The sequence below is a fragment of the Galbibacter kalidii genome (assembly GCF_026241135.1).
Classification (GTDB): Bacteria; Bacteroidota; Bacteroidia; order Flavobacteriales; family Flavobacteriaceae; genus Galbibacter.
Window position 1 is genome coordinate 1 of the sequence record NZ_JAPFGA010000001.1, and the last position, 115,343, is coordinate 115,343.

Annotated in this window: 100 protein-coding genes, 1 tRNA gene, 2 rRNA genes and 1 pseudogene (1 of these 104 running past the window's edge); 84 read left to right on the top strand and 20 right to left on the bottom strand. The window is 38.6% G+C overall.

Translation table 11 applies throughout. The features are described from left to right. Together OOZ15_RS00005 and rrf are read left to right on the top strand one after the other, a co-directional pair. A 23S ribosomal RNA gene (locus tag OOZ15_RS00005) occupies window positions 1-81 on the top strand; the annotation flags it as partial. Between the two features lie 146 nt (window positions 82-227). Then, window positions 228-337, top strand: a 5S ribosomal RNA gene (gene rrf / locus OOZ15_RS00010). A 382-nt stretch (window positions 338-719) separates the two neighbouring features. Here the strand turns inward: rrf and OOZ15_RS00015 are convergent. Both OOZ15_RS00015 and OOZ15_RS00020 read right to left on the bottom strand, forming a co-directional pair. Next, the gene (locus OOZ15_RS00015) at window positions 720-1,529 is read right to left on the bottom strand and encodes a mechanosensitive ion channel family protein (RefSeq protein WP_265953536.1); all 810 of its coding nucleotides are present in this window, start codon (window positions 1,527-1,529) and stop codon (window positions 720-722) included. A 242-nt stretch (window positions 1,530-1,771) separates the two neighbouring features. Next, window positions 1,772-2,302, bottom strand: coding sequence for a hypothetical protein (locus tag OOZ15_RS00020; protein WP_265953538.1), 531 nt, complete (start codon window positions 2,300-2,302; stop codon window positions 1,772-1,774). Window positions 2,303-2,799: 497 nt separating this feature from the next. On the opposite strand from OOZ15_RS00020, the gene OOZ15_RS00025 reads away from it, so the two are divergent. Genes OOZ15_RS00025 through OOZ15_RS00045 form a run of 5 tightly spaced genes read left to right on the top strand, consistent with a single transcriptional unit; the run spans window position 2,800 to window position 8,861 of the window. Beyond that, window positions 2,800-3,030, top strand: coding sequence for a hypothetical protein (locus tag OOZ15_RS00025; protein ID WP_265953540.1), 231 nt, complete (start codon window positions 2,800-2,802; stop codon window positions 3,028-3,030). 1 nt (window position 3,031) lies between these two features. Further along, the gene (locus OOZ15_RS00030) at window positions 3,032-5,287 is read left to right on the top strand and encodes a hypothetical protein (RefSeq protein WP_265953541.1); all 2,256 of its coding nucleotides are present in this window, start codon (window positions 3,032-3,034) and stop codon (window positions 5,285-5,287) included. Continuing rightward, complete coding sequence (locus OOZ15_RS00035) at window positions 5,284-6,531, top strand: DNA methyltransferase (protein ID WP_265953543.1); 1,248 nt, start codon at window positions 5,284-5,286, stop codon at window positions 6,529-6,531. The genes OOZ15_RS00030 and OOZ15_RS00035 overlap by 4 nt, the downstream gene beginning before the upstream one ends. Window positions 6,532-6,536: 5 nt before the next feature. Next, a complete protein-coding gene (locus OOZ15_RS00040; protein WP_265953545.1) occupies window positions 6,537-7,334 on the top strand; it encodes a hypothetical protein in 798 nt (265 codons plus the stop codon). Continuing rightward, window positions 7,335-8,861 (top strand): ATP-binding protein, encoded by a 1,527-nt coding sequence (locus OOZ15_RS00045; protein ID WP_265953546.1) that lies wholly within the window; start codon window positions 7,335-7,337, stop codon window positions 8,859-8,861. Between the two features lie 241 nt (window positions 8,862-9,102). Here the strand turns inward: OOZ15_RS00045 and OOZ15_RS00050 are convergent, their stop codons facing one another. Then, complete coding sequence (locus tag OOZ15_RS00050; protein ID WP_265953547.1) at window positions 9,103-9,366, bottom strand: hypothetical protein; 264 nt, start codon at window positions 9,364-9,366, stop codon at window positions 9,103-9,105. A 271-nt stretch (window positions 9,367-9,637) separates the two neighbouring features. On the opposite strand from OOZ15_RS00050, the gene OOZ15_RS00055 reads away from it, so the two are divergent. Next, a complete protein-coding gene (locus OOZ15_RS00055; protein ID WP_265953549.1) occupies window positions 9,638-11,047 on the top strand; it encodes a UDP-glucose 6-dehydrogenase in 1,410 nt (469 codons plus the stop codon). Window positions 11,048-11,499: 452 nt separating this feature from the next. Here the strand turns inward: OOZ15_RS00055 and OOZ15_RS00060 are convergent, their stop codons facing one another. After that, window positions 11,500-12,747, bottom strand: a complete 1,248-nt coding sequence (locus OOZ15_RS00060) for an NAD(P)/FAD-dependent oxidoreductase (RefSeq protein ID WP_265953551.1) — start codon at window positions 12,745-12,747, stop codon at window positions 11,500-11,502. Window positions 12,748-12,848: 101 nt separating this feature from the next. Between OOZ15_RS00060 and flxA the strand changes: the two genes are divergently transcribed. The 47 genes from flxA to OOZ15_RS00300 all read left to right on the top strand — a co-directional run bounded on the left by flxA (window position 12,849) and on the right by OOZ15_RS00300 (window position 63,701). Further along, window positions 12,849-14,375: a flexirubin biosynthesis tyrosine ammonia-lyase FlxA gene (gene flxA / locus OOZ15_RS00065; RefSeq protein ID WP_265953553.1), complete on the top strand. Its 1,527-nt coding sequence runs from the start codon at window positions 12,849-12,851 to the stop codon at window positions 14,373-14,375. Window positions 14,376-14,517: 142 nt separating this feature from the next. After that, window positions 14,518-15,651 (top strand): WG repeat-containing protein, encoded by a 1,134-nt coding sequence (locus OOZ15_RS00070; protein WP_265953555.1) that lies wholly within the window; start codon window positions 14,518-14,520, stop codon window positions 15,649-15,651. A 25-nt stretch (window positions 15,652-15,676) separates the two neighbouring features. Continuing rightward, complete coding sequence (gene flxB / locus OOZ15_RS00075; protein WP_265953557.1) at window positions 15,677-16,432, top strand: flexirubin biosynthesis SDR family reductase FlxB; 756 nt, start codon at window positions 15,677-15,679, stop codon at window positions 16,430-16,432. Between the two features lie 39 nt (window positions 16,433-16,471). Continuing rightward, entirely contained in the window at window positions 16,472-17,701 is a 1,230-nt protein-coding gene (locus OOZ15_RS00080) for a beta-ketoacyl-[acyl-carrier-protein] synthase family protein (RefSeq protein WP_265953559.1), read from the top strand. Between the two features lies 1 nt (window position 17,702). After that, window positions 17,703-17,948 carry a phosphopantetheine-binding protein gene (locus OOZ15_RS00085; protein WP_265953561.1) on the top strand — a complete coding sequence of 82 codons (246 nt, stop codon included), beginning with the start codon at window positions 17,703-17,705 and terminating at the stop codon, window positions 17,946-17,948. Continuing rightward, window positions 17,941-18,816: a lysophospholipid acyltransferase family protein gene (locus OOZ15_RS00090; protein ID WP_265953563.1), complete on the top strand. Its 876-nt coding sequence runs from the start codon at window positions 17,941-17,943 to the stop codon at window positions 18,814-18,816. Before OOZ15_RS00085 ends, OOZ15_RS00090 begins: the two co-directional genes overlap by 8 nt. Window positions 18,817-18,920: 104 nt before the next feature. Beyond that, window positions 18,921-19,838: a dialkylrecorsinol condensing enzyme DarA gene (locus OOZ15_RS00095; protein WP_265953565.1), complete on the top strand. Its 918-nt coding sequence runs from the start codon at window positions 18,921-18,923 to the stop codon at window positions 19,836-19,838. Between the two features lie 2 nt (window positions 19,839-19,840). Then, the gene (gene darB, locus OOZ15_RS00100) at window positions 19,841-20,989 is read left to right on the top strand and encodes a dialkylresorcinol biosynthesis protein DarB (RefSeq protein WP_265953566.1); all 1,149 of its coding nucleotides are present in this window, start codon (window positions 19,841-19,843) and stop codon (window positions 20,987-20,989) included. Beyond that, window positions 20,989-21,438, top strand: a complete 450-nt coding sequence (locus OOZ15_RS00105) for a hotdog family protein (protein ID WP_265953568.1) — start codon at window positions 20,989-20,991, stop codon at window positions 21,436-21,438. Before darB ends, OOZ15_RS00105 begins: the two co-directional genes overlap by 1 nt. 139 nt (window positions 21,439-21,577) lie before the next feature. Then, window positions 21,578-22,027 (top strand): hotdog family protein, encoded by a 450-nt coding sequence (locus tag OOZ15_RS00110; RefSeq protein WP_265953569.1) that lies wholly within the window; start codon window positions 21,578-21,580, stop codon window positions 22,025-22,027. Window positions 22,028-22,032: 5 nt separating this feature from the next. Then, entirely contained in the window at window positions 22,033-22,440 is a 408-nt protein-coding gene (DarG, locus tag OOZ15_RS00115) for a flexirubin biosynthesis protein DarG (RefSeq protein ID WP_265953570.1), read from the top strand. After that, window positions 22,430-23,425 carry a BtrH-related acyltransferase DarH gene (darH, locus tag OOZ15_RS00120; RefSeq protein ID WP_265953571.1) on the top strand — a complete coding sequence of 332 codons (996 nt, stop codon included), beginning with the start codon at window positions 22,430-22,432 and terminating at the stop codon, window positions 23,423-23,425. The genes DarG and darH overlap by 11 nt, the downstream gene beginning before the upstream one ends. A 9-nt stretch (window positions 23,426-23,434) precedes the next feature. Continuing rightward, on the top strand, window positions 23,435-24,178 hold the full coding sequence (locus tag OOZ15_RS00125) for an ABC transporter ATP-binding protein (RefSeq protein ID WP_416337301.1): 744 nt from the start codon (window positions 23,435-23,437) through the stop codon (window positions 24,176-24,178). Then, the gene (locus tag OOZ15_RS00130; RefSeq protein ID WP_265953573.1) at window positions 24,171-25,436 is read left to right on the top strand and encodes an ABC transporter permease; all 1,266 of its coding nucleotides are present in this window, start codon (window positions 24,171-24,173) and stop codon (window positions 25,434-25,436) included. Before OOZ15_RS00125 ends, OOZ15_RS00130 begins: the two co-directional genes overlap by 8 nt. Then, on the top strand, window positions 25,414-25,857 hold the full coding sequence (locus OOZ15_RS00135) for an acyl-CoA thioesterase (RefSeq protein WP_265953574.1): 444 nt from the start codon (window positions 25,414-25,416) through the stop codon (window positions 25,855-25,857). The genes OOZ15_RS00130 and OOZ15_RS00135 overlap by 23 nt, the downstream gene beginning before the upstream one ends. Beyond that, window positions 25,850-27,004 carry a beta-ketoacyl-[acyl-carrier-protein] synthase family protein gene (locus OOZ15_RS00140; protein ID WP_265953575.1) on the top strand — a complete coding sequence of 385 codons (1,155 nt, stop codon included), beginning with the start codon at window positions 25,850-25,852 and terminating at the stop codon, window positions 27,002-27,004. The genes OOZ15_RS00135 and OOZ15_RS00140 overlap by 8 nt, the downstream gene beginning before the upstream one ends. Beyond that, entirely contained in the window at window positions 26,997-27,617 is a 621-nt protein-coding gene (locus OOZ15_RS00145; RefSeq protein WP_265953577.1) for a 3-oxoacyl-ACP synthase, read from the top strand. The genes OOZ15_RS00140 and OOZ15_RS00145 overlap by 8 nt, the downstream gene beginning before the upstream one ends. Window positions 27,618-27,621: 4 nt before the next feature. After that, window positions 27,622-27,879: a phosphopantetheine-binding protein gene (locus tag OOZ15_RS00150; protein WP_265953579.1), complete on the top strand. Its 258-nt coding sequence runs from the start codon at window positions 27,622-27,624 to the stop codon at window positions 27,877-27,879. A gap of 16 nt (window positions 27,880-27,895) precedes the next feature. After that, complete coding sequence (locus OOZ15_RS00155) at window positions 27,896-29,095, top strand: beta-ketoacyl-[acyl-carrier-protein] synthase family protein (RefSeq protein WP_265953581.1); 1,200 nt, start codon at window positions 27,896-27,898, stop codon at window positions 29,093-29,095. Window positions 29,096-29,150: 55 nt separating this feature from the next. Then, window positions 29,151-29,396 carry a hypothetical protein gene (locus OOZ15_RS00160; protein WP_265953583.1) on the top strand — a complete coding sequence of 82 codons (246 nt, stop codon included), beginning with the start codon at window positions 29,151-29,153 and terminating at the stop codon, window positions 29,394-29,396. Continuing rightward, complete coding sequence (locus OOZ15_RS00165) at window positions 29,393-29,791, top strand: type II toxin-antitoxin system VapC family toxin (protein WP_265953585.1); 399 nt, start codon at window positions 29,393-29,395, stop codon at window positions 29,789-29,791. The genes OOZ15_RS00160 and OOZ15_RS00165 overlap by 4 nt, the downstream gene beginning before the upstream one ends. A 58-nt stretch (window positions 29,792-29,849) precedes the next feature. After that, a complete protein-coding gene (locus tag OOZ15_RS00170; RefSeq protein WP_265953587.1) occupies window positions 29,850-30,911 on the top strand; it encodes a beta-ketoacyl synthase N-terminal-like domain-containing protein in 1,062 nt (353 codons plus the stop codon). Next, window positions 30,905-31,681, top strand: coding sequence for a polysaccharide deacetylase family protein (locus OOZ15_RS00175; protein WP_265953589.1), 777 nt, complete (start codon window positions 30,905-30,907; stop codon window positions 31,679-31,681). The genes OOZ15_RS00170 and OOZ15_RS00175 overlap by 7 nt, the downstream gene beginning before the upstream one ends. Then, entirely contained in the window at window positions 31,674-32,294 is a 621-nt protein-coding gene (lolA2, locus tag OOZ15_RS00180) for a flexirubin biosynthesis/transport protein LolA2 (RefSeq protein ID WP_265953591.1), read from the top strand. Before OOZ15_RS00175 ends, lolA2 begins: the two co-directional genes overlap by 8 nt. Then, the gene (gene lolB2, locus OOZ15_RS00185; protein ID WP_265953593.1) at window positions 32,275-32,883 is read left to right on the top strand and encodes a flexirubin biosynthesis protein LolB2; all 609 of its coding nucleotides are present in this window, start codon (window positions 32,275-32,277) and stop codon (window positions 32,881-32,883) included. Before lolA2 ends, lolB2 begins: the two co-directional genes overlap by 20 nt. A 9-nt stretch (window positions 32,884-32,892) precedes the next feature. Continuing rightward, a complete protein-coding gene (locus OOZ15_RS00190; RefSeq protein ID WP_265953595.1) occupies window positions 32,893-33,273 on the top strand; it encodes an ApeI family dehydratase in 381 nt (126 codons plus the stop codon). 19 nt (window positions 33,274-33,292) lie between these two features. Beyond that, complete coding sequence (locus OOZ15_RS00195) at window positions 33,293-33,784, top strand: hypothetical protein (protein ID WP_265953596.1); 492 nt, start codon at window positions 33,293-33,295, stop codon at window positions 33,782-33,784. A 33-nt stretch (window positions 33,785-33,817) separates the two neighbouring features. Beyond that, window positions 33,818-35,011, top strand: a complete 1,194-nt coding sequence (locus tag OOZ15_RS00200; RefSeq protein WP_265953598.1) for a DUF2062 domain-containing protein — start codon at window positions 33,818-33,820, stop codon at window positions 35,009-35,011. Next, the gene (locus OOZ15_RS00205; protein WP_265953599.1) at window positions 35,004-38,681 is read left to right on the top strand and encodes an MMPL family transporter; all 3,678 of its coding nucleotides are present in this window, start codon (window positions 35,004-35,006) and stop codon (window positions 38,679-38,681) included. Before OOZ15_RS00200 ends, OOZ15_RS00205 begins: the two co-directional genes overlap by 8 nt. Before the next feature lie 22 nt (window positions 38,682-38,703). Continuing rightward, on the top strand, window positions 38,704-40,248 hold the full coding sequence (locus OOZ15_RS00210; protein WP_265953600.1) for a phytoene desaturase family protein: 1,545 nt from the start codon (window positions 38,704-38,706) through the stop codon (window positions 40,246-40,248). 51 nt (window positions 40,249-40,299) lie between these two features. Then, window positions 40,300-41,184 (top strand): cupin-like domain-containing protein, encoded by an 885-nt coding sequence (locus tag OOZ15_RS00215; protein ID WP_265953602.1) that lies wholly within the window; start codon window positions 40,300-40,302, stop codon window positions 41,182-41,184. Further along, entirely contained in the window at window positions 41,177-42,853 is a 1,677-nt protein-coding gene (locus OOZ15_RS00220; protein WP_265953604.1) for a C45 family autoproteolytic acyltransferase/hydrolase, read from the top strand. The genes OOZ15_RS00215 and OOZ15_RS00220 overlap by 8 nt, the downstream gene beginning before the upstream one ends. After that, on the top strand, window positions 42,850-44,145 hold the full coding sequence (flxY, locus tag OOZ15_RS00225) for a flexirubin biosynthesis putative acyl-CoA ligase FlxY (protein ID WP_265953606.1): 1,296 nt from the start codon (window positions 42,850-42,852) through the stop codon (window positions 44,143-44,145). Before OOZ15_RS00220 ends, flxY begins: the two co-directional genes overlap by 4 nt. Window positions 44,146-45,014: 869 nt before the next feature. After that, a complete protein-coding gene (locus tag OOZ15_RS00230; RefSeq protein ID WP_265953608.1) occupies window positions 45,015-45,158 on the top strand; it encodes a hypothetical protein in 144 nt (47 codons plus the stop codon). A 551-nt stretch (window positions 45,159-45,709) separates the two neighbouring features. Beyond that, complete coding sequence (locus OOZ15_RS00235) at window positions 45,710-46,480, top strand: helix-turn-helix transcriptional regulator (protein WP_265953609.1); 771 nt, start codon at window positions 45,710-45,712, stop codon at window positions 46,478-46,480. Window positions 46,481-46,806: 326 nt separating this feature from the next. Further along, window positions 46,807-52,074 (top strand): beta strand repeat-containing protein, encoded by a 5,268-nt coding sequence (locus OOZ15_RS00240; protein WP_265953610.1) that lies wholly within the window; start codon window positions 46,807-46,809, stop codon window positions 52,072-52,074. 33 nt (window positions 52,075-52,107) lie between these two features. Continuing rightward, window positions 52,108-52,350 (top strand): GlsB/YeaQ/YmgE family stress response membrane protein, encoded by a 243-nt coding sequence (locus OOZ15_RS00245; RefSeq protein WP_265953611.1) that lies wholly within the window; start codon window positions 52,108-52,110, stop codon window positions 52,348-52,350. 340 nt (window positions 52,351-52,690) lie between these two features. Then, on the top strand, window positions 52,691-53,857 hold the full coding sequence (locus tag OOZ15_RS00255) for a hypothetical protein (RefSeq protein ID WP_265953612.1): 1,167 nt from the start codon (window positions 52,691-52,693) through the stop codon (window positions 53,855-53,857). A 171-nt stretch (window positions 53,858-54,028) separates the two neighbouring features. Continuing rightward, window positions 54,029-54,703: a hypothetical protein gene (locus tag OOZ15_RS00260; protein ID WP_265953614.1), complete on the top strand. Its 675-nt coding sequence runs from the start codon at window positions 54,029-54,031 to the stop codon at window positions 54,701-54,703. A gap of 50 nt (window positions 54,704-54,753) precedes the next feature. Beyond that, window positions 54,754-55,512, top strand: coding sequence for a hypothetical protein (locus tag OOZ15_RS00265; protein WP_265953616.1), 759 nt, complete (start codon window positions 54,754-54,756; stop codon window positions 55,510-55,512). Between the two features lie 16 nt (window positions 55,513-55,528). After that, a complete protein-coding gene (locus OOZ15_RS00270; RefSeq protein ID WP_265953617.1) occupies window positions 55,529-56,320 on the top strand; it encodes a hypothetical protein in 792 nt (263 codons plus the stop codon). Window positions 56,321-56,333: 13 nt separating this feature from the next. Then, on the top strand, window positions 56,334-57,158 hold the full coding sequence (locus OOZ15_RS00275) for a hypothetical protein (RefSeq protein WP_265953619.1): 825 nt from the start codon (window positions 56,334-56,336) through the stop codon (window positions 57,156-57,158). A 59-nt stretch (window positions 57,159-57,217) separates the two neighbouring features. After that, window positions 57,218-58,489 carry a T9SS type B sorting domain-containing protein gene (locus OOZ15_RS00280; protein WP_265953620.1) on the top strand — a complete coding sequence of 424 codons (1,272 nt, stop codon included), beginning with the start codon at window positions 57,218-57,220 and terminating at the stop codon, window positions 58,487-58,489. Between the two features lie 11 nt (window positions 58,490-58,500). After that, window positions 58,501-59,436, top strand: coding sequence for a PorP/SprF family type IX secretion system membrane protein (locus OOZ15_RS00285; protein WP_265953621.1), 936 nt, complete (start codon window positions 58,501-58,503; stop codon window positions 59,434-59,436). A gap of 18 nt (window positions 59,437-59,454) precedes the next feature. Continuing rightward, a complete protein-coding gene (locus OOZ15_RS00290) occupies window positions 59,455-61,389 on the top strand; it encodes an OmpA family protein (protein ID WP_265953622.1) in 1,935 nt (644 codons plus the stop codon). 972 nt (window positions 61,390-62,361) lie between these two features. Continuing rightward, window positions 62,362-63,396: a terpene synthase family protein gene (locus OOZ15_RS00295; protein WP_265953624.1), complete on the top strand. Its 1,035-nt coding sequence runs from the start codon at window positions 62,362-62,364 to the stop codon at window positions 63,394-63,396. A 110-nt stretch (window positions 63,397-63,506) separates the two neighbouring features. Then, on the top strand, window positions 63,507-63,701 hold the full coding sequence (locus OOZ15_RS00300) for a hypothetical protein (RefSeq protein ID WP_265953625.1): 195 nt from the start codon (window positions 63,507-63,509) through the stop codon (window positions 63,699-63,701). Between the two features lie 158 nt (window positions 63,702-63,859). Here OOZ15_RS00300 and OOZ15_RS00305 read toward each other — a convergent pair whose 3' ends face one another. Then, entirely contained in the window at window positions 63,860-64,234 is a 375-nt protein-coding gene (locus tag OOZ15_RS00305) for a Fur family transcriptional regulator (RefSeq protein ID WP_265953626.1), read from the bottom strand. 195 nt (window positions 64,235-64,429) lie between these two features. Here OOZ15_RS00305 and OOZ15_RS00310 point away from each other — a divergent pair, with 195 nt between their 5' ends. The 12 genes from OOZ15_RS00310 (at window position 64,430) to OOZ15_RS00365 (ending at window position 73,641) form a co-directional block, all read left to right on the top strand. After that, a complete protein-coding gene (locus OOZ15_RS00310) occupies window positions 64,430-65,338 on the top strand; it encodes an NAD(P)/FAD-dependent oxidoreductase (RefSeq protein ID WP_265954073.1) in 909 nt (302 codons plus the stop codon). A 12-nt stretch (window positions 65,339-65,350) separates the two neighbouring features. Continuing rightward, on the top strand, window positions 65,351-65,578 hold the full coding sequence (locus tag OOZ15_RS00315) for a hypothetical protein (RefSeq protein ID WP_265953627.1): 228 nt from the start codon (window positions 65,351-65,353) through the stop codon (window positions 65,576-65,578). 18 nt (window positions 65,579-65,596) lie between these two features. Next, complete coding sequence (locus tag OOZ15_RS00320; RefSeq protein ID WP_265953628.1) at window positions 65,597-66,211, top strand: class I SAM-dependent methyltransferase; 615 nt, start codon at window positions 65,597-65,599, stop codon at window positions 66,209-66,211. 19 nt (window positions 66,212-66,230) lie between these two features. Further along, a complete protein-coding gene (locus tag OOZ15_RS00325; protein WP_265953630.1) occupies window positions 66,231-66,617 on the top strand; it encodes a MerC domain-containing protein in 387 nt (128 codons plus the stop codon). A gap of 46 nt (window positions 66,618-66,663) precedes the next feature. After that, on the top strand, window positions 66,664-66,972 hold the full coding sequence (locus OOZ15_RS00330; protein ID WP_265953631.1) for a hypothetical protein: 309 nt from the start codon (window positions 66,664-66,666) through the stop codon (window positions 66,970-66,972). Window positions 66,973-67,338: 366 nt separating this feature from the next. Beyond that, window positions 67,339-68,538 carry a GTP-binding protein gene (locus OOZ15_RS00335; RefSeq protein ID WP_265953632.1) on the top strand — a complete coding sequence of 400 codons (1,200 nt, stop codon included), beginning with the start codon at window positions 67,339-67,341 and terminating at the stop codon, window positions 68,536-68,538. A 26-nt stretch (window positions 68,539-68,564) separates the two neighbouring features. Beyond that, window positions 68,565-69,194: an ABC transporter ATP-binding protein gene (locus OOZ15_RS00340; RefSeq protein WP_265953633.1), complete on the top strand. Its 630-nt coding sequence runs from the start codon at window positions 68,565-68,567 to the stop codon at window positions 69,192-69,194. Beyond that, window positions 69,191-70,417 (top strand): ABC transporter permease, encoded by a 1,227-nt coding sequence (locus tag OOZ15_RS00345; RefSeq protein WP_265953634.1) that lies wholly within the window; start codon window positions 69,191-69,193, stop codon window positions 70,415-70,417. Before OOZ15_RS00340 ends, OOZ15_RS00345 begins: the two co-directional genes overlap by 4 nt. Beyond that, window positions 70,407-70,844 carry a hypothetical protein gene (locus OOZ15_RS00350; RefSeq protein WP_265953636.1) on the top strand — a complete coding sequence of 146 codons (438 nt, stop codon included), beginning with the start codon at window positions 70,407-70,409 and terminating at the stop codon, window positions 70,842-70,844. The genes OOZ15_RS00345 and OOZ15_RS00350 overlap by 11 nt, the downstream gene beginning before the upstream one ends. Before the next feature lie 31 nt (window positions 70,845-70,875). Continuing rightward, complete coding sequence (locus OOZ15_RS00355) at window positions 70,876-72,291, top strand: alkaline phosphatase (protein WP_265953638.1); 1,416 nt, start codon at window positions 70,876-70,878, stop codon at window positions 72,289-72,291. Between the two features lie 250 nt (window positions 72,292-72,541). After that, window positions 72,542-72,997 (top strand): hypothetical protein, encoded by a 456-nt coding sequence (locus OOZ15_RS00360; protein WP_265953640.1) that lies wholly within the window; start codon window positions 72,542-72,544, stop codon window positions 72,995-72,997. After that, window positions 72,994-73,641, top strand: coding sequence for a hypothetical protein (locus OOZ15_RS00365; protein ID WP_265953642.1), 648 nt, complete (start codon window positions 72,994-72,996; stop codon window positions 73,639-73,641). Before OOZ15_RS00360 ends, OOZ15_RS00365 begins: the two co-directional genes overlap by 4 nt. 754 nt (window positions 73,642-74,395) lie before the next feature. Here the strand turns inward: OOZ15_RS00365 and OOZ15_RS00370 are convergent. Continuing rightward, window positions 74,396-74,473, bottom strand: a tRNA-Pro gene (locus tag OOZ15_RS00370). A 389-nt stretch (window positions 74,474-74,862) separates the two neighbouring features. Between OOZ15_RS00370 and OOZ15_RS00375 the strand changes: the two genes are divergently transcribed. From OOZ15_RS00375 to OOZ15_RS00430, 12 genes and pseudogenes are all read left to right on the top strand, one after another. Then, the gene (locus OOZ15_RS00375) at window positions 74,863-76,008 is read left to right on the top strand and encodes a PQQ-dependent sugar dehydrogenase (RefSeq protein WP_265953644.1); all 1,146 of its coding nucleotides are present in this window, start codon (window positions 74,863-74,865) and stop codon (window positions 76,006-76,008) included. 72 nt (window positions 76,009-76,080) lie between these two features. Continuing rightward, window positions 76,081-76,332: a type II toxin-antitoxin system Phd/YefM family antitoxin gene (locus OOZ15_RS00380; RefSeq protein ID WP_265953646.1), complete on the top strand. Its 252-nt coding sequence runs from the start codon at window positions 76,081-76,083 to the stop codon at window positions 76,330-76,332. Continuing rightward, window positions 76,329-76,589: a Txe/YoeB family addiction module toxin gene (locus OOZ15_RS00385; protein WP_265953648.1), complete on the top strand. Its 261-nt coding sequence runs from the start codon at window positions 76,329-76,331 to the stop codon at window positions 76,587-76,589. Before OOZ15_RS00380 ends, OOZ15_RS00385 begins: the two co-directional genes overlap by 4 nt. A gap of 338 nt (window positions 76,590-76,927) precedes the next feature. After that, on the top strand, window positions 76,928-78,133 hold the full coding sequence (locus tag OOZ15_RS00390) for an MFS transporter (RefSeq protein ID WP_265953650.1): 1,206 nt from the start codon (window positions 76,928-76,930) through the stop codon (window positions 78,131-78,133). 597 nt (window positions 78,134-78,730) lie between these two features. Continuing rightward, on the top strand, window positions 78,731-79,723 hold the full coding sequence (locus OOZ15_RS00395) for a UDP-glucuronic acid decarboxylase family protein (protein WP_265953652.1): 993 nt from the start codon (window positions 78,731-78,733) through the stop codon (window positions 79,721-79,723). Between the two features lie 227 nt (window positions 79,724-79,950). Continuing rightward, window positions 79,951-80,307, top strand: a complete 357-nt coding sequence (locus OOZ15_RS00400; RefSeq protein ID WP_265953653.1) for a hypothetical protein — start codon at window positions 79,951-79,953, stop codon at window positions 80,305-80,307. Window positions 80,308-80,456: 149 nt separating this feature from the next. Further along, window positions 80,457-81,728 carry a phosphoribosylamine--glycine ligase gene (purD, locus tag OOZ15_RS00405; protein ID WP_265953655.1) on the top strand — a complete coding sequence of 424 codons (1,272 nt, stop codon included), beginning with the start codon at window positions 80,457-80,459 and terminating at the stop codon, window positions 81,726-81,728. A 383-nt stretch (window positions 81,729-82,111) separates the two neighbouring features. After that, window positions 82,112-83,413 (top strand): asparagine synthetase B, encoded by a 1,302-nt coding sequence (locus OOZ15_RS00410; protein ID WP_265953657.1) that lies wholly within the window; start codon window positions 82,112-82,114, stop codon window positions 83,411-83,413. Between the two features lie 74 nt (window positions 83,414-83,487). Beyond that, a complete protein-coding gene (locus OOZ15_RS00415) occupies window positions 83,488-84,852 on the top strand; it encodes an alpha-L-fucosidase (RefSeq protein ID WP_265953658.1) in 1,365 nt (454 codons plus the stop codon). Between the two features lie 2 nt (window positions 84,853-84,854). Then, a pseudogene (locus tag OOZ15_RS00420) lies at window positions 84,855-86,306 on the top strand (alpha-L-fucosidase); the annotation flags it as partial. 116 nt (window positions 86,307-86,422) lie between these two features. Further along, window positions 86,423-88,105 (top strand): beta-N-acetylhexosaminidase, encoded by a 1,683-nt coding sequence (locus OOZ15_RS00425; RefSeq protein ID WP_265953659.1) that lies wholly within the window; start codon window positions 86,423-86,425, stop codon window positions 88,103-88,105. 203 nt (window positions 88,106-88,308) lie between these two features. Beyond that, window positions 88,309-90,981: a toxin-antitoxin system YwqK family antitoxin gene (locus OOZ15_RS00430; RefSeq protein ID WP_265953660.1), complete on the top strand. Its 2,673-nt coding sequence runs from the start codon at window positions 88,309-88,311 to the stop codon at window positions 90,979-90,981. 15 nt (window positions 90,982-90,996) lie between these two features. Here the strand turns inward: OOZ15_RS00430 and OOZ15_RS00435 are convergent, their stop codons facing one another. The 6 genes from OOZ15_RS00435 to OOZ15_RS00460 all read right to left on the bottom strand — a co-directional run bounded on the left by OOZ15_RS00435 (window position 90,997) and on the right by OOZ15_RS00460 (window position 100,733). Then, on the bottom strand, window positions 90,997-91,989 hold the full coding sequence (locus OOZ15_RS00435; protein WP_265953661.1) for a pectinesterase family protein: 993 nt from the start codon (window positions 91,987-91,989) through the stop codon (window positions 90,997-90,999). A 175-nt stretch (window positions 91,990-92,164) separates the two neighbouring features. Next, entirely contained in the window at window positions 92,165-93,400 is a 1,236-nt protein-coding gene (locus tag OOZ15_RS00440; RefSeq protein WP_265953662.1) for a glycoside hydrolase family 88/105 protein, read from the bottom strand. 9 nt (window positions 93,401-93,409) lie between these two features. After that, complete coding sequence (locus tag OOZ15_RS00445) at window positions 93,410-94,417, bottom strand: DUF4861 family protein (RefSeq protein ID WP_265953663.1); 1,008 nt, start codon at window positions 94,415-94,417, stop codon at window positions 93,410-93,412. A gap of 117 nt (window positions 94,418-94,534) precedes the next feature. Then, the gene (locus tag OOZ15_RS00450) at window positions 94,535-96,148 is read right to left on the bottom strand and encodes a RagB/SusD family nutrient uptake outer membrane protein (RefSeq protein WP_265953664.1); all 1,614 of its coding nucleotides are present in this window, start codon (window positions 96,146-96,148) and stop codon (window positions 94,535-94,537) included. Window positions 96,149-96,160: 12 nt separating this feature from the next. Further along, window positions 96,161-99,259, bottom strand: coding sequence for a SusC/RagA family TonB-linked outer membrane protein (locus OOZ15_RS00455; protein ID WP_265953665.1), 3,099 nt, complete (start codon window positions 99,257-99,259; stop codon window positions 96,161-96,163). A 127-nt stretch (window positions 99,260-99,386) separates the two neighbouring features. Then, entirely contained in the window at window positions 99,387-100,733 is a 1,347-nt protein-coding gene (locus OOZ15_RS00460) for a glycoside hydrolase family 28 protein (RefSeq protein WP_265953666.1), read from the bottom strand. A 449-nt stretch (window positions 100,734-101,182) separates the two neighbouring features. On the opposite strand from OOZ15_RS00460, the gene OOZ15_RS00465 reads away from it, so the two are divergent. Then, complete coding sequence (locus OOZ15_RS00465) at window positions 101,183-102,208, top strand: LacI family DNA-binding transcriptional regulator (RefSeq protein WP_265953667.1); 1,026 nt, start codon at window positions 101,183-101,185, stop codon at window positions 102,206-102,208. 188 nt (window positions 102,209-102,396) lie between these two features. Here OOZ15_RS00465 and OOZ15_RS00470 read toward each other — a convergent pair whose 3' ends face one another. The 8 genes from OOZ15_RS00470 to kduI form a co-directional block, all read right to left on the bottom strand. Further along, window positions 102,397-104,010: a UxaA family hydrolase gene (locus OOZ15_RS00470; RefSeq protein ID WP_265953668.1), complete on the bottom strand. Its 1,614-nt coding sequence runs from the start codon at window positions 104,008-104,010 to the stop codon at window positions 102,397-102,399. Between the two features lie 20 nt (window positions 104,011-104,030). Further along, entirely contained in the window at window positions 104,031-105,476 is a 1,446-nt protein-coding gene (locus tag OOZ15_RS00475) for a tagaturonate reductase (protein ID WP_265953669.1), read from the bottom strand. A 30-nt stretch (window positions 105,477-105,506) separates the two neighbouring features. Further along, on the bottom strand, window positions 105,507-106,802 hold the full coding sequence (locus OOZ15_RS00480) for a TRAP transporter large permease (protein WP_265953671.1): 1,296 nt from the start codon (window positions 106,800-106,802) through the stop codon (window positions 105,507-105,509). A 5-nt stretch (window positions 106,803-106,807) separates the two neighbouring features. Beyond that, window positions 106,808-107,266 (bottom strand): TRAP transporter small permease, encoded by a 459-nt coding sequence (locus OOZ15_RS00485; protein WP_265953673.1) that lies wholly within the window; start codon window positions 107,264-107,266, stop codon window positions 106,808-106,810. Window positions 107,267-107,269: 3 nt separating this feature from the next. Continuing rightward, entirely contained in the window at window positions 107,270-108,250 is a 981-nt protein-coding gene (locus OOZ15_RS00490; RefSeq protein ID WP_265953674.1) for a TRAP transporter substrate-binding protein, read from the bottom strand. Window positions 108,251-108,270: 20 nt separating this feature from the next. Continuing rightward, window positions 108,271-109,677 (bottom strand): glucuronate isomerase, encoded by a 1,407-nt coding sequence (gene uxaC / locus OOZ15_RS00495; protein WP_265953676.1) that lies wholly within the window; start codon window positions 109,675-109,677, stop codon window positions 108,271-108,273. A gap of 13 nt (window positions 109,678-109,690) precedes the next feature. Beyond that, on the bottom strand, window positions 109,691-110,476 hold the full coding sequence (locus OOZ15_RS00500) for a gluconate 5-dehydrogenase (RefSeq protein WP_265953678.1): 786 nt from the start codon (window positions 110,474-110,476) through the stop codon (window positions 109,691-109,693). A gap of 124 nt (window positions 110,477-110,600) precedes the next feature. Then, window positions 110,601-111,437, bottom strand: coding sequence for a 5-dehydro-4-deoxy-D-glucuronate isomerase (kduI, locus tag OOZ15_RS00505; RefSeq protein ID WP_265953680.1), 837 nt, complete (start codon window positions 111,435-111,437; stop codon window positions 110,601-110,603). A 589-nt stretch (window positions 111,438-112,026) separates the two neighbouring features. Between kduI and OOZ15_RS00510 the strand changes: the two genes are divergently transcribed. The 4 genes in view from OOZ15_RS00510 to OOZ15_RS00525 are tightly spaced (at most 3 nt apart) and all read left to right on the top strand, a layout consistent with a single transcriptional unit that may run on beyond the window. Continuing rightward, window positions 112,027-112,413 (top strand): response regulator, encoded by a 387-nt coding sequence (locus OOZ15_RS00510; protein WP_265953681.1) that lies wholly within the window; start codon window positions 112,027-112,029, stop codon window positions 112,411-112,413. Between the two features lie 3 nt (window positions 112,414-112,416). Further along, window positions 112,417-113,496 (top strand): HEAT repeat domain-containing protein, encoded by a 1,080-nt coding sequence (locus OOZ15_RS00515; protein ID WP_265953682.1) that lies wholly within the window; start codon window positions 112,417-112,419, stop codon window positions 113,494-113,496. Continuing rightward, window positions 113,493-114,932, top strand: a complete 1,440-nt coding sequence (locus tag OOZ15_RS00520) for a glycosyltransferase family 2 protein (protein ID WP_265953683.1) — start codon at window positions 113,493-113,495, stop codon at window positions 114,930-114,932. The genes OOZ15_RS00515 and OOZ15_RS00520 overlap by 4 nt, the downstream gene beginning before the upstream one ends. Window position 114,933: 1 nt before the next feature. Then, window positions 114,934-115,343 carry the beginning of a YaiO family outer membrane beta-barrel protein gene (locus OOZ15_RS00525; protein ID WP_265953685.1) on the top strand. It continues 853 nt past the right edge of the window, so 410 of the gene's 1,263 nt are visible here — the first part of the coding sequence; its start codon is at window positions 114,934-114,936; its stop codon lies beyond the right edge, outside the window.

A 115,343-nucleotide genomic window follows, 5' to 3' on the forward strand; every position in this document is an offset into this window, starting at 1 on the left:
ACGACCACGTCGATAGGCCGCAGGTGCAAGGGCAGTAATGCCCGCAGCCGAGCGGTACTAATAGCCCGTGGGCTTATGTGCGCCAGTCCCCTTGTGCAATGCAAAGGACAAGGGGGCGCAACCTCTTTTTTTATGTAAAGGTCCTTTTTTTTTTTACTTTGTGTCTTTTTTATCTCAGTATGTCAACAATATAAGGTGCTGAAAACGGTGTTTTCAGTACAACGGTCTAAGGTGGCCATTGCGGCGGGGCTCACCCCTTCCCATCCCGAACAGGGCAGTTAAGCCCGCCAGCGCCGATGGTACTGCTTTCAAGTGGGAGAGTAGGTCGCCGCCTTCTTTGAAAGCACTTATCATTTTATGGTAGGTGCTTTTTTTTTGAATTATGTGGCCTTGGGAGAGCCAAGACGATCGGCCTAAAGCCGATGCCCTGGTCGTGACTTGCACAAAAGCATAGCTTTTGGCAACGTCATCGATAGGTCGCCGCCTTCTTTGAAAACCCCGACAGCCAATATGGCCGTCGGGGTTTTTTGTTTTGCACGGTTTTTGGCAGTTGACTGTTTTTTGAAAGCGAGAGCCTGTCTGCCGACAAAGGCAGGCCCGGCCCGCCAGAAGCGGGGCACGCCCTGATGATTGTCTTCCTTATTATTGGGATCTGGGTATAAAAAAATGCCACACGGTCGGTCTGTATGGCATTTTTGTTCGTGTATGTTGTTGTTTGTTTATCCTTGTTTTTGGATTTCGACAGCATGTGGGTAAGGGATTTCGATACCGGCTTTGTCCAAGGCTAATTTACAGCCCTCGGTAGTGGCGAAATAGACCTCCCAATAATCTTCCGGTTTGGTAAAGGGCCTCACGGCAAAATTAACAGAGCTGTCTGCCAACTCAGATACGTTTACAGAGGGAGCAGGGTCTTTAAGCACTTTTGGGTTTGAGGTGAGCACCTCGAGCAATACCTCTTTGGCTTTTTTGATATCCTCATCATAACCAATACCAACAACGGTGTCTACGCGTATCTTTCCTTCTACGGTGTAGTTAACGATATTTCCGTTGGCCATAGCTCCGTTGGGGATGATGGCGAGTTTGTTTTGAGGGGTGACAATCTTAGTGGTAAAAATATCGATCATTTTTACGGTTCCCAATAAACCTTGAGCTTCGATCAAATGACCTATTTCATAGGGTTTGAAAATAATGATGAGCACCCCGCCGGCAAAATTGGAAAGCGATCCTTGTAATGCCAGGCCTACAGCTAAACCTGTAGCAGCAATAGCGGCTGCCAGACTGGTGGTTTCCACGCCTAAGGTAGAGATGACCATAATGATCAAGAAGATTTGTAGTAATATTGAAATAAGTCTTGTCAAGAAGAGCTGTAGCGACTTGTCATAATGCTTTTTGTTCATTACCTTTTGTAGCACCTTCATCAGTTTTTTAATAAGCCAGTACCCGATAATGAATATGAGAATGGCTTTAAGAAGTGGGAACCCGTATTGTAGGGCATAATCGGTAATCTTTTCCATGTTTAAGTTTTCCATAAATGTTGCTTTTTATCCCACCCACGAAGTGGGTTTAACTTCGATGGGGTAGTTGTTAATAATTAAAATCGGTATGATTTCGGTAAAATAATCCTAAATATAACGTGATTTTCTTACATCAAACTCAAGTTAAATATAGTAAAAATGATTAAAAAAAGAAGCCGCTACACAGCGGCTTCTTTTTTATTAACACTTTCATTCCGATAATTTTAAATCAGGATGTTTGGCGAAGATTGTTAGGTTTACTCTGTACTCTCAACCACTACTGCATGAGCGATATAGTAGAAAGGATTGGGTGCCGGAACAAGATATTCCATTTGCCCCTTGTGAGGGAATTTCCCCGGAGCGACAGTTGGTTTTCCGTTTTTCCCGACGGGATAAGGTTCCCCACCGACATAGAGGTGGGTTTCTGTAATTTCCCAGCCTTCTTCGGCACTAAAAATAATACTTACCATACCGGTAGCATGATTGTAACTTACATCGACACTACCAACAACAGTACCTTTATCAAGATCACATTGTCCGGCGCCGGCAATTAATGGAGATGTAAGCCCATTGGTCACCGGACCGTTGACCCATCCCCAACGGTTAAACCCGTCGTCTAAGAAACAAGAAATGTGGTCGGGACTCATACAATTTGCAAAAGCAGTTTCTTCATTTACTTCGGCTGTAACAGCTTCGTAGTGGAGTTCTTGCAGAGGTAATTCATCCGAGCAGGAATTCATAGTGAATACGAAACCTACAAGCATGATTAGCTTAGTTAAACTTTTCATTATCTCATAATTTAATTGATTAATAGCATATTGAAAATAGTATTAAATAGTCTGATATTTAAACATTTACGATGTAATACCGATTTTTTGGGATGATAGTTGAATGAGTAACAATAAGTTCCCTTTAAAGTGGGAGTCAATTGTCCCCTTGAGGGGACTTTAGGGGTGTTCATTTATCGTAAAGTCTGCGAGCGAAATCTCATCAGGGGTGTTTAATAATCCCCATACTACAGCTAAAAAACACCCCATCCCCAAAATTTCTCACATCTCATGTCTAAAATCTCATATCCCGTTCATTTCACAACAAAATCCCTACGCTTCTTAACGTTGTACTTCATTATGGAAACCAACCGCACAAATTGCTCATTTGATTGAAAGCCAGCGCAGAAAAACTAAAAGAGCTATTTGCTACCAACACTCTAAAAAGAGTACTAACTATATTTCACAAAATGTAATGTATATTTATATATTTGTATAACATCAGAAATCATAAATATATGGATAACTCTGAACTAAAAAAAGACCGATTCAAACGAGTTGCTTCGCGGAGAGTTGATAATATCCTTAAAGGGATTAGAAGCTTATCCAAATGTTCAAACGTGAATAATTATGAATATAATGAAGAGGACTTGAATAAAATGGTTAAAGCAATCAAGGAAGAATTAAAGACAATGGAGACTTTATACAAAAAGAACCTGAAAAGTAATACCGAATCATTCAATTTTTAATATGAACGAAATATTTAAAGAACTAATTACAGCCTATACTCCAAAAGAGGTAACCAATATCATAAGAAAAATTGGAGCAAATAAAATACTTTGGGAAAGCGTAGGAAAGCGTAGAAATAATTTAGCAACAATAAATATTGGCGCAGACCCAGCTGCGGGAGTTACTGAAAGAATTACAAATGCAATAGATGCTGTTTTAGAAAAAGAATGGAAAAATCAAGGAGAACCTGAAGGATTTCGTTCACCGAGAAGTGCAACTCAAAATTGGTTCGGTATTGAAGATGGGAAAATTTCAAAAATTAAATCTGCAAGAGATAAAAAAATTGACGATTTGTCAGACAAAGTACAAGTAACTCTGTATGACTCTGGAAAAGACTCAAAGCCGACAGTTGAAATTAGAGATAAAGGAATTGGACTTGAACCTGAAGATTTTTCTAAAACGATATTAGACTTAAATGGGAGTAATAAAATCGGTAAGCTTTACTTAATGGGAGCTTTTGGTCAAGGAGGGTCAACTGCTTTAGCTTGGAACAACTATACAATTATAATTTCAAAACCCCATTTCAAAAAAGATGAAAGAAAAAAAAGTAAGGTGTCTTTTTCAATTGTTCGTATCAATCCTGGTGATGTTGATAAAGACAAACACGAATGGTATGAGTATATGCTTGACAAAACAACTGGACAGCCTTTTACTTTAGATATTGATGATAAAATTTTTGAACCTGGAACTTTGGTTCGCCATATTTTAATGGATTTAGGTAAATATAGTGGTAGTATGACTGCACCTCAAAGAGGTCTTTGGTACCTGGCTCATAATTACCTGTTTGATCCAATAATACCATTCACTATTTCAGACCGAAGAAAAGGGAAAACTGATAATCGAACAGTTACTGGAAATAACAGATTACTTACTTACACTGAAAACAGAGAATATCATAATCAAGTTACTCTAACTTTCAAAACTGGTAAAGTCACATTATATTGGTGGGTTTTAAATACTCTAGGAAAAGACCCAAGAGAAAGAATTAAGCATTATGCAAGTGTTTCAAATCCAATCATTATAACTCATAATGGACAAAAACAAGGGACTTTGGGCAATGGCTTAATAAAAAATGAACTAAAATTACCATATTTAGATAGGTATCTTATTGTTCATATTGAAACTGACTACCTAGATAATGATTCGAAAAGGCAACTTTTTAGTAGTACAAGAGAGTCATTGAAGGAAACTTCTATCGTTGAGGAATTAAAGAAATTGACTGTAGATACTTTAAATGAAGATAACAAACTAAAACAACTTGATAAAGAACGTAAGCAACGTTATTTTACGAAGGATGATACGCAAGTATTGGATAGTTTAAAGAAAAGACTAGCTAGAAGAATAAACACATATTTGCAAAGCTCTGACAATGGGACATCAGTAACAACTTCAACAGTTGGAGAAAGCTCTCCCACTAAAAAACTACCTGAAATTCCATTTGAAGACCCACCAACTTTTTTTGAAATCACAACAAACTCTCCTAAAGAAGTTTATGCAAACAAATCTTTTTCAATTAAGTTTAAAACTGACGCTCATCCGAACTATTTTGCAAAAGCAGAAACATTCGCAGCATTTATTGACCCACAATCAATTGGTTCATATTCTGGAACAGCTCGTGTCAATAACGGTTACGGAATTGCATATTTTAAAACAAATGAGGAAGCTGAAGTTGGAGACAAAGGGGAAATAACGCTTGATTTAAGACCGATTGGACAAAAGTCATTATCATCTTCTATTGAAATAGAAATTGTAGAAAGACCTGAAGATTCAGGTAATGATGATAAAGGGAAAAATAAATCTCCAAATATTAGAGTTGATTTCATAGGTGAAGAACATCCATTCTTTGAAGAAAACAATTGGAATGAAAATAGTGTAGCGAGTGTTGTAAGTGACCAAGACGAAGTAGTTATTTATGTTTCCGAAGAAAATAAGAACCTTCAAAAGATTGTTGAACGTGCACAAAGAAAAAATGATTCCGCTGTTCAAAATATTAAAAATAAATATTTAGAGCACATTTCTTTTCACGCTTTTGTGCTTGATAAGAATAATCCAGAATCAGTTTTGTCAAAAGATGATGAGGAAATACCATCTGAATCTTATGAAAAGATTAAAGAATCAGAGTTAAGAAATGCGAGTGAAACTGTTTGTGGGATGATAAATGACTTTTTTGAATCAATTATCATAGAAAGTGTTGAACTTGAAAATGTTGAAATATGATAAAAGAGAAAGTTCATATTACTCCTTGGGCAGACAAAAGTGATTCTGACCCTTTGCATTCTCTTTGTTCTTATTTGGGGGCATTTCCACCTTCTCTTACAAAATATTTCATCAAGTATTTTACAGACGAAAATGATTTAGTTTTTGACCCATTTTCTGGTCGTGGAACAACTATTTTAGAAAGTCGAATTTTAAACAGGAAATCTTTTGGTTCGGACTTAAACCCAATAGCATTGGCTTTGAGTAAAGCAAAAAGTCACTATTTAAAAAAAGAGGACATTATTTCAAGAATTGATGATCTTGAAAGTGACTATGATTATGCACTTTTCCTACCAGAGGCTCAAGCTGAATCTGATGAAATCCATTTAATTTTCCATCAAGGAACAATTGCTCAATTATGTTATTTAAAAGATATTCTGTTATCGTCTACTAGTAAAATAGACCAGTTTTTAATAGGAGCAATTTTAGGTATTATGCATGGTGGAGAAAGAAAAGATGGAACTTCTGGTTATTTATCTATTAGTATGCCAAATACCTTCAGTATGTCGCCTGAATATGTCAGACGTTTTGTCCAGACTAAAGAACTAAATCGAGTAAGCCGAAATGTATTTGATATTTTAAAAGAAAAGGTTGAGCGAGTTTTTAGTAAACATAAATCTCCAAAGAGAGAATCTTTTATTATTGAATGTGACGCAAAAGAGATTACCAAATCAAAAGAATTAGAAAAATATCAAGGAAAGGTGGACTTAATATTAACTTCTCCACCATATTTAGGTATTGTCAATTATGCGAAACAGAATTGGATACGTTCTTGGTTTTTAGATTCAGACCCAAAAGAAGTTTCTGAAAAACTAGATGATGATTTGAATATTAATCAGTGGGTTCAATTCTCGAAAAAATCACTAATTGAATTTAAAAAGATGCTCAAACCAAATGGTGTAGCTGTATTTGTAATTGGAGATGTAGCAAAATCAAAGAATAGTGTGATTCCACTAGCGAGGGATTTTGCTTTAATGGTAAAAGAAAATAAGTTATTTAAGAATGTTTGGATTTTTTCAGATTACATTCAAGGTGTAGATAAAACAACAAGAATTTGGGGAGAGACAAAAGGAAAAGCAACTGCTACAGATAGAATTGTAATTCTTTCTGATGTAAATCCATTAGCAAATAATAATAGGTTGAACGGTAAATCTGTTTTGACCTACGAAATGATACAAGAAAGCACCAAACATTTTTTAGGGTAGATAATATGATTGGGAAGTCAAAAGTTTTAGATACAAATATAGAATGGTATGATGAAATTGACCCTTTATCATTTTATGAAAAACATTTTGAAGAAACATTTCTGTCAAAAATGCACGAAGTTTATCCTGATTTTATTGGTATTCCATTTTCACAAAAAATAAGTACTAAAAATGGCGAAAACTCCAAACCTGATTTGGCTATGGTCAGAAATGACTATAAAGAATGGTACATTATTGAGGCAGAAATGGGTAGGCATTCGTTAGAAGGTCACGTAGAAAAACAAGTAAGAGTTTTCTCTACTGGTTATTATTCTCCAAAAAAGGTAGCCAAATACATTAATTCGAAAAACAGCTTATTAGATTTAGTTGAACTAGAAAGAATGATTGACCAGATTCCACCTAAAATTATGGTAATAGTAAATGAGCCCAAACCTCAATGGGAGGCTAAAATAAAGGAATATAATTCATATTTAAGTGTTTTTCAAATATATAAAGGTTTAAATGGCTATGAACTTTATAGAGTTTCTGGGGACACTCCCTTTATTTATAGGGATAAATCTCATTGTTCTTTTGTTAAAGGTTTAAGTAATACAATGGAGATTTATACTCCAACTTTTGTTGGAGAACCTGATGGCTCTGAAATTATAATCTTATTTAGGGGGAAAAAAACTAAATGGAAAATTTTAAAAAATGATGGGAAAATATATATTGTTATTTCTGGTCGAACTCATTTTTTGCAACTGGAAAAAAAGTATATACTATATATATCTAACAAAAACGAGTATTATTTAGACTTCAATTAAATGGAAAAAATAAATATAAATTTCACACCAGATATTATCAACTCATATAAGCGTTTAGCATATCGTATTTGGTTTGCACTTGCTGAATATGTTGATAATTCTACCCAGGCTTATTTAAATAATAAAGAAATCCTCGATATTGTTTACGAAGAAGAACAAAGAAATTTAAGTGTTTATATAAATTACTTTAAGGGTAAGAATATTGAAGAAGATTTCTTTGAAATAATCGACAACTCAATGGGAATGTCTTTAGAAGAATTACAAAAGGCTTTTCAAATAGGTTTACCGCCTGATTATAATTTAGGAAGAAGTCGTTATGGTCTTGGAATGAAAACCGCATCTTTTTGGCTTGGAGATGAATGGACTATTACTACATCAAAATTAGGAAATACAAAAGAATACTCTGTAATCCTAGATATTGAGTCAATTTCCAAAGGAGATTTAGCTTTAGACATTCAATCAAGAGATGTTGAAAAAAACGAACATTATACAACAATCAAAATCAACAATCTGCGAAGAAGATTTAAAGGCATGACTATTGGTAAGATTAAATCTTATTTATCTTCAATATACCGATTTGATGTTTCATCCGATATACTTGACCTTTTTTGGAATGATGATAAACTTGGATGGAGTGGTTATTCAAATGATGACTTCGTTAAGAATTCCGAAGGACAACCATACAGAAGAGATTTTGAATTTGAAATTGACGGTAAGAATGTTACCGGTTGGGCAGGTGTTTTAAGTAACGGAAGCAGAAGTAAAGGTGGCTTTGCTCTTGTCCAAGGAAATAGAGTTATTCAAAGCCCGCCAAATGGTTATAAACCAGAAACCATATTTGGGGAACAAGAAGGAGGTATTAATAACCTAGTAAATCAAAGACTAGTAGGAGAACTATTTTTAGAAGGATTTGAAGTAAGTCATACAAAGGATAATATACTTTGGGAAGGCACACAAATGGATGATTTGGACGATGCTATTTTGGAACAAATAGGTGATTTTAGAAAGATAGCAAATGAATACAGGAAAAATGCAGTTGACGAAAGAGCACCATCAGATGAAGATTTTGATTTCGCTGTAGATAAATTATTGTCTGAATTAAATTCAGGAGAGTTAAGCGATATTGTCATATCTAAAATTATTCCGCCTGAAGCTTTAATTTTTGAATCAAACAAACAAATAGGAAAGGTAATAATTGAATCAACTGAACCAACAATTATCAAGATAGCAGAACTAATAATCAAGCTTTATATTGATGATAAAATGTCTGCAAATGACCCATATGTAATAAATGACTCTATTTCGGATAAAGGAACAATAATTGTTATTGTAAATAAAAATCATCCATTTTGGAATGAACTAGATGGAGCTACTGGAATTTTGAATTATTTAAGACAATGTGTCTACGATGCTGTCTCTGAATGGAAAGCGTACTTTATGAAATCAACTTTGCAACCCGATACGATTAAACATATAAAAGATGATTTGATGAGAGTACCATTTATAATTGATAAAAATAAGGTTTAATTATTTCTAATGACTAAGCCTCATACACATTTTGCAACTCCCCGCTAGCACAAACACCCGCTCGTACTAATTAAAGTGCTATACATACGTTAAAACAAGGTACGATCAAGATGCTCACACCACCGTCATCATTTTATATTACAACATCCTATAATTTAGCATTAGTCCACTGTCATTTCAAATTCCCACACTGTAATTCTAAATATATAGCAAAACAATCCAACATTCTACCTCCGTAATTTTACATTGTAGCACCATAGCTTAGAAAAGAACCATAGTAATTTAGAAATGTCCTATGATATTTTAGAAAAGTCCCGTGGTAGTTTAGTATTATTGCATCCTCATTTGGTATTGTTGCATCTTCATTTAGTATTATCACATCCTCATTTAGTATTGTTGTATCCTCATTTGGTATTGTTGTATCCTCATTTGGTATTGTTGCATCCTCATTTGGTATTGTTGCATCCTCATTTAGTATTATTACATCACCATTTGGTATTGTCACACCCCTATTCAAAATCCCGATTCCCCAATCTTAAATTTTCAACCTTAAATAATCATTCCATCACACCATAACATGATAACACCATAGCTCCATAACACTTCCGTCATTCTGAGTCGCGCAGCGACGTAAGAACCTATCAAGTTTTTCAAGATTTTAACACCATAAACATAACCCCATGCTTTGTACTCACTACTCATTACTCATTACTAACATTTGCAATCACCCCAAAATGTAGTACTTTTAGCTTCTCAAAAATGAAAGCTTATTGCTAATGAACATTAAAAAAATATGTTGTATCGGGGCCGGTTATGTAGGCGGGCCCACCATGGCGGTTATTGCCCAAAAGTGTCCGCACATAAAAGTGACCGTGGTCGATATCAACGGAGCGAGGATCGCTGCCTGGAACGATGAAGATGTAAGCAAACTCCCGGTCTATGAACCGGGACTGGACGAGGTGGTAAAAGAAGCCCGTGGCAGGAACCTCTTTTTCTCTACGGATGTCGATAAAGCCATCGATGAGGCAGAAATGATCTTTATTTCGGTAAACACCCCCACCAAGACCTATGGGAAAGGCAAGGGCATGGCGGCCGACCTGAAATATATCGAACTCTGTGCGCGTCAGATCGCAGCAGTGGCCACCACCGATAAGATCGTGGTCGAGAAATCGACCTTACCGGTACGGACGGCATCGGCCATTAAAAATATCTTGGACAATACAGCCAATGCCACGGATGTAAAATTCCAGATCCTGTCCAACCCTGAATTCCTGGCGGAAGGAACAGCCATACAAGACCTTTTAGCCCCGGATCGGGTGCTGATCGGCGGTGAAACAAGCCCGGAAGGGGAAAAAGCCATTCAAGCGCTAGTTGAAGTATATGCCAATTGGGTGCCAAAAGAAAATATTTTGACCACCAATGTATGGTCGTCCGAATTGTCGAAACTAACCGCAAATGCGTTTTTGGCACAGCGCGTGTCTTCGATCAATGCCATGTCCGAGCTCTGTGAAAAAACAGGTGCCGATGTCAACGAAGTGGCCAAAGCCATTGGGATGGACTCCCGTATCGGATCTAAATTCTTGAAAGCATCGGTAGGCTTTGGGGGGTCGTGCTTCCAGAAGGACATTCTCAATCTGGTGTATATTGCGAAAACCTACGGATTAAACGAGGTAGCCGACTATTGGGAGCAGGTGATCATCATGAACGATTATCAAAAGAGGCGCTTTGCCGAGAACATTGTAAATACGTTGTACAATACGGTTTCGGGTAAAAAAATAGCCTTTCTGGGCTGGGCCTTTAAAAAGGATACCAACGATACCCGGGAATCGGCAGCCATCTATGTAGCAGACGATCTGCTGAACGAACAGTCGGACATAGCGGTCTATGACCCCAAAGTAAAAGCCGAACGCATGTATGCCGATCTGGACTACCTCAATACCCGTTCTTCCGAAGAAAACAGGAAAGGGTTAACGGTCTGTGGCGATCCTTACGAGGCTTGTCAAGGAGCCCATGCCATTGCAGTGTTAACGGAATGGGATGAGTTTAAGGACTACGATTGGAAAAAGATATATAATAATATGCAAAAACCGGCCTTTGTCTTCGATGGCCGTGGCATCCTCGATAAAAACAAACTGAAAGAAATCGGTTTTGTGTATTATAAAATCGGAGAGGGGACCGAGCGTTAAAAAAATGTCCGGTGGACATTTTTAGCGAACCTGCCTATCGGCAGACAGGTGGGCCAGCCGGCGCGCGGGCCAAAAAAGGAGCGTAAAAGAGGCTGTCTAAAAAGCTTCAAATTCAGATGTCATGCTGAGCAATGTCATGCTGTGCTGAGCTTGACGAAGCATCGAAGTGCAGTCGAAGTATAATTTATTGAAGTTCAATATGTCTTCGAAAGCCCTTCGACAGGCTCAGGGTGACAAATCAAATTCATCAAAAGTTTTTTAACCAATTGAGAAAAGTTTAAATCACTTCATAATACACTTTTTGATATTGTAATTTACTTTTTCGGTAATCAAATAAGCTTATACATAGTAATACCAATGAAATTGCCATAACGGGAATTAGAAAAAGTAATAAAAGGTTGATGCTCTCCATAATTGTCTTTTGTAATTAAGACACATGAAGATGGAAAAGGTCACTTTTTAAGTTCCGATTCTTCCAATGTAATAAAATGAGCTACGGTTTTAATGATTCTTTTGTGTTTGGTGACGAACGGATTGGTTTTGTCCCATACATAACCGGCCAGGACAGCACAGATTTGTTTTTTTATTTTAGGGTTTTCCGGTCGGTGGAAAAATAGGGTTTGAAGATTTCCGGTGTACCATTCTTTAACATAGGAAGCGAATACATCAACCCCTTCCTTTATATATTGAGTGTATTCTACTTCCCAGTTTACAGTTTCATTGTTTAAGGCCCTTGTGATAAGTTTTGCGGCTTTTAGTGCAGATTCAGTAGCAAAGGTCACCCCAGAAGAAAACACCGGATCAAGGAATTCGGCACTGTTTCCTGTCAATACAAAGCCTTTTCCATACAGTTTTTTTACTGATTTTGAATAATTTTTAATACTGATAGGTTCAAACAAATAGTCAAGTCCTTTAAACCTGTCGTGATAGTGATCAGATAATTGAAGCATTTTAGCAAGCCTTTCCGAAGGGGAACCTTTATAGGAGTCAATAAAACCGGTTTTTCCAACATAGCCAATGCTTGTAATTCCGTTAGAAAAAGGAATCACCCAAAGCCATGTGTCATTATCAATAACATCAAAAGTGATAAGTGTACCCTCTTCACCTTCAGGGCGCCTAACATCCTCTACATGCGTAAAAATAGAGGAGTGCTCAGGAATTGATGTCGGTTTGTCCAAATCGAGCAATCTGGGCAATACCCTTCCGTATCCACTGGAATCAATAATATATTTAGCGTGAATGGAATAGAGCTCACCTTCAGGGTCTTTTATAGTTGTGGTAGATCTTCCATCTTCATCAAAAATCACATCCACGACTTCATGTTCAAAACATATATCAACCCCTCTTTTTGTTAATTCTGACGCAATAACATTGTCAAAATCAGCTCGGGGGACTTGCCAGGTCCAGTCCCAGCCATCGGTATGTTTTTTACTGAAATCAAAATTACATACAACCTTGTTCTTTAAAAACCGTGCACCTGACTTAATTTCAAATCCGTAATCTTTGATGCAGTCCAGCAATCCAACTTCTTCAAAATGATCCATACACCTTGGTAAAAGGCTTTCCCCAATAACAAATCTTGGGAATTTGGACTTTTCGACCACCTTGATATCTATTCCGTTGTTATGTAAATATGAAGCAGCAACACACCCGGAAGGGCCTGCTCCTATTATCAAAACATTAACATTTATACTTGTCATAATTTTCTATAGGATAGAACTATTTATCATCAATAAATTTGGAAACTAAAATAACTATTTTACTTTTACTTCCTAAAATTTTTAATATTATAAATATCCCGATGCTAACACTGAATGGTAAATTGGATGTAGAAGACTTCTATAAGGTTCTATTCCAGCAGGAAACAATTAGAGTAGATGAAAATGTATTTAAGATAATTGATGAAAGCCATACTTTTTTAAAAGACTTTTCTGAAAATAAAGTCATTTACGGTGTCAATACAGGCTTCGGCCCGATGGCACAATATAAAATTGAGGATTCAAAAAGAACTCAATTGCAGTATAATTTGATAAGAAGCCATGCCTCCGGTTCCGGAAATCCCATCCCACCTTTATATGTAAAAGCAGCGATGCTGGCAAGACTGAATACCTTATCATTGGGAAATTCCGGGGTTCACAGGTCTGTTATTGAATTGATGACGGAATTGATAAACAGGGATATTACTCCGCTTATATATGAACACGGAGGCGTTGGAGCCAGTGGAGATTTGGTTCAATTGGCGCATTTGGCATTGGTGTTAATCGGTGAAGGAGAGGTTTTTTATAAAGGAGAACGAAAATCAACTGCCGAAGTATTCGAAAAAGAAGGGCTTCAACCGATAGAAGTTGTTTTGCGGGAAGGTTTGGCCTTAATGAACGGTACTTCTGTGATGACGGGAATAGGGATTATCAATTCTATTTATGCCCGTAGACTTTTGGATTGGTCTATAAATTGTTCTGCAGCGATCAATGAAATAGTCCAAGCCTATGACGACCATCTTTCCTTTGAGTTGAACAATACCAAAAAGCATATCGGACAGCGTGCCATTGCCAAAATAATGAGGGATCACTTAAAAGATAGCTCATTGACGAGAAAGAGAGCGCATCATTTGTATAATGGGAAGACCGAGACGTCGGTATTTGAGGATAAAGTTCAGGAATATTACTCCTTGCGCTGTGTACCACAAATTTTAGGCCCTGTTCTGGATACGCTCAATTGTACGGAAAGGATTTTGATAGAGGAGGTGAACTCAGCTAATGACAATCCGATTGTGAATGTTGAAGACGGGCATGTGTATCACGGAGGGAATTTTCATGGCGATTATATCTCTTTGGAAATGGATAAGCTGAGAATTGTGGTGACCAAAACAAGTATGCTGGCCGAAAGACAATTGAATTATCTGTTGAATTCAAAACTGAACGACATCCTTTCCCCATTTGTTAATTTAGGTACTTTAGGGCTTAATTTCGGAATGCAAGGGGTGCAGTTTACGGCTACTTCTACCACGGCGGAAAATCAAATGTTGTCCAATTCGATGTATGTGCATAGTATCCCCAACAATAACGACAATCAGGATATTGTGAGTATGGGGACAAACTCTGCATTGATCACAAAAAAAGTAATCGAGAATGCTTTTGAAGTTTTGGGAATTGAATTGATAACTGTCGTTCAGGCTATTGAATATTTAAAAGTTCAAGACAAAATATCATCCAAAACAAAAAAGATATATGATGCTGTAAGGGAAATTGTACCGGCTTTTAAAGAAGATGTTGTGATGTATCCTTATGTGAACAAGGTAAAAGAGTATATTATGAATGCTGCGGATTAGGATATTAATGAAGACTTTGGGTGACTTATATAGGAAAATCTGTACAAAAGTCTATTTTTTCAAACTTGATAACGATTAATATTCCTTATTTCTAAAATTTTTGGTTAATTTATTTTTTTAATAATCACAAAATTTTAATCAGATGAAAACCATAATCAACCTAACTGTATTTATACTGTTAATGGGTTTAAGCACAGTTTGTGCACAAGAATTGGCCTTAGTAAGAGAAAACGATCTTTTTGGATATATCGACAAATCGGGGGCATTTGCTATAGAACCTCAGTTTGAAAAAGCAGATAGCTTTTCTGAAGGCTATGCACCGGTACTTCAAGATGATAAGTGGGGTTATATAAATACCTCCGGTGAATGGGCAATACAACCGGAATACGATAGAGTGAAAGCTTTTAATTCCGGATTGGCATTGGTGCTAAAAGATGATAAGTGGGACTATATTAATGCTAAAGGTGAAGTTTTGGAAACCCCGGTTACAGAGAAATACTATGATTTCCAGGATGGAGTGGCTTTTTTGAGAAAAGAAAGCTTGGTAGGTTTGTTGGGAACCGATGGAAAAGTTATTCTTGAACCCAGCTATAAAGAAATCAAGCCCTTTATCGATGGCCATGCGAAAGTGAAAAAAGGCGATTTATGGGGAATGATTGACAAAAAAGGTGAACTGGTTATTCCGGTAGAATATCAGGAACTGGGAACATACAACAAAAATGGTGTCTGGGCACGAAAAGGGGATGCTTTTGGCGTACTCATAGGAAACGAATTGAAAGTTGTTGATGGAGCTGATAAAATTTGGGATTTTTCTGAAGGCTCAACATTAACCTATGCACGTAGTGACAAACAAGTCGGTTTTATCAATAATCAAGGGGAGTGGGTAATCGAACCTACTTATAAAGCAGCCAGGGCATTTAACAAGGGTTTGGCTCCGGTGAGAGGTAAAAAGAAGAAATGGGGATATATTAATGAAGAAGGAAATGTGGTGGTAGATTTTGTCTATAAAGATGCTGAAGTATTTTCAGATAACGGTTTGGCTCCGGTAAAAGAAAAAGATTGGGGCTTTATCAACACTTCGGGTGAATTGGTGATCCCTACAGAATATGCAATTTCTGTCGGGTTTTCATTTTCTTTCTTTGATTATCTTCAGCAAAAAGGATTTGTAAATGGTTTGGCACGTGTGAAATATAAAAAACAGTGGGGTTTTCTCGATAAGAACGGTCAACCTCTTGGCGGAAAATGGTTTCAAAATGCTGAATTGTTTGCCGAATAATAAACTAAAAACTACTTAAATACTTATGAGTGAAGCTAAAAAGGAATTAAAAAAATACGCACTTGTCACAGGAGGATCCAGAGGTATAGGACGTGCTATTTGTATTCAGTTAGCGAAAGATTCCGATTATCGCATTCTTATCAACTACAATAGTAATGAAGATGCAGCAAATGAAACGCTTCAGTCTGTTTGGGATGTAGGGGGTAGTGGAGAAATACTCCAATTCAATGTAGCCGATTATGAGCGTGTAAAAGAGACATTAAGCAAATGGGAAGATAAAAATAAAGATGCCATAATTGAAGTTATTGTCAATAATGCCGGCATCACCAAAGACGGTTTGTTTATGTGGATGCAGCGAGAAGATTGGAAAAATGTAATCAACACCAGTCTGGACGGCTTTTTTAATGTCACCAATCATCTTATTCAAAAACTCTTGGTGCACAGATATGGCAGGATCATAAATATGGTATCTGTATCAGGTTTAAAAGGAACCGCGGGACAAACCAACTATTCTGCTGCCAAAGGAGCTATAGTGGCTGCAACAAAGGCATTGTCACAAGAAGTAGCCAAAAGAAATATAACCGTTAATGCTGTTGCCCCAGGATTTATCAATACTGATATGACAAGTGATTTGGACGAAAAAGAACTGAAAAAACTGGTTCCTGCCAATAGATTTGGTGAACCGGAAGAGGTAGCTCACTTGGTTTCTTTTTTAGCTTCAAAAAAATCATCTTATATTACAGGCGAAGTTATCAATATAAACGGGGGTATTTATTCATAAATGAAATACCTGAACTGGGTGTAACTTAATGCTATAGTAATGAGAAGAGTGGTAATTACGGGAATGGGAATTTATTCTTGTATCGGTAAAAATCTACAAGAAGTAAAGACATCGTTATACAACGGGAAATCCGGAATTGTTTATGACGAAAGCAGAAAGGCTTTTGGCTATAGGTCCTGCCTAACGGGAATGGTGGAAGCACCGGATCTAAAAAAACATCTTTCAAGAAGGCAGAGGATAAGCATAGGGGAAGAAGGATCTTATGCTTATATGGCCACCATCGAAGCCTTGGAAAATGCCAAAGTCGATCAGGATTTCTTAGACAATAATGAAGCCGGAATTATATACGGAAACGATAGTACGGCCAGATCCATCATAGAATCTGTAGATGTTATCAGAGAAAAGAAAGATACTGCTTTAGTAGGTTCAGGTGCTATTTTTAAAGGCATGAATTCTACCGTGACGATGAACCTTTCCACAATTTTTAAATTGACCGGGATCAATTTTACCGTCAGTGCAGCTTGTGCGAGTGGCTCCCATGCCATTGGTATGGCCTACCAATTTATCAAAAGCGGAATGCAGGATTTTATCATCTGTGGAGGCGCACAGGAAATCAATAAATTTGCAATGGGGAGTTTTGATGGTTTAGGGGTGTTTTCCACAAACCCCGATCCTGAAAAAGCCTCAAGACCGTTTGATGCGGGTAGGGATGGATTAGTGCCAAGCGGAGGCGCGGCGAGTCTGATCATCGAAAGTTATGAAAGTGCCGTGAAAAGAGGGGCTCCTATTTTGGGCGAGCTTGTAGGATACGGATTTTCATCAAATGGAGGGCATATTTCCACACCCAATGCCGATGGGCCTGCCACTGCCATGAAACGGGCAATCGATCAAGCAAAACTAACTCCATCAGATATTGATTATATTAATGCACACGCTACATCAACACCTGTGGGAGATGCTAATGAAGCAAAAGCTATCGATCAGGTTTTTGGAACGAGCAATCCTTTGGTGAGTTCTACCAAAGGAATGACTGGTCATGAGTGCTGGATGGCCGGGGCCAGCGAGGTTGTTTACTCGATGTTGATGATGCAAAATTCTTTTGTGGCTCCCAATATAAATTTTGAACAAGCTGACGAAAATGCGAAGAAATTAAATATTGTTAAGGAAACCCTAAATAAAAAAATAGATGTATTTTTGTCCAATTCCTTTGGGTTTGGAGGCACAAACTCAGCCTTAATCGTGAAGAAATATGAAACAGATGAAAGTTAAAATGACTATTGAAGAAATTAAAGAAAAAGCTGACCTTATTTTTGTTGATGAATTTGAAGTGGAACAGGAAAGTTTGGTTCCTGATGCTGTATTAAAAGACGCTTTGGAATTAGATAGCTTGGATTATGTTGACTTGGTTGTAGCTATCGAATCGTGTTTTTCTATAAAACTTGTTGCAGAGGATTTTCAAGGGGTTGAAACCTTGCAAAATTTTTACGATTTACTAGACAGTAAAATCAATGACTAAATGGTCGGGAAAATCTAAAGGAACTGTTTTAGGGTATAAAATTTTCATTTTCTTTATTAAAAATGTAAGCGTTCGAGCTGCTTATTTTATACTCTATTTTGTTGCTTTATACTACCTTCTATTTTCCTTTAAAAGCAATAAAGCCATATATTATTATTTCCGAAGAAGACTGAAATATTCAGTTTTTAAATCTGTAATCGCTATTTATAAGAGTTATTTTGTCTTTGGACAAACACTTATAGATAAAACAGCGATCTCAGCCGGGCTACGGAATAAATTTACCTATGAGTTTGATGGTATCAATAAGTTAAAACAGCTTCTTCAGGACGGAAAAGGCGGTATTTTAATAAGCGCCCATGTTGGGAACTTTGAAATTGCGGAGTTCTTTTTTAATGAAGTTGATGAAAATTCGCAAATCAATCTTGTAACTACTGATAGTGAACACCGCGCGATAAAGGAATATCTCGAATCTGTCACCTCTAAATCTGAAATTAAATTCATTCTCATCAATGAAGACCTTTCGCATATTTATGAGATAAACAATGCTTTGTCTAATAACGAACTGGTATGTTTTACCGGAGATCGCTATTTTGAAGGTTCAAAATATTTGGAGACTGATTTTTTAGGAGCTCCGGCAAAATTTCCCGCAGGGCCTTTTCTTTTGGCATCACGCTTAAAAACGCCTGTGGCCTTTGTTTATGTGATGAAAGAAACGGCAAAGCATTATCATTTGTATACCAGAATCACCTCTGTTGTACATAGGGATGCCGAGGATTTACTGGGCAAATATGTTGGAAGTGTTGAAGGAATGTTGAAAAAATATCCCTATCAATGGTTTAATTATTTTGATTTTTGGGAAGTAAAGTGATAATATTACAGTAATAAAACAATCAATCAAGCTATGATTCCTCATTTCTTGTTACCGATTGTATTATTTTTGGGACCAATATCCCATTGACTAAACCTAAACTATTGAAAAATATACTTGCAGTACACTACTCGCAGTCCGGTCAGTTATCGGAAATAATGAAATCGGTTTTGAGCACTATGGATGTTTCCAACGATATCAAAGTGACATCACTCGAGATCAAGATGGAAGAACCCTATCCTTTTCCGTGGTCTAAAAAAGCCTTTTTTAATGTTTTTCCTGAGTCATTTCTGCAAGTTCCTGCCAAAATAAAACCCATTCCGCAGTCGATACTCGATCAGAAATACGACCTAATTGTTTTGGGTTATCAAGTGTGGTATTTAAGTCCGTCGATTCCAACAAATTCTTTTTTAAACCTACCTGAAGTAAAACAGCTTTTTTCAAATACGCCTGTTGTTACGGTTATTGGATGTAGGAATATGTGGGCAATGACCCATCAGAAGGTAAAAAAGTTGCTTCAGGCTTGTAATGCACAACTGGTTGGCAATATAGCCTTGGTAGACAGACACATTAATCATATTAGTGTCATCACTATTGTACAGTGGATGTTTTCCGGAAAAAAAGAACGGTATTTAAAAATATTTCCAAAACCCGGGGTGTCTGCTGAAGATATAAAAGGGGCTTCAAAATTTGGTAAAACCGTAGCAAATCATTTGCAAAACGATAATTTGCAAAGCTTAAACGAGGCACTTTTAGAACAGAAATCAGCTTCCATAAGCTCCTTTTTGGTCTTTGCCGATAAAAGGGCCAATATCTTGTTTGGAAAATGGGCCAATTTCATTCAGTCTAAAGGGGAGCCGGGGGGTAGAAAACGGAATTTTTGGCTAAAAATGTTCAAATTTTATCTATTAATAGCAATTTGGGTTATCATGCCAATAGTTTTTATTCTATTTTTGCTAGGATACGTGCCATTTTATGGTGCCATTAAAAAATCAAAACAAAGAATATATCAACTAAACTAAATATGGGTAACAACCAACCTGTAGTGTATATAACTAAAGTCGCTAAGTTTTTGCCTAACGAGGCTGTGTCTAATGATGAAATGGAAGATGTGCTCGGACAAATTAACGGGACATCCTCTAAAGCACGTCGCATTGTTTTGCGTAACAACGGCATTAAAAAGCGTTATTATGCCCTGGATAAAGAAGGAAATGCAACACATTCTAATGCTGAATTGACAAAAGAAGCCGTGGAGAACCTTTTTGATGACTCTTTTACCAGTCAGGATGTGGAAGTGCTTTCTTGCGGGACATCGAGCCCGGACCAACTTGCCCCTTCCCATGCTTCTATGGTTCATGGATTGCTGGGCAATAAAAATTTAGAGTTAAATTCAGCTTCGGGAGTATGTTGTGCCGGGGCTTCCTCTCTAAAATTTGGCTATCTATCCATTAAATCCGGTAATTCAAACAATGCTGTTTGTACAGGTTCAGAAAGGGTTTCTACATGGATGTTGGCCGATAAATTTGATGGCGAAACAGAAAACCTGAAAAAACTGAAGGAACAGCCCATAATAGCTTTTAAAAAAGACTTTTTGCGTTGGATGTTATCCGATGGGGCCGGGGCGATGCTACTTGAAAATAAAAAAAGTGAAAAGGGACTTTCTTTGAGAATAGATTGGATGGAAGCCTATTCCTATGCCCATGAAGTGGAAACATGTATGTATGCCGGAGGCGAAAAACAAGAAGACGGCTCTATAAAATCCTGGAGTGAATATCCTTCTGAAGAATGGTCGAAACAATCGTTATTCTCAGTAAAGCAAGATGTTAAGATTCTCGATGAATACATTTTGGAGAAGGGAGTTGATAGTATAAAACAAGCTTTTGAAAAACATCAGCTGGACGAAACAAAGATCAATTACTTCCTACCACACATATCGTCTTTTTATTTTGCAGATAAGCTGAAAGCCCTTTTTAAGGAAAGCGGACTTAATATACCCGATGAAGCGTGGTTTACCAATCTTGATAGGGTTGGGAATGTAGGCTCTGCATCAATTTATTTGATGTTGGAAGAGCTTATGAATTCAGGAAAATTAAAAACAGGGGAAACGATAGTACTCTCTATTCCCGAGAGTGGAAGGTTTTCTTATGCTTATGTACACCTAACCGTATGCTAATGATACAGGCAACAGATAATATAGAACATTTAATACCTCAAAAACATCCCTTTGTGATGATCGATACCCTTGTTGTCTATTCCGATACCGGTATTGAATCGTCGTTTACACCTAAAGAGGGTAATATTTTTTTAAAGGAAGGTATCTTTTCAGAACCCGGGATTGTAGAGAACATGGCTCAAACCATAGCCTTGCATACAGGCTATAAATACTTTTTAAAAGGTGAGGAGCCTCCGGTGGGATATATTGGATCGATCAAAAAGGTGAAAATAGCCAAATTGCCAAGGATAGGGGAAACTATAACAACCAAGGCCAGTATTCTGCATGAATTTATGGGTGTTACCATGGTATCGGTAAAAGTGTTTGATGCTGATGATGAAGAAATCGCTTTGGGAGAAATGAAAACGGTTATTGCAGCTTCGGATGAAACGAACATTAATAAATTTTAAAATTACATATACAAAATTCAATGTTTAAAATTTTTAATGTGAGAGCGAGTATAACGAGCGCCTGCCTGCCGGTAGACAGGGTTGCACACGTTCTCAATTTTATAATTATCATATCAATTAATTGATAAAATTTAAACGTGTGAATAAAAATCGTGTTTCTATAGATATCACCAAATTCCTGCCTCATAGAAAGCCGTTTCTTATGGTGGATAATATACTGTTTCTGGATGAGGAGCAGGTAATGACATCTTTCCACGTAAAAACAGATTGTATTTTTATAGACAACGATTGTTTTTCCGAAACTGGACTCATTGAAAATGCAGCACAAACATGTTCTGCAATTGTAGGAAAAAGTTATTATGATAATGATTGTGAAGTTAAACTTGTAGGTTTTATCAGTACAATCAAAAAGATCAGTGTTTTTAAATGTCCGGAGGTAGGGACTACAATCACCTCAAAAGCTGTGCTCAATAGTAGATATGATACAGAGGAATATAGCATCTGCACATTACAGTGTAACATCTTTGATGATCTTACAACAGAATTATTATCTTGTGAAATGAATTTGTTTATCCAAAAATCAGCATAATTCTTATGAAGAAAGATGAAGTGCCACAAGATGACAGTAGTTTAAGCGAGATGAATGCAAAAGAACTCTGTTATGCTGTAGATAAGGATGGGAATTATATTACTGCAAAGAGCACAGGTTGGGAAGCAAAAACCATTGCACTTGAGAATGCTATGCAGGTCATAAAAGAGCGTGTAGAAAATGCCAGACAGCGGGTTATTGCCGGAAAAACAAGTCCGATAGAATATTATATGGAGCTTCATAAAATGGAGGTAAACATTTTGGCAAGCTATGTTGGGATGTTCAAATGGAGGGTAAAAAGACATTTTAAACCCAAAGTTTTCAAAAAGTTGTCTGATAAAGTATTGCAAAAGTATGCCGATGTGTTTGAAATGAGTATAGACGACCTAAAAAGAGTGCCTAATGAAGATTAATTTTACACACCATCAATCTGCTCATTGTGAAAATGGTGTGGTGTCAAACCTGATGAAATATAACGGTTTTGATATAAGCGAACCTATGGTTTTTGGCATTGGCTCGGGTTTGTTGTACTGCTATATCCCTTTTTTAAAAATAAACCACGGACCGGCAATTACGTATAGAACAATGCCGGGGCAAATTTTTAATCGTTTTGCCAAACGCGTAGGAATCAAAATAAAGCGGGAGAAGTTTAAAGATCCGGTCAAAGCCAAAGCAAAATTGGATGAAAACCTAAAGAATGACAATCCGGTTGGCGTTCAGGTAGGGGTCTACAATTTGGTGTATTTCCCGGATGATTACCGTTTTCATTTTAATGCACATAACTTGATTGTCTACGGAAAGGAAGATAATGAGTATTTGGTAAGTGACCCGGTGATGGAGGATGTGACAAGACTTACTGAAAAACAACTGGAAAAAGTGCGATTCGCCAAGGGCGCATTTGCTCCAAAAGGACATTTGTATTATCCGATAAATTTCCCTGAAGAATTGAAACTGGAGGGCGCAATTATAAAAGGAATAAAAAATACCTGTCGCGATATGTTGGCGCCTGTCCCTATTGTTGGGGTCAATGGGATGCAAATGGTAGCACGATTGATCAGAAAATGGCCTGAGAAGAAGGGAATAAAAGTGACTAATCATTATTTAGGTCAGATCGTGCGTATGCAAGAAGAGATTGGAACCGGTGGCGGCGGATTCAGATATATTTATGCGGCATTTTTACAGGAAGCTTCTGATGTTCTTCAGAATAAAGAATTGACAACTTTATCAAAAGAAATGACGGTTATCGGAGATTTGTGGAGAGATTTTGCCTTGGAGGCCTCACGAATCTACAAGAATAGAAACGCGGACCATGAATCATATGACTCCATAGCCGATCAGTTAGATAATTTGGCAAAAATGGAAAAAGGGTTTTTTAAAAAATTGAGAAAAGCTGTGTAAATGAAGGAGATGATTCATATTCAAAAATTAGCCAAAAAATACAAAGGAGCTGCTCAATTTTCATTGGCAGACCTCAATTTGAGTGTCTATAAAAATGAGATTTTTGGATTGATCGGACCAAACGGTGCCGGAAAAACGACCTTGATATCCATTTTATGTGCGCTTATCGAGCCTACATCGGGTTCTTTTACTATTGACGGACTTACCTATAAGAAAAATAAAAAAGAATTGAAGCGATTGCTTGGCGTTGTACCTCAGGAATATGCTTTATATCCTACATTAACAGCTTTTGAAAACCTGATGTATTTTGGAAGTATGTATGGATTAAAGAACCGGCCATTGGAAGTCAAAGTCACTGAAACCATACAAAAACTAGGATTGGAGCAGTTTTCAAATAAAAAAATAGCCACTTTTTCCGGGGGGATGAAGAGGCGGATCAATTTAATAGCCGGAATTCTGCACAACCCAAAGGTTTTATTTTTAGACGAGCCTACCGTTGGGGTCGATGTTCAGTCTAAAAATGTAATCATAAAATACCTTCAGGAACTGAATCAAAAAGGAACAACCATTATTTATACCTCCCATCATCTAAACGAAGCGGAAAATTTCTGTACCCGTGTGGGAATCATAGATTATGGAAGGCTAATCGCCAAGGGTACTCCTAAAGAATTGATAGGCAAGTATGATGGTACACATAACTTGGAAGATGTTTTTATAACGCTAACCGGGAAAAACTTGAGAGATCATGTATAAGTTTTTGGCTTCCATACGCAAAGAGATCTTGTTGCTTACCAAAGATTTTGGAGGGCTGGTTATCCTTTTTGTCATGCCCATAATACTGATTATCACCATTACTATAATACAAGACAGTACCTTTAAAGCGGTAGGGGATGTTCAAATCCCGATAGTGTTGGTGGACAATGATCACGGAGCGGTGTCGCAAGCTATTCTCGAAGGCTTAACAACATCCAATTCTTTTGAGATTGCGACGAATGATAATGAAGATGAAGTCAGGGAACTGGTATACAAAGGCGATTATCAGATGGGGATCGTTATCCCGGAAAATTTATCGTCCAACCTCAATAAAAAGGTAGAAGAAAATGTAGAACACATTTTGGAAAGGTTTATGTCAAACGGCACCTTGTCTTCTGAAAATAAGGCTGAAATGCCTAAAAACGAGGTGAAGCTTTATTTTGATCCGGCTACGCAGAATTCGTTCAAAAGTGCGGTAAAGAACGGTATTGACAAAATGATTTCAAAAATAGAAACGCAATCCATTTACCAAGCTTTTCAGGAGCAAATTTCAGAGGACTCCGAACCTATTTTTGACACTGAAAGTCTGATCAGTTTTAAAGAGATTTCACCGATGTCTGAAAACAAAGAACTGATACCCAATTCTGTTCAACACAATGTTCCTGCCTGGACTCTCTTTGCGATCTTTTTTATCATTGTACCCCTATCGATCAATATTGTAAAAGAAAAAAATCAAGGGACCTATGTGCGTTTAAGGACGTGTCCGGTTTCCTACGCCACGATCTTGGGAGGGAAAACAGCGGTCTATATCGCGGTGTGCATGATACAATTTGCGGTGATGCTCGCTATCGGGGTTTACCTTTTTCCTGAAATGGGCTTACCTGCACTTGATGTGTCAGATAAAATCCTCCGCCTTTTTATAGTGGCCTTGTTTTCAGCTTTGGCTGCCATTGGTTTAGGGGTGCTTTTGGGGACCCTAGCCAAAACCCAGGAACAATCGGCTCCATTTGGAGCTACCTTTGTTGTGATTCTGGCAGCTTTGGGAGGGGTTTGGGTACCTGTTTTTGCGATGCCCGAATCGATGCAGATATTGTCACACATCTCCCCGATGAACTGGGGTTTGAACGCTTTTTATGATGTATTTTTGAGAAATGCCGATATTACCCATATTTTACCCGAAATATTGTTGTTGGCTTTATTTTTTATCGCAACATCATTAATAGCCATAGTGTATAATGAAAAGAAGAATGCTATCTAATATGGAGATAAGTTACATTACTAAAGTACGAGTTAGATTTGTGGAAACAGACCCTTTGGGTATTGTGTGGCACGGAAATTACATTCAGTATTTTGAAGATGGAAGGGAAGCATTTGGAAGGGAACACGGCATCTCTTACCTCGATCAGAAAGAAAATGGATATACAACCCCTATTGTAAAATCGACTTCGGAGCACAAGCGCCCACTTCGCTATGGGGATACGGCAACGGTAAAAACGATTTATGTGGACAGTCCGGCTGCTAAACTGATTTTTAGATATGAAATATATAACGAACAGGAAGAATTGGTCTGCACGGGAAGTACAACACAGGTTTTTGTTACTGATGAAGGAGAGCTGTCGTTGAATATTCCGGAGTTTTTTGTTGAATGGAAGAAAAAAGTGGGGCTTTTAAATGAGTAGTGTATATCTTTCACATAACAACATCGTTTCAGCATTAGGGTGCACTTCAGAAGAAGTTGTTGCCAATATCAGTAATGAAAGAAGCGGATTGAAACGCATTGATGACAAGAGGTTTTTACCCGAACCTTTTTGTGCATCGCTTATGGATGCTGCTGTTTTAAACGATGCTTTTGAAAGATTTTCAAAAAAAAGTGATGATTATACCCGCTTGGAAAAAATGATGATTGCCTCATTGGGAGAGGTTATTCAGCAATCAAACCTTAGTATCACTGAAAGAACAGGATTGATTATTTCAACTACAAAAGGAAATATAGATGTCCTTGAAAAAAACAGTACGTTTTCAAAAGAGCGTTCCTATTTACATGCTCTGGGGAAGACCATAAAAGATTTTTTTGGTTTTCAAAATGACGCGATTGTGGTCTCGAATGCATGCGTTTCCGGGATTTTGTCGGTAGCCGTTGCCAAACGATATATTGATGCTGATATGTATGATGAGGTCTTGATCGTTGGCGGGGATTTGGTAACGCGTTTTATTCTTTCCGGATTTAGCTCCTTTCAAGCATTAAGTGATAGACCATGTATGCCTTATTCGAAGAACCGAACAGGGATCAATATCGGAGAAGTAGCCGCAAGTGTTTTGGTGACTTCAAAAAAAGAAAATTTGACATCGGCATCGGTAGAAGTAATAGGAGAGGGGAGTTGTAATGATGCCAACCATATTTCCGGCCCTTCAAGAACCGGTGAGGGTTTGTACAGAAGTGTGAAATCTGCTATGAAAGACAGCGGAATAGCAGCAAACAAGATCGATTATATTTCGGCACACGGTACAGCAACCCCGTATAATGATGAAATGGAAGCGATTGCTTTTAACAGGTTAGGGTTAAACAATACCCCGTTGAACAGCCTAAAAGGATATTTCGGACATACACTTGGTGCTTCAGGTTTGGTAGAAACTATTGTAGGGATGCACGCCTTAAAGAGTAATACCTTATGCGCATCATTAGGATTTGACGAACTTGGGGTTTCACAACCTATCAATGTAATAGAAAAGACGACAAGCAAAAAGCTGAATACATTTTTAAAAACAGCATCAGGTTTTGGGGGCTGCAATACAGCTGTGATTTTTCAAAAAGTACAGCATGGATAAAAAGGAATTCTATATAAAATCATATTGTACCATTGAAAACGGGGTGATCGCATTGAACGGCAGACCTGTGTTTCAAGATGATGAAAAGGATTTTTTAAAATTTATAAAATCGGCTTACAAAAGTTTGGAAATAGGATATCCTAAGTTTTATAAAATGGATGCGCTGAGCAAGCTTTCGTTTATTGCTGCTGATGTTTTGCTGGATCATGAAAAAGTGATGCCGGAAGATGAAAAAAATATCGCGATAGTGTTTTCAAATAAGGCTTCGAGTTTGGATACCGATAGAAAACATCAGGCGTCTATTGAAGACGAAGAGGGCTATGGTGCCAGTCCGTCTGTTTTTGTCTATACGCTACCCAATATTTGCATCGGAGAAATAAGCATAAAATATAAACTTTATTCTGAAAATAGTTTTTTTATCTTTGATCGCTTTAATGCGGCTCATTTACATCAATATGCTGAAAGCCTGCTAAAAACAGAAAAAGCAGATGAGGTTTTATGCGGATGGGTTGATGTTGACGGAGAATCCTATTCAGCATATATTTACCTGGTTTCCCAAAAAGGGGAAATTCAACATAAAGAAGAAGAAATTTATAGATTATACAACAACTAATACTATGGACACTTTAAAACTGGAACTGAAAAATAAAATAATCAAGCAACTCAACATCGAAGACATGACTGCAGATGATATCGCAGATAACGATGTTCTTTTTGGCGATGGTTTAGGATTGGATTCGATCGATGCTTTGGAATTGATCGTATTGCTTGATAAAGAGTATGGAATTAAACTATCCGACCCTAAGGAGGGAAGAGCTATTTTTCAGTCTGTGGAGGTGATGGCAAAATACATTTCCGAAAACCGTTCAAAATAATTAGACAGGGATTTCAATGGGAAGAGGAGTGGCAATAACCGGAATGGGAATTATTTCTGCCATCGGAAATGATGTGGCAGCGAACTATAAATCGCTCATTGAAAGAAAGTCAGGAATTTCCAGGATCAAAAAGATAGAGACGATCCATAAAGATCTTTTAGTCGGGGAGGTTGATCTGACCAACAAAGAATTGGAAGACCTCTTAGAACTTCCATCGGATAATAATTATACACGAACGGCATTGTTGGGTGTTATTGCAGCCAAACAAGCGGTAAGTAATGCTGGAATCACTGCGATAAACGACAAGAAAACAGGTTTGATTTCTGCCAGTAGTGTTGGGGGAATGGATATCACGGAAAAGTATTATTACCAATACTTGGAAGATGCGGATACGCAAAAATATATTGAAGCCCATCCCATTGGTGACTCTACCCAAAAAATAGCAGCATACTTAGGTCTGGAACAAGCGATGACTACGGGAATAAGTACGGCCTGTTCTTCAGGAGCTAATGCCATTATGTTGGGCGCCAGACTTATTAAATCGGGGAAACTCGATAGGGTTATCGTTGGAGGTTCAGATTGCTTGTCCAAATTTACCATCAATGGGTTTAATACCTTGATGATTTTATCAGATGATCATAATACGCCTTTTGATGCCAATAGAAAAGGCTTGAATCTCGGGGAAGCTGCTGCTTTCCTCGTTTTGGAGTCCGATGAATTGGTAGAAGCAGAACAAAAAGAAGTGCTGGGCTATGTAAAAGGATATGGTAATGCCAATGATGCTTTTCATCAAACCGCTTCCTCAGAAAATGGGGATGGAGCGACCCTAGCCATGAAAAAGGCTTTCGATGTGGCAGGCATAAGTACTGATGAAATAGATTACATCAATGCCCACGGTACAGCTACAGAGAATAATGATTTATCTGAAGGAAGGGCGATAATCAGGGTTTTTGGAGAGGAAAATGTCCCTGAATTCAGTTCGACAAAACCTTATACCGGACATACGCTGGCAGCAGCAGGAGCTATTGAAGCCGTATATTCAGTATTGGCACTACAAAACAATGTGATTTTTCCGAGTATGAATTATAAAACTCCAATGGAGGAGTTCAGTTGCAGACCACAGCTCGACTTAAAAGAAAAAGAAATCAACAATGTACTGTCCAATTCATTAGGTTTTGGTGGGAATTGTACAAGTATTATCTTTTCTAAGGTATGAGCAAAGACAAACTTTGCTGGAAAATTTAGTAAATTGCAGGAATAAAGGTGAAGTCATGGGAAGTTTAGTAATTTCAAATAAAATCTTGGACAAATATTTTGGTTATTTAAAAAACCTCGATAATAAAACAAAAAAGAGTCTAATTAATAAATTGACAAAATCTATAGAGACAAAGTCAAAAAAAGAATTTGACTTAAAATCCTTATTTGGTGCTTGGGAGGATGATAAGAACTCTGATGAAATTATATCAGAGATTAAAAAGTCGAGGGTGAATAAAACTAATACTGAAAGTTTCGAATGAAGTATCTACTCGACACTAATATCTGCATTCACTTTTTTAGGGGAAAGTTCGATTTAATAGACAAATTTCAAGAAGTTAAACTTGAAAACTGTGCAATTTCGGAGATAACACTTGCCGAACTCATTTTTGGAGCAGAGAATAGTTCAAACCCAAAGAAAAATCATAAACTAATTGATCGATTTTCCGAACATGTAAAAATCCTTCCTATTTTTAATGCCATAGATATTTATGCAAAAGAAAAAGTTCGTTTAAGAAAAAATGGAAAAATGATTAGCGATTTTGATATGCTAATTGGAGCAACAGCTATTGCGAATGATTTGATTATGGTAACAGAAAACTTAAAAGAATTTAACCGAATTTCAGATATACAAATCGAGAACTGGATTAAAAGATAAAAAGCACTTTTGCATATTGCAAAGTAGTCAATTTTTAACCTTTAATTTGACAATAAACATGAAAAATGTCTATATAAACAGTGCTGCATCCATTTCCCCTCAAAATACACTTGACAATAGTGCGTTTTTATCTGAAATAGTCTCCTATAACGATAATGTGCTTCCTGCTTTGTCGCCCAATTACAAAGAATTTATACCGCCCGCTGCGGCCAGAAGGATGGCTAAGGGGATAAAAATGGGGATTGTGGCTTCAAAAAAAGCCATTCAAGAAGCAAATGTTGATTCAGTAGAAGCGATAATTACCGGTACGGGAATGGGGTGTGTTAGGGATTCTGAACGCTTTATAAGTGCGATCATAGACAATAACGAAGAGTACCTTACCCCAACACCATTTATACAATCCACCCATAATACAGTAGGTGGACAAATTGCATTGGGCTTGAAATGCAAGGGCTATAACTTTACTTATGTCCACGGGAGTACTTCCTTTGAAGCAGCACTTTTGGATGCGACAATGGCGCTTTCCAATAACGAAATGGAAACGGTTTTAATAGGCGGGGTAGATGAAATAGGTGAGCATACCACAGAACTTCATAAGTGTATCGGACATATAAAACCTGAAAAAGTCACTACAGAAGAATTGATCGATAGTAAAACTTCAGGTACTGTTTTTTCTGAAGGGGCTAATTTTTTTGTGTTGTCCAATAAAGATCAGGCCTCCACTTATGCCAAAGTGATCGATATACAGACCTATAATACTTGTAAGGATAAAATAAGCGAACTGGCTAAGGTGTTTATGAAGGACAACAATATAAAACCTGATGCTATCGATGTGGTTGTTCTGGGATATAATGGCGATGTTGATCATGATTTTTATTACGACGAATTAAAAGAAGACCTTTTTAATGACACACAGCAAGTTTATTACAAGCATTTGTCAGGGGAATTTAATACGGCTTCTTCTTTTGGCTTTTGGTTGGCAGCAAGAATTTTAAAGCAACAACAAATACCAGATGCAGTTAAATTAAACGTCAAGGAAACGACACCGATAAAAAATGTTTTGCTGTACAATCAATATAGAGGAAAAGACCATAGTTTTATATTACTGAGTCAATGCTAAACTATAAAACTGTAAATATCATCACTATCGCAGCAATACTAATTTTATTGGCTGTGAATTTTTTTGTCGGTAGTATGTTATGGGCTATTGGAGCGGTTGTGATTTGCTGGTTGACACTTACCATAATTGGCTCTTTTCATGTGGGGTGGAATTATCACATAAAGCTTTTCAATAAAAATGCAGCGGTTGACGAAAATGTGGTGGCCATTACCTTTGATGATGGTCCCAACCCTAAATTCACACCTAAAGTGATGGATGTTTTGGATAAATACAACGCCAAGGCTACTTTTTTTTGTGTCGGGAAACATATAAAAAGTCATCCGGAATTGTTTAAAACAATACTGAGTAAAGGACATTCGGTGGGGAACCATACTTTTTCGCATGATAAGTTCTTTGGTTTTTTTAATGCAAATAAAGTGATTGAAGAACTGCAAGATACAGACGCCATAGTGAAAGAAACGGCAGGACTAGATATGAAAATGTATCGTCCGGTATATGGGGTTACCAATCCCAGTATAAAAAAGGCATTAAAAACGACTGAGTATCAACCTATAGGCTGGAGTGTACGTTCTTTGGATACCACAGGAAAAAGTGCAGATGCAGTATTTCGCCGCGTAACAAAGGGGATTTCTAAAGGGGATATCGTTTTATTACACGATGCCAGTCAGAAAACAGTAGAAGTATTGGAACGGTTATTGTTATTTCTTTCTGAAAAGGAAATGAAATCCGTTACGGTGGATGGATTACTTAAAATAAAAGCGTATGAATAGGGCAATACTATGTGTTTTTTTGTTGATAGGAATATCAGTCAGCGCCCAAACCAAAATGGAGCAGCATGAAATCGATATGCTGAAATCCAAAGTAAAGGAAAGAGCAGCGCAGACAAAGACGATAACGAGCGACTTTATTCAGTATAAACATCTTGATTTTTTGTCAAACGATATTGAAACCTCGGGGAAACTTGCTTTTAAAGCACCCGATATTGTTAAATGGGAATATACAGATCCGTTTAAGTATGAAATCCTTTTTAAAGAGGAAACCCTTTATATTAATGATGAAGGCAAAAAAAGTAATGTGGACATCGGTTCTAGTGAACTGTTCGAACAATTGAACAAGTTGATTGTAAACAGCATAAAAGGGGATATGTTCAATGAAGATGAATTCAGCATATCCTATTATAGAAATGGGGAGCAGAGTGAGGTGCATTTTGACCCTAAAAAGGAAGATTTTGCAAAGTATATCAAATCTTTCCATATATTTTTCAATGCTGAAGGCGATGTTGAAGCGGTAAAAATGATAGAACCTTCTGAAGATTACACAAAAATTGTTTTTAAGAATAAGCTTATCAACGAACAATTATCAGATGAGATTTTTACTCCTTAGTATATGTGTTTTAGTGACGGCCTGCGGTACCTATCCCAAGAAAAACAACTTGGTTTTACAGGAAGGGAATTCCATAACCAAAATAGATAACCCCTATTTCTCCAATACCACAGAAGATTATGTGTATAAAGTTAATATTGATGCTTTTAAAAAGTCTTTTGGTGGGATATTGATACTAAAAAAAACAGGAGAAAATCAGCACCGGATTGTGTTTACCACAGAGATGGGGAACAAAATCTTTGATTTTTCTTTTTTGGGGGATGAGTTTAAAGTGAATTATGTGCTGGAAGCTTTGGACAAGAAAATTTTACTCAATGTACTTAAGAAGGATTTTTATACCTTGATCAAAGAAGAACTCCCTATTACCAATACTTTTTTGAGGAATGAAACAAGGGTTTTTGAAACAAAAATTTATAAAGCTAAACATTATTATTTTTTAAAGGCAGGTGAGTTACAGCAGATTGTAAGGACGAACAAAAGAAAAGAAAAAGCTACATTTACTTTTTCAGAAATAAATAATAATATTGTAAATGAAATCGATATTTTACACCACAATATTCCATTAAAAATTAACTTGAAATCAATCTGACAAACAAAAATGCTGTTAAAGAATTTTTATAAAATAAATACCTTGGAGGTAGACGAAAAGAAGGTGATATCAACAATTACTATCAATAAAGACCATGAGGTGTTTAAAGGGCATTTTCCCGGAAATCCTGTAACACCGGGGGTTTGTATGATACAGATTATAAAGGAATTGATGGAAAAAGTATTGGAAAAAGAGTTGTTTATGGAATCGTCAAGTAACATAAAATTCATGGCGATAATAAATCCTGAAAAGACTCCCGATTTGGATCTGTTGATGGAGTTCAACAAAGTTGACAATGGCTATAAAGTGAAAAACACCACTAAGTTCAACGATACCGTAGCCTTGAAATTGAACGCAATTTTTGTGGAGAAAGAGCATGCGATAGTATAAAAGAAGAGAAAATCGGAATATGCAATTTTTATCAATAGTATTGACCATGATCAGTTTTTTGGGGCAACCCGATGTGGATGCGATCAGAAAAGCGTATAAAGCAGCGGGACATGACGATGCCAAGATTGCCTATTTCAATAGTTTGGTCAAGGATATAACTGTAGAAAACGAAAATGCCACTTTGGTGGCCTATAAAGGCGCTGCCATAACTCTGCAAGCTAAAGTCGCCAAAAAACTGAAAGAAAAGAAGACTTTGTTTATAGAAGGTGTAAATTATATAGAAAAAGCGATTGCAACTAATCCAAACAATATCGAGGCAAGGTTTATAAGGTTGGGAATTCAGGAAAATACCCCGAAAATGCTGAAGTATAAAGGTAATATAGAAGAAGATAAAGCTTTTGTTCTTGAACATTACAACGAAATCGAGTCTCCTTTATTAAAAGAAGATATAAAAGCATATATTATACAATCTAAAATATTTGATAAAGAGGAGAAAGAGTTGCTAAACTAATTAGCTGTTACTAAACTAACTAAATAAGTTTTTTTGAAACAAGACCCTAAACATAATGAAGCTTTTCAGTTATGTGTATTGATACCTACCTACAATAATGAGAAAACCTTAAGAGGCGTTATTGAAGGGGTACTGGAATACACAAAGGACGTCATTGTGGTAAATGATGGTTCTACCGATGGAACCACAGAGATATTAAAGGAATATACCGAGCGTATTGAAATACTTCATATTGAGAAGAACAAAGGCAAAGGGAATGCATTGCGCTGGGGCTTTAACCATGCCCGGGCATTAGGCTATCAATATGCCATTACCATCGATTCAGATGGGCAGCATTTTCCATCAGACATCCCTGTTTTTATGGAAGAGTTGAAAAAAACTGAGGATAAAAACCTCTTGCTTATAGGTGCCAGGAATATGGATCAGGACGGAATTCCGGGAAAAAGCAGTTTTGGCAATAAGTTCTCTAATTTTTGGTACTGGTTCGAAACAGGCTTCCAACTCGAAGATACCCAGTCGGGATTTCGGTTATATCCGTTAAAAGAACTGGAAGACCTTCATTTTCACACCACCAAATTTGAGTTTGAAATCGAAGTTATTGTCAAAGCAGCGTGGAACGGTACAACCGTAAAAAATGTACCGATACAAATACATTACGACCAAGAGGATAGGGTTTCCCATTTCAGGCCGTTTAAAGATTTTACACGAATAAGTATTCTGAATACCTGGTTTGTATTCCTCACAATTTTTTATATAAAACCGCGGGATTTGTATAGAAAACTAAAAAAAAAGGGCGTTAAGCGGTTTTTTATAGAAGACTTTTTACACCATTACGATTCTCCCAAGAAAAAAGCACTTTCCATGGCATTGGGAATTTTTATAGGACTATCGCCATTTTGGGGCTTTCATTCTGTAATCGTTATTTTACTTGCCATTTTTTTTAAACTGAATAAAGTAATTGCCTTTACTTTTTCCAATATAAGTTTACCCCCATTCATCCCTTTTGTAGTATTGGCAAGTTTGTATACAGGAAATTTTATCTTGGGGGAAGAATCAACATTTTCGGCAAGTGAACTCAGTTACAGCTTTCAGGCGTTAAGACATATCAAGGCCTATATCATAGGGAGTTTTTCATTGGCTGTTATAGCATCAGCATGTGTTGGGGCAGTTGGGTTTGTATTGTTCTCTTTTTTTGACAGGAAAAAAATCGCATTGAACGGTGGTTAGATTCTTCTTCAGCATATATCAAACTTTCGCTTCAAAAAAGCTGCTTGCTTTTGGGATAATGGCAGTGTTGTTCCTGTCACTGGGATGGCTGGCTTCAAAAATTCAATTTGAAGAAGATATTACCAAACTCATTCCGGCAAATGATGAAACCAAGCAGGCACAAAAAGTTTTACAGCATGTAAACTTTGCCGATAAGATCATCATAAACATATCGAGGGAAGACAATGGTAGTGTTAGTGATCTTACTCAGTACACCAGTGAATATATAGACAGCATCAATAAAAACGCTTCCGCTTATATTGAACATATACAGGGGAGGGTTGGGAACGAAGATATTTTTGAAACCACCGATTTTGCCTATGAGAACTTACCCATATTGCTCGATGAAGAAGATTATGATATTATAGCGAACAAGATAGATAGTGATAGCGTAGCAGCAATAACCCAACAGAATTACAAAACCTTGATAAGTCCCTCCGGGGTCATTGCCAAGGAAATGATTTTAAAAGATCCGCTCAGTCTCTCTTTTTTGGCGTTAAACAAACTGCGAAAACTCAGCTTTGGTGAAGACTTTGTCTTAAAAGACGGTTTTTTGGTCACTAAAGATGAAAAACACATTCTTTTGTTTATTGCCCCGGCTTTTTCAACAAGTGAAACCGAACAAAATGCAAAATTAATAGCCCATCTCGACCAAACGCACCAAAAGTTAAATAAAAAATATAAAGGCAAAGTCAGTGGTGAATATTTTGGGGCTACTCCGGTAGCGGTTGCCAACGCCAAACAAATAAAAAACGATATACAGTTTACCGTAGGCATTGCGATTACCATACTGCTTATCGCTTTTATGTTTTTTTACAGAAAGCTGCTTATTCCGCTTATTTTATTCACGCCTACTGTTTTTGGCGCCTTGTTGGCGATTGTTTTCCTTTATATGACCCGGGGGACGATCTCCGCAATATCATTGGGGATCGGCTCTATTTTATTGGGAGTAACGTTGGATTATTCACTGCATATCCTTACCCATATCAGAAATGGTAACAACCCGAAAAAATTGTATAAAGAGATTACCTGGCCGGTATTGATGAGTAGCCTTACTACCGCATTGGCATTTCTCTGTTTGTTGTTTTTAAGGTCGCAAGCACTGCAAGACCTCGGCATTTTTGCAGCGGTGAGCGTGTTGGGAGCTTCCGTTTTTGCATTACTTTTTATTCCGCAGGTGTATAAGAAAAGGGTTAAAAAAAGAGTTAAAAATACAAGTATAGATGCCATTGCTGCCTATCCATTCCATAAAAACAAATGGATATTTATGGGGGTTGGAGCACTTATATTGATCGGTTTATTTACCTACAACAAGGTGAGGTTTAATAACGATTTATCAACACTGAATTATGAACCGGAGAGTCTAAAAGCAGCCGAAAAAAGACTTAACGAACTCACCAATATTTCTGCCAAATCGATTTATCTTGTCGCTTATGCTGATAATGAAGAAGCGGCTTTAGAAGTAAATGATTCAATCTACAACAAGCTTCAAGGATTAAAAGAAGCTAGCGAAATCATAGATTACAGTTCCATAGGAGCTTTGATCCCTTCTGAAAAAGAACAAGAACGAAAGATCGGGCTGTGGAATTCCTTTTGGGATGAGCAGACTAAGAGATCGCTTAAAGAGAATTTAATAAATAGTAGTGAAGAATTAGGGTTTAAAGAGAATACTTTTTCAGCGTTCTATTCCTTATTGAATAAAGATTTTTATCCGGTTAAAAGCGACGAATTTTCTAAGCTAAGCACCTTTTTAATTGAAGATTATATCAGTGTTGGGGGTGATTTTGTGACCGTATCCACAGTGGTGCAAGTAAACAACAATAATCTTGAACAAGTAAAAAATGCTTTTGCGGAAAGTCCGGGAGTGCTGATCGTGGACAGAAAAGAGATGAACGAAACACTATTGGGTAATTTAAAAACAGACTTTAATAGTTTGATTAAGTATTCTTTGCTCGTTGTACTGTTGATTTTGTTTATTTTCTTTAGAAGTTTTTCCCTCACCTTTGTCACAGTTATGCCGATTGTGCTTACATGGGTGTTGACCATTGGTGTTATGGGCTTGCTGGGGATAGAATTCAACATCTTCAATATTATTATTTCCACATTTATATTTGGTCTGGGCGTAGATTATAGCATTTTTATCACCAATGGTTTGCTTACTGAATACCGAACAGGGGGAAAAGCACTTCCCACCTTCAAAACCTCTATCATTTTGTCTGTGATAACAACTGTTTTAGGAGTAGGGGTATTGATTTTTGCAAAGCATCCCGCTTTATATTCCATTTCTGTAGTGTGCATTATTGGGATTTTCAGTGCGATGCTGCTTTCATTTACTATTCAGCCTGTATTGTTTAAATACTTTATAGGTGACAATAAAAACGAGCCCATGCCCCTAAGGCCATTTTTCCATTCTGTTTTTTCGTTTGGGTATTTTGGTCTTGGCGGATTCCTGCTTTCGGTGCTGAGTATCACGGTCATAAAAATATTGCCGATCAGCAAAAAGCTGAAAATGTCTTGGTTCCATAAAACAGTTTCCAAGGTGATGAAGTCCGTTTTGTACACCAATGGGTTTGTAAAAAAGGAAGTCATCAACCCGAATAATGAAACTTTTAGTAAGCAGTCGATCATCATAGCCAACCACACTTCGTTTTTGGATATTTTAGCGATTGGGATGCTGTATCCGAAAATGATCTTCTTGGTAAACGATTGGGTGTATAATTCCCCGGTGTTTGGAAAAGCTGTTCAATTGGCCGGGTTTTATCCGGTATCCGACGGAATCGAAAACGGATTGTCCCATTTGCAAAAAAAGGTAGATCAAGGCTATACGCTGATGGCATTCCCCGAAGGAACGCGTTCTGCTTCAAATAAAATTAAGCGTTTTCATAAAGGCGCTTTCTTTTTGGCTGAAAAATTTAAGCTCGATATAATTCCTGTGCTTATCCACGGAAATTCTGAAGTGCTGCCCAAAGGAAGTTTTGTTATCAAAGATGGAAATATTAGCTTGAAAATATTAGATCGAATTGCGGCAGATGATAACCGGTTTGGAGAAACCTACTCAAAAAGAGCTAAACAAATAGGAAGGTATTTCAGGGAAAAATTCAGAAATTTCAGAAACGAGAAAGAGACAAGTACATATTTTCATAGGCTAATCAAAGAAGCATATCGTTATAAGGGAAGAGATGTTTATAAAGAAGTGAAATATGATATTGAAAAGAATAAAGAAACGTATTTTAAAATAATAAGGACTATAGGGGAGAAAGATGTGATCGTTCACTGGTCTCGGGGACATGGCCAACTGGACTATCTCATCTCTTTGGATGCTATCAATAGGAAAATAATCACCTATTTAAACTGTGAAACATCTCAAAATATTTTAAGGAACAGTTATATGACCCAAGGGGATCATAAAATTGAAGTGGTTGATAGTATAGCTGAAACAGAAAATTATAAAGCCGATGTGTTGTTGATCGATTATGATGTGGATGAAGCCTATAGCGAAGCTATTTTCAGCAAGGTTTCCACTGTGGTTTTATGCGGTACGGCCCGATCGATTTCCGGTGTTGTTGAACGCCAAGGCAGCTTTAACAAAACACATCAATCAGAAGAGATTATTATATTTAAAAAAGATTAAATGAGTTCAATAATAGAAGATTATGCAAAACCAATATGATGTAGTTATTATCGGTAGTGGATTAGGAGGGTTAGCCTCAGCTGTTATATTGGCAAAAGAGGGCTATAAGGTCTGTGTTTTGGAAAAAAATAATCAGTATGGAGGGAATTTACAGACCTTTGTACGCGATAAAACCATCTTTGATACCGGTGTACATTATATAGGCGGATTAAGTAAAGGGCAAAACCTGCATCATTATTTTAGTTATTTAGGCATCATGGATGACCTCAATCTAAAGAAATTGGATGAAGACGGTTTTGATATCATTACTTTTGAAGGTGATGACAAGGAATACAAACACGCTCAGGGATATGATAACTTTATCCGTACCTTGTCCGATCAATTTCCCGGAGAGGAAGAAAACATAAAAACCTATTGTAGTAAACTCAAGGAGATGTGCGCCAATTTCCCTTTGTATGGTTTAAACGCAGGAAAAGCTTATTACGATAGTACGGAGATTTTTCAAACACAAGCAAAATCGTGTATAGATTCCATTACGGAGAATAAAAAATTGAGGGGCGTATTGGCAGGAACCAACTTTTTGTATGCCGGGGATAGCGATCGCACACCCTTTTATGTCCACGCCCTGTCTGTGAATTCTTATATTGAAAGCGCTTACAGATGTGTTAATGGGGGAAGTCAGATCTCCAAAAAATTAATCCGAAGGTTAAAAGAATACGGCGGTGAAGCCTATAAACATCAGGAAGTTGTAAAGTTCGAATTTGAAGATGGCAAAGTGTCGTCTGTAAAAACCAAAAAAGGCGATGAGATCAAGGGTGATATCTTTATTTCGAATATAGAGCCTAAGTTAACCCTAAAACTTATAGGGGAAGAAAAATTCAGAAAATCCTATGTGAAGAGGATTAAGGATATAGAAAACACAATTGCAGCCTTCAGCATATATTTGGTGTTAAAACCCGGAACGTTTAAGTATAGAAATAAAAATTACTACCATTTTAAAAGTGCCGACAATATTTGGAACACGCAGGATTATACTGAAGAGAGTTGGCCGGAAGGCTATATGATTTCCATGGGGGTAAAAAAAGGCATGGGAGAGTGGGCAGACAGCCTTACAGCAATGACCTATATGAACTATGATGAGGTAAAACCATGGGAAGACACATACAACACAGTCAATAATAAAAACGACAGAGGACAGACATACGAAGAGTTTAAAGCGGAAAAAGCTGCGGTTTTTATTAGTGAAATAGAAAAAAAATTCCCGGAGATACGGGATTGTATTCATACGGTATACACATCAACTCCGCTGTCTTATCGGGATTATATCGGGAGTAACAGAGGGTCTATGTACGGTTATGTGAAGGATGTAGAGAACCCAATGAAATCTTTTGTTTCACCAAAGACAAAAATCAAAAACTTGTTGTTTACAGGACAGAGTTTGAATATGCATGGTATTTTGGGAGTTACCATAAGCGCCGTTATCACCTGTTCTGAAATTGTGGGAAGAGATTATCTTGTAAACAAAATATTAGAAAACCAACAAGCTCCGTACGAACATCAGGATTGAATCCATTTTAAATAATAAAATCAATACAAAAAACATGTAAATAAAGTCGATATGGGACAGTTTAAAACTATACCGGTTGAAAGTGTAAATAGTATTACCAAAGAAGATTTTATAAAAAGTTATTACAAGCCGCAACGACCGGTTTTAATTAAAGGGTTTTCAAAAGATTGGCCCGCTTATAAAAAATGGAATTTGGATTATATCCAGAGGATAGCCGGGGATCAAATTGTACCTTTATATGACAGTAAGCCAACCAAAGGACGGAAAAACACCTCTACACCGGCAAAGAAAATGAAGCTGTATGATTATATTGAGATTTTGAAAACACAGCCTACAGATTTAAGGATGTTTTTTTATAATGTGCTTCAAAAAATGCCTGAGCTTACCAAAGACTTCACCTATCCTGATGTAGGAATGAAATTCTTTAAGAAACTCCCGGTGATGTTCTTTGGAGGAAAGGGTTCAAAAGTGTTGGCACATTATGATATGGATCTGGCCGATTTGATGCACTTCCATTTTCACGGGACAAAAAGCATCACTTTATTTGCTCCCGATCAGACTAAATATTTATACAAAGTACCATTTGCAATTCATGGTCTGGAAGAGATCGACATGGATAATCCTGACTTTGGTAAATACCCGACATTAAAACACGTTGAAGGGATACAAGTTAATATGGAACATGGCGATGCCCTTTATATGCCAAGCGGGTATTGGCATTATATAAAATATCTGGACGGAGGTTTCTCTATGACATTAAGAGCGTTTACCAGAAAACCGAAAGGAGTTGCCACGATGATCTACAATGTTTTTATTGCGAGGCATTTTGACAATTTCATGCGCTGGGCAATGGGCAATAAATGGGTAAACTACAAAGAAGAAAGAATGGTTGAAAAGGTAAATAAAAAGTACAAGAAACAGTATCAGGATGCATAGAAAGCATCGTATATATATTTTTGTTTTAGGTTGGACAGTATTGTTGTTGACCTCTTGTGGCATCAAGAAATCGATAAACGACCACCCGGATGTCAGCATGTACAATGCCGATATTCCGAAGAAAAAAACCGTAAATGATTCCACTTTTGTTGCAGGTGATAACTTCATTACAAAAAACAGTCAAGGGCTATGGGAATTGTATGTAGAGGGTGATCCCTTGCAAAGAGGAATGCTCACCGGAAGCCTATCGCAGGACTTATTTCATTATCAGGAAAAAGTGTTTTTGTCCAAAGTAGAGGAGTTGGTACCTTCAAAATTCAAACAATCTTTACTGCGGAAATTCCTCGCGTGGTATAATAGAAAGATGTATCTGCATATCCCCGAAGAATACAAAACCGAAATATATGGCTTGTCACGTTATGCTTCTTCGGAATTCAACCATATCGCATCGCCGTATTTAAGGGTGCTTTACCTTCACGGAGCACATGATATTGGTCATGCGTTACAGGACTTAGCGCTTGTAGGATGCACATCGTTTGCAGCCTGGGGGAATAAAACAGAAGATGGGAGCTTGATCATAGGGCGTAATTTTGACTTCTATGCCGGTGACGATTTTGCCAAAGAAAAAATAGTTGCTTTTATCAACCCGACAGAAGGTCATAAATTTATGTCCGTTACCTGGGGAGGTATGATAGGTGTGGTTTCGGGAATGAATGAAAAAGGACTTACGGTAACGATCAATGCAGGAAAATCGGATATCCCCTTGGTCGCCAAAACCCCGATATCTATAGTCACACGGGAAATATTGCAATATGCAGAGAATATTGAAGAGGCCATAGCCATTGCAAAAAAGAGAAAGGTCTTTGTTTCTGAATCCATATTCGTGGGGAGTGCTGCAGATAAAAAAGCAATTCTTATTGAAGTATCACCTGATAATTTTGGGGTGTATGAAGTTGAGAATACCAACACTTTGATCTGTTCAAATCACTTTCAAAGTAATGCTTATAAAAATGATAAGAACAATCAGGAGCGCATTCTGGAAAGTCACTCCAAATACCGTTTTGACCGTATGACGGAATTGCTCGATGAACATCCAGAAGTCACTCCTGAAATAGCTGTTGACATCCTTAGGAATAAAGATGGATTGAACGATAAAAAAATAGGCTACGGAAACGAAAGGGCATTAAATCAGCTTTTGGCACACCACGCTATTGTGTTCAAGCCGGAACAACGTTTGGTCTGGGTGTCAACCAATCCCTATCAGTTAGGGGCTTTTGTTACATTCGATCTCAATAAAGTGTTTGATGATGAAGAACCGAAAAAAGATTTTGTACTCAATGAAGAAGAATTACGCATTAAAAAAGATACTTTTCTTTATACGCAAGCCTATAAGGATTATGAGAAATATCGGGTGATGAAGCGTGATATTCAAAAAAAGATAAACGATAACGGAGATATATCCCCACAAACCATTCGGGATTTTATCAATAGTAATTCGTATAATTGGGAAGTATATTCAATAATAGGAACATATTATTATCAAAAAAAATACTATTTGGCTGCCCTGGAAGCTTTTCAAGAGGCTGCGAAGTTGGAAATAACCACGGTACCCGATAAGGAATATGTAGAAAAATATATAGAAAAATCAAAAAGGAAGATAAGCAGATGATCCCCTCGATAGAAAAAGCATCGGCAGTAGAGATAAAAAAGTTCCAGGAAGAAAAACTGAGGGAACAACTGGCATATTTGGCAGCAAATTCACCGTTTTATCAGCAACATTTTAAAACACATCACGTGGACATTGCTGAAATCCAAACCCTGGAAGACCTTGTTCAAATACCACCAACGGTCAAAGAAGACCTTCAAGAACACAACGACGACTTTTTATGCGTTCCTAAACATGAAATCATCGATTATGTAACAACCTCCGGTACGCTGGGAGATCCCGTTACTTTTGCATTGACCGACAAAGATTTGGAGAGGTTGGCCTATAATGAAGCCCTGTCTTTTGCCTGCGCCGGTGTGGGAAAACAGGATGTTTTACAATTGATGACGACCATAGACAGGCGTTTTATGGCCGGATTGGCCTATTTTTTAGGTGCGAGAAAGTTGGAAGCGGGAATTATCAGGGTAGGACCGGGGATTCCCGAACTGCAATGGGATTCCATTTTGAAATTCAAGCCCACATATTTGATCGCCATTCCTTCTTTCTTATTAAAACTGATGGCCTATGCTGAGCAAAACAACATAGACATCAACAATAGTGGAATAAAAGGAGTAATCTGCATCGGGGAACCACTTAGGGATCATGACCTTTCCCTGAATACGCTTGGTAAAAAAATCAAATCAAAGTGGGATATCAACCTTTATTCTACCTACGCATCTACCGAGATGAGTACTGCTTTTACCGAATGTGAAATGCAACAAGGAGGCCACCATCATCCCGAACTGATTATTGCTGAAATACTGGACGACAATAACCGACCGGTTCCCAAAGGGGAAGCAGGGGAGCTCACGATAACAACTCTAGGCGTGGAAGGAATGCCTTTATTGCGTTTTAAAACCGGGGATATTGTTCAAGCCTATACCGAGCCATGTTCCTGTGGTAGAAATACCATGCGTTTAGGTCCTATTATCGGAAGAAAAAAGCAAATGATAAAATATAAGGGGACCACACTATATCCTCCTGTCTTGGATAATGTACTAAATGATTTTTCTGAAATACAGAGCTATGTCATAGAGATTGACCACAATTCTTATGGCATTGACGAAATATGCATTAAAATAAGCGCTTCAGACACTTCGGAACGGTTGATGAAGAAGATAAGGGATCATTTTAGAACTAAAATCAGGGTGTTGCCTTTAATCGAATTCCACGATTTTGAAAGCATTCAGAAATTGAAATTCCCCAAGATGAGCAGGAAGCCTATAACTGTGATCGATCATAGAAGAGGGGGTTAACCCAAGGCATAGGAGTTGTAAAATGAAAACCAAAGAGTCTTTTACTTAGAATTCACCCTCTAGTTTAATGAAAAAAGGGTGAATTCTATCATTTTTTCTTTCTTCTTTTCACATTTATTTCATGTTTACGAACGGAGTTCTCTGTAGAGCCGTTCCAAGTATTCCCAGAGTAGCTTGATTCTCGTAGGGTATACCTGATGTAGGTACCTTTTATGAATGAGGGATTTATGATTTTATATTGTTGATGAAAAACCGGATAAACATGAAGTGTAGTATGTTTGTAACCCTCTTTTTAAGATCTTTTTAAGATATTTTCTCCAACTTTACAATGGGTAGATCGTTAAATATGAATTTATGATAGCTTGTTTGTAAGTTAATTTTGTATTAATAATAAGCTTTTAGTGGTTTAAAAGAATGCAAGAGCAATAAAAAAGAAATATAAATTGACGCAAAACACAGATTATAAGAAATCGTGTAGAGCATCTTAAATTCCATGATGATCAATCAGGCCAAAGTAATAATACTATGATATGTATATGATGAAAACGCAAGCCCTGCAATTTTATTGTACGAGGCATACTTCCCGGTTTGACATACATAAAGAGAAAAGGTTTAAAATAAAACATATCTATGATTTTGTAAAGGACTATTCAATGGGCTGGTTCCCAAAAATAAGGCTGTATGTAACTTTTTGTAACAGTTTCAACCGTTTGCTGCAATCTGTTATCGAGGGATTTTATCCCGAAGAATACAGTCAAGAAATAAGTTTATCGGATCCTATACCCATTATAAGCTGTAGCGGAAAGAGAAAAGCCAGTGTGGCATGGCAGAGATTACCGACAAAAGTTTCTCTATGCCACTAAAAACCTATGGAATTTTGGAGTAAAAATACATGCCCTGAGCCGGTATATAAAAGGGAGATACCTTATCCTGAATGTATTGTCATCGGCATAGCCTCAGAAAATGATTTGAATATTATCAAAGAAAATTGGGACAGGGAAATATCAAAGTAATTCTTTAGGGACAAGATATTTCCTGTAACCCCGGTTTTTTTGAAGATATGTACCGTGAAGAAAATTCTATCATGTTTACCTCTTGTCAAGGAGACCAAAGAAAAGGCAGAGATGCTCAAACAGAGGGGGCAGGGTATATAAAGATGTGTATAGAGCCATGTAAAGAGTAAGGCAACCAATTCCCTTCTTTAATTGGATCAATGAAAAACACAGATGCAAAACGCAAGTAAGATCAAACCTACCAATGGACTAATGCCCCACATTTTTGAGAAGCTCACTGTTTGCTTTTTAAAATCTACCGTTAACCCTTAATTCGCATATGTAATTAAATATTTAAAGTATATAAGCCTACTTCTCATTATTCCCCCAAAAATATTATATACTTAATGAAAAGGGTATTTAGACAGAAACTAATTTAATAAACTGATATGGTAATTAGGGAATATTGATCAGATAGAGTTAAATAAATGCTTTTACAATATACATATATCAAAATGCTCTGTATTGTCTTTCCAATTATAGGGATCGGACAAGAGTATAAAAAGAGTCAAATGGATGCCCTATTAAATTATAAAATAGAATCGTCCAGACTGGGTAGCAAATATGAAGAGGTCTTGGTCTTGAATATTGAATTGGTCAAAGCAGCAGAAGAACTGTACTATCATAAAGGAATCATTTTGGAATACCTACAGATCGGAGGTCTTTTATATGAATCTGGGCGGCAAGAAGGAGAAATGTATGAATACCTTGTAAAATATTCATGGTTCATTGAAGGTATGAGTAAAAGAACAGAGAAAAAAGGGGATGTTAATATAAGTCAATTCTCAAAACAACAGAACGAGAAGTACCAAAAAGTTGTACCCTTGTTAAATTATGTCCCCTGGGCAATGGTGATTTTATGTATGATGATCCTCTTCTTTGTGTCAATACACTACGAAAAAAAAAGGAAGGAGAGTAAGCGATTAATACTTGAAAAGGATATGATGATCCGACAAAAAGAAATGGAGAGTAATGAACTTCGGAAAAAACTCAATGCTGCATTTAAAGAAGTCGTGTCATTAGCAAAAGACAATGATCCTTCCTTTTTGGCACGTTTCCAGGAAGTATATCCAGAAGTGTGTACAAAACTATTGACTATAAATCCCAAGCTGGTGAATACTGAACTGAGCTTATGTGCCATGATTTGGCTTAATTTTTCTTCCAAAGAGATAGCACAATACACATTTGTACAACCTAAAACGGTACAGATAAAGAAATACCGTCTTCGAAAAAAACTCGGTATTCCGTCTGATGAAAATCTTTATTCATGGATAAGGAGTTAGTAATCCTGTTTATGCAGTAAAAAACTTGTAAAAAACGAAATGTAGTATATATGTAACCTATATTTTCTGGCTTTTTTAAAGTATTTTCTTCAAATTGATAAGGTAAATCTGGTTAAAATTTTCATAATAATAATAACCTAGCTCCAGAGATCATAAAGTTACGTTTATAATCTGTATGGAGTATTGACTTCCCCACCCCCTTTGGTTATATCGTGAATAATGAAGTAAGTGAAACTTTATCAATGACGGATCAGGAATACAAATAGATTTTGAATATTCAAATTGTGAATGGATAAATTATTAAGCATCTCTAAAATTAAGTACATATGAAAAGAATACTTTTACTCTTGATTTTTAATTTTTGTGTTTATGGATTGTATTCTCAGGTAGGTATTGGAACACCAATGCCGGATAATTCGACACAGTTGGATGTTGTTGCTTCTGATAAAGGAATCCTAATCCCACGGGTAGCTTTAACAAGTAGTGCTGACGCTACAACTATAGTAAATGAGAATATAAACAGTCTTTTGGTATTTAACACTGCTACTGTTGCGGATATTTCTCCTGGCTATTATTATTGGTATGAAGACAAGTGGCTTCGGATTATAAATTCTGAAGATGCGGGGGGAGGGAACCTTCCGGACAACGTCATGGTTTTTAATCCCATAACCAATGAGTTCACCTATATTGATGAGAATGGCAATACACAGGTTGTCACTACTGAGGAGATTGTCCAGAGCAATGAAACATTGACCCCCTTGATAGGCAATGCAGATGGTATTTATACCTATACCGATGAAGAAGGAACTAAAACAATAGTGGATATCCCTGCCAGTGTCAAGGAGAACATCCAGAATGGAGGAGATATCTATAACGAGATCCTTAATACGATCACGACCAACAGTGATGCTTTGGTGGATAATGGCGACGGCACGTTCACGCACACGGCGGCCGATGGCACAGTAGTGACCTTCGACGCTAACACGACCACTGTAACGGACAACGGCGACGGTACCTATACCGTTACCAATGCTGATGGCACGACTATTACGGTAGATACTAATGCCGATACCAGCACATATGACAATACGGGTTCAGGTTTAACAGCCACCAATGTGCAGGACGCTTTGGATGAGATCGCTGCTACTGCCGGGATCATTTCCCCTTTGGTAGACAATGGTGACGGAACCGTAACTTATACCGATGAGGACGGTGTAGCTACTACAGTAGACTTTGCTACAATGATCGATACGTTTGAAACCCTAACAACCATTGTTGACAATGGTGATGGTACGTTCACATACACAGATGAAGACGGCAACCCCACAACCATCGACATCGCTAACTTAGAAACCTTAACTACCTTAGTAGACAACGGTGATGGAACCGTAACCTATACCGATGAAGATGGTGTAGCCACAACAGTAGATTTTGCTACGATGATCGATATGTTCGAAACGTTGACAACCATCGTTGACAATGGCGACGGTACGTTTACCTACACAGATGAAGACGGTAACCCAACAATTATTGATGTTGCCAACTTAGAAACCCTAACAAGTATGGTACAGGACGATGCCACAGGCGTAATTACCTATACCGATGAAGATGCAGTCACAAGTACAGCAGAAGTGGTAAGTGCCGATGCCGATAACTTGGTACAAGTAGGAACCGATGGCGGCTCCTTTATAGATGCAACAGCCCTAACAGAACCTTGGTTTGATCAGGCCACCGATACTGAAGCCACGCAAAACACCCAAAACATTTACCAAACCGGTAATGTAGCTGTGCAAAAGATTGATAATTATGCAGGCACGGCATTGGATGTTGAAGGTGCGGTACGTGGTGGTACCAATCAGGCTGGAACAGTTGGAGTCAATTCTGTTGCCTTTGGTGATGGCAATACAGCTTCTGGGGTAAACGCTGCAGCATTTGGAACCGGAAACATTGCTTCTGGAGATAATTCGGTAGCAATGGGTGCAGGACAAGGCACTGACATTGTGGGGAACCTTTTAAATAATGAAGCCGCAGGGGCCTATTCTATGGTAATGGGACAAGGAAACACTTTATGGGGGACAGGTTCTGCTGTATTTGGAAACGGGAATCAAATTGGAACTGCATTGAATGAAGGCAACTGGAGCTTGGTAGCTGGGCTTAGAAATGAAGCCAATACCAGCAGGACTTTTATCTTAGGGATGGATAACACAGTTAACCAACACCCTATGGGGCTTTTCGATGTCTATATATTTGGTGTAAGAAACATAGTTAATGGAGCAAATAGTTATTTAATAGGTAAGGATTTAGAAACCACGGGTGCTTCACAAATGGCTATTGGACAGTATAATGCAATAAGAACAAGCGGTGATCCTAGACCTCCCGGTGAAGTACCAGCATTAACAGAACCGGTATTTCAGGTAGGGGTTGGTAGAAATACCGTGAGTTATGAAAATGCTATGACTATCTTATATAATAGCCATACAGGAATAGGAATTGCCGGTACAGAAGCCGCGGCCAGCCCAACTGAAATGTTGGATATTGGTTCAGAAGGCGTACGTATCCGTGATATCAATACGGCACCGTATGCAGGCGATACCGCTACCGATAACGTGGTGGTAGCCGATGCCAATGGCGTACTAAAAACCGTAGCAGTAGGCGATGTAGGCAACACCTCCACAGTAACACAAGTGGTTACAACAGGCAACACCGTAGCCACACACGATGACGGTACAGGTACAACTACCGATATTTTAGAAACCATAACCACATTGGTCGACAATACCGACGGAACCTTTACCTATACCAATGAGGACAACACGCCGGTAACCTTTGATGCCAATGCCGACTTACGTCTTATGAATCCGGGAGGCCTTCTTACTATAAGTCATATTACAGAAGATGCAGGAGTAGGCAGTAATGGAACTGATGCCGGTGGCAACAGAAATATTTTAATAGGAACCAATACCGGGCAAAGTCACGATGGTACTGCCAATGACAATATCGCCATAGGGCATAATGCAGGAAGCAGCAATGTAAGTTCCAACTTTAGTGTTGCCATAGGTACCGGGGCACTTCAAGCAAATACAGCAACGTACAATACCGCTGTAGGGTTTTCTGCGTTAAACGATAATATAGATGGTAGTCAAAATACAGCCATAGGGGGTCTTACAATGAGGTTTGGCACTACCGGAATAGGAAGTACAGCCATAGGGATGAGAGCTATGGATAATCATATAGGAAATGACAACGTGGCAGTGGGTAGGAATGTGTTGCGTGCAGGGACAAATTTTAATAATTCAACGGCTGTTGGTGCAGCAGCGCTTTATGAATTAAACACCGGAGAACGAAATACAGCATTGGGTCATAATGCGGGACGTTTTATAACAACAGGAAATGATAACGTATTTCTTGGACAGAGTGCAGGATCTACTATGACCAGTGGGGACAACAACATTTTTGTAGGGCAGAGTGTGCAGCCAAATGTGTCTTTAACGGGAAGCAACCAATTAAACATTGGCAACTGGATTTATGGCGATAACGGGCTAATTGGTATAGGCACTGCCGCAGCAGTTCCAACCGAGCGCCTGGATGTGTCCAATGGTAATGTACGTATACGCGATATCAACACTAATACAGGAGCCTCAACCGATAATGTAGTAGTGGCCGATGCTACCGGCGTATTAAAAACCGTAGCGGTGGGCGATGTAGGCAACACCTCAACAGTGACTCAAGTAGTTACAACAGGTAATACCCTAGCCACACACGATGACGGTACAGGTGCAACTACTGATATTTTGGAAACCGTAACGACTTTAGGAATAGCAACAGGGGAGTTAACTTATGCAAATGAAGATGGTTCAAACGCTAATGTAGCCTTAATTTCAGCAGACGCCAACAACGGTATTACGGCAGGAACCGATGGTGCCTTGTTTATGGATGTAGCTGCTGAAGAGACCAATACAACCTTGGGCATTGCGGCAGGTGAGTTGACATACGCCAATGAAGATGCTGATAATGCGAATGTAAATCTAATTTCAACAGATGCAAATAACAATATCACAGCGGGAACCGATGGTGCGCTGTATGTAGATGTGTCTGCTGAAGAGACGGTAACGACTTTAGGGATTGCAGCTGGTGAGCTAGCGTATGCTAACGAAGATGGCACTAATGCCAATGTAGCCTTGATTTCAACAGATGCCAACAACGGCATTACTGCCGGAACGGATGGCGCTTTGTTTATGGATGTAGCTGCTGAAGAGACCAATACAACCTTGGGCATTGCTGCAGGTGAGTTGACATACGCCAATGAAGATGCTGATAATGCAAATGTAAACCTAATTTCAACTGATGCTGATAATGACATTACAGCAGGTACAGACGATGCACTGTTTGTAGATGTGTCTGCTGAGGAAACCGTAACGACTTTAGGAATTGCGGCAGGTGAATTAGCGTATGCTAACGAAGACGGTACTAATGCCAATGTAGCCTTAATTTCAACAGACGCCAACAACGGCATTACTGCCGGAACGGATGGCGCCTTGTTTGCAGATGTGTCAGCTTTAGAGCCTTGGTTTGGTGCCGATGATAATTTAGCTGCTACTGATAATACCGAAGATATCTATCATTTTGGTTATGTAGGTATTGGCACCGAAGCGCCCGATAGAGCGCTGTTGATTGAAAATGACAATATCAATGATTCCAAGGATGATATTATGATTAGAACATATAGTGGCGCTTCCAACGTCACACCCTCTATAAATTTGAGAAGAGCTGCGGGAACGGCAGCTACACCGACAGATCTTGTTGCTGGAAATACTATTGGTGCTTTGTCTTTCACTGCCCATTCCAATGGAGGGTTTGGTGCATTTCATCAAACCGGTTTAAGAGCTACCTATAGAGGGGATGGTACAACTGGTGAGACAGAGCTGGAGCTCCGGACCTCTGATACCGGTCAAATGTTTATTTACGAAGACGGTAATATCAATTTTACCCAGTACCCCAACACCCGTGACGATAGCGGAACGACAGCTGTAGATAACCTACTGTATACAGACGCTCTGGGGAATGTACTTTCTGCACCTGCGGCAAGTGTGGTGGCTGAGCCTTGGTTCGACCAGGCTAATATTGGTAGTCCGGCAACAGCTAATACCCAGGATATTTACCAAATGGGGATGGTAGGTATTGGTACGGATGATATGTTGGGTACCGCAAATCCAGATGTAGTACTGGCTATTAACGGATCGATGTTAACCACATCATCTATCTATGCCGATTATGTATTTGAAGATTACTTTGAAGGAGCTTCAAAACTTAATGTCAATTATTCCTTTAAATCTTTAAAAGAAATAGAGCAGTTTATAAACGAAAACCATCACTTACCGGGCATTACAAAAATTGATGCTTTGGCTAAGAACGAAAAAGGTGATTATGTAATCAATCCATCAGAGCTTTCGGTACAGGTGCTGGAAAAAGTGGAAGAACTCTATTTACATACTATTGAACAACAGAAACTACTGGAAGCAAAAGATAAAAAGATACAAGGCCTTGAAACACGCTTGGAACGCTTAGAAAAGCTCTTGCTAGGGGATAAAAATTAAAATCTAATAACAACAATCTTAAAATTAAAAATTATGGAATTTATTTGGTTTATAGTAATAGGAGGCGTTGCTGGTTGGTTGGCTGGCCTACTCTTTAAAGGAAGCGGTTTTGGCATCCTAGGTAATATTATAGTAGGTATTCTGGGAGGATTTGTCGGCGGATGGTTGGCAGGACTCTTAGAAATTAATTTTGGAGGATTGCTTGGGCAACTGTTGGTAGCCGCGGGGGGCGCTATTGTATTACTATGGGTAGTATCGTTGTTTAAAAGAAAGTAATGTGTCGTTTAGAGACAAAATGATGTAATTAAGAGAACATATTGTATCAAATAACAAAACGCAATAAGTAAATACACAACTTGAGTTTAGTTGTAACATGATTTAAAAAGAAATTTGGAATTATGACCACAGTAAACGTATGTCTTACTTTTAATGGTAATTGCAAGGAAGCTTTCGATTTTTGTCGGTCGGTGTTTAACGGTGAGTTTTCTTATGTTGAGGAACCTTATCAAGGAGCAAAAGAACAATAGTATTGTTATGATCGATACCATTGATTCAGGGAAAGTAGGTGCATAATAAACAATGAAAAATTTCAATTTAGTTAATAAAATAAAAAATTATGGCTATTGTAATAAGAAATATATGCTTGTTGACCCTTCTTCTTTTTGGGGGGCAAGCCCTTTTTGCTCAGCACACAGGTATTAATACCCAAACGCCAGATGACTCTTCTATACTAGAAGTAGTAGCGACTGATAAGGGAATGCTTATTCCTAGAGTCGATTTAACCTCTATTACATTAGATTTAGATGGAATGGCGGGACAGGCTGAAAGTTTATTGGTGTATAATATCGGAAGCACATTAGCTTCAGGTTTTTATTATTGGGATGGTGTACAATGGAAGAAATTAGACAGTTCTGAACAAGTTGACCCTGAAATAGACGAACTATTGTGCAATCAAGCGACATTAGATCCATCTACTTTTACTGCAGGAGTTGCCTATACAGGAATTATGAAGGTTCCTTATACTGGGGGCAATGGAGGGAATTACGGAGAAGGAGATTGGATTGCCTCTACCGGGAATACCGGACTACAGGTCAGGTTAAAACCCGGAACTCTGGAGTATGGCAATGGCTTTTTGGTATATGATGTAGAGGGGACGCCGGTCTCAGATTCTCCTTCCGGAGCCAGTTTCGATCTGGAATTCGGAACCAGTAACCCACAATCCTGTACGGCAACTGTCGGAGAAACAGAAGTCGCTAATATAGGTGAAATAGCTACGTTGGGGCCTCTTATAGCAACCTCTGAGGATGGCGTAGATGGTTTCCACAGGGTATTGACATCCCAGGATGGGAAATTTTCCGTGAGAGTCTTTGTTCCACCGGGCACTATCCTGGCAAATGCAGATCTCCAGCTTCGAAGTAATGACGGTGCCAAGACCATTATGTGGAACGGGCATGTCAGCTATCAGGGAGGCAATCTCGGCACGGCAAGTAATGCCTTCTCTTTGCCGGTGGAAGGACAATGGTATGGGAACGTCGGACTTCAGGGAGATGGTGAAGTATGGGTAGGAGCTGATGCGGGAGCGGCCTGGGGAGATCCTGATGTCTATTTTGTCGCTCCGGAACAACGTACCTATATGTGGACTTCCACAGATATTGCCGATAGAACAATGTATGTATTAAAATTCATGATGGGAGCACCGAACTCAAATTTGGTTGCTGATGAAACAAATGCTGCCCAAACTAAAGCTTATTTACATATTCAACAGGTCACAGCTGCTGATTGAAACACTAAAGAAAGTGACAGTATCATTGATTATAAACAAAGAATTGGATTAGGTAGGTAGTGTTTTTTGGATTGGATTGACCCGGAGAATAAGGGCTTCGGGTCAACAATCCAAATTTAATAGAAAAGATGAATTAATGAAGTTTAGAAGAAAACAAATACAGTTTAGTATATGACAAAAGTTATTTTCACGATCGGATCTTTTCTGATGATGTTGGATGTTTTCGGACAGACAACAGGGATTAATACGCAAAACCCAACAGAAACACTCGATGTAAACGGAAATGTACGGGTACGCAACATTAGCGTGAATGTGGGGAACGGAACCATAGACCGAAGGGTAGTAGCCGATGCGGATGGAGTGTTAAAAACGTTAGACTCGGATGATTATACGTTTTTTCATTCGCAGTTGACCACAGATCAAACCCTGTCAAGTGATGCGCTTGCAAATACGATATTGTTTGACACCCCGATAGCAACTTCACCCTTTTATAGCTATAATAATGCTACGGGAATATTAACATTTAATACCCCGGGTTTATATCATGTAATGTTACAAGGTGGATTTACGGAATTTATAGCAGGGAATCATTTGCTTTTAGGGATACTTGACAATACCACAGGCCTGTATATTGGCAGAGGAAGCCATTGGGCGGCCGTGGATCGTTCCGGAGGTGTTGGGCAAATATTCAATTATATTACAATGATCAATGTTCCGGGTTCCGGTTTTCAGATACGTTGTATTGCTTACGCAAGTAATTCCGGAAATGGTGTGCTGTTGGCAAATGAGTCGGGAGCATCAGGGTCTGGTAATGTAACCAATATTACGATATACAAAACAAACTAGATTTTTAGTTGTGACAATTGAAAAGTAATAGTGATAAAATAGAATGGATTATGACAGGTGAAATCAAGGATATGATACTAACGATAGCTACAATAGGACTTTTTTTAGTCACATTGAATGTTTTCGGACAAAATTCGGGGATCAATACCACAGACCCGAAAGCAACCTTGAATATAGAGCCATCTAACAAAATTACACCGACAGGTGAAGACGGAGTGTTAATACCTACGGTAAATAATCTTCCATTAGAAGGGATAGTTACGGGACAGTTGATCTTTCTCAAAGACAATGCGGTGTTGGAAGATCAGTTTTATTATTGGGATGGTGTAGAATGGCTTCCGTTTGTCTCCAATACGGAGATGGGGCTTAATGAAAATGCATATGTTGCAACAGGTGTTGGCTATACGGGTACGGGCCTTTCACGGACATTGAACTTTTCTGAACTGGAAGCCTTTGATCCTACCGGATTTAGCGTGACCGGCAATGCCTTCACTGTTGGAAGAACGGGAAAATACCTGCTTATTTTTAATAATAATGTAAAAAGGTCGGGGGGGACTACACCGATAAGCCAGGCCAACTTCCTCTATAGTATTTTAAAGAACGGGGTTACTATTAGTAGTCCGGACATGACCGTTACATCCTCGGTTCCTAATGAATTGCCTTCGGCAACGAGCTCGGCATTAAGTGGTATAGTGGACTTAAATCAGGGAGATGTCTTAACGGCAACCATATTAAAAAGTAATGAATCTCCCAATTCGTATCAGGCCTATGGGGTGAATAGTATAACACTTTTGTTTTTACACGATTAACTCAAAAGATAATAACATGAGAAATTTAGTTGTATGCCTTATCGTGTTTCTGGTTAGCCTGGACATAACGGGGCAAACCATAAAAACCGGGGTTGGCACTGATTTACCATTGGCTGTGCTCGATGTAAGGGCTATAGATCCGATCTCGCCGGACAATAGTACAGGCGTAAGCATACCAAAAGTGTTTAATTTTCCGGTGGTCGACCCGATAGTAGATCAAAACGGGATGCTTATTTTTTATGAAAAAGAACCACTGTCAACAGACACCAAGCTTGACGGTTTCTATTATTGGGACAATCCTGCGGGCAACTGGGAATATATCATGCAAAGCAAATCGATTAAGCTCGATTTTTCAAAGACCATTGCAATGGGCTCTGTTTTTGATAATACCATGGGAACGGGATCCGGCCCAGTAAAAACCTCATTCACGGAGATGGATAACCTCGATCCTGATTATTCTTTAAACAATGGGGATGTGATTGTTGGCAAAAGCGGGTTGCATTTGATCTATCTCACAGCAGGAGTGACCAAAAAACAGCGCCCCACGGATCCCCAGGAAAATATAGCGGAGAGTTTTACCTTGGAAATTTTGGTTAATGGGACCACTTTTTCTCCCAGTTTTGTGTCTATAGGAGCAAATCCGTCAACTTTGAATAATGAGAGGTCAACCACCTTTACGGTTTCTGCATTGGAAACATTATCCGCAGGGGATGCTTTATCGGTAGAAACAGCACGTTCCAGTGCTACATCCACAAATGAGGTGGAAGTTAGCTCCCCTTATACCCTGACTTTAATTTATCTGGAATAATAAAAATCAATTTATGATGACAACAAAATACGATATAAAACCAAAATTACTACTCTGGTTAATGTGCTTTTTATTTGGCAGTGTTTTGTACTCGCAAACAGAGTTGACAGGAGTTTTAACCTCAACCCCTATTACAACCCTGGATATCCGTGCTGTGGATGAGGTAAACCCGAGCAACGATACCGGGATTATTGTGCCAAGGGTAACTTCTTTAAACATAGGAGACCCCAAAGAAACAGGGCTGTTGGTATTTTATGAAACCAATGACAACGATAGGGGGTTTTACTGGTGGGACGGCACCGCATGGCAACCTTTTATATCTCTTAGAACCAAAACATCAAACATACCTGCTACCTATGCATCTTGTATGGCGGATTTTACAGAAGGTCCCATTACAGAAAATCTGGCTACTAGTGTCAGGACTCTGGAATTTGAATCATTGCAGTCCAATGATCCTTTAAATTATGAGCTCAATGCCAATGGTGAGCTTGTTGTAAAAAAGGCGGGAACCTATTTTATGATGGCAGTTGCATTTATCAGTAAAACATCTGGTGTAACAGCGAGGGATGCATTCGAGGTAAAAATACTTGTCAATGGAAATAACGCTTCCAATTCCAACTCCAGTTTTGACTTAGAGGGAGCCAGTGGTTTCCCCTCGGGAGGCCTGTTCACCAATATAGTTAATATTTCCGGGGCCTTAAAATTGGATGTCGATGACCGGTTGATCTTTCAGGTAAACCGGTATTACAGGGACACAGGGGGTGGAGATATTACCATTGAACCTAACAGTACAGTCCGTTCTAACATATTGTTAAGTCAGATAAACAATACATTGTAAAATAGGGAAGAGACTATGATGATAAAAGAGAGCATTTAGTTTATAAAAAATCACAAAAAATGAAGACAGTCATAAAAAAACGTATAACAGCTTTGATGGTCATAGGATCCTCCTGTTGTATTGGTGCGTATAGCCAAACCGTCAATACCGGGGAAATGACGATCCTGCCCGGGACCGAGGTCTCCACGGTAGGGGATTTTATAAATGAAACAAGCGGGGAGCTGGTCAACGATGGAGAGTTTTTTGTTTACCAGAGTTTCCACAATGATGGGGTGGTGGATTATGTGGAAGGCGGGCTGACGCGTTTTGAGGGTTTTGCGGGCGCTCAAATGTTTACGGGCACACAACGTAGCTATCTATACAATGCTTTGTTCGACAATGCAACTTCAGCCGTGCCATTTCAGCTTTACAGTGTTATGAGCGTGGCCAATGAAAGTATGTTTGAAACCGGTATTGTGGACAATGAGGATTATGGCGGGCTGTTCGTGTTTGAACAGGAGGGGTTCCATACCGGCACATCCGACGGTAGCCATGTAGATGGCTATGTGCTCAAGGAGGGCAGTACCGAATTTTTATACCCTATTGGGGACGGAGGGTTTTACCGGTTTGCGGGCATAACGGCACCCGAAACCGAAACCGATGGTTTTACGGGGAAGTATTTCTTGGTAAACCCGGACGGGCTTTACCCACTTGATCAAAAAGGGGAGGGAATAGAACTTATCGATACCGCCGAATACTGGACAGTAGATAGGGAGTTTGGGAATTCAGATGTCTTGTTAACGCTATCCTGGCGGGATGCCACCACCCCTTTTGAGATTACTGATGGTGCTCAGGAAGACAATATCCATATTGTGAGGTGGGACGCAGATAACGCCATTTGGACGGACGAGGGCGGTGTTGCCGATCTGGATAATCAAACCGTGACCACAGCGGTTTCCGGTTATGGCGTGTTTACCCTGGCGAGAGTGAACAGTGATTTACCCTGCGAGTTAGAGGTATACAATGCTGTATCGGCCAACGGTAATGGGGTGAACGATTATTTTAACCTATCGCTGCTCGGCGGTGATGTGGACACGAACTGTTTCCAAAACGTAGCGAACATTTCGGTTACCGTGTTCAACCGCTGGGGGGTTGAGGTTTATAAAGAGGACAATTACGGCAACGGGAACGTGTTCAGGGGCTATTCCGAAGGGCGTATGACCATAAACGAGGGGAAAAAACTGCCCACGGGGACATATTTCTACATTCTGGAGTTCGATTATGAAAATGCATCCGGCGCTCAACACTACAAAGATGCCGGCTATTTATACTTAACAACAGATGATCAATAAAACAATATAAAATGGCAAGACGTTATCTTACATATTGCAAAGTGTTTTTGGTGCTGGTAATGTTGTCAGTTCCTTTGGCCGTATCGGCCCAACAGGATTCACAATATACCCAGTACATGTACAACACGCACACGGTCAACCCTGCCTATGCGGGCAACCGGGGCATGCTGTCGCTGTATGGGCTGTACAGAGCCCAATGGGTAGGACTGGAAGGCGCACCGACCACGATGAATTTTTCCGTCAACAGCCCGGTGGGCAAGCAAGGTGTAGGGCTTGGGCTAAGCTTTGTCAGGGACGAGATAGGCCCGTCCATAGAGAACAACCTAGCGGTGGATTTTTCCTATACCATACAGACCTCCCGCAATACCAAGCTGTCGTTCGGCCTCAAAGGTGGGGTCAACAACTTGGAGGTGGACTATACAAAACTGAACCAAGAGGCCCCAGAATCAGTATTTGAAAACAATGTAAGCCGGTTTTCTCCCATGATAGGGGTTGGAGCTTACTTTCACGGTAGCGATCGTTGGTACGTGGGGCTTTCGTCTCCCAACTTGTTAAAGACCGAGCATTATGGCGAAGATGTGCAGCGTTCCGAGGTGACCGAAGAAATACACGCCTACCTGATTGGGGGATATGTGTTCGATTTGGGCGATAGCGCCAAGTTCAAACCGGCAGTGTTGGTAAAAAGCGTTACGGGGGCACCCTTGGCTTTGGATCTGTCTGCCAATTTCCTGTTCAACGAAAAGTTCACCCTGGGGGCAGCATACCGCTTGGATGCTGCGGTAAGTGCCTTGGCTGGTTTTCAGGTGTCGGATCAGCTCATGATAGGTTATGCCTATGATTATGACACCACAGACCTAGGTAATTACAATTCGGGTTCACATGAAATCTTTTTGAGGTTTGAACTGAAAACCAGTGTGCGAAGAACGGTTAATCCGAGGTTTTTTTAATGGTAAAATTTGAACAAAATGAGACATAAGTACAGAAGATATATTGCATTACTTTTTTTCAGTTTTATGTTAATGGGGAGTTACTCCCAGGAACGGAAAATGCAGAAAGCTTATAAAAAATACAACCAGCTGGCTTTTATCAATGCCTCGGAGATCTATGAAGAAGTAGCCCAAAAAGGATACAGGTCGGCAGAACTTTTCAAGAAGCTGGGCAATACCTATTATTTCAATGCCCGGTACCAGGAAGCCTCTAAATGGTATGGCGAATTGTTTGGAATGGAAGAAACAGTGGAAGGTGTTTACTACCTGCGATATGCCCAGACCCTGAAAGCCACAGGAAAGGACAAACAGGCTCGGGAGTTTTTTGACACCTATATAGAAAAGGCTGGTATTGAGAAAGAGGGATTGCTTACTGCTTCCGATTACCTGAAGATCATTGAAAAGAATTCGGGCAGGTATGATATGGAAACCTTGCCTTTCAATACAGATGGTATCGATTTTGGGGTTGCTATTGGCAATGGGAAATTACTTTTTGCATCTACCCGCGATACGGGTACGGTACTAAAACGTAAAAGTGCCTGGGACGGCCTTACGTTTTTGGATCTGTACGAAGTACCCGTAAACGATAATGGAGAATACGGGGATATTAAAAAACTGGAAGGGGGTGTAAATACCCGTTTCCATGAGTCCTCTCCCTGTATAACCCGGGATGGGAAAACGATGTACTTTACCCGGAACAATACCACCCCGGGGATGACCAAGGAAAAGGATCAGACGAAACATTTAAAGATATACCGTGCTAGTTTTAAAGAGGGGAGATGGGGGAATATAGAAGACCTGTCGATCAATGGAGACCATTACTCAACGGCACATCCTGCCCTGAGTCCTGCTGAAGACAAGCTGTATTTTATATCGGATCGTCCGGAGGCCATAGGAGCCACCGATATCTTTATGACAGCGATTCATGCTGATGGGAGTCTGGGGAAAGTAGAGAACCTGGGAGAGAAGATCAATACAAAAGGCAGGGAATCTTTTCCCTATGTAACAGCAAGGAATGAGTTGTACTTTTCTTCAGACGGGCATTTCGGTTTGGGAGGCTATGATGTGTTTTATGTGCAGTTCAAAAACAATGGTCCCGGAAACCTGATCAATACCGGCAGGCCTGTAAACTCGGAAATGGACGATTTTGCTTTTACGATCGATACGGAAACCCATAAAGGATATGTGAGCTCAAACAGGCCTGAAGGTAAGGGCTATGACGACATCTATGCATTTACGGAGCACAAGGATATCAGAGACTTGCTCCGGAGTCGTATTTACGGACAGGTGAGGGACAAAGACACCAAAGAGCCATTGGCGGGCAGTATCATTACCCTGCTTGATCATGAAACGGGAGCAGAAGAAATAACAACACATACCGATTCTTTAGGGAACTATGAAGTGGAGACAGACAGGTTTGTTTCGTATCGCGTAAGAGCTTCCAGGGAACAGTATAGTACCGATGAGACCTTTGCCCCGGAGGGAAAAGAAGAACAGGAACTCAATTTTGAGCTCAAACGCAATGAGTACGACCTGTTGGAAGGCGACAATCTGGCCGTGATGCTGGGCATAAAAGACATTTACTTTGACTTTGATAAATGGAACATCAGACCAGATGCCGAGGTAGAGCTGCAGAAGATATTGGTCGTGATGAAGAAATATCCTCAATTGAGGATAGACATCCGTTCACATACCGACAGTAGAGGGGATGATGCCTACAACCTGCTTTTGTCAGATAGGAGGGCTAGGTCAACTATGCAATATCTGATTGATAGAGGCATAGCTTTGGGCAGGCTATCGTCCAAAGGATATGGAGAATCGGAATTGTTGAACAAATGTGTCAACGGGATAAAATGCTCCGAAGAAGAGCATCAGCAGAACAGGCGAAGTGAGTTTATTGCGAGCAAGTTATAAGTAAAACAGGATGGATATATCAACAATATAAAGCGGAATATATGAATTAACATGAGTTTCCCCAAGATAAATATTTTCGCTAATTTTTCTATAGTGAGGGTATACAATTCGGAGACACCGATCTTACACTGTACTTTTGAAAAAGAACTGGAGGAAAGATCAAAGAATCTCCAGGGGATTTTTACGCTGGACATATCAAAAACCAAATCGGAAATATTTAATGATCTTGAAAAATTATTTTGAATGGACTGCATACATGTAAAAGGATCAATAGGAATATAATGATTCCGTTATGATTACACCCAAGCCTGCCCTGGCAATACAGTCAACTGTTATTTCAAACTTTTGGTTGTGCCGGCATGAGCAAATGAGAGAAATCTGTGAACAGATAATATTTTTGTTCTTATTGTTAAGATTTCTCCGTTGCTCTGCAGGATTCATCGAAATGACATCTTTTGCGAATCCGTCTTAAAAGGAGAAGTAATTTCCTAAATGGAGAAAGGTCCTTTTTGGCGGGGATCGGAAAAAATATTACCTACCACAGGATAAAAATTATTGAGAAAGTGGTTTCCTGATCACCCTAAAACAAGTTAACGGGGACAGGGTTGTAGTATACCACTAAAAACGAGTTAAAGTGATCATAGAGCAACGGACGAAACTGGCTCTTCGTCAAATTTGGGGAAATAGTGGGTTTATAAATATAGGGTAGATCCTATTTCATTCGTATATGATAAGCTTTCAAGAAATGTTGATCGAATTTGATAAAATCAATGGTACAATCTAAAACATAATCATTTATGAAAGAAAATTTTTCATTTTTTTTACGTATTAATTTACATAAAATGAGTAATTTGCATATATCTCCCTCTAAGCATACTTTCATTAATACCAACAGGATTGTTTTTTCTAGTACCAACACTTCTCTTTGGTTTAGGCTTCAAAAAAGCAATATTAATTTCTAAAAAAAGAAGTATGAAAGCACCTGATCACATTACCAGTCGATTAATCTATCCTTATCCCTTTCTTAAAAACCCCTTGGCGGAAAAAGCACAAAAACATGTCGAGGATTTCCTTATCGATATTGAATATCGGGAACTGGGCTATCAAGAGAATGTACTAAAATCCTTTAAAGGTACCAAGACCGCGTATATTGCCGGTTGGTGGTTTCCCACGGTGAGTTATGAAAGACTCTTGGTATTGAGCCGTTTCATGACCTGGACCATGGCTCATGACGACATTTTCGAGCAGCGTAGCGAATCCCGAGTCAAAGAGGCCGCCGAAGAGGTCGTAGCGATTTTAAAAGGCCAGATGATGCCACATGAGACGGATTATATATTAGGCGGCCAACTATACCGTCTGAGGCGGGGGCTACTTTACTATATGTCTGAAAAGGCCGTTGCACATTTTGCCGATATGGTGGATTTTTACATGCAAGGTGTAGCCATGGAAAGTAAATACCGCAATGGCGGTGTGTGGCCCACTGCGGAAGAGGTGATCCGTGTCCGCTCGCAATCCATCTGCATGCGCCCATTTTATGCCTTGTTGCCGGTGGAGATGAAGGTTGAACTGCCTGAAGAAATCCTTTCGCACCCGGACATTGTAAAACTGGAATTATTGGCTGGTAACGCTATAGCCCGATACAATGATGCAGAATCCTATTTTAAGGACTTGGACAATGAGGAAGGAAAATACCTTAACCTATTAACGGTCATGATGCATCACAACAATTGGACTGAGGAAGAGGCCGTCGAGGAACTGATTAAGATTTTTAATGAGCATAACCGTGAGTTTCGAGAGTTACAATTTTCGTTGCCAGATTTTGGCGATGAATGGAACGAGCATGTGGGCAATTATGTGAACTATGTTTCCATGACCGCTACGGGTTGGAAACGGTGTTCTTTCTATGAATTGAAACGGTACAGTTATGGCGGGTGGGTAGCCTCACCCGATTACCTGGAGATAGAGGACAATTTTAGGGAACGTTCAAAGGTAAAAAAGACCAATTAAAGGTTTTCTTTCAGTATTTTATTGGCACAGGGGTCAATTCTATACTACATATATGTTGGAAGTGCTCTTTCAGGAAAATCCCAAAAAGAACGAGCCACAAGAAGATTTCTTTGAATTTGAACAATGTGGTACTGATTACAGAAAATGAAGAACTGAACCACTACCGAAATCGTTATGAAGAAGTTCAGCAACAATTCCATTCCGTAAAATATGATTTGGAAAAAATCATTGACAAGAGCACTTATGTAAGAGGCAATTTTGGAGGCGGTTATTTAAAACTGGATTTTGAGCAAAGATGGATTTAAAATCCTTAAAAAGGAAGTCCCTAAACAGAACATGCAATATTCCCATGAAGATTTATATTGTGAATTCTGCAAGTATTCATAAAGACATTGAAATTATTTTTAATTAAGAAATAGCCTTAGTTAATATTATGCTTTTAAATAATCCATGAATCCCAATATTAAGAACATTCTTTACATGTTCCCGTTAAAACACAATTCACATTTTCAACCAAGTATTCATCTGGAATTGAAAAATTAACTTCAACCGGGAGGCATTCTATAGTTTCACATTTAATACACCTAAAATGAAAATGGTGTAATGGTTTTTGATTTTCATCACACTTAACACATAAGGCAAAATACTGTTTACCATCTTCAGCAACAACTCTGTGTAAAACTCCGTCATTGCAAAAGCGATTTAAAATACGATAGATAGTAGCCCTGTTTATATCAATATCAATCTTCTGCTCAATCGCATCTTGACTCATTGCTTTTCCTGTCTTCGCCAAAACATCTAAAACAGCTTCTTTTGTAGGTGTGTTTCTCCTTTTCATTTATTAATGCGATTTATTCGTAATAAATTACTGCGATACTATTGCAATAATACAAAATAATAATATATTTGCTAAACAAACTAATGCGATATAATTGCATTAATGACTAGAAGAGAAGTAATCAAGCAAGAAAGTGCAGTTGCTTTGGCTATTACTTTGCCTATTTCAATAACCAGTTTCACAAAATTTAATGTTATGGAAAAAAATGAAAATTTTGAAGTGATTATTGTTGGCGGAAGTTATGCAGGGCTTTCCGCAGCCATGACTTTAGGTCGCTCTTTGCGAAATGTGCTAATTATTGATAGTGGAAAGCCCTGTAATAGACAAACACCTCATTCACATAACTTCTTAACACAAGATGGTAAAACACCAAAAGAAATTTCTACCATTGCCAAGCAGCAAGTTGAACAATACAACACAGTTTCTTTTCTAAAAGACGTTGCAATTAAGGGGCGAAAGATTCCTTCAGGTTTTAAAATTAAAACAGAAACTGGTAAGGTATTTACAGCAAAAAAATTAATTTTTGCCACAGGGGTTAAGGACATAATGCATAGCATAAAGGGGTTTTCGGACTGCTGGGGAATTTCTGTAATACACTGCCCCTATTGCCACGGCTATGAACACAAAGCTGTAAAAACAGCAATTATAGCCAATGGAGAAAGAGCATTTCATGTTGCTCCTTTGGTCAATAACCTTACCAATGATTTGACCATTTTGACCAATGATAGAATGGATTTTGAAGAATCACAATTAAAAAAACTCGAAAAGCATAATATTGCAGTAATCGAAAAGGAAATATCGGAAATAGAACATCAAAATGGTTATCTCAAAAAAATAGTTTTCAAGGATGGTAGTAAAGAAAATTTCCTTGCAGCCTATGCGTTGATTCCATTTGAGCAGCATACTTCCATTCCAATTGAAATAGGATGTGAATTGACCGAGCAAGGTCATATCAAAGTAGATTTTCTACAGCAAACCACCGTTGATGGTATTTTCGCCTGTGGAGATAATTCCAGTCCAATGCGATCGGTAGCTTATGCAGTAGCAACCGGAAATATAGCGGGGGCCATGGTTAATAAAGAATTATCCGATGAACAATTTTAAGTAAGGTTAACTATGATTGAAGTTTTCATGACAAATATTCCCAATAAAAATCAAGCAGTTGACATTATAACAACTCTTGAGAATAATTTTCCGACATTGAAGATTAGCTTTGATATAGAACGAACAATCATCAATTACCCTTACGATCATAGCATACTCAGGGTTGAGGGAAATACTATTGAGGTGGAAGATTTTATGTCGGCAATTAATAAGTTAGGCTTTGAATGTGATATCTTATAAGATAAAATTTGTAATACGATGGCAGAATTTTGGGAGTCAAATTTTAAAGAAAAGCAGGAAATGTGGGGCTTGAAACCTGCTAAATCGGCTATTTTGTCGAAAGACTTTTTTATTAAAAAAAATGTAAAAAATATTCTTATTCCTGGTGTGGGTTATGGGCGAAACGCCCAAATATTTAAGGACAATGGATTTGATGTAACAGGTATAGAAATATCCAAAACCGCTATTGAGTTGGCAAGAAAACATTATGGAACTGATATGACCATTTACCACGGTTCTGTAATCGATATGCCTTTTGACTCCAGAAAATACGAAGGAATTTTTTGCTATGCATTAATTCACTTAATGGCCAAAGAAGAAAGAGAAAAACTAATCCTTAACTGTTATAACCAACTAACCGAAAACGGTTATATGGTTTTTACAGCTATAACAAAAGAAGCACCAAATTTTGGCAAAGGAAAACGTATTAGTAAAGACCGTTATGAGTTTCACGAAGGAGCAAAGCTATTTTATTACGACAAAGAATCAGTGCAAGAAGAATTTGGTGAAACAGGACTTTTTGAAATCACAGAAATTAACGAAAGTCAACCATTCTACTTGATAAAATGTAAAAAAGGCAAAACCAAATTATGAGTAACATAAAAACAAACAGATGAAAATTAAAAACAATACCATAGACCTCATAGCACTTTCAAGCTCACTAATTTGTGCGGTACATTGTGCGACAATACCTGTAGTGCTTTCATTTTCCTCCTTGAGTAGTTTGCATTTTTTGGAAAACCCATATATTGAATGGACATTTATAAGTTTTGGTCTTGTCTTTGTCCTAACTTCTCTGTGGCCGAGCTACAAAAAAGTTCACCACAAAGCAAAACCTTTGCTATATGCTGCATTGGGATTTTTATTTATTGCATTGGGCAGACTTAACTTAACAGAATTATGGGAAATTAGCAATACAGTCATAGGCGCTTCTTTAGTGGCTCTAGCCCATTATCTAAACTGGAAATTATTACGGACTAAAGGCAATCACAAACATTAGATTTTATTAACATAACCTTTGGTTTATTTTAGTAAGTTTGTGTCTAATGAAAAATGGTCGGTTAAAAAATAGCATTACTTCTCTTTTCCTTGTCCTTTTCATTTCGATGAAAATGACAGGGCTTCATGTGTTGTCCCATACAAACGACAAAGACCATGCAATTCATTGTACTATTTGTGACCATGCCATTACGCATAATTTAACTCCGGCACTTACTCCTGATTTACAGGATTTCACAATTGAAAATACTGAACCAATTGTTCAGGGAGAGATAACCAAAAACTACAATTTTATTGCCTTAAGCAACCTTGCTTCTGGCCAGCTTTTTTCTCGACCCCCTCCTTCTTTATTATAGTTTCATTTGCAATTTTAATAAGTAGAGAAAAAGTTAAAATTCCATATTATTTGTTTTCGCATTAGTCTTTAAGAAGCAATTTAATTTCCTCAAGGATAAAAGTTGAAACTTATACTAATTATTGGATTTTAATAAGTTAGGTGTTCATTATTGTACTTCTACATAATATGAACACGGGATTCAATTGATATTTTAAATTCTCTAAGATAGTTCGTCTTTCAAGGTTTTTATGGGAATAATCCTGCATAGACTTTTGTACTTCAAAATGTTGGCTATCACTTTACTTCTTGCTTTTGATATAAAACACATATTGTCAATGTAAAACCCTAAACATAATGTTTATTTCATAAATAATAAACTGAATAAATGAAGAAACTCCCAGTAACAGTATTAAGTGGCTTTCTAGGTGCTGGAAAAACCACATTACTAAACCATATACTACACAACAAAGAAGGCTTAAAAGTAGCCATAATTGTCAATGATATGAGCAAAGTGAATATTGATGCCCAATTCATTGAAAGTGAGAACACACTCTCCAGAACCGAAGAAAAACTAGTCGAAATGTCCAACGGTTGTATCTGCTGTACATTGCGAGAAGATCTTATGGTAGAGGTGGAAAAACTAGCTGCCCAAAACAAATTTGATTATTTATTGATAGAAAGTACGGGAATCAGCGAGCCTATTCCAGTTGCCCAGACCTTTACCTTTGAAAGCGAAGACGGCGCTATAGATTTAAGTCGTTTCAGTTATATAGATACTATGGTAACGGTAGTAGATGCCTTTAATTTCTTAAAAGACTTTTCCAGTTCCGATTATCTTACCACAAGGGCACTTACAGACATGGAGGGTGACAATAGAACCATTGTTAATTTACTCACCGATCAAATTGAATTTGCCAACGTTATCATCATTAACAAAATGGATTTAGTAACAAAAGAACAGTTTAAAGAGCTTCAAGCCGTCATTCACAAACTAAATCCAGAAGCTCGTATTATTCCTGCCAATGAATCAAAGGTTGAACTGAATAATGTTATCAATACAGGTCTGTTTGATTACGAAAAAGCAGAAGCCTCTGCCGGTTGGATAAAAGAACTTGAAAACGAGCATACCCCTGAAACCGAAGAATATGGCATAAGTTCCTTTGTTTTTAGGAGTAAAAAACCGTTTCATCCCGATCGCTTTTTAAAGTACCTCAATACAAGTTTCCCACAGAACATTATTAGGAGCAAAGGATTGTTTTGGCTAGCATCTAGACCAAACCAAGCATTGGTATGGAGTACGGCTGGAGGTTCCTTTAAAGCCGATAATGCAGGGGTTTGGTGGGCTTCTATGCCTTATGGGGAACGAATTGGCTATACTGCTTTTATTGAAAACAAAGACCAAATTGAATCTGGTTGGAATCCCCTATTCGGAGACAGAAAAATAGAATTGGTCTTTATTGGGCAACATCTAGAAAAAGAAGAAATCATAGCGCAACTGAATGATTGTCTACTTACAGATAAGGAAATACAATTATGGAAAAACCAAATATTCTCTCAAGAAGACCAATGGCCCATACCAAGATAAAAATATAAGATCCTACAAGATTTAAGATGGTACAAACAGATAATATTACATTTCATTATAAAAAAAGGGAACGTACTTTCAACTTCCCAAACATAGCTTTAAAGGAGCAGGAAAATTTACTCATTTTAGGTAAATCAGGAATAGGAAAAACAACCCTTCTACATCTTTTGGCCGGCCTGTTAAAACCTGTCAGTGGAATGGTAGTAATTGATGGAGTACCCATCAATTTGCTATCTCATTCGCAATTGGATAAATTCAGGGGACAAAATATCGGGCTTGTATTTCAAAAGAGTCATGCAGTTAGATCGTTGAACGTTTTTGAGAATTTACAGGCACGTCTTTTTTTTAGCAGAAAATCCATTAACAATACTGCAATTGATGCTTTATTGGAACAATTAGATTTGAACGATTATAAAAAAAACAAGGTAAATGAACTTAGTGAAGGGCAATTACAACGGTTGAACATCGCTTTATCCGTAATACATACCCCACAAGTTATTTTGGCTGATGAACCTACCTCCAATTTAGATGATGAGAACTGTAAAATTGTCATTGAACTGCTCATAAAGCAAGCCAAGCGAACCAATGCCAATCTAATTGTCATAACCCATGACCATAGGATCAAATCATCATTTTCAAATTCAATTACATTATGACTATTGGGAAGATCAGCTTACAAAATATAAAGTCCAAACCATTGTATACTTTTTTAAGTGTCTTCATTTTAGCATTAAGTATAGCGCTTCTTTTAGGAATCCAACAATTGGAGGCTTCTTTTAAGTACCAAATGGAAAATAACTTAGGTGATATTGATTTGGTTATTGGTGCCAAAGGAAGTCCGTTACAGTTGGTTTTGGCTTCCGTGCTACATTTGGACAGCCCAACAGGGAATATCTTATATGAAGATGCAAAAAAAATAAGTAAAAATCCCTTGATAAAGACTGCCGTACCTATCTCTTATGGAGATAATTATAAAGGCTATAGGATTGTAGGAACGACCGATAAATTTGCACCCCTTTACAATGCCAAATTGGAAAAAGGGCGTGCAGTAAAAAAGTCTATGGAAGTCATACTTGGTCATACCGTGGCAGAACAACTGCACCTTAACATAGGAGACACTTTCTTAAGTTCCCATGGATTGGTTGAAAATAATGTTCATATGCATTCCGAGCACCTAACAGTAGTGGGGATATTAAACCCCACCCAAAAAGTAATAGATCGCCTGATTATTACCAATTTAGAAAGTGTATGGGATGTTCATCATCACGATGATAATGAAGCGCATGAAAAAGAGGAAAATCACGCGGAGCATCATGAAGAGCTTGATGAAGGAAAGGAAATAACCTCACTGTTGATTTCTTTTAGAAATCCTTCGGCCCTTTTAACGCTTCCCAGAAGAATCAATGAACATACCAACATGCAGGCGGCATTACCAAAATATGAATTGGACAGATTATATCAATATACCGGAGTTGGGGTTAAAACAATTTCTTGGATTGCTTATATGATCCTTATTATTTCTTGTATGACCATTTTTATCAGTCTTTATAAAATGGTAAAGGAACGCGCCTTTGATCTGGCACTTTTGCGTACCTATGGCGCCAGTAATTTTCAATTGATACGAATGGTTGTTTATGAAGGACTAGCAATCGCATTCCTCGCTTTCATACTAGGGTTTATGTTATCAAAAGCAGGGCTCTATTTTATGTTGAAAATTGTAGAAACTAACTATAAGCAAAACATACTTCAAGCGCTACCATTTCAGGAATTCACACAAACAGGAGCATTGGTGTTTGTAATGATAGTATTCTCTGTTTCACTAGCCATATATCCAATTATAAAAATGAACATATCAACTATTTTGAGCAATGAAAAATAAAATTCTAATTACTCTTATTCTTCTATCCTGGTCTGTATGTTTTAGCCAACAGAAGATAACTTGGGAAGATTTGGCACAAGTAAAATTCACGGAGAAATTTTTTCCTGCTTATGGGGAGTCCTTTTTATACCCAAAGTTTTTGCCCTCTGTAAAGTCTTTGGAAGGAAAGCAGGTATCCATTACCGGTTATTTCTTAAGCATAGACCCTCGGGAAAAATTATATATCCTATCCAAAGGGCCTATGTCTTCTTGTTTTTTCTGCGGAGTTGGTGGCCCTGAAACCGCCATAGAATTACAATTTACCTCCAAGCAAACCTTTAAAACAGATGCTATAGTAACTATTACAGGAACATTAAAGCTAAATGCTGATGATGTGGAGCATTTTAATTACATCCTAACGGGATGTAAAGGACAATTGATTAATTAAATAAAAATATTCATAACGTAACCCTATCAAAATGAACAGAAGAAAATTTTTTAAAAACGGATCACTACTCACATTAGGAACAACCCTTCTAAACCCTTTCAGCAGTATTGCCAGCAATATTCAATACGAAACTGGAGATAGAAACAAAAAAGCAAAGAACATTATCATAATTATCAGTGATGGAATGAGTATTGGTACCTTGAATATGACGGACCTATACCTTTCAAGAAAGACAGGGAAATGCTCTAACTGGTTACAATTATACAAAGATAATAAGGTTAGCAGAGCCTTAATGGATATGGCTTCCGCCAGCTCCATTGTTACAGATTCTGCTGCTGCAAGCTCATCTTGGGGAGGAGGAATGCGCATTAATAATGGGGCATTGAATGTAAGTAAAAATGGAGAAGAATATCTTCCTATTTGGCAAAAATTCAAACAAGCGGGTAAAAAGGCAGGTTGCGTTACCACCGTTCCTATTACCCATGCTACTCCAGCTGGTTTTTGTATAAATTCCAAATCTAGAAATGCCCAAGAAAAAATAGCAGAAAGGTATTTGGAACAAAAATTTGACGTGATGATGGGCGGTGGCGACAATTATTTTTCCCCTGAAAAGAGAAAGGATAAAAAGGATATGTACCAAGCTTTTGTATCCCAAGGCTATGAAATCGTTAAAACAAGAGACGAAATGTTTTCTGCCCCTATTGATAAGCCAATTTTGGGAGTGTTTGAAGATGATGGACTACCATATTCGGTGGATAGACAAAACAATAAAGAGTTACTTCAAAAAGGCCCCACACTTGCTGAAATGACCCAAAAAGCAATCCATACCATGAGAGATCACCCTCATGGTTTTGTTTTACAAGTAGAAGCAGGAAAAGTGGACTGGGCTGCACATGGTAACGATATTGCTGGGCTTATTTATGATCAAGCGGCTCATGACGAGGCCATACAAGTAGCCATGGATTTTGCGAACCAAGACGAACAAACACTGGTTATTATAACAACAGATCATGGCAATGCCAATCCAGGGGTTATTTATGGAAAAGAGGCAAATGCTAATTTTGATTCCATTCAGCAATATAAACATACCAATGAATGGATCTTAAAAGGTATTGGAAAAGAAACTTCTATATCCCAAATAAAAGAAAGGGTACACTATGCCAACAATTTTGTCCTTACTGACGAAGAATCCAAACTACTGTTAAGCTATTATACCGACCTGCAGACAGAAGATGGGCTTTACAACCCCAAGCACCTTCCATTTAAGGTTTTGGCTGAAATACAGCAACAACATAATTCTGTGGGTTGGATAAGTATGCAGCATTCGGCAGATTATGTGGAATTGGCTCTATATGGCCCTGGAAGCCATCTCTTAAAACCTTTCATTACAAATACTGACTTGCATTATCTCATGCTTGAAGCTGCTGAGGTAGATAACAAATTTTAAAACAAACCCAACCCTTTATTCAATTACGGGAAGCAAAAAGTCTATACATATTTTAATAATTCAACTATAATTATGGCATCTCATATCAAAACAACTGTAGCCTTACCTTTTTTAGGACATCGCTAAATTCATAAAATTATCATTTTTTAATTTAGTAGGTTTATTCTGTATTACATATTAATATTTTTAATAAGTTTATAATCAACTTGAAAAAGAAATATCTTTTCCGGTAAAAGGGGCTACCTTGGGTATGGTTCCAAACTATGGCGGTATTATTGAACTAGATGACTCAAATCCTCAATACAAAGTTGAGCTTCATTTTTACAAAAGTTTTTTGAACAACGTTTATTCAGTTCAATTAGTTTATTTGAACAATCAAATGACAATTAAAAGAGATGAAGAATATTTAGGGGATTTCATTGGTGCAGGGGTAGAAAAATTGGTGGTTTCACCTATGAAAGGTTATTATAATAAAGAATTTGAATTGGTCGAGGACTTCCTTAATTGTAAATTTACTAATTCTATTTTCCTTCCCTATTCGGTAGAAAAGCTGAGATTAAAAAATTTGGAGATTACCTATCATGATAAACCAGATTGCCAAATAGGAGAAGCTTTCTTTTCCAAGGGAATGCCAAATAATTTTTATTGGGACAAAATTCCCAATATTGTCGGAAATGAAAATTATAAATTAAAAGAATTACAATGAACGAAGTTAAACGTTTTCTAGTTTTATCAATTGTAATTAATTTTATAATACTGAACATTATCTATGCTCAAAATGGTTTAATTGGAAAATGGATAGAATTAAAGGACAGTATTACGACTACTTATCCAGCGATTAATGTTCTTGAATTTACTAAGGATAAAATAATTCAATATGATTTTAATAAGCCTATTGATTCAATTAAATATACTTTAAATGGGGATGTCATAAGTAATGGAAATAATTATAAAACCTATCGGATAATAAAAGATAACAATTTAGAATTGACCGGAAAAGCCAGTTTTAATGGCAACGACACTATATTAACCAGCAAATTATTACGAATAGAAAAAACAATATCACCTGATTCCAAAAACAATATAAGCACAAAATCAATTGAGCTAAATTGGAATAACCAATTAAATATCTTAAACTTTTTAGTTTCTTCAATCAATCCGGCATTTAAAATTTCAAGGTTTAAATTATGTAAGTCAGTTAAGTTGGAAGAATTGGACTCAATGTTTTTCATCTCAATATACTGCTATAATATCAGGGAATATGTCTTTCCTATTAAACAGGTTCGGCAAAATGAGATAGTCCTATACATACATGACAACAAAGAAATTAAAGCAAGATTTTTAGAATAATTAAAGGGACGGTGAAGAAAGAGACAGTGACGGAAAGAATTGCCCAATTATGGAAGCATAACAAGTGTAAGTACCCCCTAGATCGGCTACAGTTTAGGTTTTGTGGAATCCCTTCCCAACTGAAGGCCCAAACTTTGTCCCATGGTACCGACCCGTGCATATCCAAAAACCATATTCTTAAAGTTTAAATAATTGTTAGAATGTAGACTATTTATTTAGTACGGGGAAATAAATTTTATGAAAATAGTGAACCTGTTTGCCACTGAAAGTTCAATAAAACGGTGGTTTAATCAACACCTATCATGAAATGAAAAATCAATAAAAAAGCGAACAGAACAATGCGAAGTGCTGCAAGACCCAAATCTTGCCAAACTAATTTACTGAGCGAGGCAAATCATGACTGGAATAGTTCTTATCAAACATTTTTCCATTAAAAATGTGTTTATTTTAGAAATCCGTACTACTAGGGAAGCCTACAGTGGCAGGACTACCTTGCGGTTGTGGTGATCCTGATATTGGGGTTGTTGCTCAAGAAAATCCAAACACAGGCTCTCGCCTGCTTGTCTTTTTTGTTTTCGTTGCTCGAGTATTTTGTAGGATTACCTGACGGTGATCCTGATATTGGGGTTGTTGCTCAAGAAAATCCAAACACAGGCTCTCGCCTGCTTGTCTTTTTTATTTCCATCGCTTAAGTACTTGGCAGTACTATGCTCTGTAAATAAAAAATCCAACCACTTTCGTGATTGGATTTTCTTGGTCGGGGTGGCAGGATTCGAACCTGCGGCCTCCTGCTCCCAAAGCAGGCGCGATAACCGGGCTACGCTACACCCCGCGACATTTTGATTTCGTAGTGTAGTTTATCCCGAGCGAAGTCGAGGGGCTACACCCCGAAGAAACAGCTTACGCTGTTAAAAAATCAATATTTAAATACCAAATTCCAATGGCTTTTTAAAATACTTTTTCAGCAGGGAGAATTGATTGCATTTTTTGAGTAAAGTCCAAATAAAACCCCCATTTCTGAATAGCGGGCACAAAAGTATAATTCTTTTTGAAAAGAAGAAACATAAAGTTTACTTTTTTTAGGGTCGAGTGTAAAGACAATGTTTGGTAGCTATTTTTAGCTAATTGGAAAAGTATAAAATGAATTCTTACATAAGTCCGTTAACGTTTATTAACACCTTCATTTAAATGAATGTATTACTTTTATAAAAAACTAAGACAATGTTAAATAAAAACCACTCACTTTTAATCCTCTTGACTCTCATTATGTTTTCATGTGGACAAAATGGAAAAAATGGAGAGACCGCTGAAACAATTGAAGAACAGGAAACAGAAGCAAAATTAGAATATACTGTAGAAACAATTGTAAGCGACATCAATATTCCGTGGGGAATGGCCTTTTTGCCTGATGGAAGTATGTTGATTACCGAAAAAGCAGGGACGCTCTATCATTTTAAGGATGGTGATAAAACTGAAGTGAGCCACGACTTGACTGTTCATAACTACGGACAAGGAGGGTTTATGGATATAGAACTGCACCCCGATTATGCCGAAAACGGATGGATTTATTTTTCCTATGCTTCAAATGAAGGAGAAGGTGAAGGAGGGCATACGGCAATTGCAAGAGCCAAATTGGAAGGTGGTGCGTTGACCAATACCGAAGTTTTGTACAAGGCAACACCCAATACTACAAGAGGACAGCATTTTGGTTCGAGAATCGATTTTGACAACGATGGATATCTGTATTTTTCTATCGGAGAGCGCGGGGAAAGAGATGTGAATCCGCAGGACATTACCAGAGATGGTGGAAAAATTTACAGACTTTATGATGATGGACGAGTTCCAGACGACAATCCCTTTGTGGAAACGGAAAATGCAAAAACCGCAATCTACAGTTATGGACACCGGAATCCGCAGGGAATGCTAAAACACTACGAAACAGGCGCCATTTGGGTGCATGAACACGGTCCGCAAGGAGGAGATGAGATCAATATTATTAAAAAAGGAGCTAATTACGGTTGGCCGGTGATAAGCTACGGAGTCAATTACGACGGAACTTCATTTACTGACATTACCGAAAAAGAAGGAATGGAGCAACCGATTCATTATTGGGTACCGTCTATCGCACCGAGTGGGATGACTTTTGTGACTTCCGATGTGTATCCGCAGTGGAAAGGAGATTTACTTGTAGGATCCCTTAAATTTGGCTATTTGGAGCGTCTGATTATGGATGGGAATAATGTAGTAGAACGTGATAAACTGGTTGAAGGAGAAGGTAGGGTCCGAAATGTTAGACAAGGTCCGGATGGATATATTTATGTAGGTGTTGAAGGTACAGGTATCGTAAAAATTGTTCCAGAAAGCTGATGTAAATAGATTAAGATTTGATGAATTAAATAAAAAGCACTTAAAAACGTACCTTTTTAATATCTTTGTATTATGGAAACAGTAAACTATACAAATTTTCGTTCAAATCTAAAGCATTGGCTCGATAAGGTAGTCGATGATGTAAGCGACTTGATTATCAAGAGAAAAGGGGGTAAAGACCTTGTTCTTATATCTTTGGACGAATATAATTCATTGAAAGAGACTACTTACTTGTTAACAGGGAAAAACAGGGACATATTATTAAGCTCTATTAAAGAATTGGAAAGTGGCAAAGGCGTTCAAAATGAATTAATGGGAGAATGAAACTGACTTGGTCTTCAATCAGTTGGAATGATTATCTATATTGGCAAAAAACCGATAAGAAGATTGTAAAGCGTATCAATGAACTGATTAAAAGCTGTATGCGGATGCCTTTTGAAGGAATAGGGAAACCTGAAGCATTGAAAGGTGATTTGCAAGGATATTGGTCAAGACGAATAACATCTGAACACCGATTGGTTTATAAGTATCAGGAGGAAGAATTATTGATAGCATCTTGTCGTTACCATTACGGTAAATAAGAGGTTGAAAAATCCAAAGCACCAAATTCCCCTTATCACAAAGAGTGAATGAGTGAAAAATAAGTGCTGCGCGAACGTATCCCGACTTTGCGCAATGATAAAAGTAGAAAAGTCATAACCATCTTATTCTTATGTCAAACAAAAATCTACATAACCACCTAGTTACTTTATCACTTCATAACATGATAACAGCATAACTCCTCTCACTATATAACATTAACTTCACAAAAACAATTGTAAGGAACCATGTTATATATCTACATAAACCGGATAATGTAGGATAGCAACTTGTGGGAGTTTACCCATAATTTTGCATTAGGTTTTAAAAGATAAAAAGCATGGATGGAAGAATAACAAACAAAAAAGCATTGTTGGCATTGGCCATAGGTGGGTTTGGAATCGGGATGACAGAGTTTGTTATCATGGGGATCCTGCCCGATATAGCTACGGCTTTGAATATTACCATACCGCAGGCGGGGCATTTTATAGCGGCCTATGCTCTGGGGGTAGTGGTAGGCGCACCTTTGCTAACCGGAATTGGTAGTAAATGGGAGCCCCATAAAATGCTGTTATACCTCATGGTTTGGTTTACGGTTTTCAATACACTTTCTGCTTTTGCCAACAGCTATGAGCTGTTGTTGGTGTCCCGGTTTTTATCCGGATTGCCACACGGGGCCTTCTTCGGAATCGGAGCTGTAGTGGCGGGGAAACTCGCCAGGGAAGGAAAATCGGCCAAGGCGATTGCGACCATGTTTGCCGGACTTACGGTAGCCAATGTGATAGGAGTGCCGATTGGAACTTATGTGGGACACAATTTTCATTGGAGTGTTTCCTTTTTGATCGTTGGTGTGGTAGGGGTACTGACCATGTTGAGTATCTATTTTTGGATGCCGGTCATAGCCAAAGCTCCTTCGACTGGATTTAAAAATGATCTGAAAGTATTTAAAAGGATCGACTTTTTAGGTTTGGTACTACTTACAACGATAGGTACCGGCGGTTTCTTTGCCTGGTACAGTTATATTGCTCCTTTGGTGACCGATGTAGCGGGTCTAAGTGAAAATATTGTTGGATACATCATGGTTGTTGCCGGACTTGGTATGGTAGTGGGAAATTTCATAGGAGCTAAATTGGCTGAGGTATTTTCACCCCTGAGGGCGGTAATTATCAGTTTAACGGTGATGGTATCGTTATTGCTGATCAATGTTGTAGTAGCGCCATACGGTTATGCGATATTGGTAATGACTTTTGTCATTGGAATGGCTGCTTTTATGGTATCTACACCTATTCAAATGGCAATTATCAATAGCGCCAAAGGTTCTGAAATGCTTGGGTCTTCTACCAATCAAAGTGCCTTCAATATGGGGAATGCCTCCGGGGCTTATCTGGCGGGTTTACCGATTGCTTATGGTTATGAATTTACCTCTGCCAGTATTGTGGGGGCTGTTATGGCAGGTTCCGGGGTTTTGCTGGCTATCAGTATTGTCGCCTTTAGGAAGCGAAAAGCTAATCAGGCTGTTAAACGACAAATCGCTTTTCAGAATTAATAGTTAATCCTAAATCTAGGCATTAAATTTCCTGCTTGGAAATTATATAGCCCTTCAGGGTTTTGAACCCTTGAAGAGCTCATTTTTTTACGCTGTATAGGTGTTAGATTTGATTCACCAGATATTTTTTACATAAAAAAACATTGTTTTGGTACGGGTATAGGCTTATCTACGGCTTAACTCTGGGGTTGATAGGGGGGAACATATCCTTAACCATAAGATTAAGCAGGATTTTTCCTAATTAAATATAAGAAAATTCTTCAAAAATAAAATCTTAATTTTTTACGGTATTAAAAAGACTTAGTTGGACTTCACGGCAAAAAAAAGCAATTTGGGCAAATTCCTGTAATGGTGGAATAACCAGTTAATCAATCAAGGCTTTTTAGACACCCTTTTTAACGTTCCGCCCCGTCGTGAGGGATAGAGCGGCATGTTTGAGCTCTTCCCGACGACGCAGTGTCGGGAAAGCGAGTAGCGAAAGCCCGACCCAGACATTTATGGTCTGGGGCACGCCCCCAAAAAAGAATAATTTTTTTAGCCGATTGGGAAAAGTTTAAATGAGTTCAATATCTTTATCTTCGTAAAAAACGATTGATTTTGAATAAGAAACGTATTTTGATCACCGGAGCTGCCGGTTTTTTGGGTTCACACCTGTGCGACAGGTTTATGAAAGAGGGGATGTATGTTATTGGAATGGACAACCTGATTACCGGAGACCTTAAAAATATCGGACACCTACGAGGGGATGCCCGTTTTGAATTCATACATCACGATGTGACGACCTATGTGGATATTTCAGGGGATTTGGATTATATTCTTCATTTTGCTTCGCCTGCGAGTCCAATCGATTATCTGAAAATACCTATTCAAACCCTAAAAGTGGGGGCTTTGGGAACCCATAATCTACTGGGGCTCGCTAAAAATAAAAAAGCACGTATTTTGGTAGCGTCTACTTCGGAAGTGTATGGCGATCCGCTTGTACATCCTCAAAATGAAGAATACTACGGAAATGTGAATCCGGTTGGTCCCCGGGGGGTGTATGATGAAGCCAAACGCTTTATGGAGTCCATCACCATGGCCTATCATCGTTTTCACGGACTCGACACGCGCATTGCCAGAATCTTTAATACTTATGGTCCGAGAATGCGACTTAACGACGGACGGGTAATCCCGGCCTTTATCGGTCAGGCATTAAGGGGCGAAGACCTGACTGTTTTTGGTGATGGGAGCCAGACGCGTTCTTTCTGTTTTGTCGATGATCAGGTTGAAGGGATTTACCGCTTGCTGATGAGCGATTATCACCTACCGGTGAACATTGGGAATCCGAATGAAATTTCCATACGTGATTTTGCTGAAGAGATCGTTAAACTGACGGGAACCGATCAGAAAATAATTTATAAACCCTTACCGGAAGACGACCCACTACAGCGTCAACCGGACATCAGTAAAGCCAGGGAAGTTCTGGGCTGGGAGCCAAAAGTGTCCCGTGAAGAGGGGATGAAAAGTACCTATAAATACTTCAAAAACCTCCCAAAAGAAGAACTCTACAAAAAAGAACACCGGGATTTTTCTGATAGGAATAGAGGGTAGTGGCTGTATCGAATTATACTTTTGGAATTTGTTACCTTGTATGCCTACCTTTGTAGGCAGACAGGCTTGCCCTGAGGAAGTTGATTTTTAGAAAGGATTATCTCGATACTTTTTTAGAGTAGATTACCCCTGAACAGTTTGGATATCCTCAGTTTGTGTATAAAATTGGGATGAGATTATCAGGGGGGCTGAGAGCACGATCAAAATATAAACTAAAGTAGATAAATATGAAGAGTGAAACTCTTCAAGACGATTGTATGCCCAAATATTGGGTAATCGATACTAAAGTAAGGGTTTTGCCCAGAAGTTCGCTTCCCCAAGATGGAAGTGATTATTATTTTGTGAGATCTGTTGTTCTTGATAGCTCAAAAGACAATGCTATTGATAGGCTCAGACTGACACTTGAAGAAGACTTCATTTATATTGATGAAATTATTATCGCGGTCGATTACGAAAGTGAAAATTGGGACACTCATCTGGAAGATTTTGATATTAAAAACACCTTTGAATTAGTACAAGCAAGTGACGACATATATCTAGGTTGTTTTATCTCAGAATCAGCAATGTGGGATTCGGAATGGTGAAAACCAAATTGTTTGAACTTTATATGTATTGATTTGAAATCTTATGTCAAAACTTCCGTCCAACAAAATTCTCAACGCTTCATTCATCATTATGAATTTTTCATTTAACTTTGGCGTTTCATTGACGATCACTATATAAATTCAGAAAAATGAACATCCTTATCATAGGTTCAGGAGGGAGAGAACACACCCTAGCGTGGAAAATAGCACAAAGTCCGAAAACAACACAGCTTTTTGTAGCTCCGGGGAATGCTGGCACAGCAGAAATAGCAGTTAATGTTCCCGTAGGGGTAACCGATTTTCAAGCAATTAAAGAAGTGGTGTTGGACAAATCCATCGACATGGTTGTGGTTGGTCCTGAAGTTCCTTTGGTAGAAGGGGTACATGACTTTTTTCTGAATGACGATCAGCTAAAAAACATTCCTGTGATAGGACCGCAAAAAAGTGGTGCTATTTTGGAAGGGAGTAAGGAGTTTGCCAAAGAATTTATGATGCGTCACCAAATTCCGACGGCGGGATATCAAAGTTTTACTTCTGAAAACTTGGAAGAAGGCTATGCATTCCTTGAAACCCTTAAACCGCCTTATGTTTTGAAAGCAGATGGCTTGGCAGCCGGAAAAGGGGTGTTGATCCTCAACGATATCAACGAGGCCAAGGCAGAGTTGAAGAAGATGTTGGTCGATGCTAAATTCGGTAGTGCCAGTACCAAGGTGGTGATCGAAGAGTTTTTAAGCGGCATCGAACTAAGTGTCTTTGTGCTCACCGATGGTAAAAACTACCTTACCCTCCCTACAGCCAAAGATTATAAACGAATAGGCGAAGGAGATACCGGATTAAATACCGGTGGTATGGGAGCCATTTCCCCGGTGCCGTTTGCCGATGCTACTTTTATGGATAAAGTGGAAAATCGTATCGTAAGACCAACTATTGAAGGTTTTCAAAAGGATGGGATTCCCTACAAAGGTTTTGTGTTTATCGGACTCATAAAAGTGGACGACGAACCTTATGTGATTGAATACAACGTCCGAATGGGTGATCCGGAAACCGAAGTGGTCATCCCTCGTGTTAAAAATGATATGGTGACATTGCTTGAAGCTGTAGCTGATGGATCTTTGGATAAAGTCACTTTAGAAGTAGATGAACGAGCAGCAACAACCGTGGTAGCCGTATCTGGTGGCTATCCCGAAGCTTATGAAAAAGGAAAGGAAATTTCCGGTTTTGAAGCGGTAGAGGATTCTATTGTCTTTCATGCAGGAACACAGCTAAAAGAAGGTAAAGTAGTGACTTCCGGCGGACGTGTACTGGCGATAACATCCTTTGGAGATGACTTTAGGGAAGCGTTGGAAACCTCCTATAGGAGCCTTGAAAAGCTTTCATTTGATAAAATGTATTACAGAAAAGACCTCGGTTTCGATTTATAAACTTCATCTTTCCTTTATTTTTTTACGCAAAGACTGCAGGGACGACCACGCAAAGCTTTTTAAGGAGTCTTGGCGTTCTTTGCGCAATTTTTCTTATTTTGCTTTGCGAGAAACAAGCAATTAATGAAGGAAAACGATATTTCATTTAAGGTAATTGGAACTTGATACAAATCAATCAACCACTCAAACATGACGAAGTTAAAAAGTAACGTCAGGTCGAGTGCCCTGTGGAATATTGCGAAGCAATGGAATTCCATAGGGTGTATCGAGACCCTTTGTTTGAATGCTTCTCGATACATTTTTTATTTCGCAGAGCTTCATAAAAAATACTCGAAGTGACGGGTTTTGGTGAAATTATCAGTGAACCCCCTAAATTTTTATTTATGGATTTGAATGATAATGTTTTAGATGGTTTTCAGTTTTTGAAAAAAAGACTGTTGGTATTGCTCATTTTTTTGAGTTTTAACACAGCCTTCGCTTCCTATATCCTGATTCCGATGGATGCTGAAACACAGCAAGATCACCTTAAGGCCTACGGAATTACCTATTGGGTTCTACAAAAGAATGAAAAAGTAAAATGGCTCCTTAACTACAGAGGGGGTGCTTTTTTATTTCCCGATACGGAAATCATCAGAAAAGAATGCCAAATACGAGGGGTGTCTTTTGAGGTGCTTTCTGATTCCAAAACGGAAAGTATCCTGGAAGAAATAAGCAGTCCGTCAAAAAACCAGGAATCCGTTATCCTTGAAAAAGCCCCGAAAATTGCGGTCTATTCTCCCAAAGGGAATCAACCTTGGGACGATGCGGTAACGATGGTGCTTACCTATGCCGAAATTCCCTATGATGTTGTTTATGACAGGGAAGTGATGGAAGACAAACTGTTGCTATACGACTGGCTTCACCTTCACCACGAGGATTTTACGGGACAATACGGAAAGTTTTATGGAGCCTATCGTGCGATGCCTTGGTATATTGAAGAAAAAAAGGCGGCTGAGGCCTTGGCAACCGATTTGGGTTATGAAAAGGTGTCACAGGAAAAACTGGATGTAGCCTTAAAGATTAAAAATTATGTGGTGGGTGGCGGTTTTATGTTTGCCATGTGTTCGGCTACTGATAGTTTTGATATTGCACTGGCAGCCGAGGGAACGGATATCTGCGAACCTATGTTCGACGGTGATCCTGCTGCTCCCAATTATCAGGCGCAGTTGGACTTTTCAAAAACCTTTGCTTTTCAGGATTTTATATTGGAACGGAATCCGCTTACTTACGAATTTTCCTCCATAGATATGACGGCAAAAAGACGAAGTGTAAAACGGGAAACGGATTATTTTACACTGATGGAATTCTCGGCAAAATGGGATCCTGTTCCTACCATGCTGTGTCAGAATCATACGGCTTTAGTCAAAGGATTTATGGGGCAAACAACGGCTTATGACCCTACTTTGATTCGCCCTACGGTGTTGGTGATGGCCGAAAATAAGGTTAATGGTGAGGCACGTTATATTCATGGCATCAAAGGGAAAGGCTTTTTTACCTTTTATGGCGGACACGATCCGGAGGATTATCAGCATAGAGTAGGGGACCCTAAAACAGAATTGGCTTTACACCCGAACTCACCCGGATATCGCCTTATTTTGAATAATGTGCTCTTTCCGGCAGCAAAAAAGAAAAAACAAAAAACATGAAACCAACATGTTTAAAATAATCATTAAACATCAAAGGTTCCATCTGACAAATAAAAACAATTAAATAAAAACAGATGAAAATAAAACGAGTATCGGCAATCATATTGCTTTTGGTGTTGTGTAATATCATAACTGCTCAAAACAAATACACACCTTCAGAAGCCTTGTCTGCCAGCAGGCAGGAAAACCTGAAAGCTCGGGAATGGTTCAAGGATGCCAAATTTGGGATGTTTATCCACTGGGGTGTATACAGCATTCTGGGGGATGGCGAATGGGTGATGAACAATCAGGATATCTCGGTAGACCGATATGAGTTATTGCCCAATTTTTTTAATCCACAGGCTTTTGATGCCAAAAAGATCGTAAGCCTTGCCAAACAGGCGGGGATGAAATACATAACGATCACAACAAAACACCACGATGGTTTTGCCATGTACGATTCCAAAGTGTCCGATTATAATATCGTAAAGGCAACCCCTTATGGGAAAGATATTTTTAGGATGTTGGAACAGGAATGTGAAAAGCAGGGAATAAAGCTTTTTGCTTATTATTCGCAGTTGGATTGGCATCACCCCGATTATTATCCAAGGGGATGGACAGGCAGAAAGACGGGGAGACCCGAGTCAGGCAATTGGGAAGATTATTTGGCGTTTCAAGACGCACAGATTAAGGAATTGGCGGAAAATTATAACATTGCCGGGTTTTGGTTCGATGGCTGGTGGGATCAGGCGCCCGATAAGGAAGATTGGCATAAGGCTGTTGATTACCGAATCAAAGGGAATGAATGGCATTTGGAACGCACTTATGAAATGATCCACAATATAAATTCAGCTTTGCTTATAGGGAATAACCATCACGAATTGCCTTTTGAAGGGGAAGATTTTCAAATGTTTGAAAAGGACTTACCCGGGAAGAATACAACAGGCTTTGGTGGAGCAGGTATAGGACAACTTCCGTTGGAAACCTGTGAAACGATCAATCATTCCTGGGGATTCAACCTTCAGGATGGCAACCACAAATCAGTAAAAACCCTTATTCAGTATTTGGTCAAAGCGGCCGGGAATAATGCTAATTTCCTGTTGAATATAGGACCAATGCCCAATGGAGAAATTCAGCAAGAGCATAAAGAACGTCTCTTGGCAGTTGGGAAATGGATAGAAAAAAACGGAGAGACGATCTATGGCACCAGAAAAGGACCTGTATATGTGGAAAATAAAATTGTATCAACCCAAAATGGGAAAAAGTTATATATCCATGCTTTGGATATGGAAGACGAAAGTGTAGCTGTTGACGATTTTGATCAGAAAATTAAAAGTGTAGCGCTTTTTGAAGATGGAACTTCACTAGGCTATCAATTTAAAGATGGAGGCTTACAAATAAATATTCCAAAAGAAAAACAAAACGAAATAGATACCATTATAGAAATAACCCTTCAATAAATATGAATTTACTTAGACTAATCGCTGTATTTTTTATTGCTTTATGTATTTCCTGTACGGAAAAAATTGTTTCTCCTCCGGAGCCTGTGGGGCCAACACCATCCAAAAGACAGTTGGCATGGCATGAGTTGGAATACTATGCTTTTGTCCATTTCAATATGAATACGTTTACCAATATGGAATGGGGAACGGGAGCTGAATCCCCCGACACCTTTAATCCAGAGGAATTGAATACCCGTCAATGGGTAAAAGTGGCCAAAGAGGCGGGAATGAAAGGTATTATCATAACGGCAAAACACCATGACGGATTTTGCTTATGGTCTACGGAATACACAGAGCATTCGGTAAAGAATTCCAAGTGGAAAGACGGTGAAGGTGATGTGATCAAGGAATTATCTGAAGCCTGCAAAGAATACGGCTTGAAATTCGGGGTCTATATTTCACCTTGGGATAGGAATCATCCGGAATATGGAAAATCGGAATATGTGGAGGTTTTCCATAATCAGTTACGGGAGTTGTTGACGAAATATGGGGAAATTGCTGAAGTGTGGTTCGACGGAGCCAACGGTGGTTCCGGTTATTACGGCGGAGCCAATGAAACGAGGAAAATCGATAAGAAAAACTATTATCAGTGGGATAAAACCATAAGTATTGTGAGGGAATTGCAACCCAATGCCGTTATTTTTGGCGATGGTGGTCCCGATGTAAGATGGGTAGGAAATGAACAAGGCTGGGCCAATGAAACGAATTGGAGTTTGCTAAGAAGGGATGAAGTATATCCAGGCTGGCCAAAGTTCAAACAACTGCGCTCAGGACATGAAGACGGGACGCATTGGGTGCCGGCGGAATGTGATGTATCCATACGGCCGGGTTGGTATTATCATCCTGAAGAAGATGATAAAGTAAAATCGCTTTCAGATTTGTTGGATATTTATTACAAATCGGTCGGAAGAAATGGTTCTCTTTTGTTGAATCTGCCTGTGGACAACCGAGGATTGGTTCATGAAAATGATGTAAAGCAATTAATGGCATTAAAAACACAGTTGGCAAAAGATTTTGCTGAAAATTTGGCGACCGGACAGTCGGTTACGGCTACAAATGTAAGGGGGGATAATGTTGATTATAAAGCGGAAAACCTTATTGATGGTGACAAGAATACCTATTGGGCTACCGATGATGATGATGTGGAAGTGTCTGTAACACTTGAACTGGAGGAACCAACAGAAATGAATCGTATTTTGCTTCAAGAATACATACCTTTAGGACAACGGGTACAAGAATTTGTTGTTGAGGCTGAAGTTGATGGAGCGTGGAAAGTTATAGACGAGCAAACAACTATAGGATACAAACGAATTTTAAGGTTTGATACGGTAAAGGCCTCAAAAATACGTGTAAGCATTACAGCAGCTAAAGCTTCACCGGTGTTGAGTAATTTGGAATTGTACAATGCTCCACCTGTAGCTAAGTGATCTTTTGCATTCTGCGTGAAATATTAATAGGACAGAGAATTATAGTTTTTAAATGAATAACTAGAACGAAATAATAACTTCAAAAACCAATTTATTTACAGATGAAAAAAGTAGCGATTTTGCTGTTTGTGCTGAGTGTATGCGCATGCAGTAACAAACATAAAGAAGCCAAAAATGTGGCTTCAGATTATAATATCATCCCTAAACCGGTATCTATGGTTCCGGCTGATGGAAAATTTTTGGTAGATGCTGAAACAATCGTTTCAGGAAATGCTTCCTTGGAAAAAGAGGGGGCGTATTTGGCTCAACTATTGAGTATAGCAAGCGGACATGAAATTTCTTTTAATCCGGAGGGAGATAGAGTTGATAATGCAATTGTGATTCAGACTGACGAAAGTATAGCAAATGAAGAAGGTTATACCTTGTCTGTTCAATACAATCAAATTGTGATTACCGGGAAAACAGCTAAAGGTGTTTTCTACGGAATCCAAAGTTTAAGACAACTTTTACCGGAAGAGACCGAAAAAGGAGCCGTGGCAGAATTGACTATTCCCGCTGTGGAAATAGAGGACAACCCTGAATTTAAATACAGGGGAATGCACCTTGATGTGGCTCGTCATTTCTTTCCCGTGGATTTTGTAAAGAAATATATCGATCTAATTGCGATGCACAAGATGAACAAATTCCACTGGCATTTAACAGAAGACCAAGGATGGAGGATCGAAATAAAAAAATATCCGGAACTTACAGAGGTAGGTGGGTATAGAAATGGAACCATTGTCGGTCATCATCCGGGAACTGAAAATGACAATAAAAAATACGGAGGCTTTTATACACAGGAAGAAATAAAAGAGGTGGTAAAATATGCTGCTGAACGCCATATCACCGTTATTCCTGAAATTGAACTACCCGGACACAGTTCCGCAGCCATTGCTGCCTATCCGTCCTTGAGTTGTTTTCCTGAAGAACCAACCGTGGTTACAAAAGATATGATGTCTGAAAAAGGTAAAGCCCTTCAGGCTGATGGTACCGCTAAAATTGTTCAGGAAACCTGGGGTGTTTTTCCCGATGTGTATTGTGCCGGAAAAGATGAGACTTTCGAATTTTTAACTAATGTTTTGGATGAGGTGATTCCTTTATTCCCTTCAAAATATGTTCATATCGGAGGAGATGAATGTCCAAAAGAAAATTGGGAACGATGCCCGAATTGCCAAAAAAGAATAAAAGAAGAAGGCTTGGCAGATGAACACGAACTACAATCCTATTTTATCGAACGCATTGAAAAATATGTGAATTCAAAAGGGAAAGATATCATCGGTTGGGATGAGATCCTTGAAGGTGGTTTGGCACCTAACGCTACAGTAATGTCTTGGAGAGGGGAAGCCGGTGGAATTGAAGCGGCCAAGCAAAATCACGATGTGATTATGACCCCTAATGAATCTAATTATTTTGACCATTACCAATCTAAAGATCAGGACAATGAACCTTTGGCTATTGGTGGGTTTACAACTGTTGAGGAAGTCTATAATTACAATCCGATTCCAAAAGAGCTGACAGAAGAGCAAGCGAAATATATTTTGGGGTCACAGGGTAATGTTTGGACAGAATATATTGGAACAACAGAACAGATGGAATATATGATACTACCCCGTATGACAGCTTTATCTGAAGTAGTATGGTCTCCTTCTAAAAATTGGGACGATTTTAAAGGACGTCTTTCACAGATGAAAGCAAGATATGACGCTATGGGACTGAATTATGCCAAGCATGTGTTTGAAGAATAAGATAGATATTCTATAAAAAAACAGTCGATTTTTTCTGTTTAGTTAAAGTGTAAAACCTCTCAAAAATTGGGAGGTTTTTTTGTTGTAGAATGTCTTTTTTTAAAAGTAAAATATTTAGCTTTGCCTATGTATTTTCCTACCTAAAACCTATTATCTGTACGAATGATTTTTCATAAAAAAGTAAACGTATAATCAATAATTACATGAAGCTGAAATTTTTATTTTTTGCATGGGGTACATTATGTGCTCTTCAATTTTCTAATGCCCAGAACGATACTATTTGGTACGCTTCCAATTGGGGTAAAACTACCAAGGACAATGCCGCTTATTTTCGACCTTCGCCACAGCCAAAAGGTGATGGTTTTTGGGTAGAGGATTATTATATCTCCGGTGCTAAGCAAATGGAAGGCATTTCCAAGAAGGAAAACCGTGATGTTTTTGACGGAGTGATCATATGGTATGATGAAGATGGAGAAATAAATCAAAAAGCCAGTTATAAAGATGGACGCCTGGATGGAGAGTTCACTACCTATAAAAATGGGAAAGAGACCTCCAAACTCATCTATAAGGACCATAAGCCACAAAACGGAACCAGTATTTATTACGATAAAACCTATAATTTTTACAGGCATATTAGCTATAAAGATGGAGAAAAAACCAAAGAGCTGATCTATCAGGAAACTCCCGATAAAGGTGCCCGTATTACACAAGTGTACAACCATGATGCGAATAGGGTAGTTTCAAAATACTACGATAAAGAAGGAATTGTGCAGGGAGAATTTTCCCACAACCTTAAAAGGCCCCGCGATCAAAAATTTTACCAGGGTACTTATGTAAACTATTATTATAATCCCATGCGGATTTTAGGTAAGAGAAGTTTTAATGATGGTGCTTTGGAAAAGAAGAGGATGTATTATCCTTCCAGTGAACTAAGGGAAGATGTTATCATCAAAAAGGGGCAAGCTCATATCACCTATTATGACGAAAGCGGGAAGCAGTTGGGACAGCTTACTGCTGAGTTCAAACCGGATCAAAAAGAGTACGACCTGTACAGATATCCGATTAATGGTACGGTTATGGAATTCATTAAGTCCAAACAAACCAAAGAGCTTCATTTTGTTAAACGTATCATGACCTATGAGAACAAGAATAAAGTAAAAAAGGAAACTTTTTATGAAAATGGAGAGCTTGAGAGCCGTATCATATACGGCAAGAACAAGGCTTATAGCAGCATTATCAGGAAAGAAACCTTTGGAGAGAACGGAGATCTACTTGAAGAGATGTCCTATAAAAATGGAAAACCTTATAACGGAACAGAGACGGGATCTTATAAACGAACGACAACAACCTATAAGGAAGGAGTTATAGTAGCCGAGGTAAAGCGTTATAAAGACGGATCAGTTTTTAAAAAAGAAACCGGTGACCATGCCGTTTTTTATGACAAGAAGGGGGAAGTATTAGGAAAATTGGAGTATAAAACGGAAACGTACAACTATAAAAAACCCTATAACGGCGATGTCATCCGCCTTAACTATCGAGATTTGATATCTTCTATTAAGAGCTATAAGGAGGGTAAGCGTATCAAAAATGTACTTTTCAGTAAAAATACGGACGAGCAAGGAAAGCCATTAAAAAAAGAGGAAATTTTTTACAACGAGAGTGGAAGAAAAACAAGGATGAAAGATTACTACAGCAATGGAGTGTTGAAGTCCGATACCCGATATAAAAGTTATGCTGACATTGATATGGCTAGCTTTTATACTCCCCAGGGGAAAGAGCTTTCTACTATACATTACAATCCTGTAAAAGAAGGGACTGCTTATACGTTTTTCAGTAGGATGGATTCCATCAGTTCAATCAGTACCTATAAGGATAACAAACTGGTGTATGAGAAAAACTATGACCGGGATTACAAGACCAAAGAAGATGGCTATACGATTTATCTCAGAAATGAGATCGATTATAACGGAAAGGCAGAATTTTACAATAAAAAGGGAGAATTGCTTGCCAAGGCTACCTATAAAGAGGGAAAGCCATGGCAAGGAAAAGTGGTAACCGGAGGATCCTATCAATATGAGATTATACCTTATGTGAACGGAAAAAAGCATGGTGAACAAATAGGGTATGTGCAGTCTGGTGACAAAAAAGAGTATATCACAAGTAAGATCACCTATAAAGATGGTCAGCGTAACGGGGCATCCTATTATTATGACAATAGTGGAAAATTAAGTGGTGTGGATAACTATAAAGATGGTAAACAGCATGGAGAAGCTATAGATTATAATGAAGATGGCTCAGAGCGAAATAAATTGGTGTACAGGGATGGAGTTGCTTATGAAGGTTTGTATGTAAAAGTCAAAAGAGGCTATGGAGATCGCCCCAATATAATAAATAAGGCTTATTACAAGGAGGGAGAACTTGTAAAAGAAGAACGCACCGGTGAGTTTGAGGGGAAAACTCAAGTGGTCAAGGAGGTTGTTTATGGCGATAATACTTTAAAGTCGACACAATATGATGATAACGGGAACAAGATCAGTCAATACCATATCACTGATATAGATAACGAGAGTGGAGAAGTTGTGTATTATGACGAAAAAGGAGAGAAAAAAGAAATTGGGGTTTTAGAAGATGGAAAACCTGTAAAAGGTGTTTTTTACCTTGATAACTTTTACGGTAAATATAATTTGATTCCTAAAAGGGATGATCAGATAAAGACCATCAAACTTGAAATAAATGAAGACAAGACTGTACTTTCCGGTTTGGATGAAAATGACAAAGAAGCCTTTTCAATAAAGGAAAGCAAAGATCTTACGGAGTCTTATCTGTTAAAAGAGATAACCGAATCTTCTTATTTCTATAATGACCTTTTGAAATAGTTAAACGAGCTAATATTAATTAGTTGATTTTATTTTATACCAATCCTGATCGGCAAGACTGTCGATCAGGATTTTTTTTAGACTATAGTTTTGTTGTATGTCCTTATCATTTAATTGATGTGACCACCGCACGCGTTTGGTGTTGTCAGCTCCTTTTCCTGAAGAATTGTATTCCGCATAAAAAGCAGAAGTGTGGGCTTCGGGTTTGTTCCAATCATGCCAAGCTTCAGGGTGAATTTGTTTTCCCATTTCACAGTTGATAAAGACCGTTTTGGCATAGATGCGCCATGGGCGTCCCAAATAGACTTTGGTCACATTTTTATCCGCCGTTAGCCGGCAGTTTATAAAAACATAACCGAATGGAATATGCTCCGGTGTGGAAGCGGCGGTGATATACGAATCACTTTTGCTGTGAATTTGACAACCATCAAATACAGCTGTTGCCTGTCCGAAGATGAAATCGGTCGTTCCTTCAATAAAACAATCTTTAAAATACTGTTTATGGCCTTCCCCGCTGGTGTAAACTGTATCTTGATTTCCTTTAATGATACAGTTTTCAACCTTGATCCGGTTTCCGGTGAGGGATAGAGCTACTGCTTGTCCCACATTTCCGGCTGTGTTTTCGATAGTGAGGTTTTTTATAAAGCAGTCATTTCCTTCAACTTGTAATGTAGAGGTGTGAAAAGTACTGTTTCTTCCTAAATCTATCCCTTTAAAATAATCGTCGTAGCGTATGATGGTACGTTCTTTATTTTCCCCGATGAGTGTCACTTTCGGATTCCACTCATAAATTTTAACCTTTTCATGATACACCCCTTCTTTTATATGGATCGTAATCTGTTCGTAGGGAAAGGACTTGGTATCGTTTATCGCAGCTTGTATGCTGGTGTAATCACCACTACCGTCTTTAGCAACTGTAAATTCATTGTCCTGATTGACACTGGTAGGCTTATCCTTGCAGTGGAGTAGGGAAGTGCTTAACAATAAATATATAAGGAAAGTTTTCATGTGTCTAGTATAAAGTGCTGTGCAAAAACTATCATTTTATTGTCACACTGAGCCTGTCTGCCGTCAGGCAGGCCTGTCGAAGTGTATTTTGAAAAAAATCAAAGAGTATTCGACAGTCCTTCGACAAGCTCAGGATGACAAAATCCATTTTATTATTTTTTAGACCTAATGAAATTTATTTCCCCAACTCCAAGGCAGCCATAATAAAGGGGCCTGTTGCTTTGGGGTCGTTGTCTTTTTTACGTTCGTTGACATAATATTCATAGGAGCCGTCACGATACGGATTACCACCCAATCCTGCTACGGCGCAAGCCTGAGTGATATCGATTACGCCATCTTCGTGAACTTTGATCAATTGTTGAGTCAATCCTTCAAAAGCTTTTTCGGCGTTTTTTATAAAATGCTCCGGGAGGTAGCCTTTGTTTACTCCCTTAGCCATTGCATAGGTAAACATACTCGTACCTGTAGATTCCAGATAATTTCCTTCTCTGTCCCCCATATCGGTTACCTGATACCAAAGTCCTGATTCTTCATCTTGAAATTTCACCAAGGCTGTAGCCAGATCATTAAGATAAGCGATCAGTTCCTTTTTTTTAGGGTGATCATCCGGGAAAGAATCCAAAACATCCACAAGGGCCATGGCATACCAGCCTAAGGAACGCGACCAAAAATTGGGAGAGGTTCCTGTTTCTTTGTCCGCCCAGTCCATTTCTTTGCTTTCATCCCAACCGTGATACAGCAAACCGGTTTCTTTGTCTATGGCGTGTTTTTGGATGAGTTCGAATTGCTTGGCGACATCATCCAAAGCTTTTCCATCTTCAAAAGTCGCTGTATATTCAGCATAGAAGGGTGCACCCATATAAAGTCCGTCCAACCACATCTGGTTAGGATAGATTTTTTTATGCCAAAATCCGCCTGATGGGGTTCGAGGCTGATCTTCGAGTTGTGTTCTTAGCGTTTGCATAGCCGTTAGATATTTTTTGTCCTCTGTTGTTTTGTAGAGGTCAAACAATATTTTTCCGGCATTGATCATGTCTATATTATATTTTTCAATCTCATAGGTTTCAATCGTTCCGGTACTGTCGATCAATTCATCAGCATAATCCTTTGCGTATACATAGTATTTTTCATCTTTGGTTTGATGATATAATTTTTGGATAGCCAATGTTACCAATCCGTGGACATAATCCCAATCAGGTTCTCCTTTACCGTCGATTTGCCATGCTTCGGGATTTCTGTGTATAATGGAAAGTGCCATACGCTCCGACCATTTTAGGGTGGTGTCAACAACCATTTCCGGTTTGTCGACAACTGTGGTATCAGCAGTGTTTTTTGCTCCTTTTTTGCAGCCTACGCAAAAGGCAAGTATTAAAAAAGCTGAGCCAAAAAGTATTTTATAGTTAGATTTCATGTTGTTGCTTTAAAGTTTTCCGTTTTGATCAAGTTGGTTCAACAACTGATCTATATGTTTAACAAAAGCTTCTTTGGTGGTAATACCGTCTTTTTCCTTTTCCCAAGCTCCCAGGAAGTAGTAGGAAACAGCCTTGTCGGTAGGTTTGAAAATCAATAGGTGATCGTCCGGACCTTCTACACTTTTTTCAATATCAGAAGTTTTGTAGAAAATGACCATTCCTAATTTGTCGGGTACCAAGGTTTGTTCGCCATAGGTGGCAATATATGCCCAATTATTGCTCTCGCTTTGTTTTTTGATGAGGTCGATACCGTCAAACTTAACAATTCCGGTACAGATACCTTCTATAGCTTTAGATGGTGTAATCGTGTGTTTTGTATATCGGTGTTCCGGAGTAATGCTTAGTTTCGATTTAAGATCTATTTTTTCATCAGCAGTAGCCCAACCGGTATAATCGATATAGACTGAAGACGCATCAGTTTTATTTTCTACGCGAGCTGAGGTAGCATCTACTTCTTCAAAGTGAAGCACTTTTCCGTCTTTAAACCGGCCAATAGAACCAATCCCTAAAGATTTTCCGGCTTTAAGGATATCCATTCCCCAGTCGCTCATCTCGTGATAGGAATCGAAATTGTCTTGCCCAACGTTGGGCAAAACCATATCGTCTGTCTTCTTTCCGAAAATATCAATGGCATTTCTCCAGTCGAGATAAAGTCTATATCCTACTTTATCACTTTCCCAACCCGGCCCTTCATAGCGGATGTAATAAGAATGATCTGTATGTTCTTTGGGAACGTCCAGACTTTCCACATTTTTAAAGGCAGATCCGCCTTCATATTTGCGGTCTACCCATTCTCCACCTTCCCTAACTGAAATCTCAGCATAGGTTTTTGGGGCTTTTTCTACTTCTTCGGTTTCTACCGTTACTTCGGTTTTTTCTTCTTTTTTTGTCTCTGTTTTACATCCTATCAATGAGGCTGTAAGCAGTGAACAAAGAATTAAACTTGATTTTTTCATGATGTGTTTTTTAAGTTTATTTTTTTAAAAAGTAAGAACTTGGTGAAAATTACTTCACCAAGTTCTTAATAACTGCTATCTGAATTCTAAATTCATGATAAACTAAAATAATGAAAACTATTCATATGCAGAATTTTGTGGAAAATCCTTGTTTTGGTTCAAGTCTATGGCGTCTTGAGGAATCGGTCTTAAGATTTTCAATTCTCCATTAGATCCGTTAAAATTCGCTGTCTCGATAAGGTAGTGATGCATGGATGCTCTTTCTACCAATTTACCTGTACGTTTTAAGTCAAACCAACGATGATATTCACCCAACAATTCCCTGGCTCTTTCATCAAGAATGTAATCTATGTCCAATTCAGCTGCTGTAATAGGAGTGGCATTAGCTCTTTCCCTTACTACATTCAGCCTTTGCAAAGCTGTTGCAGGATCGATTGTTAAATAGGCCTCTGCGGCGATAAGATACGTATCAGCCAATCTGGACAGAATAATGTCTCTTGTACTCACCCTACCGCTACCAAATGGAGACTTGGGATCGTCAAACTTCTTAACGGGAATGGTCTCGTAATCGAAGTTTCTGTTTGCTGATGGAACATACTCACCATAAGGATGGAGTGTAACTCCCGGATGTGCTGCTTCATAAGCTGCAAGTTCAGCATCTGTACTGGCCCATTTTGGGGCATAATATTCAGCAACTTCTAAACCACTGTGATCTTCAACGTCAAAATAATCATAATACCTGCTGAAAACCTCGGTCATAAACGTGGCTTCCCATCTATCGTCCCCTTCTTCATAAAGGTCAACGGCAAAGGCTGTAGGACATAGGGTATATGAGCGGTAAGGAGCGTCTCCTGCGACTTCGTTTCCTCCTAAATAAGAACTAAAGAAATAGGATTGTTTATGGCCCAGGTTTGTTGGGTTTGCACTGTTAGACACTTCACTGAATTGAATGGAAAAAATGGTTTCGCTGTTCATTTCGTTTCCGGGAGTCCATAACTCTTCATAAGGGATGGTCAAGGCTTGTCCGGCTATGGCAGCATCGGCATAGGAAGCTGCTTTTTGGAAATCGTCTGAAGCGGCAAAGCTTTCGTAGGCTCTGGTTAAATGTACTTTAGCCAATAAGTGGCGTACCGCTCTTTTGTTTACACGTCCGGTATATGCTCCGTCCCCTACCAGAGAAAGCGATTCTTCCAATTCAGCAATAATAAAACTGTATATTTCTTCTGCGGAATCTCTGTCGAAAGTCAGTTCCGGACTGTCAATGTAATCGGTGATTAGCCCAACACCTCCGTAGGTTTGTGCCAAAAGGAAATAAGCATTTGCCCTAAGGTATTTCACTTCTCCGATTTGCCTATTCAAATCTGAAGTTTGCTCCGTGATATCGCTATAAAACATGGCCATATTAGCCACTTGGATAGCTCTATAACAAGTAGCGTACAGGGCTCCAACCCCTTGAGAAGAAGGGGTGAGTTGTGTGTACTGACTCAATCCTGGTGGTTCCTGATCACGTCCTTCAGCATAGAGGTCTGTCCCGGCACAAAACAACCAAGGGTCATCTCCGTAGATTTCTTTTAATTGTGCATAATTTGCGTTGATCAAACTGTTATATCCTTCAGTGGTAACATAAGAATTTTCTGCTACTTCACTCGATAAATTGTCTTCTTCCAGATAATCATCACATGAAAAGAATGTGATGCCTAGAATTCCTAAACCGAATATTATTTTTTTCATTTTCATGATTGATTAAAATTTTAAGTTGATACCTAATTGATATGTAATTGAGCTTACACGACCTATTCCAAGGCCTGCACCCGCCCATTCAGGATCCCAGCCATCATAATCCGTAAACACAAATGGATTGAGGACGTTTGCATAAACCCTTAAATGCTTGATGCTGAGTTTGTCAATTAGATTTTCGTTAAAGGTATAGCCCAAGGAAATGTTTTTCACCTTTACAAAAGATGCATCCCTGTAATAGCCTACACCGTCATTCCTCCAATAGGTCCCCATATTCCTTGGCTGTGGATAGCTGTTTGAAGCTTGAGCCGGAACTCCTGCCTGGTTTTCCGGAACGTACCAATCGATATTCAATTTTTGACGCCCACGATCCCTTGTGTTCGTAAAATTGGAATGGAAGTTACTGTAAGCATATACACCTTGACTGGTAATCAGGGAAGCGGAAAGATCAATATTTCCAACGGTCAGTTTGGTAAACAAACTTCCTGCCCAATCCGGATCTGAAGACCCTAAAATAACGCGGTCGTCATCCGGATCGATCACACCGTCATTGTTGATGTCTTCTACTTTGGCCTGACCTTCCGTTTGATTGTATGATTCAGCTTCGGCCACTTCATCAGCTTGCCATATACCGGCAAATCTATAATTATAGTGGGCGTTGATAGATTCTCCTATAAACCATCCGTTTCCTACATCATCCACTTCATCTTGTCCGTAAAGCTCTTCAATAGAATTGGTGTTTTTGGTGAAGGTAGCCGTAGTGGTCCATGTTACCTTATCATTACTGATAATCCTTCCGGTCAAACTAGCTTCAACTCCTTGGTTTTTTACAGATCCTACATTGGCATTGATAGAAGGCCAACCTGATTCAATGGGAAGTCTTTGTTCCAGGATCAAATCATCTGAAAGACGATCATACACATCTACAGCACCAGATAATCGGTTAGAGAACAAGCCAAAATCCAATCCAAAGTTCATCTCACGGGTTTTTTCCCAACCCAAGCTTTTGTTGGCAAGCTGACTTGGAACCCATCCGTTGGCTATCTCTCCGTCAAAATCATAATAGAGTTGCCGATCCAAACTGTTTTGAGAAGAATAGGGGGATACGTTGTTGTTTCCTGTAAAACCGTAACTGGCTCTTAATTTCAGGTTAGAAATCGTTTGGGAATTATTCATAAACCCTTCTTCGCTAATTCTCCATGCAATGGCTCCTGATGGGAAAGTATCCCAACGTTTGTCTTCTGACAGTAAAGATGAACCATCCCATCTGTTGGATAAAGTTATCATATAGCGACCTTTATATGAATAATTTAAACGTAAAGCGTATGAGCTCAGGGTTTGTTTCACATAATTAGTCCCAAGATTATACGTTCCACTTTCTCCTGAACCGATATTGTGAAAACCGGTATCAAAAGGCATGTTTCTGGAACTCATAAAAGAGCTCTCTGTTCTGCTGTAAAACAAACTTTGTAAGGCGAGTAAGGAAAAATCGTGATCTTCGTTAAAAGTATAATCAATATTGAATTGATTATCCCAGGTTCCGTTAAAGTTTTCACTATTTTCCAAAGCGGCCGAAGGCAAACCGTTGTTGTTTGTTCCGGTATTGGTCAATGCACCCCAAGCTCTACCTCTTCTTCTATTGGTAAATCCGGCAGAATAAGTGGTTTTAAATGATAACCAATCTAAAATATTGTATTGAAAATAGGCACTTCCTATACCTCTCCAACGTCGTGTTTCGTCTGAAGTGTTTTCAATTTCAAGAAGTGGGTTATACGTACTGGTTTTGTTGATAAGGAAATCTCCATTTGCATCAACTAATTTTCCGGGTTGTGGGAATAATTCACCATCAAGTCCGTAAGGGGATAAAAAGGGATTTAAACGGAAAGCTTCCCGCATGGCAATATCACTACCATCTTGTTGTTCTGTTAGGGCTATGGTAAAATTAGCCCCAAAAGAAAATTTGTCGTTTATTTTTTTATCGATACCGGATTTAAAACTGTATTTTTTTAAAGATTCATTGGCGATATTCCCTGTTTCTTTTTGCACTCCAAGGCCTATGTTATAGCCCATACCATCTTCAGTACGTCCGGAAGCATTTACATAATTATTTTGCTGTACACCACTTCTTAATACAGCATCATACCAGTCAAAAACCTCGTTGTTGTTCGCCCTTTGCTCAAGCAGGGAGTTGCTATCCCCTATAACAGCATTGTAGTGGGTTTCCGGGGTTACATATCCCAAATCGGGATCGGGACTTGCCGTAGCCAGATATGCAGATTGATGATAGTACCACCAAGTAGGACCGTCCATCATTTCTGGTAAACGGGCTACTTCTTTAACCCCCATATAACTATCGACAGTAACTGTAAAATCAGCAGGAGCATTACTACCACTTTTTGTAGTAACGATAACAACACCATTAGCTCCCCTGGAACCATAGATAGCGGTTGAGGAAGCATCTTTAAGGATATCCATCCGGTCAATATCTTGCGGATTTAAAAAGTCGATATTATCGGTAGGAACACCATCGACAACAAAGAGAGGCCCTCCATCTCCACCTAGGGAATTGTTACCACGAATGATAATGTCAAACCCGTCACCTACACGTCCGGTAGATTGTGATACTTGAACTCCGGGAATATTTCCTTGCAGGGCTTCCAGCGGACTGTTCATGCTTCTTTCGGTCAAGGATTCAGAATCCATGCTTCCTACAGCACCGGTTAAATCCGATTTTTTCTGTGTACCATATCCAATCACCACCACTTCATCCAACGATTGCGTATCGGGCGCTAATTGAATATTTATTGTTGTTCTTCCGCTTACTGCAACTTCTTGTGTGGTAAACCCGATATAGCTTATAACCAAAGTCGCATCAGCGGATACATTGAGGGTGAAATTCCCGTCAAAATCTGTCGTTGTCCCGTTGTTGGTGCCTTTTTCAACAACGTTTACGCCCGGTAAAGGCGTTTGTGTGTCGGCTTCGGTAATAAGGCCATTAACAGTTGTGCCTTGCCCGAATGCTTTGCTACCAAATAAAAAACAGCAAAACAGTAGCGTACTTGAAATCCAATACTTGGATAATTTTGATAAATGATTAATCTTCATAATTGATAATTGTTAGCTAGATTTAATCCCACTAAGTGGGTTTAATTCACCGACATTCTAAAATCGAAATGAATTAAGGTTTTTCATTTTAATACCTTAAGGGCAAGCCCAGAGGTACTTTTTTACATTAATTAGTTGTTTCTGTTGTTAATTTTCCATTGATATAAGTATTTATAAGTGTAATATTCTTGACATTTTCGATCGAAAAGGGCGTTTCTACCTGTTCGATAGTCACATCTTTAAATGTGATATTTTCAATTGGGGTACTTTCATAGCCTTTTGCCAGAATAGCATATTCTCCACCGTTCTTTACTTGTACGTTTTCCATGATGATGTTGCTCACCTTCGGAATGAAGTCTCCGGTTTGATTGCCGTGCACATTATAAAATAGATTCACTTTGAGTACAGCTTCTTTTACCTGTCCGACCCGAATGTTTCTCACATACACATTTTTAGCAAAACCACCACGTTTTGAATTTGTTTTTATGCGGATAGCACGATCCAGATTAGGACTGTCCATATCACAGTCTTCAACAAATACATTTTGAACCCCGGCAGATATTTCACTGCCCATCACCACACCGCCGTGACCGTCGATCATTTTACAGTTTTGAACTACGATATTTTCACTGGTCATGGCAACACGTCTACCGTCTTCGTTTCGTCCGGATTTTATGGCGATACAATCGTCACCTGTGTTGAAAGTGCAGTTCTTTATAATGACGTTTTTTGAATATTCAGGGTCGCACCCGTCGTTATTTGGTCCGTGACTGTCAACAGTCACACCATCTATGGTCACATAGTTTGATTTGATGGGGTGGATGACCCAAAAAGGAGCTTGTTTGATGGTGATACCTTTGATCAATACGTTTTTACAAGAAAAAGGTTCGATAAATGTAGGTCGGAGGTAATTCCCTTCACCAAATACGCGCTCAGATACAGGTACTCCTTGAGCAGCCATTTCTACCAGTCTTGGACGTTTGTCTTCATCCTGCTGATTGGGAGTTCCCTCTTTCCAACCATATCTTTTTGATCCGCACCACGGCCACCAGTTTTCCTTATCGGCCTGTCCGTTAAGAATTCCTTTACCCGTTATGGCGATATTTTCTTTTTTGTATGCGTAGATAAGAGGAGAGTAATTCATCACCTCTGTTCCTTCCCAAGAGGTATGTACTATAGGATAATCTTCAGGATTTTTACTGAAAAGGATTTCTGCACCTTCTTCAATATGAAGATTCACATGACTTTCTAAATGAATTGGTCCGGTAAGGTATTTTCCGGGAGGAACAATTATTTTACCACCTCCGTTTTCCGAACATGTTTTAATGGCATTGGTAAATGCTTCGGAATTATTTGTTTTACCATCCGCCACGGCGTCAAAGTCTTTAATGTTATAAGTTTTATCAGGAAATGATAATGGTTTGATACTTTTAATGATGGCTTCAGCTTTCAACCAAGGGTCAGGAGTCTCCACAGAAGCCTCTTTTTTCTTGGTGTCTTTACAAGAAACACATATTAAAACAATAAAAGAGATATAAAATAAGTGTTTGAGGGAGAAAAGGGACTCATTTATTGACTGAGTTGTTCTTTTTAAGAAAGACCATTTATACATGGCTTTATCTAGATTTTAGAGGTTAATTAGATGCAATCGATTACACGAAACTAAACAATAACTATTAAAAAACAAATTTTAGATGTAAAAAAGTACCATTTTTATAAATTCAGATAATGTTTTTTAACAAAATAGCATTATATTAGGAGTTGATTATACGTTTAAAATCTATATGAAGAGTTGTTTTAGTGTTTTATAAGGATCTTTGAGAATAAAATAGTATTTTGCGTAATCGATAACATTAATTATTAAACACTTTATATAAAATAGTTACATTTGCACATAACTTCCGTGATTAAATTACATAGTGAATGAATGAAAAAACTACCATTTACGATATTGCTAAAGCATTAAATATAACGGCGGCCACTGTTTCAAGGGCTTTGAACAATAACCCTAAGATCAGTGAAGCGACCCGAAAATTGGTTATGGAAACGGCCGCTAAAATGAATTATAAGCAAAACAAGCTGGCTCTCGCCCTTAAAAGCGGGAAGAGTAATAATGTCGGAGTTGTCGTTCCTTATATCGATAGGAATTTCTTTTCTGCCATCATCAGGGGAATAGAGGAAGAGCTTTATCCTCTGGGATATCATGTCATTATTTGTCAGACCCATGAGCTTGAGAATACCGAGATAGATAACATCAACGCACTTTTGAATGCTCAAGTTGATGGTATTTTGATGTCGGTTTCCAAACACACAGAACAAACAGATCATCTCAATCATGTGCTGAACAAGAATGTGCCTTTGGTGTTCTTTGACCGTAAAAAGGATATCAATGGGGTGAGTACTGTAACTATTAATGACTATGAAGGCGGGTATAGAGCTACAAAACACCTTATCGAACAAGGGTGTAAACGTATAGCTCATATTTCAGGACATTGGGCTTTGGAAATCTACAAACACCGTTTTAACGGATATAAGCAAGCCTTATTGGATCACGGAATCTCCTACAATAAAGACTATGTGATCAAGGCGAAGAGCGATATTTCTGCCGGAAAAAAAGCGGTAGAAAAACTTTTGAAACTCAAAAACCCACCGGATGCTATCTTTTCTTCCAGTGATTACGTGGCCTTAGGTGCTATTCAAGAACTTAAAGAACACGGGATTAAAATACCCGATGATTTTTGTGTAGTAGGATTCAGTAACGAACCTTTTACAAAGTTTATGGAATTATCTATTACCTCTGTTGATCAATCTCCGTTGGACATGGGGAAAATGGCGGCCAAAGTGTTTCTCGAACAGGTAAAAGAAGCCAATGTGAAAATTGAAAAGAAGGTAGTGCTCACACCTACCTTGAAAATCAGGAAATCTTCTTCGAAGATCGGTAAAAAATAAATCATTGTGAACCCCAACGCATAATACGTCGAGGCTCACAACAATCTGAAACTTAATCCCACAAAGTGGTTTTTTACCTGACTGCCGTCAGGCAGGTTTCCTAGATGCACTGCATCGAAAAGAATTAGGGTTTATTCATTTGAATACCTCGTGCCCCGAATCGGGATATGCCCTGAGATAGTTTATTTTTATAACGATACTCCCCGTTTCCATGGGATAAAATCACTTTGATTGAGCTGCGTTGCTTTGGATTTTACAGTTCCTGAAGCAACTTTAATGATATACTCTAATAGATCTTCGCCCATTTCTTCAATGGTTTTTTCTCCACGGATAACCGGGCCTGCATCCACATCGATAATGTCTGGCATTTTAGTGGCCAATTCAGTATTGGAGGATAATTTAACTACAGGAGCTACGGGATTTCCGGTAGGCGTACCCAATCCGGTGGTAAATACAATAACATTTGCTCCCGAACCCGCCATGGCTGTGGTACTCTCCACATCGTTCCCGGGAGTACAGAGCAAATTCAGTCCGGGTTGGGTTACGTATTCGCCATAATCCAAAACAGCGGTAATAGGTGATGTACCTCCTTTTTTGGCCGCCCCGGCCGATTTCATGGCATCGGTGATGAGTCCGTCTTTAATATTTCCGGGTGACGGATTCATATCAAAGCCGGAACCGGCATCTTCTGCCGATTTTTCATAAGTACGCATCAATTCCAAAAAGCGCTCTACATCGTTATCATTAACACAGCGGTTGACAAGCTCTTGTTCCACACCACATAATTCAGGGAATTCAGATAGTATGGGTGAACCTCCCAAAGCTGCAAGGATATCGGATGCATAACCTAATGCAGGGTTGGCCGAAATCCCAGAGAACCCATCGGAACCGCCACACTCTAAACCGAGTTTCAATTTGGATAGAGGAGCAGGTTTACGTTCCGTTTTATTAGCTTCTTTAATGGCTTCAAAAGATTCTTTAATAATGGTAGAAAGCATATCCTCAACGGTACCCATTTTTTGTTGTTCGTATATAAGGACAGGCTTTTTAAGATCGGGATTGATAGCTTTTAAAGCTTCTTCAAAAATACTTATTTGCAAGTTTTGACAACCTAAACTCAGCACGGTAGCCCCGGCTACATTCGGGTTGTTTACATATCCTGCCAACAAACGGGCTAAGGATGCTGAATCTTGACGGATACCGCCGCAGCCCCCTTGATGGGTAATAAATTTCGCTTCAATATTTCCGAAGAAATTATCTTCAACTTCGGGTTCAGCCTCTGCAACCTCACCTGCCGGGCGCATTAAATTGCGAAGCATCAATTGGTGTTTACTCGGGCGATGGTATGCCAATTCTTTTTCAAAGACCTCCTTCAAGACCTCAATATTGCGGTTTTCACAAAATACCAGAGGGAAAAACAGCCATACGTTGGCTGTTCCCACTTGTCCGTCGGGACGGTGGTACCCCATGAAAGTGCGATCTTTCCACTTGCTTATATCGGGAGCAACCCATTCAGGTTTTGTAGTTCTCCCTGTAGTGGAATCACTTTGGTGTTTTACGTTCTCTGTGGTGAGTAGTTCACCGCGTTTTACCGGTTTTACGGTTTTCCCGACCAACACACCATACATATGGATGGCATCGCCGACATTAAAATCGGTCAATGCAATTTTGTGCTTGGCTTTCGTTTTGGATATCACCTCAATTTCTTCACCTTCAAACAACAGTTTCACCCCTTGTTTTATGTCTTTAAGGGCAACAGCTACATTATCGGAAGGATGTACTTTTATCAATTCCTTTTCCATGGTGAATTTTTTTTCGTTTTTTATATTTGGACCTTAAAATTTGAAAAGCCCTTTTCTACTCCGTTGTTATCAATTTCTTTTAATGCGGATGCCACTGCTTTGCTAAGACCATTTATTTTGCTTAGATCCTGATCCCAGAATTTTGTTTCAGAAAGCACAGCTTGTGCAACTTGGTCATAATCTCCGGATGCCCAGATGTTCTTTAATTGATCTTCGATCTCTTTATCGTCGTTCACGGGTAGGGGAGCGCTATTCCACGTACCTTTGTAGAATCTGATAAGACAGGCCATTGCATAGGTAAGGTGTGGTGGTAGTTTTTTCTTTTCTTTTTCATATCCGAGCAGACTCGGGAGTACGCGTACCTTGAATTTTGAGATGGAATTCAAAGCGATACTCGATAACATATGTTTGATAAACGGATTTCGGAAGCGGTCGAATACCTCACTGGCAAATTCTTCCAACTCCTTTTTGTCCATCTCTAAGGTATGAATTATCTCGTTGAAAACAGTATTTTTAACAAACTCTCCGGTAAACTCGTTGTCTATGGTTTCTTTTACTGTAGTGTTTCCGTATAATAATGAAAAAGGAACCATAACTGTATGCGCCCCGTTCAAGATTCTAACCTTTCGGGTACGATAAGGCTGCATATTGTCTACAATAAGTACATTCAAATCGGTTTTGTCAAACGGTAATTTAGCTTTTAGGGCTTCATCACCTTCAATAACCCAAAGGAAAAACTTTTCAGCCGTAACAATCAGGTTGTCTTTATAGTCGAGTTGTTTGTTGTAGGCTTCGATTTCATCTTTGGGATAACCCGGAACAATACGATCTACCAAGGTGTTGTGGAAGCTGTTATCATTCAACACCCAATTTTTAAAATCGTCTTCGAGCTTCCAATCACTGATGTATTTTAAGATAATATCTTTTAGCATATCAGCATTGTAATTGATCAATTCACATGGGATAATGGTAAGTCCTTTTTCCGAATCACCATTAAAATGCTTGTATCTTTCGTATAAAAACACCGTCAATTTTGCCGGAAAAGACGATGGTGGTCGCATATCCGGTCTGTCTAAAGCGTTATATGCAATACCTGCTTCCGTGGTATTTGAAATGACAAAGCTAAGCTCTTCTTCCTTGGCAACATCGAGATATTCCTGAAATTGAGCGTAAGGGTCAATTCCTTTAACAATACTGCTAATAAGTTTTTTTTCTTGTATTTCCTTTCCTTTTTGAATCCCTTTGATGAACAAGGTATAAAGACCGTCCTGTTGATTGAGTAGGTCGATCAAACCTCTGTCTATGGGTTGAACAACGGCAACACCGGCGTTAAAATCGCTCTTTTGGTTGAGGGTATGAATGGCATAATCGACAAAAGCTCTTAAGAAGTTTCCTTCACCAAACTGAAGTACTTTAATGGGGAGTTTATCGTTTATATTTGTATTTTTTCTGTTTAAGCTTTGCATTTTTTTTAATGTGATATAGTTGATTTTATTTTACAGTCCGAATACTCGTGGTAACCATAGCGTTAGTTGCGGAAAATAGGTGATCAAAAACAGGGCGAGAATCATAGCCACGAATAATGGTAAAAGTGGTTTTACTACTTTCTGAATAGTGGTATTGGCAATTCCTACACCGACAAAGAGGACAGAGCCTACGGGAGGTGTACAGAGTCCGACACACAAGTTAAGCACCATGATGATCCCAAACTGAATGGGGTCCATGCCCAATTCGGTTACTATCGGTAAAAATATAGGTGTGAATATGAGTACGGCTGGCGTCATATCCATAAAAATCCCAACAAATAACAACAAGAGGTTGATAATAAGCAGAATGATTATAGGATTGTCGCTGATACCGAGCAATACATCGCTCATACCTTGGGGAATGTTTTCAAACGACATTACCCAAGACATACTCATCGATGCACCGATAAGCAACATTACAATAGCAGTAGTCGCTGAAGAATCCAACAAAACTTCAGGCAGATTCTTAAAGGAAATTTCCTTATAGTAAAAACCGAGGAGTAGCGTGTAAAGCACTGCAATTGCAGAGGCTTCTGTAGCGGTAAAAATACCGGCAACGATCCCGCCAATCACTATGACCAATAAAAGTAAGCTTGGTAAAGCTTCCCAAAATGTTTTGATGACTTGTTTGAACGAACTTCTTTCCCCGACCTTGTATCCTTTCTTTTTTGCCCAAAAATAGGCCACGGTCATAAGGAACAGGCCTGTGATAATCCCCGGAATATAACCGGCCACGAAGAGTGCAGCAATAGAAACACCCCCACTGGCCAAAGAATAAACGATCAATACATTACTCGGTGGGATAATCAATCCGGTAGTAGCAGAGGTGATGTTCACTGCGACACCAAATTCTTTGGAGTAGCCTTCTTTTTCCATTTCAGGTCCGAGTATACTTCCCATTGCTGAGGCTGAAGCCATCGCCGATCCTGCAATAGCACCCATCATCATGGCGGCAATTACATTAATGAGTGCCAATCCCCCCGGGAGTGAACCTACAAGGGTTTTGGCAAAGGCAATAAGCCGGTGAGCAATCCCCCCTTTGTTCATCAATTGTCCCGAGAGGATAAAGAAGGGGATGGCGAGCAAGGCAAAACTGTCCAGCCCGGTAGCCATCCGCTGGGAAACGGTGGTAAGTGCCGGCATGGTCGAAATACTTACCAACATGGTTAATAGTGATGAGATGGCAATACTCCAGGCCACCGGTGTTCCGATAGCGAGAAGACATATAAAACTGAGAACTAAAACGAGTACGGGAATATATTCCATGGTGGTTATTTCTTTAAGAGGTCAGATGTTTTGTAAAATATGATAAGCAGTCCGCTAATAGGTAAAACGGTATATACTAATGCTAAAGGGACGTTCAAAGCAGGGGAGTGTTGCCCTAGGATATAACTAATATAGACCAATCTAATGCCGCCAATAACAAAGGCAAAAAGAGCAAAAAGAATGATCAGGATGTTAACGATCCTGTACAACAAGCGCTGTGTTTTGGTGTTTGCTTTGGAGGGGAGCACGTCAATCGCTACGTGCATATTCTTTCCGGAGACGTATGCAGCACCAAGGATACCTATCCATATCATTAAATAACGGGCCAATTCATCAGTAAAAGAACTGGGGGTTCCGGTAATATAACGGGTAAATACCTGCCATAACACGTTCACAACCATAACGGCCATGATAACAATCAAAACCCTGCCTAATATGCGGTCTACTTTTTCTCTAAGGTTCATAATTTATTTTGTTTGTTGGATTTGTTGAATAAGCGAATACATTTCTTCGTCGTCTTTGTATTGCTCATATATATTTTGAATTTTTTCAGCAAAAGGTTTTTTATCGGGATAAATCACTTCCACGCCTTCTTTTTGAACGGCTTCCAGCGCTTCTTTTTCAGAAATAGCCCAAAGTTCTCTTTGATAGGCTACCGATCTTTTTGTCGCTTCTTGTAGCCATTCTTGTTCCTGTGAACTAAGGCTGTTCCAGAATTGGGTGCCTACTACCAAAACATCCGGTAATACCGTATGCTCATCTATGGAATAGTATTTACACACCTCGTAATGACGGGAGAGGTAAAAACTAGGCGGATTGTTCTCGGCACCATCAACTACACCTTGTTGTAGTGAGGTGTACAGCTCCCCCCATGAAATAGGCGTAGGTGAACCTCCTAAACTGCGCACCATATCCATGGCGGTAACGCTTTCCATAACCCGTATTTTCATTCCTTTAAGATCCTCCGGCGTATTTATCGGTTTGTCTTTGGTGTAAAAACTACGGCTACCGGCATCGTAATAACACAGTCCTTTCAAACGGTATTTTTCACTTTCGTTCAGCAGTTGCTGTCCGATAGGCCCATCAAGGACATTAAAAGAATGTTGCTTGTTCCTAAAAAGAAAGGGGAGACCAAGGACTTTCATTTTGGGGGCGAAATTTTCCAATACGCCCACCGATACTTTGGTCATATCCAAACTGCCTATTTGTAGCAATTCCAGATTTTCCCGTTCGGAACCCAACTGTTGATTAGGATAAATCTTAACACTTAGTTTTCCTCCGGAAATCTCCTTGAGGTTTTCACCCATTTTCAACATGGCTTTGTGGACAGAGTGGTTGACATCCAATCCATGTGCCAACTTTATGGTTTTGTGTTTGCTCGTTTGATTACAAGCGGTACATGTGAAGAGTACTGCAATAGAAATGAGGAGGTAAGTGTAAGTTTTCATATTAGTTGATCTATTAAAGTTTAAGAGAAATCGAAATATTCCTTGGCATTGTTGTATGAGATGTCCTGAACCAATTTTCCGATCCATTCAATATCATTGGGAAGTTCTCCTTTTTCAATCTCCTCACCAAAGATGTTACATACAATGCGGCGGAAATATTCATGCCTCGGATAGGACAAAAAGCTTCTTGAATCAGTCAGCATGCCAATAAAACAACTCAACAAGCCCATATTAGACAGGGCGTTGATCTGCTTGGTCATACCATCCTTTTGATCCAAAAACCACCAACCGGAGCCAAATTGTACTTTTCCTTTTACCGATCCGTCATTGAAGTTTCCGATCATTGTCGCTATTACTTCATTATCAGCCGGATTCAGGTTGTAAATAATGGTTTTGGTGAGTTTGTCCTTACCGTCCAATGCGTTTAAGAACTTCGAAAGGTTTTCCGCTTGCGGATAATCCCCTATGGAATCCCATCCGGTATCCGGACCGAGGGTATCCAACATTCTGGTGTTGTTGTTTCTAAGAGCTCCTATGTGGAATTGCTGTACCCATCCAAAAGAATGATATTGCTCCGATAGGAATTGCAATACTGCGCTTTCAAATTTGAGTGTATCTTCTTTATTGATTTGTTGCCCTGTGATACGTTTTTTAAAGATAGCTGCTACTTCGGCTTCTTTAAAATCGGCATAAGGGATGAAATTCAATCCGTGGTCTGAAACCTTACAACCGTTATCGTTGAAATAGGTGATGCGTTGTACAAGCACATCCAACAAATCTTGGTATGAGTTGATGGAAATACCTGATACTTCTTCCAGATTTTCAAGATATTCCTTGTAACCTTCATTAGCGATCATAATAGCCTTATCCGGTCTGAAAGAAGTACTGATATGTGTTTTTAATCCATTTTCGGCTATTTTTTGGTGATATTCCAATGTATCTGTAGGATCTTCGGTAGTACACACTACCTCCACATTCATTTTTGAAAGAATATTTTGGCAACTGTAGGCATCAGAATTCACTTTTTCTGAAGCAGCCTTATAGATTTCACCGGCATTTTCTTCATTCAAAAGCTCATTGATGTCGAAATAACGGCTAAGTTCCATGTGTGTCCAATGATACAGTGGATTTCGCATGGTGTAAGGTACGGTTTTAGCCCATTTTTTAAACTTTTCTTCATCAGAAGCATTTCCGGTAATATATTTTTCATCAATACCAAGGGTTCTCATTGCTCTCCACTTATAATGATCCCCATAAATCCAGATCTGAGTCAGGTTTTCATAGACCTGGTTTTTGGCAATATCTTGAGGAGGGAGGTGACAATGATAATCGATAATTGGCATATTGCTTGCGTAGTCGTGGTACAGCGTTTTGGCATATTTATTACTAAGCAAGAAATCGTCATTGATGAATTTTTTTTGACTCATTTAATTGGGGTTTTTATTTTTCGTTTATCGGTTTTCCAATAGTTGCTAGGATACCGCCGTCTACATAGACCACTTGGCCATTGATAAAATCACTGGCTTTTGAAGCGAGAAAAACCGCTGTTCCAGCAAGGTCTTCAGGGTTTCCCCATCGGGCTGCAGGCGTTCTGTTGATGATAAAGTCGTTAAACGGATGTCCGTCCACACGGATAGGAGCTGTTTGTGAGGTTGCAAAATAGCCCGGACCTATACCATTGACCTGAATGTTGTATTTAGCCCATTCGGTAGCTAGGTTTTGCGTCAGCATTTTAAGTCCGCCTTTTGCTGCAGCATATGCTGTAACGCTATTTCGTCCCAGTTCAGTCATCATGGAGCAGATATTGATGATCTTCCCGCCTCCACGTTCGATCATATCTCTGGCCACCAATTGGGACATGATAAAAGCACCGACAAGATCAACGTCTATGACCCGCCTGAAATCAGAGACTTTCATATCTATGGCAAGTTCTCGTTTTATGATTCCGGCATTGTTCACCAAGATATCGATAGGGCCTTCGTTGTTGTATATTTCCTGAACCTTTTTGGCGGCTTCTTCCTCTTCGGTAATATCAAAAATATATCCCGAAGCTTTATAACCTTTGCCTTTGTAATATTCCAAAGCCTTTTTCAGCTTTTCCGGTGTTGTGCTACTAATTACCAATTCGGCTCCGGCATCAGCCAAACCTTCAGCCATGGCCATTCCCAATCCATGAGTACCTCCGGTGACCAAGGCTCTCTTTCCTTTTAAACTAAATAAATTCATGTGTTTAATTTTTTTTGCAATGGCCATAATATGCAAAAAAATTGTTGCACACATGGAACCGCTGCATTCCAGCCTGCGGCAGGCAGGTATTGATTAATAAAATTTATACTCGTTTCATTGTTTTTTATTTTAATTCGTCCGGTGCTACTACATCCATATCTCCATAATCCAGATTTTCACCTGCCATCCCCCAAATAAATGAATAGTTGGAAGTTCCGCAACCCGAGTGGATAGACCATTCAGGTGATAGAACCGCTTGATGGTTTTGCATGAAAATATGTCTGGTGTTTTGGGGCTCTCCCATAAAGTGACACACGGTTTGACCGTCTTCCAGATCAAAATAAAAATAGGCTTCCATTCTTCTGGTATGGGTATGGGCCGGCATGGTATTCCACACATTTCCCGGTTGTAGTTCGGTGACCCCCATTTGTAGCTGGCAAGTCTCTACAATGCTGTTGACCAATAGTTTATTTAAAATTCTTTTGTTGGCATACTTTTCATCACCCAACTCGATGATCTCGGCATCCTCACGTCCCACTTTTTTAGTTGGGAATTTGTGATGTGCCGGTGCAGAGTTGATATAGAACAAGGCTTGTTCTCCTTTGGCGGAAGCAAATGAGACATCTTTACATTCTTTTCCTACGTAAAGCGCTTCTTTTTTATTGAGCTCATATTCCGTTCCGTCTACGGTTACAACTCCTTTTCCACCTACATTGATAACTCCTAGTTCTCTTCTGTCAAGAAAGTTCTCTGATTTCAAATGATCAAAAGTTTCCAGTTTAAGTGCCTTTTTTACAGGCATTGCACCACCTACAATATAGCGATCGTACATGGAATATGTAAGTTGTATTTGATCTTCTACAAAAGTGGGAGGTAAAAGAAAGTGCTCTCTTAATTCCTGTGTTCCATAATTTCGTGCATCCACAGGATGTGATGCATATCTAAAATCTACGTTTGTCATAGTTAAAATGGTTAATTGTAATCGATTACACAAATATATATTAAAATTCTTAGAATTTGCAAATTATCAAAAAAAGCTCACTTTTTTTATTTAATCGTACTTTAATTTATCTATAAAGCAGTGATGTTTATAAAGAAATAGGGGAATGCATGGTGTTATTAATAAGATAATTCCTTATTTGATAGGTAAGTGAATGTCTAAAAATCAAAACATAATGGAAATCACTGGCTTAAAATCTTAAATTATGCAGATTCTATAGGTGAAATGTGAAGGTCTTTATAGAAAGATTGTGACTTTTATTGGTTTTCTGTGTCTTAATAACTAAAAGCATAAGGTTCAGACGTTATTGTCTTGCTGATGACAAGAATAAATATCATATTCGCGCTGGTTAAAAAAATACCAAGGCTCCCCCCTAGTTCTTCTGGATATATTTTATAGACCTTCCACTTATGCTTTTTTATGTAAAAATCAATTGTACAATTGATTTGGCTTAAACCCGGCTATCAAGGGTTAAGATGTTTATTGCACTTTTAAATAAATACAATGCATTGTAAGCAATATCTGTATTTTGTAAATAAAAAAAAATCATATGTGTGTTGATTCAGTAAAGATACTTATAGTTGAAGACAGTCAGTTGACCATAAAAATACTGGAGCATATACTGTCCAAAGAAGGTTATCGGCTTACTATAGCAAAGGACGGTTTACAAGCTATTGAGATTATTCCTGAGCTACGTCCGGATATTGTACTTACCGATGTGCAAATGCCATACAAGGGAGGTTTTGAGGTTATTAATTTTGTTAAACAGTATTATAAGGAGATCCCTATAATGGTTGTTTCTGCATATGGTGATGACGAGGGGACTATTACAAAGGCCTTTGACTTAGGACTTGATGATCTGATCTCCAAACCCTTTAACCCCAAGGAATTATTGTTGAGAATTAAAAGATTGCTGATTAATAAAACAATTTTATAACATATGAGTATTATAGAACAGATATTGAAGTTTTTTACCATTCCATTGTTGTCAACTTCATTTTTGTTGTTATTCTTTATATTATTTATAAGTAGGATATTATTTGAAAAACAACAACGAAAAAAAAATGCTGTAGGGGATAAAATAGATACTTTTTTGATTACCCATGTTTTTGGGTTTGATGATTCTGATCCTTTATTTATTGAGCATGCCAAAACACTTACTTCTGAAATACCGTTTAATGAAAAATGGTGCAAAGAATTCTTTATCACGAAATTGATCAATCTTAAACATGATGTTAAATCGGCTTCTTTTCAAATATTAAAACTATACGAGGCTTTGGACTTATATAAACACAGTATTGAGTTGATAAGAAATAGGAGATGGTACCAGAAAGGAATTGGTTTTTATCACTTTCAGGCTTTAGGGTTTACCTCTGGAATCAAGTATATAAAACCGTATATGCACCACAAAAATGAAAAATTACGTTCCAATGCCTACACAGCTCTGCTATATTTAACAGAGGAGCCTATGGATTTTCTTTCGGAATATCACCGTCCCATACTTAAGGCCAGTGAGCATAAGGTTATCAATATCCTGTATGAGAAAAAACCAACCTTGCCCTTGCCAGGAAATATTGACCAATGGCTGGAGGTGAAAAATGAATCTATAGTAAGATTGGGGATAAAGATCATGGTGTTCCACAATTATATAGGCGCCTCAGAAAAATTAATAGCCTTGTTGGCTTCTCCAAATCGAAGTATACGAAGGGAAGCTATAGAGGCTATAGAGGAGCTTTACCTTTTTGAAGCAGAAAATGATGTGTTAGAGCTGTTTAAAACCAGTACATCCAAAAGAGAGCAGAAACTGATTTTAAATACATTAAGTGTTATAGGCTCAAAACTTACTATTAATTTTATTGCAGACTTGCTTAAGGATCCTTTGATTACTAGTGATATTAAGTTGCAGGCGGTAAAATGTATAAAAGAACTCGATGCAAGCTATCTGAATACTCATTCTGAATTAAGGACTTCTGAGATTGTTAAGATGGAGCTGCATACGCAAAATTTTTTGGTAGTATGATAGAGGATTTTTCTGGAACATTCTTAAATGGCTTTAATAATTTTATCGCTGTATATTACAGTATCTATATACTCATTTATTTGTTTTTAGCCATACTCTCTGTCGTTGCCATTAAAAAGTATGTGAATGCTAAACACTTTCTTCCCGAAAGAGTACTTACCGCTACCAAACACACTAAGGGTGTCTCGGTTATCGCTCCGGCATATAATGAAGGGAAAACAATTATCTATAATGTAAAATCCTTGCTGTCTTTAAACTACCCCAAGTTTGAGCTGATCATCATTAATGACGGAAGTGAGGATGATACTATGGAGAAGTTAATAGCGGAATTCGACCTGGTCAAAGTAAGTTTCTACTATCAGGAAGCGATTAAGACCAGACCTGTAAGAGGTCATTATAAATCCACCAACCCGATATATTCAAATCTTATTGTGGTTGACAAAGAAAATGGCAAAAGTAAAGCAGATGCTTCTAATGCGGGTATAAACACTTCACAATATCCATTGTTTATATGTACTGATGTGGACTGTATCTTACAAAAGGATACCATAACAAAACTGATAAAACCCTTTGTGGAAAACAAAAGGAAGGTGATTGCTACGGGTGCAACCATACGTATTTCCAATGGTTCAGTGGTAAAAGAAGGTTATTTACTGGATATGCATTACCCCAAAAGATGGTATCCTCGGTTTCAGGAATTAGAATACGTACGCACTTTTTTATTTGGAAGAATGGCCTGGAGTCAGATCAATTCACTTTTATTGGTCTCTGGGGGATTGGGGATGTTCGATAAAGAAATTGTCGTTGCGGTAGGGGGGTATTGGGATCAATCTCTGGGAGAAGATATGGAATTGATTACCCGGATGCGAAAATATATGCACCAGCAAAAACAAGATTTTCTTATAAAGTATATCCCAGAATCCTTATGTTGGACAGAAGTGCCGGATACCAGAAAGATCTTTATGCGACAACGAACAAGATGGGGTAGAGGTCTGATACAAACCCTCTCAAGACATAAGGAAATTTTACTGAACCCTAAATACGGTAGGACGGGACTATTTGTGTTTCCATACTATTTCTTATACGAATTTTTGGCTCCAATTATAGAGGTTATTGGACTCCTAGTGATTGTTATTCAATTTTGTTTTACAGATAATATTACCAATACATTTATTTTTTGGGTGACAGCATCAGCTTATCTTTTTTATATTAACATAACCATGCTAGCCATATTGATCGATGAACTTTTGTATAAGAGTTATGCCAGCACAAAGGAAATTCTGACCCTTGTAGGGCTTGTTTTGGTAGAACCTATTGTGTACCATCCGGTGAATATATATGCCGTTTTAAAGGGATACGTGCATTTCTTTATAAGGAAAGAGAAGAAATGGGGTAAAATGAACCGAAGAGGATATCAAACCGAAAATGCACTTTAAGATGAAGAAAATGAATTTCAGTTATATTGTTTTACTCCTGACAATCTTTCTGCTTACCTATAATTCAGTACAGGCTCAAAAGCTTATTACGGACAGCTTGCTGGTTGAAGTTATCGATCAGGTGCGCTTGGAAAATTACACCAAAGCAATCAAGATGGCACAACAAGGTATTGAACATGCCCCTGATTATTTGGACTTTCATTTGTTTTTAGGCAGATCTTATCAAATGACAAAACAAATAGATACTGCACGTTACTATTTAAATCATGTCATAGAAAAGAACAAGAACTACAAGGCTTCTTTTACTTATCTGATTAATTTGGAGTTGGAAGCAAAAGCATATAAGGAAGCTTCCAGGGTGATTAATTTAGCCATAGCTGCACATCCTGAGGATAGAGAGTTTGCTTTAAA

What these genes read in the sequence shown, in the direction of transcription:
- OOZ15_RS00015 (WP_265953536.1), bottom strand. Translation starts at nt 1,529, where the DNA reads ATGGAAAACTTAAACATGGAAAAGATTACCGATTATGCCCTACAATAC.
- OOZ15_RS00020 (WP_265953538.1), bottom strand. Translation starts at nt 2,302, where the DNA reads ATGAAAAGTTTAACTAAGCTAATCATGCTTGTAGGTTTCGTATTCACT.
- OOZ15_RS00025 (WP_265953540.1), top strand. Translation starts at nt 2,800, where the DNA reads ATGGATAACTCTGAACTAAAAAAAGACCGATTCAAACGAGTTGCTTCG.
- OOZ15_RS00030 (WP_265953541.1), top strand. Translation starts at nt 3,032, where the DNA reads ATGAACGAAATATTTAAAGAACTAATTACAGCCTATACTCCAAAAGAG.
- OOZ15_RS00035 (WP_265953543.1), top strand. Translation starts at nt 5,284, where the DNA reads ATGATAAAAGAGAAAGTTCATATTACTCCTTGGGCAGACAAAAGTGAT.
- OOZ15_RS00040 (WP_265953545.1), top strand. Translation starts at nt 6,537, where the DNA reads ATGATTGGGAAGTCAAAAGTTTTAGATACAAATATAGAATGGTATGAT.
- OOZ15_RS00045 (WP_265953546.1), top strand. Translation starts at nt 7,335, where the DNA reads ATGGAAAAAATAAATATAAATTTCACACCAGATATTATCAACTCATAT.
- OOZ15_RS00055 (WP_265953549.1), top strand. Translation starts at nt 9,638, where the DNA reads ATGAACATTAAAAAAATATGTTGTATCGGGGCCGGTTATGTAGGCGGG.
- OOZ15_RS00060 (WP_265953551.1), bottom strand. Translation starts at nt 12,747, where the DNA reads ATGACAAGTATAAATGTTAATGTTTTGATAATAGGAGCAGGCCCTTCC.
- flxA (WP_265953553.1), top strand. Translation starts at nt 12,849, where the DNA reads ATGCTAACACTGAATGGTAAATTGGATGTAGAAGACTTCTATAAGGTT.
- OOZ15_RS00070 (WP_265953555.1), top strand. Translation starts at nt 14,518, where the DNA reads ATGAAAACCATAATCAACCTAACTGTATTTATACTGTTAATGGGTTTA.
- flxB (WP_265953557.1), top strand. Translation starts at nt 15,677, where the DNA reads ATGAGTGAAGCTAAAAAGGAATTAAAAAAATACGCACTTGTCACAGGA.
- OOZ15_RS00080 (WP_265953559.1), top strand. Translation starts at nt 16,472, where the DNA reads ATGAGAAGAGTGGTAATTACGGGAATGGGAATTTATTCTTGTATCGGT.
- OOZ15_RS00085 (WP_265953561.1), top strand. Translation starts at nt 17,703, where the DNA reads ATGACTATTGAAGAAATTAAAGAAAAAGCTGACCTTATTTTTGTTGAT.
- OOZ15_RS00090 (WP_265953563.1), top strand. Translation starts at nt 17,941, where the DNA reads ATGACTAAATGGTCGGGAAAATCTAAAGGAACTGTTTTAGGGTATAAA.
- darB (WP_265953566.1), top strand. Translation starts at nt 19,841, where the DNA reads ATGGGTAACAACCAACCTGTAGTGTATATAACTAAAGTCGCTAAGTTT.
- OOZ15_RS00105 (WP_265953568.1), top strand. Translation starts at nt 20,989, where the DNA reads ATGATACAGGCAACAGATAATATAGAACATTTAATACCTCAAAAACAT.
- DarG (WP_265953570.1), top strand. Translation starts at nt 22,033, where the DNA reads ATGAAGAAAGATGAAGTGCCACAAGATGACAGTAGTTTAAGCGAGATG.
- darH (WP_265953571.1), top strand. Translation starts at nt 22,430, where the DNA reads ATGAAGATTAATTTTACACACCATCAATCTGCTCATTGTGAAAATGGT.
- OOZ15_RS00125 (WP_416337301.1), top strand. Translation starts at nt 23,435, where the DNA reads ATGATTCATATTCAAAAATTAGCCAAAAAATACAAAGGAGCTGCTCAA.
- OOZ15_RS00130 (WP_265953573.1), top strand. Translation starts at nt 24,171, where the DNA reads ATGTATAAGTTTTTGGCTTCCATACGCAAAGAGATCTTGTTGCTTACC.
- OOZ15_RS00135 (WP_265953574.1), top strand. Translation starts at nt 25,414, where the DNA reads ATGAAAAGAAGAATGCTATCTAATATGGAGATAAGTTACATTACTAAA.
- OOZ15_RS00140 (WP_265953575.1), top strand. Translation starts at nt 25,850, where the DNA reads ATGAGTAGTGTATATCTTTCACATAACAACATCGTTTCAGCATTAGGG.
- OOZ15_RS00145 (WP_265953577.1), top strand. Translation starts at nt 26,997, where the DNA reads ATGGATAAAAAGGAATTCTATATAAAATCATATTGTACCATTGAAAAC.
- OOZ15_RS00150 (WP_265953579.1), top strand. Translation starts at nt 27,622, where the DNA reads ATGGACACTTTAAAACTGGAACTGAAAAATAAAATAATCAAGCAACTC.
- OOZ15_RS00155 (WP_265953581.1), top strand. Translation starts at nt 27,896, where the DNA reads ATGGGAAGAGGAGTGGCAATAACCGGAATGGGAATTATTTCTGCCATC.
- OOZ15_RS00160 (WP_265953583.1), top strand. Translation starts at nt 29,151, where the DNA reads ATGGGAAGTTTAGTAATTTCAAATAAAATCTTGGACAAATATTTTGGT.
- OOZ15_RS00165 (WP_265953585.1), top strand. Translation starts at nt 29,393, where the DNA reads ATGAAGTATCTACTCGACACTAATATCTGCATTCACTTTTTTAGGGGA.
- OOZ15_RS00170 (WP_265953587.1), top strand. Translation starts at nt 29,850, where the DNA reads ATGAAAAATGTCTATATAAACAGTGCTGCATCCATTTCCCCTCAAAAT.
- OOZ15_RS00175 (WP_265953589.1), top strand. Translation starts at nt 30,905, where the DNA reads ATGCTAAACTATAAAACTGTAAATATCATCACTATCGCAGCAATACTA.
- lolA2 (WP_265953591.1), top strand. Translation starts at nt 31,674, where the DNA reads ATGAATAGGGCAATACTATGTGTTTTTTTGTTGATAGGAATATCAGTC.
- lolB2 (WP_265953593.1), top strand. Translation starts at nt 32,275, where the DNA reads ATGAGATTTTTACTCCTTAGTATATGTGTTTTAGTGACGGCCTGCGGT.
- OOZ15_RS00190 (WP_265953595.1), top strand. Translation starts at nt 32,893, where the DNA reads ATGCTGTTAAAGAATTTTTATAAAATAAATACCTTGGAGGTAGACGAA.
- OOZ15_RS00195 (WP_265953596.1), top strand. Translation starts at nt 33,293, where the DNA reads ATGCAATTTTTATCAATAGTATTGACCATGATCAGTTTTTTGGGGCAA.
- OOZ15_RS00210 (WP_265953600.1), top strand. Translation starts at nt 38,704, where the DNA reads ATGCAAAACCAATATGATGTAGTTATTATCGGTAGTGGATTAGGAGGG.
- OOZ15_RS00215 (WP_265953602.1), top strand. Translation starts at nt 40,300, where the DNA reads ATGGGACAGTTTAAAACTATACCGGTTGAAAGTGTAAATAGTATTACC.
- OOZ15_RS00220 (WP_265953604.1), top strand. Translation starts at nt 41,177, where the DNA reads ATGCATAGAAAGCATCGTATATATATTTTTGTTTTAGGTTGGACAGTA.
- flxY (WP_265953606.1), top strand. Translation starts at nt 42,850, where the DNA reads ATGATCCCCTCGATAGAAAAAGCATCGGCAGTAGAGATAAAAAAGTTC.
- OOZ15_RS00230 (WP_265953608.1), top strand. Translation starts at nt 45,015, where the DNA reads ATGGAATTTTGGAGTAAAAATACATGCCCTGAGCCGGTATATAAAAGG.
- OOZ15_RS00235 (WP_265953609.1), top strand. Translation starts at nt 45,710, where the DNA reads ATGGATGCCCTATTAAATTATAAAATAGAATCGTCCAGACTGGGTAGC.
- OOZ15_RS00240 (WP_265953610.1), top strand. Translation starts at nt 46,807, where the DNA reads ATGAAAAGAATACTTTTACTCTTGATTTTTAATTTTTGTGTTTATGGA.
- OOZ15_RS00245 (WP_265953611.1), top strand. Translation starts at nt 52,108, where the DNA reads ATGGAATTTATTTGGTTTATAGTAATAGGAGGCGTTGCTGGTTGGTTG.
- OOZ15_RS00255 (WP_265953612.1), top strand. Translation starts at nt 52,691, where the DNA reads ATGGCTATTGTAATAAGAAATATATGCTTGTTGACCCTTCTTCTTTTT.
- OOZ15_RS00260 (WP_265953614.1), top strand. Translation starts at nt 54,029, where the DNA reads ATGACAAAAGTTATTTTCACGATCGGATCTTTTCTGATGATGTTGGAT.
- OOZ15_RS00265 (WP_265953616.1), top strand. Translation starts at nt 54,754, where the DNA reads ATGACAGGTGAAATCAAGGATATGATACTAACGATAGCTACAATAGGA.
- OOZ15_RS00270 (WP_265953617.1), top strand. Translation starts at nt 55,529, where the DNA reads ATGAGAAATTTAGTTGTATGCCTTATCGTGTTTCTGGTTAGCCTGGAC.
- OOZ15_RS00275 (WP_265953619.1), top strand. Translation starts at nt 56,334, where the DNA reads ATGATGACAACAAAATACGATATAAAACCAAAATTACTACTCTGGTTA.
- OOZ15_RS00280 (WP_265953620.1), top strand. Translation starts at nt 57,218, where the DNA reads ATGAAGACAGTCATAAAAAAACGTATAACAGCTTTGATGGTCATAGGA.
- OOZ15_RS00285 (WP_265953621.1), top strand. Translation starts at nt 58,501, where the DNA reads ATGGCAAGACGTTATCTTACATATTGCAAAGTGTTTTTGGTGCTGGTA.
- OOZ15_RS00290 (WP_265953622.1), top strand. Translation starts at nt 59,455, where the DNA reads ATGAGACATAAGTACAGAAGATATATTGCATTACTTTTTTTCAGTTTT.
- OOZ15_RS00295 (WP_265953624.1), top strand. Translation starts at nt 62,362, where the DNA reads ATGAAAGCACCTGATCACATTACCAGTCGATTAATCTATCCTTATCCC.
- OOZ15_RS00305 (WP_265953626.1), bottom strand. Translation starts at nt 64,234, where the DNA reads ATGAAAAGGAGAAACACACCTACAAAAGAAGCTGTTTTAGATGTTTTG.
- OOZ15_RS00310 (WP_265954073.1), top strand. Translation starts at nt 64,430, where the DNA reads ATGGAAAAAAATGAAAATTTTGAAGTGATTATTGTTGGCGGAAGTTAT.
- OOZ15_RS00315 (WP_265953627.1), top strand. Translation starts at nt 65,351, where the DNA reads ATGATTGAAGTTTTCATGACAAATATTCCCAATAAAAATCAAGCAGTT.
- OOZ15_RS00320 (WP_265953628.1), top strand. Translation starts at nt 65,597, where the DNA reads ATGGCAGAATTTTGGGAGTCAAATTTTAAAGAAAAGCAGGAAATGTGG.
- OOZ15_RS00325 (WP_265953630.1), top strand. Translation starts at nt 66,231, where the DNA reads ATGAAAATTAAAAACAATACCATAGACCTCATAGCACTTTCAAGCTCA.
- OOZ15_RS00330 (WP_265953631.1), top strand. Translation starts at nt 66,664, where the DNA reads ATGAAAAATGGTCGGTTAAAAAATAGCATTACTTCTCTTTTCCTTGTC.
- OOZ15_RS00335 (WP_265953632.1), top strand. Translation starts at nt 67,339, where the DNA reads ATGAAGAAACTCCCAGTAACAGTATTAAGTGGCTTTCTAGGTGCTGGA.
- OOZ15_RS00340 (WP_265953633.1), top strand. Translation starts at nt 68,565, where the DNA reads ATGGTACAAACAGATAATATTACATTTCATTATAAAAAAAGGGAACGT.
- OOZ15_RS00345 (WP_265953634.1), top strand. Translation starts at nt 69,191, where the DNA reads ATGACTATTGGGAAGATCAGCTTACAAAATATAAAGTCCAAACCATTG.
- OOZ15_RS00350 (WP_265953636.1), top strand. Translation starts at nt 70,407, where the DNA reads ATGAAAAATAAAATTCTAATTACTCTTATTCTTCTATCCTGGTCTGTA.
- OOZ15_RS00355 (WP_265953638.1), top strand. Translation starts at nt 70,876, where the DNA reads ATGAACAGAAGAAAATTTTTTAAAAACGGATCACTACTCACATTAGGA.
- OOZ15_RS00360 (WP_265953640.1), top strand. Translation starts at nt 72,542, where the DNA reads ATGGTTCCAAACTATGGCGGTATTATTGAACTAGATGACTCAAATCCT.
- OOZ15_RS00365 (WP_265953642.1), top strand. Translation starts at nt 72,994, where the DNA reads ATGAACGAAGTTAAACGTTTTCTAGTTTTATCAATTGTAATTAATTTT.
- OOZ15_RS00375 (WP_265953644.1), top strand. Translation starts at nt 74,863, where the DNA reads ATGTTAAATAAAAACCACTCACTTTTAATCCTCTTGACTCTCATTATG.
- OOZ15_RS00380 (WP_265953646.1), top strand. Translation starts at nt 76,081, where the DNA reads ATGGAAACAGTAAACTATACAAATTTTCGTTCAAATCTAAAGCATTGG.
- OOZ15_RS00385 (WP_265953648.1), top strand. Translation starts at nt 76,329, where the DNA reads ATGAAACTGACTTGGTCTTCAATCAGTTGGAATGATTATCTATATTGG.
- OOZ15_RS00390 (WP_265953650.1), top strand. Translation starts at nt 76,928, where the DNA reads ATGGATGGAAGAATAACAAACAAAAAAGCATTGTTGGCATTGGCCATA.
- OOZ15_RS00400 (WP_265953653.1), top strand. Translation starts at nt 79,951, where the DNA reads ATGAAGAGTGAAACTCTTCAAGACGATTGTATGCCCAAATATTGGGTA.
- purD (WP_265953655.1), top strand. Translation starts at nt 80,457, where the DNA reads ATGAACATCCTTATCATAGGTTCAGGAGGGAGAGAACACACCCTAGCG.
- OOZ15_RS00410 (WP_265953657.1), top strand. Translation starts at nt 82,112, where the DNA reads ATGGATTTGAATGATAATGTTTTAGATGGTTTTCAGTTTTTGAAAAAA.
- OOZ15_RS00415 (WP_265953658.1), top strand. Translation starts at nt 83,488, where the DNA reads ATGAAAATAAAACGAGTATCGGCAATCATATTGCTTTTGGTGTTGTGT.
- OOZ15_RS00425 (WP_265953659.1), top strand. Translation starts at nt 86,423, where the DNA reads ATGAAAAAAGTAGCGATTTTGCTGTTTGTGCTGAGTGTATGCGCATGC.
- OOZ15_RS00430 (WP_265953660.1), top strand. Translation starts at nt 88,309, where the DNA reads ATGAAGCTGAAATTTTTATTTTTTGCATGGGGTACATTATGTGCTCTT.
- OOZ15_RS00435 (WP_265953661.1), bottom strand. Translation starts at nt 91,989, where the DNA reads ATGAAAACTTTCCTTATATATTTATTGTTAAGCACTTCCCTACTCCAC.
- OOZ15_RS00440 (WP_265953662.1), bottom strand. Translation starts at nt 93,400, where the DNA reads ATGAAATCTAACTATAAAATACTTTTTGGCTCAGCTTTTTTAATACTT.
- OOZ15_RS00445 (WP_265953663.1), bottom strand. Translation starts at nt 94,417, where the DNA reads ATGAAAAAATCAAGTTTAATTCTTTGTTCACTGCTTACAGCCTCATTG.
- OOZ15_RS00450 (WP_265953664.1), bottom strand. Translation starts at nt 96,148, where the DNA reads ATGAAAAAAATAATATTCGGTTTAGGAATTCTAGGCATCACATTCTTT.
- OOZ15_RS00455 (WP_265953665.1), bottom strand. Translation starts at nt 99,259, where the DNA reads ATGAAGATTAATCATTTATCAAAATTATCCAAGTATTGGATTTCAAGT.
- OOZ15_RS00465 (WP_265953667.1), top strand. Translation starts at nt 101,183, where the DNA reads ATGAATGAAAAAACTACCATTTACGATATTGCTAAAGCATTAAATATA.
- OOZ15_RS00470 (WP_265953668.1), bottom strand. Translation starts at nt 104,010, where the DNA reads ATGGAAAAGGAATTGATAAAAGTACATCCTTCCGATAATGTAGCTGTT.
- OOZ15_RS00475 (WP_265953669.1), bottom strand. Translation starts at nt 105,476, where the DNA reads ATGCAAAGCTTAAACAGAAAAAATACAAATATAAACGATAAACTCCCC.
- OOZ15_RS00480 (WP_265953671.1), bottom strand. Translation starts at nt 106,802, where the DNA reads ATGGAATATATTCCCGTACTCGTTTTAGTTCTCAGTTTTATATGTCTT.
- OOZ15_RS00485 (WP_265953673.1), bottom strand. Translation starts at nt 107,266, where the DNA reads ATGAACCTTAGAGAAAAAGTAGACCGCATATTAGGCAGGGTTTTGATT.
- OOZ15_RS00490 (WP_265953674.1), bottom strand. Translation starts at nt 108,250, where the DNA reads ATGAAAACTTACACTTACCTCCTCATTTCTATTGCAGTACTCTTCACA.
- uxaC (WP_265953676.1), bottom strand. Translation starts at nt 109,677, where the DNA reads ATGAGTCAAAAAAAATTCATCAATGACGATTTCTTGCTTAGTAATAAA.
- OOZ15_RS00500 (WP_265953678.1), bottom strand. Translation starts at nt 110,476, where the DNA reads ATGAATTTATTTAGTTTAAAAGGAAAGAGAGCCTTGGTCACCGGAGGT.
- kduI (WP_265953680.1), bottom strand. Translation starts at nt 111,437, where the DNA reads ATGACAAACGTAGATTTTAGATATGCATCACATCCTGTGGATGCACGA.
- OOZ15_RS00510 (WP_265953681.1), top strand. Translation starts at nt 112,027, where the DNA reads ATGTGTGTTGATTCAGTAAAGATACTTATAGTTGAAGACAGTCAGTTG.
- OOZ15_RS00515 (WP_265953682.1), top strand. Translation starts at nt 112,417, where the DNA reads ATGAGTATTATAGAACAGATATTGAAGTTTTTTACCATTCCATTGTTG.
- OOZ15_RS00520 (WP_265953683.1), top strand. Translation starts at nt 113,493, where the DNA reads ATGATAGAGGATTTTTCTGGAACATTCTTAAATGGCTTTAATAATTTT.